Here is a 115343-nt window from a genome sequence, read left to right as displayed (position 1 = left end):
CCATAAAAATAATTTAAATATTCAGACTTTTTAAGGGGTATGAAGTGAATGATCTATAAAACTTTCAAGGTTGTATTGAGGACCATGCACAAAGGCCAAACCGAGGAATTCGCCTATGTATTTGAAGGGAAAAGCCTGCTGATCGGACGAGCAAGCCAGCACTCCAAAGCTGATTTCAGGCTTTACAATGACTTTGTTTCCAGGGAACATTGCCGGATTTATATGGAAGAAGGGCAGCTCCTCATTGAGGATTTGGCAAGCAAACACGGCACTTCCGTGAACCAGATGCCGCTAGTACCGGGCAATCCCTGTCACATTGAACCGGGAGATTCGATTACTTTGGTCAATGGATTGATTGAATTCATAATCTCCATCGACAACGATTTAACAATGGATTTCACGCCGGTGAACCCCGAATTCCTGCAAACCGTCGCTATCAATGAGCACCTTCAGACCGTGATCATCAATGAAGAAGCACCCATTAAAATGCCGACAAAGGAATTCAATTGCTTTAAGCTGCTTTATGAGAAGTTGGACAACCTTATTTCAAAGGAAGAGATTGTCCAGCAAGTATGGCCAGAGAGAGTCGGTGATCCCGAGCAAATTGTGACGGCAGAAGAAATCGCTTCACTTCTGTACCGGGTGCGGAAACGGATAAATGGGCACTTCGCAATAAAAGCCGTCATTCAAAAGGGATATTATATGGAATCCATCCATTCATTCAATCTATCGGACTTATAATGACAATCATTCGAAGACATGAAAAAAAGCATTGCGGATAACAATGCTTTTTTTCATGTTTATATTGGAGATGGCAAGCAGATATCCACTCTTCCATCATTCCGTTGTCCACTGGTCCATTATCACTTCTTTGGTAAGTCCAGATTAGTGAATTCATCGACTGGAACGATGTCTTCTTCCATATCCATCACCTTCAGCACAACCCGGTCTCCTACATTCGTCAACACAATATCAGATAGCGCATTGACACCAGGGTCCACCGAGAACCTCTTGGCATTGCCTTCGACGATTAAATGGAATACGTATCCATTTGAGAGATTGGCATCATTGATCCTTATTACCTTCCCCTTTATTTCTTTCATTTCAAATCCTTTTTGAGGCGTCACACCGCTGACTTTCCCTAAAGAGGCAATCAGTTTTTTATAATTACGGAAAGCTTCGTCTTTCGTTTTCCCAAAGACCACTTGAGGATTATCGCTATTGGCGTAAACGATCGCCACACCTTGGAACTTGCTGCCCTTTGTAACCGGAATGACATAAGTGGGAGCACCGTAAATCGTATAGAAAATTCCATTAGTGGCTTTCCAGCCTGGATATTTAGACAAAAACTCACTCGCATTGGCGTTGGATTTTGCTTCCTTTCCAGTTAGAACGGACGTGACGCCTTTATAGTACGTCATTTCACCGGTTTTGGCATTGAAAACACCATAACCTACAAGGGTTTTGGAGTTGCCTTTTGATTTAGCCCGGGTAAAGTCCACTACATAAATCAATTCGCCTTTTTCGTTAAACGTAACTTGCATATTATCCTCATTAGGAATCAGGACATCTTTCTTCGGCCCAATCAGGGACTGGTTTTTCCACCCGTGAACGTATTTTCCCCAGTAGGTCCAATATTCCAGGGCTGTTTCCAATGTGAATGTCCTATCCACCCATTTAGGTTCTTTTCCTTTTGGATAGTATTTCGTGTCCCCCGTTTCCGGATTCACCAATACCACCCCGTCCACTACGGGACCGCTGCGGTATTTCAAATAATGTCCAACTGAAGCTACGAAGAAGGGCTTTCCATCTTCGTTCGGTTCCAAATATGAATCATGGATGACTTTATTCGGATATGCCTTGCGGATGGTCCTTTCCAAATCACGGTCGAGGTACTGTGAAGGAGCATACAGCATCTTCCCTTTGACAGTACTTGCCCCTTTATCCGTCGATACGGCGGAAATCAGATTATAACCTGGCGTGTATTCCGCTTTCCCTGCTTTCAAAAACCCGTCCATTTCAATTGGTGATGTATAAGCCAATTCATCATTTATATTGGTTAGACGGTATTCGCCTTCAGTGAAATATGATGCATTTTCAATTTTATTAATCGCTGCATCGCCTTTTGCGTCAGCCATTTTCACTGTAACAAGCAGCATGGTTTTTATATCTTGAACTTCTTCCAGCTCTTTTTTCTTATCTACCTTCGCCAATCCATGCAGATCTGCGGCAAAAGTGATCGGGTAAAACAGCGTGATGACCCATGCTGCAATCAAAACGACACCTATCAAACTGTTGAAATATACGTTCCAAGGTGTTTTTGGTTGCTTCGCCGCTTCATTTCCCCTCCGGTTCCGTCGGGTACTCGAAGATTCACGCGCACTGTACATATACATTCTTGAATCGATGATGAGAATGAGCCCAAGAATAATGGCAAAACTCGAAAAGAATGCAGCGGCAGTAAGATCCAGCAGCATGATATCGATAACGAAAAACAATAAGGCAGCAGAAACTAAAAGTCTCAGCACTTGTTCAATGAAAAAAGGTATTTCCTTTTTGGTGATTGCGTTTGTCCATCTCTGCGGAATCAAGGAAAGTCCCAATATGGCAAATGGTATTTTCATTAAAATTCCTTTCAAGATGAAAACGAGTAGTGAAAGTATCATGGTTTTAAAAATCTCTCCTTGTCATGTATGTTCCCATTTACCCATTTTATCATTTTTGTACAACTAATTTACTATTTTTTGAATATATCGAAATAACGTCAAAAAACTTCCAAAACGATTTACTCCAACGATGCTACTTTTACCGATTTAATGTTTATATAGACTCTAGAAAAGGATGGATGCCTTATGATATATGAAGAAACTTACCAATACCTATTAAGGAATGTATCTTCCACTGAATTCGATACGTGTTTGTACGCCTTGCTCCACAGTGATTGGGATGGGGTCATCCAGAGCCCGCTTCATATGATGGCCCGAGGAGTCGGAACGACAGAAAAGTACTTAAGGCAGATCATCAATAAATTCACCTCACCACAAGGATCACTAAAAAAAGTGTTTGTGCCTGTTCATCAAGGTGAAGATATTTTTTATAAGTTTAACCTTGGTCCTGCAAGTAATCTTGGCTATAACAGGAAGACGGACCATTATTGCAAGAAATACCGTTTCTTTTATAGCGATGCTTTCAAAACCTTAACGATTCATGGCAAACGGCTGCTGCTTATGGGTGCTTTCCGAATGTCTGTTTTGAAGTCTGAAGAAGTACTATTCGATTATAATGAATTCGTTCCTGATTCCAGCTCGCTATTCACAAGGCAGCGCTTATTGGATGCAGTCGATGCAATCCATGACGCTTTAGGCGATTTAGTGACGATTTCTTTTGCGAGCAGGGCTTTTTCAAAGAAAGAAGTTCTGGTATTCACCTTTACCGAAGGCGTCTTGGGGCAGTATAAGGAAAATAGGGCTGAACGGACATTGTTGCGGAGAACGATTTAACTCTGGCTACCTTGGGCATATCAATGATTCTGTATGCAGGGAATTGGAACGGGTCGGCAAATATATTTTCCGTTCATTTCTGCAAGAATCGACAAACATCTCCAATGATATCCAAAAGGAACTGCAGAAGTTAGCCCGTTTCGTCTATTCTCATTCTCTTAAGAAATTTGGCCAGGCGCTTCCTGCCAATAAGCAGTTACTTCTTGCCCCAAAACAAGCCTCTGCTTATTTAAGCAAGATCATATACAATGAAACATTGGAACAGATGGTCAAGTATGCCCACCAGGCAGAATCCATCAAAAGCCTGCTTGAACGCGTTCATTTTCATAGAAACATCTCCGAGAAAGCTCTCTGCCGGGAAGTGAATGATTTAGAAATGGCTGAACATATCGAGCCCATTCTCCATAAGTACCATCAAGCCGACTTCGTTCGCCATGTGCTGAACGGCTGGTGCGAAACATGGCTCATTTCCCGTGTAAAGACTGTGACCGAAGAGTTTCGGGCAAAAGGAAAAAGGAAAAGTACCGATAATGATAAGCAGGTTGCTGCCGAGTATATGACGCGCATTAGAAACGACACATATGGCCAGTTGGACAGGCTGTTGACCTTGCTTCTTAAATTCGGCAATCATGCAGTGGCCCCAGCTGTCCGGAACTTTCCTCTCACAAAGAAAAAGGAAACCCTCCAATCCTATTTCGCGATCCAAAAGGAGCGTCTCGATGTTCTCTCCATTTCCTCTTAAAGTCACACGCCTTAAGCCTTTTAATATGTCATATGTTTTCCAAGAGAGCGGATCCGTTCTCTTTTTTTTGCTTGTAACGAAAGCCGACTGTGGATTGCAAAATGAAGATTGTGGTTTGGTGATTGGACCACTGTGGATTTCACCTCTGAATTCGTGTGTTGCATATGGATCTTGTGGATAAGGGAACTTGGGCAGCAGGTTGTTTTGATGGCAGGCCATAACCCCTGTAAGGGCAAGGGCATTTATTATGGAGTTATTCCAAGGGTCTTAGAATGGGTCTATATAAAGGAACTGAAAAAGGTTCTGATCATCAGTATGAATAAGGTGTTGAATGCGGCAGGCCACTATTCGGGTAAAAGAAAATGGGCCCCATTTAGAATGGAAAGCCCACATGACCTGTCATGGTATTAATAATATTTTCCCCGAACTTTTCCGGCTTTCAAGAAGTCTATGTGCATCCAAACCATTTTCCAACGAAAAAAGTGTCGATTCCTTGATGAGGATTTCCCCTGATAGAATCCATTGGAACAGCTCTGCTGTTCTTCTTGTCCGTTCTTCATGGGTAGTCAGGACGTTCCAAAGGTCTCCGCCTATCAATGCCTTGGATGTATCCATTAACATTCTGGGGTCGATTTTCTCTGGATCACCGCCTGCCATCCCAAAAAACACCACAGTTCCTCCAGTCCTGGCCGCCTCGAAACTATCCATCAAGGTTTGACCCACTGATTCATAAACGACATCAACGCCTTTGCCGCCGGTTACATCCTTAATGGAATCCCCCCAGTCAGATCCGTAAAGGAAAACATGATCAGCGCCCATTTGTTTGGCAACAGCCGCTTTATCATTTGATGAGGTCAAGCCAATGACCTGACCGCCCTTCATCCTGATCATCTGCGTCAGTAATTGACCGACTCCACCTGCAGCGGCATGGACCAGAATGGTTTCCCCTTCTTTAACTGAATGGCTGTCATGAGTTAAATATTGGGCAGTCAATCCTTGAAGTAAAACGGATGCGGCCGTTTCAAAGGAAATGCCCTCAGGCAGCGGTAACAGTTTATCAGCTGGAACTGAAACCAGCTCCGCATTGGCATGGGGAACATCAGCGAATCCGACACGGTCACCCGCTTTCACATGATGAACATCTTCCCCGACATATTCGATGACACCTGCCCCTTCATAACCTAAAATGAATGGGGGATCACCCACCAAATGATAATTCCCTTTCCTTCTATATACATCAGCAAAATTCAATCCGATCGCTTTCATTCGAACGATCACGGCTGATTTTGAATGTTCAGGTTCTGCAATTTCCCTTACAGACAGGACTTCCGGTCCGCCGAAATCATCAAAGACAAGTGCTTTCATCATCCTGACTCCCTTCAATGGTTCTTTATTCTTTAAGATATAGGATGAACACTTTGATGGCAAGAAACACAAATAACCGCCCTGCCTTTTAAGGCTAGAGCGGTCACAAAGTTTGACCCATCAATCGGTATTGGAACCAGGGCCGTTCTTTCGTTTATTCGCAGAGTATTCTTTACCGTGTGCTTCATGTTCTGCAATGATGTCCGCTTTCGGAATATGGTTATTCTTTTTCGGTGAACCGGTACGGTTACGATGTTTTTTTCCCATGATCTATCTCCCCTTCATAAGGCAATTTATTACGTTTTCTAATGTTAGCTTGTCCGATTACCACCGAAATTACCGGCAAAAAAGGCACTTCATAATAAAGGAAAAACCTTCGTGGAGACCGAATAGATAGAAAACTGATTTATGAGGAGGGAATAATATGTTTCCTGTATTGAACACGGAAAGGTTACGCTTACGGGAGATTCATGAAAGTGATGCGGAAGCTCTTTTCCAATGTTTATCAAAAGATGAAGTCACCCGCTTTTATGGCCAGGACTCATTGGAAAATGTCGAACAAGCGAAGGATATTGTAGCATCATTTGCGAAAAACCATTGTGAAAAACGAGCTATTCGATGGGGAATTGAAAGAAAAGATACACAAGAATTGATTGGCACCATCGGTTTTCATGCCCACAGTCCCAAATACAGACGGGCGGAAATCGGATATGAAATCCATCCTGCGCATTGGCGCCAGGGATTTACGTCAGAAGCTCTTAAAGAAATTATCGCTTACGGTTTCAACGACCTTGATTTAACCCGCATCGGCGCGGTCGTTTTTCTGGAAAACCAGCCATCAAGTAAGCTATTGGTTAAGCTCGGCTTCATCCAGGAAGGCATATTAAGGAGTTATATTTACCAAAACGGCATCCCTCATGATACTTATGTCTATTCCTTGCTGAAGTGAAACGAAAACCCTCTCTTTGGAGGGTTCCATTGAAGAAATTTGCATCACCCTGCCGAACGGCAGACAGTCGGCGGAAAGGGAGCGGATTTCTGAAATCAAACTGGCTTTTCTACTACAGACTAAAACCCTCTTTCATAAAGATACCAAGCATCCGTTCCCCATTCCATTTACTTATTCGAGTCGAAAAAAACAACAAATAAATTTCCTTAATATCCCGAATTACCCACAAAAAAAAGTCACCATAACATGGCGACTCCCACTTCACGATTTAGGTGACTACAAGATAGTCCTTCAAGGCCTGCTGCAGCGTCCCTTTTGTTTCTGCTTTATTATCGAGCTGAATCCCTGAACGGATCATTTTCGTAACAACTTCAGGGCGTAATCCAGTCACCACAGCTTTACACCCCATCATTGCCGTTCCATCGAGGATTTTCATTAAATCATTGATCATTTCAACTTCCATTTCAATGATACCGGATAAATCCAAGATCAAGGTCTGTATCCGCAGCTTCCCTATCTCCATCAATACTTTTTCTTCAATTATCCGTATTCGTGTATAATCGATTGTCCCAATTAACGGAAGCACACAGGTTGTGGAATTGACTGGAATGATCGGGACGGATAGATTTTCCACCAAGTTTTGCTGAGCCAGGATCAATTTGTCTTTGTAATCGGAGTAACTTACGAAAAAGGATTTAAGAAATTCATCAACCTTTTCATTCACTTTTTTCTCTAAATCAAAAAAGACCTTGGAATCCTCAATAAACACTTCTTTTTCTTGTTCGAACTTATAAAGAAAGGTCCAAAGCGTTCTGCGGAGGGCCTGAATCCATTCCAGCTTGAATGAAAGCGTCATCGAGTGGGTCGCCCACGTAACTCCCTCTTTTTCGGCAAAGGCAATCATATCCGTTTCATTCTGTTCCACTATATAACGGATGAGCTTGTGTGCATTATTCAAAAGGTCGACATTTCCAATCAGCAGGATTTCTTCGATTTTATCCCTGACATTGACCGCTGCTGATAAAAGATACTCTTCAAACTCACTTTTATTCTCCAAAAGGAATTCCATTATTTTATCTTCCTCATAAATAAAACTCAATCTTCTCCACTCCCTTTTGTAACTTTCAACTGTGATTTTTGTTACTATTTACTTTCTATATTGGTGGAGTTTATTCCTGCAAATTGTTCATATATAAAAGAGATGGCAAGTAAATGGATTAAAACCGGTTATATTTCCTCGCCTGAAAATACATTCTTCGATGTGGAAGAAAATATCAGATGGGTGGACGATTTCCCATATTTAATGGCTTCATCTACGAAGTCTTCCAGCGTTTCCATGGAAAATGTACTTATTTTAATAAGATAACTGTATTGACCGGCTAACCGGTGGCATTCGAGAACTTCCGGATGGCTCAAGCTAAATTGATAAAAGTCTTTGCATCTATCCGTTTCGAATAATATGAATGCTGTTATGCTCCTATCAAGTTTTTCAAGGGATATTTCTGTTTTATATCCTTTTATCACTCCGCTTTCCTCTAATTTATTCACACGTTCTTTGGTTGCTGGAGCCGTTAAGGAAACTTCATGTGCCAGTTCTTTCATTGACATGCGCCCATTATTCTCCAGTAAGGAAAGTATTTTTTTATCCGTTCGATCCATGTCGATCACCCTCACTTTTTATTATTAATAAAAATCTATTAAATACATTATAAAATAAACAGAAGCGAGATGATTACATAATTAATCGTATGTATTATGGAATTTCAATTTTATATAATAAATACAAATATAAATAAGGGGGATTTTGCTATGAAAAAAGTATTGATGCTGCTATCCAATGGATTCGAAGCGGTTGAAGCAAGTGTGTTTACGGATGTATTGGGCTGGAATAAATTAGAGGGTGATGGTACCACTGATCTGGTTACAGTGGGACTTCATGAACAATTGAAATGCACATGGAACTTTATCGTGCAGCCCGAATTGACCCTCGATCAAGTGAACCTTGATGACTTCGATGCTTTGGCCATTCCAGGAGGTTTTGAAGAAGCCGGTTTCTATGAGGATGCCTATGATCAGAGGTTTCTTGATGTGATCAATTATTTTCATAATAAAAACAAAATCATTGCAACCATCTGTGTTGGTTCTCTCCCGTTAGGAAAAAGCGGGATATTGAATGGAAGAAAGGCCACTACGTACAACCATCCAACCAGTAAGAGACAGGGGCAGCTAAAAGATTTTGGTGCGATTGTCGTTAATGAACCGATTGTCGTTACGGACAATATCATTACATCCTACAATCCTTCCACAGCATTCGATGTTGCCTTTACGCTCTTGGAAATGCTCACTTCAAAAGAAAATTGTAAACATGTGAAGGAATTGATGGGCTTCCATTAAAAATGCGCTGATGAAAAAAGGTTCCGAATGAAATCGGAACCTTTCAGTTTGTAGACAAAAGGGGTTCGGAATTAAAAAATTCTGAACCCCTTTTGAAATTCCCTTTGAATTTTCGCCTAAAGTTAAGAGATTGGGGCTCTACGAGCCCACTATGTTAGGCCATTTTTGGACCTCGCCATGTCCAATTGGCCATCTTCTTTAAATTAATGGCAGCGAAAGTAAGCATCGCCTGCATCGACAATTTTTTAAGTCCCCTTAAAGTAGTCCAACGCATACCATGCTTTTCTTTTGCATCTGCGAATACACGCTCAATCGTTTCTTTACGTTTTGCATATATAGGTTTTACATCTTGATGATGACGCAGATGATCTGCTTCTTCCACATGTGTTTGCCAGATATGCCGTGTCACCACTTTTTGACAGTCTTTGCTTTCTGTACACCGAGATAAAAATGAGCATGTTGTACAAATTTGTTTTGGCGATTTGTACTCGCGATAGCCCTCTTTATTTGTTGTTGAGTACTTTAAAGTTTCGCCCGAAGGGCAAAGGTAACAATCAAAATGTTCATCGTATACATAGTCCTGTTTGCGGAAAAATCCTTCTTTGGTGCGAGGACGTGTATAAGGTAAAGCCGGTATGATTTCTTTGTTAAATAGGTAGCTTGTAATCGCTGGTGTTTTATAAGCTGCATCTGCGGCAACGGCTTCCGGTTTTCCAACTTTCTCAATCACTTGTTCAACTAGTGACTCTAAGATCTGACTGTCATGTGTATTTCCAGGTGTTACAATCGTTCCCAATACAAAACCGTTGCGGTCTGCGGCCGCGTGGAATGAATAGGCAAACTGTTTTGTTCGTTCATCTTTCACATAGTAGCCACTCTCAGAATCCGTTGTACTTTCTTTAATCTCTTTGGTCTCTTCTTTATCAAATTTATCTGGTGGAAAAGGCTTTTTTCCATGGTTTTCACGATCTTGATTGATTTCTTCTTGAAGACGTCCTTGATACGCTCGTGTTTCTTTACGAACGATTTTCTTTTCAAATTTCCGTTTATTCGCACTGGCTTTCACATGTGTGGAATCCACGAAAACGTGTTCAGCACTTATTAACTTTTTATTAGCAGCTGTCATTAAAATGCGATAGAAAATCTGTTCAAATAGGTTTGTATCTTTAAAGCGTCGCTCATAATTTTTCCCGAACGTAGAGAAATGAGGTACTTTATCATGGAAACCATAGCCTAAGAACCAACGGTAAGCCATATTGGTTTCAACTTCTTCAATCGTTTTACGCATGGAACGAATACCGAAGGTATATTGAATGAAAGTCAGTTTAACTAAAATAACTGGATCAATACTTGGGCGTCCTACCTCTGAATACATATCTTTCACCAAGTCATAAATGAAAGTGAAGTCAATGGCAGCCTCCATTTTACGAACCAAATGGTTCGGTGGCACCAGTTGATCTAAAGTAATCATTTCAAGTTGATCTCGCTGAATAGAATCATGTTTAGAAAGCATCCTCATCACCTCAAGTTTTAATACTTCTATTTTAAAACAAAAATGACTCCAGGCAAAAGTGTTCTATCTAAAAGGTAAGACAAAGTTGATTGGAACGGAAGGTACGAGACTCCTGCGGGAAAAGCGCGTCTAGGGGAGACCCCGCAGGCGAAAGCCGAGGAGGCTCCCCGACCGCCCGCGGAAAGCGAGTGCCTGGAGTGGAAATCAACGTCCAAATTGTACAAGCCATAAAAATAGACAAACTCGATTTTCATCGAGTTTGTCTACAGTCTGAAAGGTTCCGAATGAAATCGGAACCTTTTTCACGTTACTTCCAATGCCAATGAACGGGTTTTCATGTATTCACGGAACTGTTTTATTGATTCTGGCAGGACTCTATTCGTTGCATAATCGATTATGACATCATACTGGCGAATGACATCCAGACTATCCAGCTCGCCATTTACGCATTTACCTTCAACGCTTTATATGTTTTCCTCAAGCCATTGTTTACGGTTGTTTCTGATATTTTAAGTAAGCATACTGTTTCGCTATGCTTACAACAATACTATTTATCAGGAGTTTCCGATGTGCCTTCCTCACTGTTTTTGAGGTAAACTTCAGAAATTCCATTCATACCTTCCAATAGTTGGGCTTTAGTATATTCCATACTGCCAACCAGTTTATGAAGCTTCTTATCATTATTCTCTTCTGTAAGTTCAGATTCTGAATCAGTCACATTTTTCACCTCCAACATTTAGGATGGCAAATCAAGATGGAAATATGTATGATAGGAGACGATGATAGATAACCTCTTAAAGTCCTTTTTAGGTAAGTAATGGGATCTCCCATTAGAATCTATACTTCAAATAAGCAGGAAAAGATTATTTTATGAATCTTTTTTAAAAAATCAGCTGTTTTCATGTAACTAAAGGGATATACTATAGGATAGCTTTTATTACATTTTTGATAGTATTTTTTCTGGTCACACATTGTGTAATATTTTACAAGTTTTTCTATTTACATCAACAAAATGCTCAATGCAAAGGAGAATTGGATATGTCAGAAACGATTACCCAATCACAAACTGAACAACTTAATGCCCGCCAAAAACAATTAGATGTACTGGACCAATTATTAAAGCCTGAGGTTCAGGAATCATTGAACACTTTAGTTGAGCAGTTACCAAAACTGACTGAGTTAGTGAATATTTTAACAAAGTCTTATGATTTCGCTCAATCGGTAGCGACCGATGATGTTTTGAAAAATGATACGGTCAGCGCCATTTCGGAGATCGCGACACCTGTAGTCCATTCAGTGAAAGGGCTTGCGGCTAATGCCATCGAAGCCAAGGATCGTGCTGAAGTGAATAATGATGTAATCGGTCTTTTTGGTCTGTTAAGGATGATGAAAGATCCGCAAGCACAAAAACTTTTCCGTTTTGCCCAAGCTTTTCTTGAAGTCTCTTCAGAACGTAAAAACCAAAAATAATTTGATAAACTTTCAATCAGTAAGGACGGGGGATTAACTATGTCAAAACAAATCGTCATCTTAGGTGCAGGTTACGCGGGATTACTATCTGCCTTATCCGTACGTGAATATTACAATAAAGATGAAGTTCAGGTTACAGTGGTGAATCAATTTCCAACGCACCAAATCATCACCGAATTGCACCGTCTTGCAGGCGGATCCATTTCTGAACAAGCCGTTTCCATTCCTTTGGAAAAGCTTTTCAAAGGAAAAGATATCGACCTTATCATTTCCAAAGTGGAGTCTTTCTCAGTCGATAACAAAGAAGTGAAACTTGCCAATGGTTCCACTTTATCTTATGATGCCCTGGTTGTTGCTTTGGGAAGCCAAACAGGATTCTTCGGCATTCCGGGACTTGAGGAAAACAGCATGGTCTTGAAATCCGTAAATGATGCAAACAAGATTTACAAACATATCGAAGATCGCATCCGCGAATATGCACAAACGAATAATGAAGCGGACGCAACCATCGTGATCGGCGGCGGCGGATTGACGGGCGTCGAGTTAATCGGTGAAATCGTGGATCATTTCCCTAAAATCGCCAAAAAGTTCGGAGTGGACTTCAGGGATTTGAAAATCAAGCTTGTAGAAGCTGGTCCAAAAATCCTTCCGGTCCTGCCTGATCACTTAATCGAACGTGCGATGACAAGCTTGGAAGCACGCGGCGTTGAATTCTTGACAGGTCTGCCTGTAACGGGTGTTAAAGGAAATCAAATCGAATTGAAAGATGGACAAACGATAACTGCCAATACGCTTGTTTGGACAGGCGGAGTTGCGGCTCTTCCTATCGTAGGCGAATCAGGCCTTGAAGTGGATCGCGGCAAAGCAACCGTTAATGGGTATTTGCAATCGAAATCCCATAATGACGTATTCGTTGTCGGGGACAGTGCCGTTGCTTTCCCTCCAGAAGGCGGCCGTCCATACGCTCCTACTGCACAAAATGCTTGGCAAATGGGTGAGCTTGTTGGTTACAACCTATATGCTGCCTTTGAAGGCAAGAAACTTGAAGAATTTTCACCTGTAAACTCAGGTACACTTGCGAGCCTTGGCCGTAAGGATGCGGTGGCAACCGTTGGGGCCAATAACACGTCCCTTAAAGGCCTGCCGGCAACATTGATGAAAGAAGCAAGTAATGTTCGCTATCTATCACACATCAAAGCCCTATTCAGCCTGGCTTATTAATTTATTAACGCCGTGACATGTCACGGTGCATGCCCTTTATTCCCGTTTGGGAGTAAGGGCATTTTTCGTTTCCAAAAAGGCGGGGCCCCGCTGAAGGAGCCCGCCATATTTCACTCTACATTACTATGTTTGGAATAACTGAGCTCGTGGCTTATGGACTCGGTTAATGAATAGTCCAAGCATACTGCATCACATAAAACATGTACACATTGATCAAACAATGAACTTAACGGCTGGACGCTTTTCGTTTCATGGTCCAAGTGATTTTTCGTAGCAGCCGGGATCACCAAGACCTCATGAGAGACATTCGCTAAATCCGATTGGTCATTCGTCGTGATCGAAAACACCTTGCATCCCACTTCCCTGCCTTTTGCCGCAACCGATATCACACTTTTGGTCGAGCCGCTCCCGCTAATGGCTATGATCAGATCGCCTTTCGCAATAGAAGGAGTAATCGTTTCCCCGACTGCATAGACGTTTAAGCCAAGGTGCATCAATCTCATCGCAAAGGCTTTGGCCATGAAGCCCGATCTGCCTTCACCCACGATGAATATCCGGGTGTCCGACCGTAAATTTTTTAGGAGCGCATCCGTTGCCCCTCCGTCCATTTTGTGAAATACACCGTGCAATTCCTCTAAAATAACCGCAATTTCCTTTTTCAAACTTCCTTCACACCCTTCTCCCCATTCACCGTCTCCTTAAATAGAAGGGCAGCTTTTGCTGGATACTTTGCTTTTGTAATCGCCGAGACAATGATGATGACATCAAGCCCCTTCCTGATCATTACAGGCAAGGACGAAAGAGTGATCCCTCCTGCTGCCGCTCTCATGGACCCAGCATGATTTCTCATATTGATCATGGCATGACCTGAATTCTCCTGGCTGTCCTTGCTTACATGCTCACAGAATATCGCCTGATTGTAAATCCGTAATTGCTCAAGCCGGGAATCGGATACATTCAATAAATCGATCATGATCTGCCCCTTGTATTCATACGCCTTTTCCAGGCATTTTTGGATGGTTACATCCGATGCAGCCCCCATTACCGTAGCTACATCAGCCCCGCTTTGAAAACAAAGATCCATTTCATAAGCCGCATTGTCCATCGTCTTCATGTCGGCAACGATTCTTTTATCCGGAAAGTGATTTTTCATTTCTTTGATGCTATTCACTCCGAACTCTTTAATCAGGGAAGTCCCCACCTCAATCCAATCAATCGAGGCTTCCAGGCTTCGTGCCATATCAATGGCTTCCTCCATAATCATGCGATCCAATGCCAGCTGAATTTTCAAGACGAAACCACCCCCATTTGCTTGACTGGCGTAACCGCAGGCTTTTTGACCATCAATGTGAGTAACGCAGAAATCAATAAAGATCCCGCCATGAAAATATAGGATGCTCCGGGCCCGCCGGTCAGTCCGTTTAAATATCCAACGAAATAGGCACCTACAAATGAGCCAAGCGCCCCCATGCTATTGATCAGGGCCATTGCTCCGCCAGCCACATTCCTTGGAAGGATTTCAGGAATGATGGCAAAGAACGGTCCATACGGGGCATACATCGCACCGCCTGCAATGACCAACAGGGCATATGAAAGCCAGAAATTCGATGTGCCTAGCATGAAGGACCCGAAGAATGCGATTGCCCCCACAAGCAGCGATGTCCAAACGAACGTTTTCCGATTTAATGTTTTATCCGAAAAATAGGATAGTGCCAGCATCGAAATGACCGCTAACAAATAAGGTCCGGATGAAAGCCAGCCCGTTGCCACTATATCCATGTTCGACGCCTGTTTAATAATGGACGGCAGCCACATGACGAACCCATAAACCCCGATGCTCCACATGAAGTATTGGATACTGAGCACGATGACCTGCTTTGACTTAAAAGCTTCCCTATAATTTTTCACAGGTTTTAATGCAGCCTGTTCTTTCTGGAGGATAGCTTCCATATCTTGCTTTTCCTGATCTGTAAGCCACTTGGCATCTTTGGGACGGTCATTGACGAGCTTATACCAGATAAACGCCCACAGGACAGCCGGAAGCCCTTCAATGATGAACAGCCATCTCCAGTCGAATGCCTTCAATAGGTAGCCGGAAAGGATCGACATCCACAATACAGTAACAGGATTCCCCAGAATCAAAAAGGTGTTGGCCCGGGAACGTTCTTCTTTTAGGAACCAGTGGCTCAGGAAAACGAGCATCGCAGGCATAACAGCGCTTTCAACAACACCAAGCAGGAAGCGAATCGGATAGAGCCATGCCACACTTGTCGCCATCCCCGTCAATGTGGCCAGTCCTCCCCAGAGAATCAAGCTCCAAAAAATCAGGATCTTGGCACTTTTCTTTTCTGCGTAATGTGCACCTGGAACTTGAAAGAAGAAATAACCAAGGAAAAACAGCGCGGCCAGAAAGGAAGATACCCCGGCTGTGATATTAAGGTCTTCCCCCATTCCTCCCGCTACGCCAAACCCATAGTTGGCACGGTCGAGATAGGCAAGACTGTAAGTGATGAACACTAGGGGGATCAATCTCATCCACCTTTTTCTCGAAGCTACTTGTAATTGAGACATGATTGAAGCACTCCTTTTTTCATAAAGTGTTCTAGCTCTTCCATATTAGGGAGGCCTTCGTGATCTCCGGAAGACATCACGGCCTTGGCCCCCATCGCATTTCCGCGTAAAACTGCTTCTTCATACAATGCCCCTTCCAGTAAAGCACTTATTACACCGACAGCGAACCCGTCTCCTGCCCCTACGGTATCCACGACTTCCGTTACGGCAAAACCCGGTACCTCCTTCCTTTCATTTTGGGTCGCAAAGTAGGCTCCTTCTTCCCCGAGTTTAATCACAACAAGCTTAACACCGAGTTCGAGGTAGTAACTGGCGATATCCTCCTTGTTGCTGTATCCTGTAAGAATTTCACCTTCCTGCATGCCGGGAAGCAGCCAATCCGCCTCTTCCGCAAACATATTGACGATGCTGATCATCTCCCTTTCATTCGGCCAGAGTGATGGACGAAGATTCGGATCGAATGAAACGGTTACCCCCTTTTGTTTCAGATGATTCAAGACTTGCCACGACAGCTCTCTGAAACTGCTGGAAATGGCAGGAGGTATCCCCGTTAAATGCAGGTGCTGAGTTGAAGGGAGCTTCTCCAGGGGAAAGTCCTCCAGGGAAATCTTACTGGCGCTTGAATTCTTCCTAAAGTATTCAACGACCGGATCTCCTTGTTCGACTTTCGATTTTAACTGGAACCCAGTTGGATTGAGCGGATCCACCAAAACATTGGAGACATCCACCCCCTCATTTGTGAGCGTTTTCATAATCATGCGCCCGAACGAATCATCCCCCACTTTGCTCATCCATGCAGTTTTGATCCCTAACCTTGACAGGCCGATCGCTACATTCGTTTCCGCCCCCGCCACATAACGTTTATAACTAAAGCACTCTTCAAGATTCCCTGGCTCATCCGCTATGAACATCGCCATAGCTTCTCCCATCGTCAATACCTTAAGCTCGCTCATGGCTAACACCCCGCTCCATTTTCATGTGTGAAATATAGGTTTCTACATTTTCCAGGGTTACCGGGAATTCAATCGCTCTCGGGCATGAACCACTGAAACGTTCCATTAACTCTATTACCTCAGGCTGCAGCGGCAAAGATACCGGCTCGGTCACCCATTCCTCTTTCTCGCGCTTCACTTGCTTCAAATGAATATAGTCCACATATCCCGCTAAATCTTTCGCAGCCTTGATTGGAACTTCTTCTGTATACAGCCAGTTGCCCGTATCGAATGTCAATCTAATCGGGATGCCGAACTTTTCGGTGCGACTCAGGAAATGAGCGATTCGGTTTACATTTCCACCTCCAGGCGTTTGATCGTTCTCGATGGTGATTTTCAATTCACGGTTTTGCAGATTTTCCACCAAGACCTCATTCATCCGAAACATATCAGTTTCAAAGAAATCGTAGTTTCCTAGAGGCATCTTCAGCAATTCCGCTCCCAGTTCATCCGCTTCCCTTGCCAAGCGTTTAAAACCTATTTCATTCATTTGATGGTCTGTTCCGATCAGGAAATCAGGAGCGGAATAATAAATGTCCAAGTTAAGCTCCCTGCATAAGGCACCCAACTCTTCCAACATATCATCCGGGCCCAATAGCTCTCTTCTGATTTCGATTCCATCAGCTCCGGCAGCCGCTGCCGCTTTTATGATTTCAAGATGTCCGAGCGTTTGAAGCACTTCCAGTGGTATTGAATTCATGCATACAAAGACTTCCATCGTTTATCCTTCCTCCTTATGAATGTGTTCCATCAGAAATGGTACCGGTACCATTTTATTTTTAAATAAAGTCTTCCTTGCTTAGAAGACTTATTTCTGTATAAAAGGCGTCGTTTGCCTAACATTCAATTTCGCTTGATACGCCATTGTCTGCGCTGGGGAAACCTGTCCATCAATGCGGCGCAGGATCATTTCCATAGCAGCGACCCCGATTTGGTATGTGGGCTGTTCAATCGTTGTAATGCCCGAATAAACAATGGTGCTCCAATCCGGATTATCAAATCCCATCATGGCTAAATCTTCCGGGACCGACAGTTTCTTTTCTTGTAAAAGTAAAATTAATTTTAATAGCACGACACTATTTGCCGTCAATATAGCTCTTGATACGCCTTTGGAATCATCTAAAAAATGCTGGAGCTTGGACTCGACATCTTTTAAATCGTCGACATTGACCTCATAAACATCACCTGAACTCGGATGACTGTGGCTCATCAGCGTTTGCTGAAAGGATAGCCGCCGTTCATACCTGGTACTGACTTTGCTTGCAGGTTCGCTGAAAAACGCAATTCGTTCATAATTTTGGCCAACCAAATAATTGACCGCTTGTGAAGTAGCGTGAAAATTATCCAATCCTACCGTATCGATTTCAAGATCTGGCACTTTCCGATCCAAAAGGATGATCGGGGTCTTTTGCACTTGCATCTGTTTTAGCATGTCGTGATTTCCGCCAGTCGTATGAATGATAAGCCCGTCGATGCGATGGGATAGAAGCATATCAAAATAGCCTCTTTCCTTCTCGGGGTTATTATCCGAATTGCAAATCATCAGATTATATCCATTCTGGCTGCATATATCTTCAGCCCCCCGAAGGATGGCCGTCGTATATGGATTGTTGATATCCGCCACGATGATTCCAATCAAATAACTCTTATTGCTTTTGAGCCCTCTTGCCATCGTATTTGGACGGTACTCCATTTTGTTGATCGCCAGCTCGATTTTCTTACGGGTTTTGTCAGAGAGTTCATCATATCTCCCCCCTAAATACCGGGAAACGGAGGTTTTTGAAACACCTGCTTCTCTAGCAACATCGTAAATTGTAACTTTTGCGTTTTCTTGTTTAACCATTTCATTCATCCATTCGCGAATTTTGGAACCGGTTCCATTTTTATAAATATTAACACATTGCCAATGAATGTCAATCCATTTTATTCATATTCTTTCCACATCAATTTTAATAGCAGGGACTGCTTTTGAAAAAAGAGCCTCATCTTCCTGTTCCTGAATAAACACTCTTGGTTGAAAAATTGGAAACAACATTTACCATGAAGCATATGAAAAATAAAGTAGTATCACTGCACCAGGGCTGCCTTAGATGCACTCCGAATGCGACTAACGATAGACTTGTATGCACATAAAGACATAAAGGCTGGCGAGGAAATCACGATCAATTCAACGTTGAACTTGAGATAAATCCCTTATGGTTCAATGTCATCGAGTAGGCATTTGTGCATCCATTTTATAAGAATCCATTTTGAAAGATCAAAATGGATTCCTTTTTTTGCAGGGATTATTTAAACTTACATTTTATTCGGCGCCGAAATTCCCAATAAACTTAACGCATCCTTCAAAACAATCGCTACGGAAAAAGCGAATGAGAGCTTCATTTGTTTCCATTCATCTTCAACTAAGATTTTCGTATGTGCATAATACTTATTGAATGCACGAGATAACTGCAAGCTGAATTTCGCGATTTGTGATGGGTCGGCTTGTTCAAATGATTTTTGGACAATGATCGGGTATTGCTCCAGCAGCTGGATGACTGACCACGCATATTCCCCTAAAGCGTCATACTGGATGGCCTGCTCTTTAAATTCACCTTTTTCAAGCAATGAGGAAATTCGCGCAAATGTGTATTGTACATATGGACCCGTTTCTCCCTCAAAATTCATCATTTGCTCTAATGAAAAATCAATATCGTTCATGCGGTTATTTTTTAAATCATTAAAGATTACCGCTCCGACACCAACCTGTCTTGCAACCAGTTCTTTCTGTTCAAGCGCTTGATTTTTTTCTTCAATATTGCGCTTCGCAGTTTCGATCGCCTCTGCCAATACATCCGCAAGCAGCACGACTTTCCCTTTACGTGTCGACATTTTCTTACCGTCTTTCAACATCATGCCAAATGCTACGTGCTGCAAATCCTTTGACCAATCATACCCCATTTTTTCTATGACGTTAAAGAGTTGCTTAAAGTGCAGGGATTGTTCGTTTCCGACAACATAAAATGTTTTCTTCGCCTCATACTGTTTTTTACGATACATGGCTGCAGCTAAATCACGCGTGGCATAAAGTGTCGCACCATCCGTTTTCGTAATCAAACAAGGCGGCATATCTTCCAATTGAACGACATAGGCACCTTCGGATAGGGTAAGTAAGCCATTTTCTTTTAGTTCCCCGACAACAGCATCCATTTTGTCATTGTAAAACGCTTCGCCGGCATAGGAATCAAAACGGATGCCCAATAAGTCATAAATCGTCTCAAATTCTTTTAGAGACGCATCCCTGAACCATTTCCACAATGCCAGTGCTTCCCCGTCCCCATCTTCAAGCGACTTGAAGCTTGCGCGTGCTTGTTCATTCAACGATTCATCCGTTTCAGCTCTTTCATGGAACTTCACATAGATTTTCAATAATTCCTCAATCGGCGAAGCTTCGATTGCCTCTTTGTCGCCCCACAGCTTATACGCGACAATCAACTTACCGAATTGCGTGCCCCAATCTCCTAAATGATTAATACGCACGGCATTGTAGCCATTTTTTTCGGCAATGTTGGCCAGTGCATTCCCTATGACCGTTGAGCGTAAGTGCCCCATGGAAAAGGGCTTGGCAATATTCGGGGAGGAATAATCAATCACGACATTTTCCTGTACAGGCTGCATCGAACCATACTGATCCCTTTCCCTTAATATCGTTTGCAGCACGTTTTCCGTCACCATCTGTTGATTGACGAAGATATTCAGATAACCCCCCACTACGTTCACTTCTTGGATCAACTTACTGTTTAATTGTTGGGCTATTTCAGACGCAATCACTTGAGGCGATTTTTTGAATTTTTTCGCAAGAGTAAAGCACGGAAAGGCGACATCGCCTAACTCCATCAATTTTGGCTTTTCCATTAATTTTTCTATTTCACTTGCTGGCATCTCATTGTTCAAAGCAGTTGAAATCAATTCTGCAATTGGTTTATTCATCGTCATTTTCCCTCCTAAACAAAAAAGCCCCCGCCTCTAAATAAGAGACGAGAGCATGAATTCCCGTGGTACCACTCTAGTTGCCACAAATTGTGACCACTTTCCATTGTTAACGAGGTGACTCCCCGATTTTCCCTACTAAACGTTTCAAGAAATTTCTCCAAAGTGCGCTTCATTCATCCGTCCTGCATTAGGCTCCCACCATCCCTAACTCGCTTTCCATTTCAAAATGAACTACTCTCTTCATCACAGAATTTTCAATATTATAATTTAATCCATCGTACACAATTTAAAAAAACGTGTCAACAGGATTTAAGAAACAAATCTTAACCAGCCGGTAACTTCATTTTATCCTTGATGGTCGAAAGATATTTCCTTACTGTCCCTATTGTGCCGCTTTGCTGATTAGACGGTTCAATTTTGGATTGACCATCGGCTAAAAGCCCTAACACTCCCATTTCCCGGCCATAATTGCCGGAAGACTCATCTATAAGTTCTGGGGAGTATATTCGCTTGCCATCCATTATGCTGCGAATCGAGCAGGCTAACTCTTCAATCGGGCTATCCTTCAATAAATAACCACTTACATTAGCTTTTAATGCGAGTTGAAAATAACCAGTCCTTCTAAATGTCGTTAAAATGACCACTTTGCATTCAAATGACTTTAAAGATTCCGCAGCCTCAAGTCCGCTCATTACAGGCATCTCCATATCCATGATACAAACATCAGGCTGTAATTGCTGTACAAGAGACATCGCTTCTTCTCCATTACTGGCTTGCCCGACAATTTCTATATCTTCTTCAAGATTGAGTAGAGAACTTATTGCCTCTAACAGCATTTGCTGATTTTCTGCAATGACAATTCGAATCATTTTTAAGTTCTCTCCTTTATCGAGTTCCTTATATGAAACAAAGACTCCCCAAAATCCAAGGATTAATAAGGGAGTCTGAAATGATACATGAACGTTACAGTTCAGATTTAACTTGAGCGGAAACGCTTTTTTTCGTTAAATATTTGATGTCTTTAAAACCAACAAAATTCTTGGATTCCTCATCCCATAAACGGAAACGGAGTGAGCGCAAGCTTGTCGCAAGAGTAATCGTTGGAACGTTCTTTAAAGGCTGCGTATTATTGTGAGCCATTTCCAATTTATAGTTAGGTACCCTTGGACTTAAATGGTGAACATGATGGTAACCGATATTACCAGTAAGGAACTGCATCAGTTTTGGAAGCTTATAAAAAGAACTTCCCTCCACTGCTGCCAATACATATTCCCACTCCTCATTTTCTTCAAAATAAGAGTCCTCAAATGTGTGCTGGACGTAAAACAGCCAAATGCCCACTGAACCAGAAATCATGAAAATGGAACCTTGTACCAGAAGGAACGACTGCCAGCCTACTGCCAGGCAAAGCAATGTTGCTAATACGACGATTAATGCATTCGTCAAATACGTATTCATTTTCTCCTTCTTTCTAGCACCTTTGCGGTTAAATCTATTTTTAAGAAGGAATACATAAATTGGACCAATACCAAACATAACCAATGGATTGCGATAAAAACGATAGGCAAAACGAATTTTAAGCGGTGCAGCCAAATATTCATCCACCGTAAGGGTCCAAATATCTCCTGTACCCCGCTTATCCAAATTACCGCTTGTCGCGTGATGCACAGAATGCTCATGCCCCCATTGATCAAACGGGAATAAAGTCAAAACACCCATGATCGTACCTACTGCTCTATTCGCACGGCGGCTTTTGAAAAATGAATGATGGGTACAATCATGGAAAATAATGAATATTCTTGTCAAGAAGCCAGCAGCAATCACGGCTGGAACTAAAGTTAACCAATAAGAAACGGAAAGGCTTATATATGCTAGGTACCATAAAATGATGAACGGCCCCAAGGTATTGACGATCTGCCATATACTTTGCTTTGTCGTTGATTGTTCAAAAGGAGCAATTTGTTTTCTCAAGTTCTTCGTATTTTGCAAGGTCATTATTCAATTGCACTTCCTTTTATTTGTCGTTATACATATTATAAAGAAATCAACCTGATATTATTAGTACCAGGTGTCATGACTAGAAGATGACAAATGTCATGTACAAGTCATTTTCAACGGCAAACGTAAAAAAGGCCAACCAGAAAAAATTGGTTAACCTGTCCTATGTATAGGGTTTCGATATTTTCAAAATTACAGGTAGCCTTCACGGAACTATCTTTTTTTGCCAAATTGAAATCCAGTTACTTTCCTTTTAAAAATAAATAAAGACCATAATCCGTCGAAGCAGAAGCATGACCCATTTGCCGTAACATGGCTGTGATATTGCCACGGTGATATGTTCCATGATTCACGACATGGGGTACCAATTCGGCTACACCTGTTTTCATTTGGCCGCCAGATGGATTCTCAATCATAAGAGGCTTATCTATATTTTCTTTTTGGCTAAGCAACGATTTGTACTGCTCGGATAACTTAAAAAACATGGCCTCCATTTCCTCTAATTCCTTTGACACTGTTTGTTCTTTCCGTTGTTCAGCCAACATCAATGCATGTTTCATGCTTTTACCGGAAAAAACCTCCACCCACCCCAGATCGGAAAGATACACATGGGCCATCACACTCGATATCGATGAAAACACACTTTGAACTTCTTGATGGTAAACATCCCTTGGAAGCTCTTTTAAGCGGTTGAAAATCTGCTTATTTGCCCATACGTTAAAATCATAAAACTGTAATGCAAAATGTGACATATAAAATATCCCCTTCTTCATATATGGACTAGAACTAACAAATTAATTGTCATTCTGCGGAATAATTCGACCTACAGCGATATAATTCGATCTACCTTAGTGTGGGTGTTGCTGCAACAGCAGAATCGTAAATCCTTTTTAGATCCCTATTCCTTCTATATAGTGCCTTTCCACAATGTACCTCTATTTTATAGCTATTCTCCATAGTAAACTAGTAAAGTTAAATTTTACAAAGGGGAATAAAATAATTGTGAAAAAATTCTTTGGATGTTTTATTATGTTAAGCTTCCTTTGTATGTGTCTCTTTCCAACCAATGGTCATTCATCAAGTAAAACCCAATACATAGGTTCTGTTAAAGTGGACAATACAAAAGTTTTTAGTTCTCCTAAATTAAGTTCTATTCTATTAAATACCTTAAAAAAAGGCGAGGAGTTTCCCGTCATTTCTTCTGTCGTTGGGGATTCCGCGGGGCCTATCATTCATAAAGTAAAGACTGGAAACACATTATGGAAAGTAGCCAATCAATATGGAGTTTCAGTAAGTGCATTACAAAAAGAAAACAAATTGACTTCTACTGAAATTACTGTTGGCCAAAGCCTGAAGATTCCCCAGAAATATAAGATCCATAAAGTTGCATCAGGCGATACCTTGTGGAAGATTTCTTCTAAATATAAGGTAACCACAAGTGATTTGACGAAATTAAATAACTTACGCACAGTTACCCTTAAAGTGGGCCAAAAATTGAAGATTCCGGATTATTACTACCAAGTTCAATTGCTAAACGGAAAAAAGGGATGGATAATGAAATCCCAACTTCAAAAAAAAGCGCAAAAACGTATCGTCATGGGCTGGACGCATAATGGATCGAAAGAAAACTACACCCAACAAATTAAACAGCCCAATTTAAATGTAGTATCTCCCCGTTCCTATACACTGACAGATACCGGTAATTATGTTTCCGTTTCTGTAGATGCAAAATTCGTCCAAAACGCTCATAAACAAGGAAAACAAGTTTGGCAGCTTATCGGTAATAAATTTGACCCTGTTTTAACTGGTTCTGTACTAGGCAGTACCAAAAAGCGCCAGAAATTAGTTTCAACTTTACGGGATTCACTTGTTAAAACTAAAAGTGATGGAATAAATGTAGATTTTGAGAACATCGATCAAAAAAATAAGAAGGACTTTGTACTTTTCATAGGCGAACTAAAAAAGGCATTAAAACCACATGGAATTAAAGTATCCGTGGATGTCACCCGGGAAAATGACGACCCTTTTTGGTCAAAAAGCCTGGATAGGAAAGCTCTTGGCAAAATAGCGGATTACATAATCATAATGGGTTATGACGAGCATTGGGGAGGGAGCCCAGTAGCCGGTTCCGTTTCTTCGTTACCTTGGATCAAAGAAGGAACGAAGCTTTTAATGAAAGAAGTACCTGCTCATAAGATCATATTGGCTGTACCATTTTATACGAGGGAATGGGTAACCGATTTATCGACCAATAAAGTGAAAAGTCATGACCGTACCATGGCTGAGGTCAACAAAATCATTTCATCTCATGGACTTAAAAAGGTATGGGATAAAAAGACCTCACAAAATTACGTGGAATATACTTCCAAAGGGAAAAAGCATCAAATATGGATAGAGGATAAAAAATCAGTGAAGCTCCGGATTGTCCTGGTAAAACAAAATCATCTAGGCGGTGTATCTGCTTGGTACATTGGATCGGAAACACCTGACATTTGGGATGTCTATCATTTTAATCAATAGGTTAATAAAAAACCATAAAGGAAAAAGGCCTCACATTGTGTGCGGCCTTTTCTCCATGACACCATTTTCATTCGGTCTTGAAGTCTTAAGCGAATAGACCACCCCAATGAATATCAATGAAATACCCAAGATTTGAATCCTGTCCGGTTGAAACCCTGAAAGCAGAATATCCAAAAGGATGGCAACTGCCGGATCTACAAAAATCATGAAAGATACTACATTTGTAGGCAAATGGCGAATGCTATTAAAAAATAGAAGATACACGACGCCTGTATGAATGATGCCAGTAAGTACCGTATACAACCATTCGGAAGCTTTTAGCGTTGTGTATACTGAAAAATCCACAAAAGGAATCAGTAATAGGAATCCAATGAACATTTGCAGAAAAGTGGTCGCATATACACTTGTCTTTTTAATGCCCTTTCCTAAAAGCATGGTTGCCGCATAGAAAAATGCCGCAATGATTCCATACATGATCCCTTCCCATTCAGGAGTTGATGATCGAAATCCATCTGTTCCCATAATGAATAATGTGCCAATGAAGCAAAGGGAAATGGCCAGGATGGAGAATAAACTCATTTTCTCCTTAAAGATGAAGCTCCCTATAATGAGTACAATGATCGGGGCTAAATGATAAAGAGAAATGGCAATTGTCACGGATATCAGTTCGAAAGATTTAAAGAGGAATATCCAGTTTAACAAGTTGGCCACCGCGCAGAAAATGATGAGCCTTACCTCTCTGAAATTCCATATTTCGTTCTTGAAATGTCCGGTAATCATCCATGCTGCACATAAGAATACAGCAGCACAAATGCAGCGAACAAAAACCAGTTCCAATGCAGGAAGTCCTGATAGTTCTGAAAAGAAACCGACAGAACCAAAGATTGTCATGGCTAGAGACAGTTGAAAAAGTGCTATTTTATTCATTGAATTTCCCCTCATGAGATTACCATTTTTTACATCCATATAATCATTTCTCGGGCATGCCGTCACGAGAGATGATATTCTCCCACATTTGGTCTGGAATCATTAATGTACACCTGCTATCGCGCGGCAAGGTCGTCATGATCTCGTCTTCCCTACCTTCCTTTATTTTACTGGCCCAGTCCGGTTCCATCAGTAGTTCTCTTCCTAATGCGAAAAGCGGTATATTTTTCTCAAGCACAGCATTTGCTTCCTCTGGAGTATGAATCGATCCAAGTGATATGAAACTGGTCCTGCCAGCGATGATATCGCGGATGATTTCGGTCCTTGTTAACCCCATGTTCAATCCACTTCTGGCGATGGACCAGACATTTTTAACAGAAAGATGTAAATAGGAAAGCTCTTGACTTGCCAATTCATCCACCCATGCAGCTGTGTCATCCATTTTCAAACCGCCTTCTTCCGGTTCTTCGGGGGAAAAGCGATACCCAATAATGAATTCCTTGTCTGCGTATAGATCACGGATCCTCTTCACCTCCGCGATGACGGCAAGTGGAAAATGCATTCTATTCTCCAAATTCCCTCCCCAATGATCTCTCCGTTTGTTAGAGTGGGGTGAAAAAAACTGCTGAAGGAGATATCCATTCGCTCCATGGATTTCCACGCCGTCGAATCCTGAACGAATGGCATGGCGGGTGGCTCTTCCAAAGTCTTGAATAGTGGATAGAATCTCAGTGTGGCTCATTGACCTAGGAATGTATTCCCCGCCCATTTCTTTATAAACGCTTGCAATGATACCACTCGGACTAACCATTTTTTCTCCGCCTGTACAGCTTGGAAGGCTCTCGCTTCCGCCATGATGAAGCTGGAGGATGGCTTTTGCACCCTTTGATTTGATTGTTTTTGCAAGCTGTGTGAGTCCAGCGATGCTTTGTTCATCATATACTTTCATTTGCCGGGGAAAGCTTGTAGCAACAGGGGAAATGGCGGCAGCGGCAGTTATGAACATGGCAGGTCCATCTGCTCTTCTTTTATAGTAAGCTAATTCCTGGTCAGAAACCAAGCCATCCTCCTGACCTGAATAAGTGGTCATGGGCGCAACTACAATCCTGTTTTTAAGAACCGATCCATTAGAAAGCATGTACGGTGAAAAAATTTGCTCGTATTTCCGTTTCATCATTTTCCCATCACCCATTCGCATTTTATTTTTGTAATTTTATTGTATTCTCGACCACACCATAAGTAAAATGAATGTTTTTCATTACTTGGATTAGAGTTTCTCATGTATAATAAATTAGAAGAAAGGTGTGGGGCACTTGAACTTTTTTCAGCTGGAAGTCTTTTTACAAGTTGTTGAACACGGAAGTTTTACGAAAGCGGGAGACCGGATCGGACTGACTCAATCAGGCGTGAGCCATAACATTACAGCACTTGAAACGGAACTTGGTGTGACTTTATTAAAGCGTGACCGCAAAGGTATAACACTCACGACTGCAGGGGAACAGGTTATTCCACATATGCGGGCCATCACTGCCAACCTTGCACATATCGAGCAAAAAATTGCAGCTGTGAATGGAATGGAAGTCGGGAAAATAACGATCGGCTGTTTTCCAAGCTTCACTGCCAGATTCATACCGCAGCTATTCTCTATCTTTAATGAAAAATACCCTAATATCGATCTACTGATTCATGAAGGTGGATATGAGGAAATCTTAAAATGGATCGAAGAAGGAACAGTGGACGTGGGCTTTGCAGCAAAACCAGTGAAGAACGTGGAATTCATCCATCTGCTAACAGATCCTTTATCAGCTGTCGTATACGAAGGCCATCCACTTTCTGAGAGAACCGCAATTAACCTTGAGGACTTCGTTGATGAACCATTCATCATGCTGCGATCTGGCTGTGAAACACTTATAGAAGATAGATTCCTGGAAGCCAAGATAAAACCAAACATTTCATACGACATTAAAGACAATCAAACGGTGCTTTCAATGGTAGCAGGGAAATTAGGCATCACGATTATGCCCGACCTGGCTCTGCCGGAAAAACCGGAACGTATCAAAAGCCTGCCCTTGAATCCAGAACTTTCCCGGGAGATTGGATTGGTCATGAAGTCGTCTAAAGACCTTTCACCCGTCGCAAAGGAATTTTCAAAAGTCGTTCAAGACCATTTCATCGGGTAATGGGCTGACATCATGAAAAAACAAAAATCCCCTTTTCATGAAAAAGGGGATTCTTTTCGTGCAGTGATCATCCAAAGAATAGATCCAGCAGATTACTGCCTGCCGATGATTGCTTATTATAAAACTCCGAATAACCGCAATTCTTGCAATACACAACCGTAAATTGATTATTCTGGACGTCGAACATTTTTGACAATCCTGTTCCTGTCATGGCTACATCCTTCTTAGCAGCATCATTGCTTCCACATTTCATGCAACCCTTTTCGTTCATGAACCTTCATCTCCCAATCTATAAAATGATAAATGGAACCGTTTTCCAGCACCGTACATAATTAAATATACGGATAAAGTAATAAATGGTTTCAGAACTTATAAAAATTAGAAATTAATCCCTCTATCATTCCCCCTTAAACTTTAAATTAGGCAAAGCATGATATGATACACACTTATTGCAAAATAATAGAGTAAAACCATATGCAGAGCATCATTTAGAGGAACCGGGGTATCATCAAGTTTAAAAATGCATATACCCCAACAAATATGATTGGTTAAATGATGTAGTGATGGATGAAATTTTTTTGAACATATTCTTTATCGCATCGCTTTCTTATTCACTTAAACGGCCAAACCTCTTAATCGAGGACACTCGTGAAAAAACATTAAATGACATCTGCATCATCCAATCGTATTTCTGCAACCCTTCCACCTTGAACACACCAAAATTCTAAAGTAATATTCCGTTTATGGTCAATGTAGCCGATAATATCCGCTCCCTGTTCATAACTTTTATAATAATGATCTCCATACTTCGAAAGAACGTCCGCTTTCTTACTTCCTAATTTAATACCTTTGCTTGTTTGTAGGGAGTTTTCAAATAGATCGTCGTCCGTACTTGAAATGATTAACCGCATAATTTTCCCTTTATCCTCGTCTGTATTAAAAGAGGCCGTTTTTAACCCGCCTTTCCAATAATAATAATCATATGCATTATTATTATCTTGATCGATGGGTTCTCCATATTCCCTAATAAATTCTGGACTCAATATGTTATCCAAAACTTTAAATCCCCCGATAGATTCATCAGACAAATCTGTTGATTTTGTCAATTTTTCAGAGAATGCCGAGTACACATAGAAACCTAATGCTGTTCCAATAATAATAAGTACAATCATTAACTTTCGTTTATAATGCATTTTCCCCATCTTTAAATCTGCTCCCTCTCTATCGGATTATTTTCGCTTAGGCCAAATTATTCCCGCATAGGCCGCAATTTAATAGTGTATTGTACATATCCTATGCTGTAAATGGAGGTACTAACTAGCAAACAGGCGACCCCCATTATGAATCCTCTGCCTATCCCGACTATCCATTGTGATATGATCATGCCTTTTAAAAATAAAGAGAATCCTATAAGTCCAATTAACAGAACCTTATTTTACACCCCTGTTACACAACCGGAATATCCTTATATTATCTTATACGGATAAATTTGGATGAAAGTTTCACTTTATGCCTGATTCAAGTAGCAAATGGCTCATGCACTCTTTGTTGCATAAGAAAAACCGAAATCAGCCACTGATTTCGGTTTTTTCGGTAAGGATTATTTAATTAGTGATATCTTTTTTCTGGAAGAAGAAGAAAGTTAGCGCTAAAAAGATCAGGTAATAGACGCCAAGTACGCCCATTGAAAATCCAAGGGTAGCTCCATCGAACATTTCTATGGTTCCGGAAATATAGCCCCTTAAATCAAGGTGGGGGAATAAGACGAATTTTAACCACTCGTATTTTCCGATGAATGATTGAATGACCATATTTAACGTCGAAGAAGCAAATAGGATGAAAATGGATATACCTACTGCAAGTGCTTGGTTTTTAAATAATGTGCTTAACATGAAAGCGATGGTCGTGATGACCAAGAATCCCGGTATCCAGTAAACGATCATGTCCACGAAATATTCTCCGACTACCACCGGACTGAATTCACCGAAAGATGCGGGATCCATTATTTTGTCTGAATACGAGCCATTGCCAAAAAATATGATTCCGATTAGATAACTGAATATAAGTAGGCTCGCCAATAATAATGCTGCAAATAACAGGGAAGTAATATATTTGGAAAGCAGAATCTTCCAACGTTTATAAGGCCTGATCAACAGTTGTTTGATGGTACCATCCGAAAACTCCGAGGAAACGAGCGAGCTGCAAACAATAACGACGAATAAAGTGACAAATGATGTTAATGATGTAGTCCATTCAGCCATATAGGTCCAATTCGTGTTTAAGTCAGGGTTTATATTATCAGCCAACAGTTGCTTGTTGTAATTAATCTCGTCCATGATCGCGGCTTTTTCATCTTCACTGATTTCCTTAGCTTCCATAGCCTGTTGCTGTTCCTGTATATCTGCCTTTAACTCTTGCTCCCAATCTTTACTCGTTTCGGGAATCAGTTTATAATCGATGACTGCAGCCCCTAATGCTGCCAATAAAAGAAAAGCTATGAATATATAAGTTGATACTTTTGAAAAGATTTTCATCCATTCATTTTTTACTAAGGACATCATACAGACTCCCTCATTTCCTGCTCAGTGATTTCAAAGAATTTGTCTTCCAGTGATTTTCTAGTAATGCCAATTTCATAGACATCCAGTTGATTTACATTAAAACTCCTGTTTATCTCGGCCGTTTGTTCACGAGTGGCCGATACGGAGATTGTTTTCGCATCATATTTTAGAATCGTAATGTCCCCAAACTGTTCTTGAAGGATTTTTTTAGCTAGCTCCCCATCACTGACAGTGAATGAAACTTCATTGATCGTTTCGGTTTTTTCATCAATAATATGTTCTTTCGTATGTATCAGTTTTCCCTTTTCGATAACGGCAAAACTATCACACATCAATTGCATTTCCGATAGCAAATGTGATGAAATCAATATTCCGACGCCTTCACTTGCCAGTACTTTCAAATAATCACGAAACTCACGAATCCCTTGTGGATCCAAGCCATTCGTCGGTTCATCAAAAATCAATAACGACGGTTTATGTAAAATGGCCTGTGCCACGCCAAGGCGCTGACGCATCCCTAATGAATATGTTTTAACCTTCTTATCGATGGCATGATCCAGTTTGACAAGCTTTATGACCTCTTCCATTCTCTCATTGGATATGTCATTGGATGACATTCGGGCATAATGAAGGATATTCTTCCTGCCTGTAATGTACTTATAAAACTCCGGGTTTTCAACAATGGCCCCCAATTGATTCATCGCACCTTCGAAATCATTATCGAGGTCACTGCCATTGATCATGACAGTACCGCCCGTACGATTGATAAGACCTGTGATCATACGGATGATAGTGGTCTTACCAGCCCCATTCGGACCAAGCAAACCAAATATTTCATTACTTTTTATTTCAAAGCTAACATTGTCTACGATGGTTGCTTTTCCAATTTTTTTAGTTAAGGATTGAACCTTAAGAACCGATTCAGACATATAATACCTTCCTTTTTTTATATTTTCCAAAATCACACAATTTCACATTACCATATTATGCATATTATTACTATACTGATATTTGGATATAAGCACCCCTTGAATCAGCTGCAATCAATAGATTTGAATTTTACCGTTCTTTTACACAATGATCGTTTCCCTCCCTATCCTTATCTCGCAATAACATCGAACTCTCGTTAATGCCTTCCGTCGGAGTAAACTTCCCGCCCCTATGATTGATAACACTGCCATCGCTTTAATATCAACAATTCCTATGTATCATTATCATTTAGTACGATTCCCAAAGAATAAAGTTTCAGCATTATTTTACCTAATAAGGTAAAATAATGGATAATCATAAGTTGAGCAATATATAGGTAAAGCCGATAGAAACGGCCAGACCCAATGCAAATAGAAGGATTTTTCTAATAGTGGAAGGTAAAAGCTTATATATCATCATTAAAATTACATCGATGAAATTCGTTGGCATTCCGGAGCCGAACTCTTTGATCTCTTTCTTTTTGCCAAAAATGGCGAACCACATTATAAAAAGACCACATAAAATAAAAATGATGGAAAAAATCTTATATCCCATTGTATGTCACCCGTTTCCTCATAGGTTAAACGATATTGTTATATTCTTATCTTAACAGGGGTTTCCTGATTCAAGTTTCAAAATGAATTCTTCAACCTCTTTGCCCCTTGCATAGGAATAACCTTTGTCCTCATCGAATCTTTCAAACCCGCATTTCTCCAATACTCGGAAGGATGCAAGGTTCTCCTTGGCTGCGCGGGCATAAAGAGGGCGGACTTTTATTTCCGGCAAAAAATTGAGCAGTGCTTCTGAAGCGATTCCTTTACCCCAATATTGCCTCCCGATCCAATAACTCACTTCCGGGTTACCAAACTGTTCAAACTTGAGAATGCTACCCGCAACACATCCGTTACAGATTATCGTCATTTTTTGAATATCCCGGTTCGATAAGATGTTCTTCCAGTGTTTCAAAAAAGCCGCCTTGTCTGATGGATCCCTAATGTGAAAGCAGCCATATCGTTTGCGGCAGGATCCAATTGCTGCTCGAAAAAGATAGGAAGATCGCTCTCCTGACCTCCCGCAGACGAACTCCTTCGCCGTTGATATGCACTCCCATAACCTCACCCACCCCACCAAAATATAACATTCATTAAAAACCAGAAAAACCGAAGACTCTGCCATCTTCGGCGCGGTTTCATTCCTTTATCATACTATAAATTCCTTCGAAGGCTTATTGCTCAATATGTTTTATAACTTCAGACAAGCTCTTATCCAACATGGATCGGAGGCGTAAATGATGATTTTGAAAAGCTAGAGCCTCCGTTACGGGATTTGGAACGATTACACACTTTAATCCTGCAGTAAGGGCCTCTTGAAGCCCATTTAAGGAATCTTCAAATGCTACGGCTTCTGTGGGCTGAATGCCTAGGACTTCAATTGCCTTTACATACAAATCAGGCGCTGGTTTTACTTGTTCGACTTCATCCCCTGTGATAATAACTTCAAAATAATGAAACAGCCCGAGTTCCCCAAAATGATGAGTGACCCACTCTTTTGTCGAGCTTGAAGCGAGGGCGATTTTATATCCATTTTTTTTTGCTTCTTCTAAATAATCCTTTACACCTTCACGTGCCTGTGAGGTTTTCATTTTTACTTCATGGAGGCTTTTTGCTCTGGATTCAATTTCTTCGATATTACAACTTTCCCCCAGCTGATCTTTGAAGTACTGATTAAGTTCAGTATTATCCGTCCCGATACATTTAACAAAATGTTCCAGAGGCAAATCAGATTTATAAAAAGCCATCGTTTCTTTATATGCCTCATACCAAACCGTTTCTGTGTCTAAAATTAAACCATCAAAGTCGAAAATAACTGATTTAATCAAAATGATTTCCTCCTTTAACCGTGAAATAGAATTTCTTTTAACTTAAACGTACATGAATGAATGCCCTTTGTACAACCAAACTATTTCGTTCGTTCCAAGTGAAGCCTGATTCTTATCGATGAAATCCAGAATTCGCTAATTACTAAGGACAAGGTAACCCGATCTCCGCCTCATTTCTATTCTTTCTGTTACATGTTTTAACAATTCCTTAGTGCCTTCGCGGTGTTTTTCCTTATCTGCGCCTTAAAGAGTGATAGTTTAACGAATCGTTTAACTGCAGGAAACAACGAGGAGGATAAACATGAAGAAAATCTTATTAACGATCCTAACGGCTTCTGTATTCATTCTAGGAGTATGTATGCCAACAAAAGGCGAAGCCGCTGCTTTGGATCGCACACTTTCGTATGGAATGAGTAATGGTGATGTTAAAGACTTACAAGAATTATTACTGACAAAAGGGGTTTTTCCCTATCATGAAGCAACAGGTTACTTCGGACCGATTACAAAAGAATCCGTAAAGAAGTTTCAGGAAAAATCAGGACTGAAAGCCGATGGAATAGCAGGAACACAAACGAATCAGAAAATACAGGTACTGAAAAGCGGGGATATGGGAAGACCTGTAGCTGAACTGCAAAGGTTATTGAAGGCCTGGGATGTTTACACATCAACGATCGATGGCATTTATGGAACAGGTACAAAGCAAGCCATCATGAACTTTCAAAAGCAAAAGGGATTATCAGCTGACGGAATAGCCGGTGCCCGGACCTTCAGTAAATTAGAAGAAAGAGCCAGTTCAGCAAGCTCAGCCGTTAAAGAACTGACGGTCACAAGTACAGCATACACAGCGAGCTGCGAGGGATGCTCAGGCACTACAAGAATGGGCGTTGACCTAAAAAAATATGATGATGCCAAATTGATAGCAGTCGATCCGAACGTGATTCCGCTAGGCTCCATCGTTGAAGTCGAAGGCTATGGACAAGCAATCGCTGCAGACACGGGCGGCGCCATCAAGGGAAACAGAATCGATGTATTCATCGCGAGTGAAGATGATGCTTTAACGTGGGGAAGAAAGCAAGTGAACGTGAAAGTAATTAGATGATGCATGACATAAACACCGTTTTACTATAAAAATAGATACATAACAAAACCGGAAGAGCATGTATTGAATCAATTCATGCTCTTTTGGTCTGTTCAAACCATTTTGTACATGATAATATCATCGACGTATTCACGTTCACTTATCTTGAATTCCTTGACTTTACGGCCCTCTTCAACAAATCCCATCTTTTTATACAGTGATATTGCCCGCTGATTTGTTGAAAAAACTCCCAAGCTCACCTTTTCAATGAACGGATTTGCTTCTGCCCATTCCAATAATGCTTTTATAAGCTCTTTTCCAATTCCTTCCCCTCTATAATTTTTCCTGATCATCATTCCAAATGAGCCCTTGTGAGACATTCTCTTCCTATTTTCCGCTTGAAATACTATCCATCCCATGACCGCACCATTTAGTTCGGCCACGATGATGGTTTCTCGTTCATTTTCCAATAACCTTCGTATCCAATCCCTTTGTTGTTCTGGTGTTTTATTGAACTCCTCCGATACGGCAATAAAATACTCGCCTTCGGAAATAACGGCATTCTGTATATCCAAAACCGCTTCCGCATCTTCCAATTCACCAGTCCGAACCCTATATGCAAGTCGATTTTTTTTCATTTCTGACATTCCAATCCCCCTCAATGAACCACATTCGGATCGAAGTGAACAATAGGACGGCTTTCGATAATTCTACGTTCGATTTTTTGAACGGTTTTGCATAATTGACTATCCGCATTCTTCAAATCGTATTTTTTATGAAAAAAATTATATAACGTTAAATCCCTTAACTTTAAAAATAGAGGAATCTTTTCATATTCCACAGGTTCAAGGATATTTTCCGTTCCATAACCTTTTATGAACTCCCTCATGAACTTGGCAGCATATTCATCGATCCCTTTTACCCCTTCACGTTCCAAGCTCCACATCAAATAGTACAGCGGTATGGCCAAATCGCTGGCAAACCAGTGATAAGAACAGTCATCAAAATCAAAAACATGAATCTTACCCTCATGAAAATGGAAATTGCCGTTATGTATATCAGAATGAATCAATCCAAAATTATCTTGATGAACCGGAAGGGCATTTAAGTTCTTCATGATTAATTCTTGTTGGTGCATCAATTGCTCTGGAACATCGGATGAATAGAGTTGGACATTCAATAATTCTTCTTCATACCAATCCAGCCTTTTATATTTTTTTTCAGGCTTATAACCTTTTGTTTGTTTATGCATTTGGCCAATGGTTCTTCCCCATTCAAAAAATAAAGGTTCGTCAAAATTTTCATCGGTGACTTTCATCCTTACACCAGGAGCTTTTTCAAACAGGCAACAATAAAATTCCGTACCATCCAGACCCTTTACAATTTCAACTAAGTTATTTTCTTTCGAAGAGATGACTTTAGGAATTTTACTACCATTATTCTGTAAATGCTCAATCCACTTTAACTCCGCAAGCACTTGACCTTTTGTACGATGTGATTGATGTGTCATTCTTAAGATGTATGGCGTTCCATCCCCGTAAACCTCGAAAACGTAGTTCTCTGCATCTCCAAGTTTAACCGGACTCCCAGCATTCACTTGAAAAAAATGTCCAGCCAATTTCACCAATTCATCAGAAAAAATCCGCTCAACCGACGCTTCCATGATCTTCACTCCCATTAATGATATGGCTAACTTTATTAATAAAAACGATTTATACTATGCTTTATACGATACCAAAATGCCTTTTCCCTTTATTTGTATATCATTCTTTTTTTATAAATCTAAAAGGTAAAGATATGTTCTTTTGCATAATAAAAAAAACGCCCTATAGGGCGCGTCCAAAAATCAAGTTTCCTTTTCTTCTTCATTCGCTATTTTATTGAACTTCAAGATAGTTTCTTCGATTACTGGATTATTGAATTCCTCTTGGATGGCTGATTGTACAAATTTATCTTCACCATTCATTTCATTCCATGCATTAACTCTGTAATCTGGTTCATTGTTATCCTCTGAACCTTGCCGAGAATTTGATTTACCGTTTTGTTCCTCATTATTTGACAACTATTTTCACCTCTTAAACATAGTAGAGTCCATACCATACATAAGTAGAAAAAGTATAACTTTTTAATAATCTTCCTTGATTGAAATGGGGGAACCCGTTGAAGTATGTTGATTAACCCAGTCAAGCGACACTTTTGAAACGGCATCCCACTCAGGTATTTGGGATTTATGCTGTTCCACCCAGCTCATGCAATATTGCGGATCTATGTTGCTTTCTTCGGATTTTTCCAAGAATGACTGAATTGTAGTTTCCGTACAGTTTTCCCATGATCCACATGTATCCTGCCAAATGTTCTCCATTTTCATTTGTATATTTTCATTAGCCATTGGGTTTCCTCCTTAATTAAATGTTACTTTTTGATATCTTAATTAAGTATGTCCAAGGCTAAATAAAACATTACAAAAATTTTTAAATAGGGCTTTTCAGCGAAAGAATGAATTTACAGTTGTAAAAAGGATGAATAACTCGTGAGTTTAGCCTGTTTACTCGTGAGTTTTAACGATTTACTCGTGAATTTAGCCGATTTACTCGTGAATCGGCGTTTACTCGTGAATTTTAACGATTTACTCGTGAGTTTAGCCGATTTACTCGTGAGTTTCGGCAATTTACTCGTGAATTTCATGCTTTTACTCGTGAATCGGCGTTTACTCGTGAGTTTTAACGATTCACTCGTGAGTTTCGGCAATTCACTCGTGTATTTCACGCTTTTACTCGTGAATCGGCGTTTACTCGTGAATTTTAACGATTTACTCGTGAGTTTAGCCGATTCACTCGTGAGTTTCGGCAATTTACTCGTGAATTTCACGCTTTTACTCGTGAATCGGCGTTTACTCGTGAATTTTAACGATTTACTCGTGAGTTTCGGCAATTTACTTGTGAATTTAAAATTGATCTATTCTTACTGAAAATGTTCATAACCCAAAACACATCGTGGACAATGTGTATTACATTCACTCCATTTCCTCCATCAATGGCACAAAAAAAGCTGAATACTCAGCTCTTTTACTTAACATTTCGCCATTTCCACTCACAGCGTCTTTCTAAATGAGTAGCACCATTTATCATAATCTAATTTTTCTTCATAGAAACGGTGGGCATCGTTTCGCTGGATGCCAGATTCCAATGCCACATATGAAGCTCCGTTTTCTTTTGCCCAGTTATGTAGATAATTTAATAACTTCTCTCCAGATCCAGATGAACGGTGCGCAGCATCTGTTACAAGGTCATAAATAAACACGTGCCGTTTATTATAAAAGTTCACTCTCCAGCTTAAACCAGCCAAGGATACAATCCGGTTATCCTTATATAAAGCAAACAAACAGTACCCATCCATCCTCATTTCTTCAAGTAACTCCAGATATGTTTTTTGAGTTAAGTCAGTACGTAACTGATTCATGATTGGAAAGGCTTCTAACCATTGTTCTTTATTCGTTAATTCTTGTATTGTTTCTATCGAATTCACATTAACACCCCTGAACGTTTTATTAGGATGTAATTCAACTTTGAACACCGTAATTCCTTCGTCACTGGATTGCCTCGCCATTGTTGTAATCGTTCGCAGAAGGAATCAGATTTTTAACCGTACTTTTTCAAGGCTAAAGTATGACTAGATCAATAGTTTAAGAGGAGTAGATTTTCTTTGAATATATATGAACAGCAAAAAAATGGACAGCCCGGACAAACACAGGAAAGACAGCCTGGCATTGAATCAGAGATGAATCCACTTCCGATTCAGCCAAAGGATTACATGGGAAGCGGTAAGCTAAAGGGCCGCGTTGCCTTGATTACAGGCGGAGATAGCGGCATCGGACGTGCGGTTGCGATTGCTTATGCAAGGGAAGGCGCCCATGTGGTTGTGAATTATTTAGATGAGCACAGGGATGCCGAAGAAACAAAGCAGCTGATTGAAGCGGAAGGCGTTCGCTGCCTCTTACTTCCAAGTGACGTTTCCGTGGAGGCGAATTGTAAGGAATTGATTACGAAGACGCTGGACGAGTTCGGAAAGCTGGACATCCTCGTCAATAATGCAGCGGTGCAATTCCCGACGGAAAACATTGAGGATATCACGGACGAGCAATGGGACAAAACGTTCCGCACCAATATATATTCAGTATTTTACATGAGCAAGCACGCGGTTCCTCATATGAAACAAGGCAATGCGGTCATCAACACAACATCGATCAACCCGTACAGAGGGCATGCAACTTTGATGGATTATACGGCGACAAAAGGGGCAATCGTCGGATTCACACGCAGCCTTGCACAGAATGTGGCTAAAAAAGGGATCCGGGTCAATATGGTGGCACCAGGACCGATTTGGACTCCGCTCATCCCGGCGACATTCGACGAACAATCCGTTGCCGAATTCGGTACCGAGGCACCACTTGGCCGCCCTGGGCAGCCGGCAGATCATGCAGGCGCCTATGTGTTGCTGGCATCTGATGAAGGTGCCTATATAACGGGACAGTGCATTCACATCAATGGCGGGATCACCATGTCCTCATAAATCCAAAACGACCGAAAAGCATGATGCTTTTCGGTCGTTTTCATTCCAATGCTGATTAAAAATTCAATTTCCTATGCCAGGAGAATTCATTAAAACTACTCTCCAACCATCCGGATCTTCAATAGTAACACCTGATTTTTCCCAATATGGATTTTCCGGAGAAACCGGTTCATACCCCATACCTTTCAATCTATTCGTGATTTCTTCAATGGTTTTACCTTCAGGAATATAAAAGACAAGCAGATTATCTTTTGATGGGGCAGGACAAGGACTGCCCTCCTTATGTTGAGTAAACTCTAAATGATAGCTGGAATCTGGAAGCCCAATCATGATGCCGTCATATCCCTCGTGCCCTTCAAAAGAACCGATTTTTTTCAAACCTAATCCTTCACAATAGAAGTTTACAACCTTTTTTAGTTGATCAGTAGGACGTGCAACCCGGATTTGCACGACTTTCATTTCATTTGGCCATTTACTTTCCATTGTCCCATCCCTCTCTGTAAATCGAATTAAATTTCTTCTTTCAAGTTACTTTTACCAAACCAAAACCTAATGCAATAGCGGCACCTAAACAACTTAAAAGACAGCCAGCTCCCAAGAAAATGGATGGGTCTGATTCACCAATCATTACTGAAGCTATACCTCCAATTGCCGGAAAAAGGGCAACCATGTATCCACTTTTCGCCCCACCTATCTTTTCTACAAGCTTGAGGTAGAATAGCCAAGCTCCAAAGGAAGCGAATATAGTTAAATAGAACAAAGCAGATAAATATGTAATAGATGTCGGTAAAGTGACTGATTGTCCTTGAATGAACACAATTGCCGCTAAAAGAATTCCTCCTGCTGCAAATCCAAGTACATTAGCATAGATTGGGTTTACTTTCTTCCTGGCATTTCTAGCCGAGCTTGCATCCCCCAATGCAGTAAGGATGGTACCCAGAACAGCCATCATGATACCCTTTATATCATTGAATCCATGAATATTATTTAAACTCGGGTAAATAACAATACAAACAGCCAGCACACCAATTATCCCGCCAATTAAGATACGTGAATGTAATGGTTCCTTCAAAAAAACACGAAGGGCAATGGGTGTTAAAATGACTTTCAATGAAAAAATTAAAGTAACCATGGCCGCCGAACTTAAGATAGTGGCGTAATAAAGGCATAAATAGCTTAAAGCAAAATTACAAATTCCAAACACAATAATAAATGGAACATCTTTTTTCTTAGGTTTTCCTTTAGGTCTAAGAATGCACAATAAAATGAAAAATAGGATTGCCGTCAAACCTAAACGATATGTTAAAGATAATTCTAAACTCACAGGTGTACCTTGAATCTTAACGGCAATAAAATTAAGTCCCCATACTAATAAACAAAATATGTAAATAAAGTTAGTCATAATAAAATGACCAATTTGCGATATTGCCCACTTTCTATCAGTTTATTAAACTCGTCGTTAATGATTTTCCCACCCATCATTTAACCGCCTTATATTAGAAATGTAATAATAAAGTAAATATTACCAATCCAAAGGGAATAAGTCGATATATTATAAACATTCCTATGAAAAAAAAGCCCTCCATTTAATTTGGAGAGCTTATCATTTGCTAACGACTCTTAGCCTCAGACTGTAGACAAACTCGGTAATAATTGAGTTTATCTACAGTTTTAAAAAACGTTCCAGCTGATTTCAGAAATCCGCTCCCTTTCCGCCGGCTGTCAGCCAAGCCTCCTAGCCGCAACCGTCTGTGGGGTCTTGGCTAGCCAGTTATTCGGCAGGTGTGTCGCAAATTTTTGTGAGACCACTCCGAACCCCCTTTTCGACAAAAGGGCTTCTATCTAAATTTCAAGACAAAGTTGATTGGAACGGAAGGTACGAGACTCCTGCGGGAAAAGCTCGTCCAAGGGAGACCCCACAGGCGCAAAGAGCGCCGAGGGCGGACATCCCGCGGTAAGCGAGTGCCTGGAGTGGAAACTAGAACTAATGAACCCGTTTGTTTAAGTGTCTTCACAAATTTAAAAAAAATTTAAAACTAACCATACATCGGTTTCTTTAAAACCAAACTTCTTATATGCTGGTCTGCACATTTTGAATTGCCAAGCCATATTTTTTGAAATACCTTTTATCTATTTGGGGCTCTATCCCCTCATCGACTAATTGATTTTTTTCTTAAATAAATCAATTTACTCAATATCAAATGACTAGATTCTCTTTTTAATATCCTCCCTTATTGATTCAATGATAGTACCTGGTAAATTTGCTGGAAGAGATGAACCATCCTCCAAAACCCATGTATTGATTATTTCAAGATCTGTTTTTTTTAAAGTAATGCTATACTCTTTATAATTGTGAGTAAAATCAGCTGTAACCGATTCTTCACCATCAAACTCGTCATCAATAATCATATTTTTTATTTCATATGGCTTCACTTTGTAATCTCCTTTTTATCATTCTTGTATATAGAATTAACCTCATATGATTGTTTATTCATTTTTTTCAACCAGCATGCCCAAATCAAAATCTTTTCCATTTCCCTGTTCACTGAATACAGCGAAAATTTTATAGAGGGATTTATTTTTATTTTCTTTATAAACTATCCTGTCCCTCCATCTCCACAAAAAAAAGGCTGCCACAGCACCCCCTTCCTTATTTAAGCACAATGTCTAATCCATTCATTTTTCTAATGCCATATTAACGGCTTCAATGGCATGGATTACAGCCGTATCAAATAATGGCACTTCTGAATCCTCTGGTTTTACAAGTAATCCAATTTCTGTGCAACCTAATATTATTCCTTCCGCTCCATCATCAACTAACCCCTTGATAACCTTCTTGTAATAATCCCTTGATGATTGCTGGATTTCCCCTAAACATAATTCTTCATAAATGACTTTATTGATCACTTTTCTATCCTCATCATTTGGTATCAAGACCTTGATACCATTGGACACAATTCGTGTTTTATAAAAGTCTTGCTCCATCGTATATTTAGTGCCAAGTAAACCAACCGTACTGATTTTGGACTTTTTAATTTGTTTTGCGGTTGAATCAGCAATGTGTAAAATCGGTAAACTGACTTTTTCTTCAATATATCCAATCACTTTATGCATCGTATTTGTACAGATGACAATCATTTCGGCACCTGCCTTTTCCAAAGACAGAGCTGCTTCCCCTAATAATTTACCGGAACTTTCCCAATCCCCTTCAGCTTGATAGCGTTCGATTTCTTCAAAATCGACGCTATATAAAATGCACTTGGCTGAATGCAATCCTCCCAATTTGGCTTTTACTTCTTCGTTGATGATTCGATAATATTCTAACGATGACTCCCAGCTCATTCCGCCAATGAGGCCAATAGTTTTCATGGGCTTTCCCCTCTTCATTTAAAAATAGCTTACTTATCAGTCGAAAAACTCCATATGCGTTTTTTCTTGTTTGTAGTAATCCATTCTTTCTTTTAAAGAACCTGTATGAAACTCAAACTTATGACCATCTGGATCAGTGAAATAAATGGACTTCTTATCTTTTTCATCTCTTGGACGTCCTGACAAGATGTTTACATTCAATTCCATTAGTTTCTCGTACATGTTCATAAAGTCAGCTTCTTCTATGGAAAAAGCTATATGTGTGTATGATTGGTTTATTTCATTACGGGGAATATCTTTTTCTGCATTCAGGGCAATCCACATTCCATTCAAATCAAAATAGGCAGTGTTTCTCCCCTTAACTAACAATTTTGCATCAAAAACATTTTGATAAAATTCAATGGAACTCTCTAAGTTAGAAACGGAAAATAAAAAGTGGTTCAAACCTTTTATAGACACATTACCACCTCATATTAAGATTGCTTTTTTTTCGCCATTAGACGCTTATAGAGAGGATACCCGAACATGTAATACCCTGAAAATGACAGCAGTATTAAGGATAAACCGGTCATTGTGAGGATAGTGTATCTATACCAATCGCCAAAGAAGGATCCATCATGCAATGTAATGAGGAAAGTCGAGTAATCTGGATTTGTGGATAACACTTTTCCAGTACTCACATCCATTTGAACCCCTTGACCGTTATTAAAACGAACCTGGTACACATTTGCACTTGGTCTATATTCAATTCTAAATATATCTTCAACCGAGTCCACACCTGGAAGATCCTGAGACGTAGCAATGGACACGGCCTTCTCCATAGGTATGGCTTGACCTGGACTTGCCTCTTTCCCCGTCCTTAACTCATCAGCCACTCCGAGTGGTATCATATAAACAAGCACGAGGCCTGTGACTGCGATGAACATAAAAAAAACGGATAAAATCAATCCAGTCCATTTATGTACTTTTCGGCTTAATTGATACAACTTTACAGATTTCGACAATGTTTCATCACATCCCTTGACAATTTTTCAAAACCATAAAATTCATACAATTATAAATTTTTCTTCATAACCACCCTATCTTCATTTACAACATAATCATTTTTTAGATAAAATGCTTCTGCAAGCCCGTCGTTAGCAGTTAATAAATATAGACTTTTAATCTCTCTTTTCTGTAGTTCACCTTCTAAAGAATGAAGCATTTTTGAGCCATGCCCTTTACCTTGCATTTCATTATTCACACAAAGTTCTGCCAAATAATAAGTTAAACCTTGATAAGACACCTTACTATTTCCTGCAATGAAACCAACTGGATTATGATCAATATGAAATAAGAAGCCAAGAAATTTAGGCGTATGCAATAAGTCAGAAAGTCTCTCTTCAGCCGCTTCATATGTCCATCTTTCATTCCATGGTTCACGATTAAAAACGTTCATATAGAGTTCGATACATAGCTCCAAATTCTTCGATGTCAGTGGTATCATTTCTGTCATATTCATGCTTCCTTTCTATTTTCATTAAAATTTTGTATATTAATCCAAATTATATCTTATCTTTGTTGAACTGACCTGTCTCTATAGGACCATAAAAGAAGAGCTGCCTAAGAAGAAGAAAATCACAAAAAATACCAGTCAACTACAAAATCATGGAGGGGAATACAATGAGCGGATTAGATAATTATAGATTCTAAATCAACTGAAATACATTGATGGCATTACCATTATAGATAATAAAGGGACAATCTTATTTACAATCAAATTTAATCCTATATTTCACTCTGAAATTCGCGAACGGGAGGAAATATTAGGAGAAAGCTTATTTTCTGTATTTCCTGCGTTAAATGAAAAATCGAGTACGTTATTAAATGCACTGAAAACAGGTCGTCCCATTTTTAAGGGCAAGCAAGAAATTGTTGATTTTATGGGACGAAAAATTGAAACCACAAATATTTCTTTGCCAATCAGGGCCCATGGGAAAATTATTGGAGCAATTGAATTATCGAAAGAAAGAAGTAAAGAAGATTCAATTCCTAATAATGCAATCGAGATAAATTCAGAAATGTTTAAAGGTGATAAACGATTATTGGAAAATATTCGGCCAGAACGGGCAAAATATACGCTAAAAGATATTATTACTGATAATGAACAAATGAAGAATTTGAAGCGTCTAACCGAAAAGATCGCTAAAGGAAGCTCCCCCGTATTTATATATGGTGAAACAGGAACAGGAAAAGAATTATTTGCTCAATCTCTGCATAATGCCAGTAATCGTGCAGAAAAGCCTTTCATTGCGCAAAACTGTGCTGCCATTCCGGAAGCCTTAATTGAAAGTATTCTGTTCGGGACTATAAAAGGAAGTTTTACAGGGGCAGAAAATAATCCAGGTTTATTTGAAATAGCGGAAGGAGGAACCATTTTCCTGGATGAGATTAACTCAATGCCGATCCATCTCCAGTCCAAGTTATTAAGAGTACTGCAAGACGGATATATTCGAAGATTAGGAGATAGGAATATTAGAAAAGTTGATGTACGAATAATCACGGCGTCCAATAAACGCCCTGAAGATTGTGTAAAGGATAAAGATATGCGGCTTGATTTATATTACAGATTATGTGTAATGACGCTCAATATTCCGCCATTGCGTGAACGGAAAAATGATATTAAGCCTTTATTGGACTTTTTCATCTCTAAATATAATGTGCTGCTGCACAAAAATATCACCAACGTATCGAAAGAAGTATATGACTTTCTCTTGAGGTACAGCTGGCCAGGGAATGTACGGGAGTTGGAACATATAGTTGAATTTGCGATCAATCAAATAGATGAATGGGAAGATACACTTCACATGAAAGATATTGAAGAGCGTGTGAAAAATTTCATTAGACATAGTGAAGAAGAGTTTCAGATTGAACCATTAAAAGATGCTGTTGCCAGATTAGAAAAGATAATGATCGAAAAGGCAATCCATCAAACAAAAAACAACGTATCACAAGCAGCTAAATTACTCGAGATCCCAAGACAGACTCTGCAAAATAAGATCAGATTGTACGAAATAGTGCCCAAAAGCTAACAATGGACAAATAAATGATGTAGAAAGTGCCCAAAATATAACATCCATTGCTTAAATATTAACAATCTAATCCTTTTCATTATCATAAATCGACATTTTCATAACGGGAAACTCTTATTTTTCTGCATAAAACAGCGGAAAACGATGAGTTCTCTTGGCATACTTCTTGCTAAGTTTACAGATGTAACACAAAGCATTTCATTTCTATAAAAAATAGGAAGAAGGGGTATAGTCATGAAAATTGGTATGCCAAGGGAAATCAAAGCTGGGGAAGATCGCGTTGTATTCACGCCAATAGAAGCTGCTGAGTTAGTTGGAGATGGGCATTGCGTGTTAATCGAGACAGAAGCTGGTTTGAAAGCTGGCTTCACTGATGAGGAGTATATGGAAGCAGGCGCACAAATCAGACTGACCATGGGCGAAATATATAAGGAAGCTGACTTTATTGTGAAAGTTAAGGAAGTTTCACCTGAAGAACATGAGCTGTTAAGGGAAAATCAAATTGTCTTCGCCTGCCTTCATCCGGCTTCAAACAGAGAAGAAGTGGACGTATTAATTAAGAAAAAAGTGATTGCACTTACGGCAGAAGATTCCCATAGATACGGTTCCCCGAATTGTGAAGTTGCAGGCAAATTAGGGGCTTTAATGGGAGCCTATCATTTGCTTAGTATAAATGGAGGAAACGGACAGCTTATATGCGGAATTGGCGGCGCATCGGGAGCGAATGTCTTGGTCCTTGGAGCTGGAATTGTTGGAAAAGCAGCAACAGAAATTGTTTCCGCCTTAGGTGCTGACGTCACCCTGATGGACATTCATATAGGTGCATTAAGGCATTGCCAAGAAATTTTCCCTAAAAATGTAAACACAATGGTTTCCAATCAACAAAGCATCAAGAAAGTCCTTCAAGATATAGACTTAGTCATCAATTGTGTTAAATGGCCAAAACATAGAAAAGATCATTTAATTACTAGAGATATGTTAAAGATCATGAAAAAAGGTTCAGTGATTGTAGACATCAGTGCGGATGTAGGCGGGGCAATTGAAACCTATAAACCGACGACACATGCAGACCCCACTTATGTGTTGGATGGCGTAGTTCATTACGGAGTCGATAATATACCAGGAGCTGCACCGCATACTGCCTCTAAAGCCTATGCTGCATCCGTGTTACCTCATATCCGGTCCATCGCGAACAACGGTGTGGCGGAGGCATGCAGGAGAGATGGGTACTTAAGAAGAAGCTTAACCGTATATAAAGGCATTCTTACACATGAAGAAACGTGTGTCGTTCAAGGCAGGGAATTTACATTTCCGGAAGAAGCACTGGGTTTAACCGATCGCAATGATCTCGATTTTGTACCTAATGCTACAACTACAAAATTACCGATGAAAATGAGTTAGCCCATCAACCATTTAAAAAGAAAGAAGTGTTAAGGGGGGAGAAAAATCCATGAATGAAGTTGAAAAAAAGGTTTCACTAAAGGTGGCATTGCTGACTATTCTTGTATTGATAACGGTTTTATCAATCGGCAACGGCATTTTGAAACTGCCTACTGATATAGTATTTATTGTCGCAACCATCGCCATTTCCATCGTTCTATTAACACAGGGATTTAAAGGCAAGGAACTTCAAGAATACTTTGTTGATGGTTGTAAGAAATCATTGCTTGTCGTGTTGATTTTAATGAGTGTAGGAATGGTCATTGGTTCCTGGATTGTCTCTGGAATTGTTCCCTCCATTATTTTTTATGGACTAAAACTATTGTCTCCCACCGTGTTTTTAGTATCGGGTTTTCTGATATTATGTGTTACGTCCTTTTTTATCGGCAGCGCTTATGCATCAGCAGGTACACTTGGAGTCGCATTTATGGGCATTGGCTATGGAATGGGAATACCACCTGCACTAACAGCAGGCATGGTTGTATCAGGGGCCATATTTGGAAATAAAATCTCGCCATTTGCCGACACGACAAACTTGGCAGTCGCCGTTACGGGTGTTGAACTCACGAGCCATATTCGGTCCATGCTTTATTCCGTTCTCCCAATACTGGCCATCAGTACGATCTTGTATGGAATTCAAGGAATGAAATTTTCCCATAATTCGTTGGATGTGACCAAAATAGAATTAATTACAGATACGTTATCTAAACACTTTGTGATCAGTCCCTTTTTGCTGCTAGTACCGGTTTTAACGATTTTATTAGCTGCCAAGAAAGTTCCCCCATTAATTGCCTTGTTAATCTCAGCATTGGGCGGGGTGATTGCGGCTGCCTTAATTCAAACAAATTATGATATAAACACGATTTTCACCGCATTATCTAAAGGATTCCAAATACAGACCGGTGTCGAACAAGTCGACAACTTACTTAATAGAGGCGGTATAGCAAGCATGATGCCGACTGTTACTCTATCTATTTTAATTCTCGGTTTTGGAGAAATATTACAAAGAACAGGGATTGTAAGTGCTATTCTAGGCAGCATTAAGAATGCGATCAAAAGTGCCCGAAGTCTTGTTTTAACAACCCTATTCTCGGGATTGGTTACGGATATGCTTACAGCAAGCCAGTATATGTCCATCATATTGCCTGGTCAAATGTTTAAATCCGCTTATAAAAAACATAACGTATCGCTAACCGTCCTTTCCAGAACGTTAGAAGATGGCGGAACCATGTTTTCCTATCTTGTTCCTTGGTCGTTAACAGCCATTTATTTATCAGGGGTACTGGGAGTCTCGACTTTGGATTTTTTCCCTTATGCTTATCAAGCCGTCTTAACACCCATTCTGGCCATAATCTACGCAATAACAGGATTTGCAATATTTAAAGAAAAAGGAAATGTGAACGAGGATAAAGAACATCCAGAAGAAAAAACGTTTATGCAGAAAAAGATAAGCAATGAATAAAAACACTTTAGCTGACAGCCCTGCCTTACCGATATAATGGATTCTATGAAAAAAGGTCGATCAGTTTTTTACTGGTCGAACTTTTTTTCATTTATTGTCAGTCCTTTTAATTTGATAACTGTTTCACAAATAAAACTCTATCTTGATTGGGTCCGTCATAGTCAGAGTGGACTGAAACACCATCAATTAATTTATCTCCCTCTTCAATTTCAAATCCCATCTTGGTATGATAGGCAATTGAAGATTTGTTGACAGGAGACGTTACACAACGGACAATATTGCGACCATTATGATTAACGACACTAAAAAATTGATTGTATAATTGTCTTCCGATATCATTTTTTCTGTATTCAGGATGTACTCCGACAAAGTGGATATATGCCTCATCAGATTGAGATTGAGATAGAATCCCTATTAGGAAACCGACTATTTTCCCTTCCTTTTCGGCTATGAAACTTGTATTTGTAAAATGATCAAAGAATAACTTCGGTAACATATCAGACATTTTCCTTCCGCCCCACCACTCATTGATTAGTGGTGATACTGCATAGTGATCCGACCCTTTCACTGAACGAATTTCCATCCTTCTTCCCCTTTAATGATGTAAAAGTCCATTTAACTAATTTTCATTAACACCCAAATAATATAAAAACATCAGTACAATAAATAAACAATAAAATTTTCAATAAACAAATACCTATTGCAAATCGTTAAGGAGAGATATATTTGAAACACTTATCTTTATCCTCAGAAAAAATGGTGGTTAACTGCACATATATTATTTTCTGCCATCTGGCTTGGCGTTACTGTAACTTTTTTAATACTAAGTATCAGTGTCCTAATGACTAATGATATTGGGGCAATAAAAGCGTACTATTTAAGCATGTTGCGGCTTGAACAAACTGCAGGCAGAGTTTCGATTATTGGAACGGTCATTACTGGATTTTCACTTTCCATTCTAACAAAATGGGGATTACTTAAATTTTATTGGCTTATTTTCAAGGAAATCATCACGTTGATTTGTATGGCATTGGGATTTTTATTTATTTATTTATTTTTGGACCTTAAAAGGTTTTAATGGCTCAGATAAGTTTTTAAGTGATGCTTTCATTGTAAACCACCATCAACTAATGACAGGAATTGTTTTACAAATAATTTTTCTAACAACGCTTTTTATAATATCAGTGTTCAAGCCTTGGGGACAGAGAGTGCAGAAAAAATGAAATATAAGTTGTAAGTATCCTTACCTTTAAGGATACTTTACAGCAACCTCCTTGTTTAACTCAAGCATCTTTTAGGTCTATAAGCTCTAAATATAATTTTATTAAAGTCCTCCATCTAAACCGTCACTTTTATGAAATACCCCTTCTTAAACGATTTCTTCTCTTCCATAAAAAATAAATGAGTATTGAAAGGATCAATAAACTCGTAATTAAATAAATACAGTATGTTGACATATATAGTTCAACTTTGTTCCAATTCCCTCCTAATATTCTTCCTAGTGTGATAAAAGTGAAAATCCATATCAATGCACCAGTATAGGCGTAAACAACAAATTTTCTAAAAGGGAAGCGATTGACAGCTGCTATATACGCTGTAAGGTGCCGTACCCCAGGAATAAAATAACCAAATAATAATAGATAGGGTCCAAATTTCTTGAATAATTTCTTTGTTTTAATAATTTTTGGTTCGGTAATGTGAAGTTTCGGTCCAAACTTTTCCAATAAAGGCAATCCAAATTTATAACCAATGAAGTAGCTAAGCGAAATCCCCCCCGTTGCTCCTACAAAGGCACTTACTATTGAAATTAAGTAAGATAATTCACCCTGAAACACATTGTAACCAATATATGTAAGAAGAACCTCGTCGGGTATAGGAATTCCTACAATACCTCCGATTAATCCAACTATTATTCCCAAGTACCCATAATGTTCTAGAAGGTAAGCAACATGATTTTCCATTTCCCACTCCACCTTATGTCTAACGATCATTTCTTATTTATTTGTCATCCAGTATTTAAATATTAAAAAAAGAAAATTTACTTTTCATTGGAGATCTCCTTTTCCTTTTACAATATTAAAGGTATTATCCCCAATTTTTGATTTTCTTATTGCATTAACCTGCCCGAAGCATAAAGAAAGAGCTGCCTTACAGACAGCTCCAGACTGTAGACAAACTTGATAGTAATTGATTTTGTCTACAAACTCTGTCTTAAAGGCAATTACTATCATAGTCCACACCTAATTCAAACCGGATACCCGTTTTCCAACTATAAAACAAGGGTGGTCTAGGTTCGGAAAATTCTCATTCATAAAATCGTTTAAAGGCATTTTGCACTTCGTTAAGTTCCTTCATTATACCTTTCCATGTTAACATGCCCCTTTAGTTGCATAAAAAAAAGAGTTGCCAATGGCTTGTTGAATGAAACGGTCTAGAACGGTTGGAATACCCAATAGCCGAACTCCGCCGTTTGGTTTCGGGATTTCGATACGACGGACGGGCTGCGGTTGATAGGTACCCTGTAAAAGGGCAGTTTTCATGTTGTACCATTCGGTTACGAGGTGCGGTCTCAGGTTTTGAACCGGCATTCCATCTACACCATGGCTTCCCTTATTTCTTTCTACACGCTTCAATGCCTGTATTAAGTTTTCCCTCTCTAGTATCTGTTCCATTAACATCGTTGATATCCTTTCTACGTGGATAAATGGTCTATTTGTGCCTTTATCTGCTCCGCCCTTTTGAAGTTCCCGTGTATTCACCACTTCTTCCTTCAAATAAGTTCCGTTAGGAATTGTTTGCTTCTTCGCAGATAACGAACGCCTAGTATTCATCCTCCTTAATCTGTTCGGTCCTTCCTTATCTTCTCGAGTAGACAAGTACTATGACCTCTGCTGACTTCTGATGATTCAGCTGTCCATCACTGGACAGGTTACCAAGTGTACTTGGCTGTCATCAGACCTCCCCGGGTAAGAGTGCAATCTTTCCCTCCATCTATCTGCTTCATTTACTCTGTACCACCTTCGGCAGTAAGGACTTTGTTTTGTTTCGCAAACTCATCCAATGATACCTAGCCTTATATGAAGTTCGTGTTCCTCAGACCGGAGGTTTGCCGCTTGCTTCCTTCAGATTCCACGTCACCGTGGACACCCTTGCATTAAGCTAACCACTACTACTGCCTTCATGGTTCGGGACTTTCACCCTATAGATTGCACCCATGCCGGGCGCACGAAAGAGCTGCCTTACAGACAGCTCCAGACTGTAGACAAACTTGATAGTAATTGATTTTGTCTACAAACTCTGTCTTAAAGGCAATTACTATCATAGTCCACACCTAATTCAAACCGGATACCCGTTTTCCAACTATAAAACAAGGGTGGTCTAGGTTCGGAAAATTCTCATTCATAAAATCGTTTAAAGGCATTTTGCACTTCGTTAAGTTCCTTCATTATACCTTTCCATGTTAACATGCCCCTTTAGTTGCATAAAAAAAAGAGTTGCCAAAGCAACTCCCAGTTTGTAGACAAAAGGGGTTCGGAATTAAAAAATTCTGAACCCCTTTTGAAATTCCCTTTGAATTTTCGCCTAAAGTTAAGAGATTGGGGCTCTACGAGCCCACTATGTTAGGCCATTTTTGGACCTCGCCATGTCCAATTGGCCATCTTCTTTAAATAGCGAAAGTAAGCATCGCCTGCATCGACAATTTTTTAAGTCCCCTTAAAGTAGTCCAACGCATACCATGCTTTTCTTTTGCATCTGCGAATACACGCTCAATCGTTTCTTTACGTTTTGCATATATAGGTTTTACATCTTGATGATGACGCAGATGATCTGCTTCTTCCACATGTGTTTGCCAGATATGCCGTGTCACCACTTTTTGACAGTCTTTGCTTTCTGTACACCGAGATGAAAATGAGCATGTTGTACAAATTTGTTTTGGCGATTTGTACTCGCGATAGCCCTCTTTATTTGTTGTTGAGTACTTTAAAGTTTCGCCCGAAGGGCAAAGGTAACAATCAAAATGTTCATCGTATACATAGTCCTGTTTGCGGAAAAATCCTTCTTTGGTGCGAGGACGTGTATAAGGTAAAGCCGGTATGATTTCTTTGTTAAATAGGTAGCTTGTAATCGCTGGTGTTTTATAAGCTGCATCTGCGGCAACGGCTTCCGGTTTTCCAACTTTCTCAATCACTTGTTCAACTAGTGGCTCTAAGATCTGACTGTCATGTGTATTTCCAGGTGTTACAATCGTTCCCAATACAAAACCGTTGCGGTCTGCGGCCGCGTGGAATGAATAGGCAAACTGTTTTGTTCGTTCATCTTTCACATAGTAGCCACTCTCAGAATCCGTTGTACTTTCTTTAATCTCTTTGGTCTCTTCTTTATCAAATTTATCTGGTGGAAAGGGCTTTTTTCCATGGTTTTCACGATCTTGATTGATTTCTTCTTGAAGACGTCCTTGATACGCTCGTGTTTCTTTACGAACGATTTTCTTTTCAAATTTCCGTTTATTCGCACTGGCTTTCACATGTGTGGAATCCCCGAAAACGTGTTCAGCACTTATTAACTTTTTATTAGCAGCTGTCATTAAAATGCGATAGAAAATCTGTTCAAACAGGTCTGTATCTTTAAAGCGTCGCTCATAATTTTTCCCGAACGTAGAGAAATGAGGTACTTTATCATGGAAACCATAGCCTAAGAACCAACGGTAAGCCATATTGGTTTCAACTTCTTCAATCGTTTTACGCATGGAACGAATACCGAAGGTATATTGAATGAAAGTCAGTTTAACTAAAATAACTGGATCAATACTTGGGCGTCCTACCTCTGAATACATATCTTTCACCAAGTCATAAATGAAAGTGAAGTCAATGGCAGCCTCCATTTTACGAACCAAATGGTTCGGTGGCACCAGTTAATCTAAAGTAATCATTTCCAGTTGATCTCGCTAAATAGAATCATGTTTAGAAAGCATCCTCATCACCTCAAGTTTTAATACTTCTATTTTAAAACAAAAATGACTCCAGGCAAAAGTGTTCTATCTAAAAGGTAAGACAAAGTTGATTGGAACGGAAGGTACGAGACTCCTGCGGGAAAAGCGCGTCTAGGGGAGACCCCGCAGGCGAAAGCCGAGGAGGCTCCCCGACCGCCCGCGGAAAGCGAGTGCCTGGAGTGGAAATCAACGTCCAAATTGTACAAGCCATAAAAATAGACAAACTCGATTTTCATCGAGTTTGTCTACAGTCTGAGAGTTGCCAAAGCAACTCCTTTAAAGCACCTGTAGCCAACTCTCTGGTTTTGTCCCCGAGACCCCTATTGATGCTACCTATTTTCTGAGATCTTTCGTTTCATTAATACCTCATTTTCGTACATATCTCCCCAATCCCGCATTAGGTAAATAATAGGTTTTAATGTTTCCCCAAAAGCAGTAAGGGAATATTCAACTTTTGGAGGAATCTCCCGATATATTTCACGATGTACAATACCATCTCGTTCCAATTCCCGAAGTTGTAACGTTATCATGTGTTTTGTGGTATAGGGCATAAGTCTCCTTAATTCGTTAAAACGTTTAGGGCCGGAAATTAAGTTATATAATATGATCCCTTTCCATTTGCCTCCTATCACATCTACTGTAACTGCAACAGGACAAGCAGTGGTCTCAGGACACTTTTCCGTTAAAGTCCTTCATATCGACACCCCAATCTTTTTAAGTATCAAATTGTATACTATATTACAAATTTTATCCTATTCAACAAAAATGTGCGTACTTTTCATTTTACATTATATAAAGTATCATTGATTTTGCAAGCAAAGACTAAATATTCACTCTTTTCATATTATTCATCATTAAGATGTTACTAAAAAATCGGATTAATGTCTCCGGTGTATTCATCCTTAACATGAATAGGTAATGAGACATTTTCCCATAAAATAAATAGGAGTGACTAAAGTGAAATCACAAATTATTCAATCTTTTGGTGAACCATCCGTATTTCAATTTAAGGAAATTTCAAAACCTGAACTAAAACCTGGACATGTACTTATTCAAGTCAAGGCTACAAGTATAAATCCTATTGATACGAAAGTCCGTGCTGGTGCAGTTCCAGCCGTTGCCCCCGAGTTTCCGGCAGTATTACATGGGGATGTTGCAGGTTTGGTATCTGCAGTGGGTGAAGGAGTCACTGAGTTTAAAGTTGGCGATGAAGTGTTTGGATGCGCAGGTGGTTTTAAAGGGACTGGCGGTGCACTTGCAGAATATATGCTGGCAGATGTTGATTTACTTGCTCACAAACCGAAAAATTTGACGATGGAAGAAGCCGCAGCTTTACCTTTAGTTGCCATTACCGCATGGGAAGCATTATTTAATCGGGCAAGTCTTGTCCCTGGACAAGATATACTGATCCATGCAGCCACCGGCGGTGTAGGCCACATTGCCATTCAACTGGCCAAATGGGGAGGCGCGACAGTCTATACAACTGCCTCTTCGCAAGAGAAGCTGGAGATTGGCACGCGCCTTGGTGCAGATATAACTATCAATTATCGAGAAGAAAGCGTTCACGACTATGTACAAAAATATACAGATGGAAAAGGGTTTGACGTCGTGTTTGACACGGTAGGAGGAGAAAACCTTGATCGCTCTTTTGAGGCGGCTGCGGTACATGGAACGGTAGCAGCCATTGCTACCCGTTCGACTCATGACCTCTCCCCAGTGCATTCAAAGGGACTTTCACTTCATGTAACCTTTATGTTGTTGAAGATATTAAACAAGGACATGCATAAACATTATGGAGAAATTTTGAAGAAGGTCGCCAGGTTGGTTGAGGAAGAGCAGCTGCGTCCGCTATTGGATTCAAACATTTTTACGTTTGATGAAGTCTCAAAAGCCCATGAGTACATGGAGTCAGGCAAGGCTATAGGAAAAATTGTTTTGAAAAATAATTGGTAATATTATTGCACATTTGAAATGCCTGTTTAAAAGTCCACTCCATGGACAAAGCCAACAGCCATAATCAAATGAGGGAAAAATAAATAAAGCGGATTGAACAAGTTCCCGATTTTTCACTATAAGATTCATATGTAAGAAGTGCGTTTTTCGTAAAGTACTCTCACCTTGTTTCCGCTTTAGAGAAGGAATATCAAAAAGGCAGCATATTTGCTGCCTTCAATTCAGGGTAGGTGAACTGTTTTAATATGATGAAGATTTAAATATACAGGTTCCTCTCTTGCCGTAATAAGTTCAACAAAATTATCTTCTAATTTATTAATTTGTCCAATTAAATTGGAGTTTTCTCCTATATTAAAAATAATTAAGCTACCGATCAGTTTTTCCACTTGTACGTCAAAGGTTCTTGCCATTGAAAGTTTTGATGGATGTACAGGAAGATCCTTGTTACTTAAACCGTAAGGAGTTTGATTGTCTGTGTATGGAATAATCCACTTTAAATGAATTAAAGGTATATACATTGTCTTGTAAACTGGTGAATAGAATTCGAAGTAATTATTCATCACCCTTGTGATATAACCATGTAAAGGCTGGTTACCAGTTACGTATATTTCCGTGAACATCCCTTTCGCGGATAAAAGAGTTTTTCGTAGTGATAATTCTTGCTCAGCTTCAATTCCAGGTGAGTCTACAGGAAGGGAAATCTCCTCGTTTTCCGTAGTATTTACTGTGCAATTTTGAATGTGAATTATTGGAAGATACACAAAATCCTTTCCATTAAAGATAACCACTACATCACTACCAGTATCAACCAGTGTACCGAAAAAGAATTTTTTTCCGGAAATTTCTATTTTAATTGTTTTTCCTCTGAGATTTTGTAAGATTTTATTCATAATCACCCTCCTTCCTATTTTAATATCCAAGTGGTCCAAAAATACAGCGAGATTAAACTTACGATTAACCCTATAGGAATTATCAAAAAGGTGACTTTAAGATACTTTCCCCAGGAGATATTGATGGAGTGTTTCTTCAATATATACATCCAAATTAATGTAGCCAGCGTACCAACAGGCGTTAACAAAGCACCTATATCACTTCCAATCACGTTAGCAAGATAAGCAATTTGTACAAGGTGAGGATCCAATCCCATCTCTGTTATCGACAAAGTCCCTATCATGACTGCTGGAAGATTATTAAATAAATTGGATAGAATAGTCAATAATATGCCCATGATCATGGTAGCGTTGAATGGGCTGTCCATAATTAAGGGTTTTAAATTGCTGACTAGATAATCATTCAAGCCAACATTCTTCAAACCATATACCAGCACGTACATATTGAAAGCAAATAAAAGAACATGCCAGGGTGTTTTCTTTACAATATCGCTAAGACCCGTTTTGGTTTTATACCATCTCAGTAATATCAAAAGGGACGCTCCCACCATACCGATCAATTCCAAGGGAACTCCAAATGGTGTAAGTGCGAAGAAGCCCGCCCGAGTTAAAATGACGATTGCAAAACTCATTTTAAACAACTTCCAGTCATTATCTTCGGATTTTTGTTTTACATCGAGTGGATGAGATTGCACATAGCGTGAAAAGGTTTTATCCCATTTTACAGGTACACTGGGAATTTTCCTTGGAAGGTCCTTCTTAAAATATAGGTAAAGTAATAACCCGATTGTTAAAATCCCTATCATTGAAGGAACAAACATCATATTGATATAACTATTAAGGCTCAGTCCTACAATTTTTAGTGCAATCAAATTGGAAATATTGCTTACTGCTATTGGGGCACTCGCTGACGTTGCAATTAGAGCTCCTGATATTAGAAAGGGGATTTTTTGGTGAGGTTTAATCTTTAGTAACGTTACAATGTGAATTATGATAGGTGTTGTGATAAGGATACTTCCATCGTTATTGAAAAACAGTGTCATGAAAAAACATAGGAGATTAGTATAAACGAATAATCTAACCCCTGAACCCTTAGACCGGATGATGATATTTAAAGCAATCCACCTAAAAAAACCAATGCTCTCAAGTACAATAGACATCATTATGGTGGATAATATGGTTAAAGAAGCGCCCCTGATAATATCAAATATATTTAAAACATCCATCCAAGGAACAATGCCTGCAACCAATACAGTCAAGGCCCCTATTGTAGTAGGTATCGTTTCATTAATCCCAAATGGTCTCCATAACATGAGAATAATTGTTAAAGTAAAAATTATTGACATCAAGACAATTTGTGAACTAAGCATTTACCTCCGCCGCCTTGTTTTTGGATGGTGTAATTTTCACGGTATCAGGAGTGGTTTGATATTGAGGTTTTACAAAAAAAGAATAGAAGACTCCCCCAATTACAGAAAAAAACAAAATCATCATTCTATGTCCTCCTTTCAATTAGCCTTGATTTGTATCTTAAGGCTTTAACCGTTTTGCCTTCAATTTCCCTTGCATTCTTTCAGCAAATTTCATCAATGAATAATATTCATTTTTTTGATTTCCGTTTTCTGTATACATTTTTTCAGTGGACTTCATTAATTCGTAACATTTCTTATCTATCAGTTTCCTTTTTTCTTTTAAATCATTTTTCTTTGCGGATTGTTCGTTCATTTCTTGAGGGCCTGAGTTCCTGAATTCTTCAGTCAGGTTTTCTTGGATTGCCACTTGTATATCTTTTTTATTAGTTTCTGAAGGTTTTTCCTTCTTACTTTCCTTTTTCTTTTTTTCACTGGATTTTTGTTTCTTATATTTTTTATATTTTTTATCCGTACTTCTTTTTACATTGGATTGATCTTTGTTCACTTCATTTACTGAAGATCGAACAGTCGGTTCTTCTTTCACGTTAGATAAAACTTCCGGATGTGCAGAAGCTCGTTCTTCTTTTACATTGGATTGATTTTTGTCCACTTCATTTACTGTAGATTGAACAGTCGGTTCTTCTTTCACGTCAGATAAAACTTCCGGATGTGCACTTATTTCAGTTGGTGAAGCTGGTTCTTCTTTTCCAATAGTTAAAATGTCCTGTTCTTGTTTCTGTTCAACCGGCTCTTCCTTCCCTTTGGAATTAACTTCAGTTTCTTCCTTCAACTCGGAATCACTTTCCTTAACTTGATCTGCATCTGACTGTTTATTTTCAGTTTTTTCATCCTTATTTTCCTGCTGTTTGTTCTCTGACGATTCCTTATTATCTATCCCCTTGAAAATATAGTGTATATTTGATAATTGGACATAAAGTTGTTTATCCTTTTTTAATAAAACGATATAATTATTAGTTACGGTACTTAAAAATCCGTCAAAGGATAGATTATTATCCCTGTTTACTGTCACCCAATGACCTTTTAGTTCATTTATCAATTCTGTAAAACTTTGTTTCTGTGTTGGTTCGTGGTCATGTATTTGAACCTGGAATTCTTTGGTATTTTTTGATAATGCATAAACCTGATTTAAGTTAAAATAACATTGTTTATTTGGATTCATTTGAATGACAATAAAGTCGCTTTTCACATCAAGTACCACCCCATTATGAACGGTTTTATCATCGGAAATGATGCTAATATTAAAACCTATCAGTGAATTAAGTGCCTCTTGAAAATTTTGTTTTTTCATCTGATGAGTCCCCCTTATTAATTGGATGGTCGCTTCTGCCCAGAAGCGACACATCATTTATGGGATATACTATTTTTCTTTTTCTTCTGCTTTATTATCTTTATTTTTTTCCGATTTTCCATTGTCTTTATTATCTTTATTTTTTTCTGATTTTTCATCTTCTTTTTGTTTCTCCACTCTTGCCCCGTAACTGATGCTGCGGATATGGAACATTGACAGGCGAATAACTTCTTCGTTTAATATTAACGTTATGAATTCATCATCAATATCATGAAGTACGCCTTCAAGCTTCTCGGGACCGCCTCGGTTAATATTTACCCATTGATTTCTGAGGTCATCTAGTAAGCCCTTAAAAGTTGTAGCTGTTTTAAAGGTGAAATCTTCGGGGATTTCCAGCTGAAATTGGAACCCCTTCTTTACATTCTCGGTAATACTTTTGATATGATCGGTTTTATAGTAGATAACACCTTCTTGCTCAGTTAAAATCGATAAGTGATCATCGTATATGCCTAATAATAATCCTGTCCGAGATTCTGGCCCTCCCCTATCTACCTTTAGAACTTTCCCAACCAAATTAGTTAACCATTCCTTATTCATAATGTTGCCCCTTCCTATATAATCATTTACCCTGTATGTATATGTGTCATGGAATGACATTGTGTCGTGGTAAATGTCCAACTTCTATCAATAAGACTGAAATTCATCAAAAATGTGCATATGCACTATCCTTTAGAATTTCCTGAAGTTAAATGACTGAAATACTGAATGAACTCTATGGCCAGAATAATGGATAGTTAAAAAAGTACTTTATTCGAAGCAGGGAACGCCATTTAAAATTGCTGAAGGATATTGAATAGCAGGGGTAAAGAGATGGCGCTAAATCCATGTGGGAAATTCGCTCACCATCTAACAGATGAATTGGTGTAATGGATGGTCCAACTTTAATGAACCTAACTGAAGGGTGGATCGCTGTTTAGCGGATTATTAAAACGAATGTACCCACCAGAGAGTTACCAAAAAAAAGACCCCGGCGCATTACCGGAGTCATCTTTAAGGGAGCAAAACTAAAATGTGTGTTTTTATGGTCTCTAAAAAACCTGGTGTTTGATCACCATTTTTCTATTTCGTTTTTATACAACTTGTGTAATTTTAGATTTTTGAGGCTATTCATAACTGCTTTTCCCCGTACTTCCTTAATTGACGAAGGAATAGTAAACAAATTCGACATGTCTGAAGTTAGAGCTTGATGTTGGACAGAAATACTCGGAATAATTCTTGGAAGCTTGAAATGTGATGCTAAATGAAATCCCCATAAGCCGAAAGAGGGGACAATAACATTGTATTCAAGTGTATTAAGACCGGCCTTATTAATTGTTTTACCAATACTCCAAAACACTGTTGGTGTATCTTCTGGTGAATTAGACTGACAAACTAACACACCTTGTTTCGATAATATTTTTGCTGTTTGACTGAACAATTCAATTGTATATAATGAGCTAATGACTGGGTCAACGGGATCTGGAAAGTCAATAATTATTACGTTGTAGGGCTGCAATTCCCTTAAAATAAATTTCTTTGCATCTTCAAGATGAATATTTACCCTTTCGTCCAGTAAAGAACAATTATTTTGAGTTATTAATTTTGGATTTGTCTTTGCAAGTCCAATCACCTGAGGATCAATATCAACAAGATCGACATGTTTTACGTTGGGATATTTAAGAACTTCACGTAAAGCAAGTCCATCTCCTCCTCCTAATATGAGAACCCGTTCATGGTCAGAAGCCATCTCCATCGCAGGGAATACTAACGCTTCATGATAATGCCTTTCATCCAATGAAGAAAACTGTAACTCTTGATCTAAATATAAACGCAGGTCATTGGCCTCAACTAAAGTAATATCTTGAAATTGACTGGATCCATGATAGAGAATATTATGTTGTCCTTCCACAAGTTCCTTTAACTGTATACTATCATATGCATTTCCGCGGTCATCCCGTAATTCTACAGTCCTTTCACTAGCTTTCTTTTTACTGCCATCATAAGTGAAAATAAGATCTTTTATGGCAGGTTTATTTTTTGATTCATGTCCGCGCGAAAGTTCATAAACAAAGGCGGAACCCGCTTTCATTTCGTTAAGAAGCTCTTCTAATACTGGCCATAATTCCTGATTTCCGCACGTATATAAATCTAAAGCTGCATAGCGGTGTTCCAGCCACAGTTTGAATCGAAAAATGGGAAGTTGAGAGAATGATGGCACCCGTTACCCCGTGAGGCAAAAAAGAATGGAAATGAGTATGTAAAATCTCCATTCCTAAATCAGACACCGCTTTGGTTAATAATTTTTACAACAACTTCGCATCATTTAGAATTTCTGCCTGGCATTCCTTAGCATCTATAATGAAATGCTGTCCATTTGAATTCAACTATTCCACTTCCTTTTAAGTAAATAGCAATTATGGAAGTTATACAGTTAACGATAGAGAGGAACTATTACCTACCATGCTTGTATAACTATTTTATGTTCAATAAGATAAATGGTTTGTACCATTTCCATAAAATAATTTCTGTTCACTTTGGAGTGTTGTGGAACCTGTCCATATCATTTCGTAATGGTTTTACATAAGTTATATAAAAAAGGATTTGGACGAGATATGAATATGAAGGCCAAAAATACAGTGATCTCCATTCTGGGAAGCGCTGGCGGTGTGGCAAAGTCATTACTCGCTATATTAAATAAATCGATACTCGATAAAAAAGACCCGATTCACGATACCATTTTTAATGACAAAATACACTTAATCGATGTGAAACAAAAAGAACTGGAGTATTATCATAATCTTTTCCCTAATTTAGTCAATAAGCTTTTGCTACACGAATTTGATTTAATGGATACGATGACATTTAAAAAACATCTGGAGAACACAAAAACAGATATTGTGGTTGATCTTTCCAATGCTGACACAGTGGAAATGCTAAAATGCTGCAATGAATTCGGTGTGAAATATGTTAATTCTGCCTTGGAAAACACGATGATTGACGAAAATGAAGATTTGTTTGCGGGATTCCCTATGATTGAGAGAATCAGATACTTTGAAAAATCCAAAAAAAGTTTCACCAATACGTCCGCTATCATTTGCTCCGGAATGAATCCAGGAGTCGTTCAATGGATGGCGATAGAGCTTCTCAACAAATATGCCCAAGACTCACCAATTGCCTGCTATATTGTTGAACAAGACACTTCTTTTTTTAAGGATAAGAAATTGGCAAAAGAGAACGTCATCTACACAACCTGGTCACCAGAATGTTTCCTTGATGAAGCGATTATGTGCTACCCGATGCTTATCCAGCACCACACACCACTCTTCTTATACGAGCAAGTTTATAACCTTGAATTCAAAGTGAATTTAGGCGGGAATCAGTTTTATGGTTGTTTGATGCCTCACGAAGAAGTATATACGTTATGTCAGTTGTATGATATGGAAGGTGGTTTTTTATATAAAGTAAATGAACACACCACCAAGTTAATCCGCTCCCATCTGGATGACGTTGATGAATTATGGAACCATGAAATGAAGGTTCTTGATCCGCTTGAGGCTCCATTGAAAGGGGAAGATTTGGTGGGGGTGCTTCTTGTGTTTAAAGACAAGGAGCGATATATGTACAATATATTAAGCAATGATGTGGTGTTTTCAGAATATAAAACCAATGCGACCTATTTTCAGGTGGCATGCGGTATCTACGCTTCATTAGCCGTACTTTTGCTAGACCAAATACCTAAAGGTGTGTATTATGTGGACGAGTTATTGTTAACAACAAACAATCACTATGCTCAATATTTGACCTATTACATGACGGATTTTGTGACAGGGGAAAATGAAAATACAGATGGTCGTTTGCTAAATAGGATGAGAAAGTTTCGCGACTGATATTACTCTTTAGATACGGATCAAAAATCTTAGCAAAAATAAATGTATTGGAGTCTAATCAAATTTCGGATTTTTTTCATAAGTTAAACAAGAAAATAAATTTAATAAGATGGTGAAAAAATGAAGAAAAAATCTAATAAAAAAGAACAGCCAGTGAGTGCAACTCAAGAGGAAATAGAAGGCAAAGGCACCAAAGGGAAAAAAGGATCGAAAGATGATACAGCCTCCACCGAGTCAGAGCAAACCCAGGAGCTCTAGGAACCTAAAGGCCATAAAGGTCCTCATGAAGGAGGAGAATCAGCGGGAACCGGTGAGGGGAAACAGGGCAAAGGTGCCAAAGGGAAAAAAGGATCGAAAGATGGCACAGCCTCCACCGAGTCAGTGCAAACCCAGGAGCTCTCGGAACCTAAAGGCCATAAAGGTCCTCATGAAGGAGGAGAATCAGCGGGAACCGGTGAGGGGAAACAGGGCAAAGGCGCCAAAGGGAAAAAAGGATCGAAAGATGATACAGCCTCCACCGAGTCAGTGCAAACCCAGGAGCTCTCGGAACCTAAAGGCCATAAAGGTCCTCATGAAGGAGGAGAATCAGCGGGAACCGGTGAGGGGAAACAGGGCAAAGGCGCCAAAGGGAAAAAAGGACCGAAAGATGGCACAGCCTCCACCGAGTCAGTGCAAACCCAGGAGCTCTCGGAACCTAAAGGCCATAAAGGTCCTCATGAAGGAGGAGAATCAGCGGAAACCGGTGAGGGGAAACAGGGCAAAGGCGCCAAAGGGAAAAAAGGATCGAAAGATGGCACAGCCTCCACCGAGTCAGAGCAAACCCAGGAGCCCTCGGAACCTAAAGGCCATAAAGGTCCTCATGAAGGAGGAGAATCAACTGGAACCGGTGAGGGGAAACAGGGCAAAGGCGCCAAAGGGAAAAAAGGACTGAAAGATGGTACTGCCTCCACCGAGTCAGAGCAAACCCAGGAGCCCTCGGAACCTAAAGGCCATAATGGTTCTCATGAAGGAGAAGAATCAGCGGAAACCGGTGAGGGGAAACAGGGCAAAGGTGCCAAAGGAAAAAAAGGAAAAAAAGGGCCGAAAAAAAGATAGCATCAAAAAGATAACTATGGGATATCAATATTTTTGTGTAATTGGGGTTTTAACCTTTTTAGCCTGGCGATGTCTTTCTTTTGCAAGGAATCGCCCAAACGCATCACTCCCACAGACATTTTTGAAGTTAGGAGCTGTCAATCAAGACAGCTCTTTCGTTATTCAATTAACGCCCGTGTGTCTTCTTTGGTATTATATTTTTCGGAGTTAGCGAAGGTTATTTTAATGGTAGTTTCAATAACAGACTATTTTGGTTTGGTTGGGATAATAAATTGAATTAGTGATTTCAACTAATACTTCAGGAGTAAAATCATATGCCGGGACTTCATACTTATGCGATCTATTACTCAACTAATTATCAACCATTAATTCCTTAATTAGTTCTCTATTCAAACGTTACCATTAATGAACTCCCTCGGTATGATAGATATATCTCTCGAATGCTCACTTATTCGTAGGATTTCATAACCCTTGAAAATACATTAAGGTTAAAAGCAATGAGCTCAGATCCATTTGGCTCGTGGAGGCATAGTTAAATAAAGGAGTAATAAAAAACTCCATATATTACCATATAATGCACGTAATCTCCACGCCGCCCCTGGAGGCTTTCCCTCCCATGTCTCAACGGGTCAATTGCCCTATCATTCCTTCGTCATGCCTATCCAAGGGGTGGAGGCCAGTTTTGCTAACCTGATGGGTCAATGCCCTTTTGTTCAATAAATCTGGTACTCCGTACATATTTGAAATCCTACGAATAAGAAAACATTCGACAAAAGATAAGCTGAAAATCAAGTGCTAATGATTTTTAAGTGAGGTTCCCTTCGAAAACCTGTAAAGCATGATTTATTCAATATAAACTACGCTGCCAGAGCTGAAAAAGGTTGTAATTTTTCTGGAGAATAAGATTCATTTCGTTTGGCTATTCCTACAAATACTCGAGCCAGTTTACCAACCAATTTCATAATTGATTTCATTTTCTTTATTTTTTTCACCTTAACATTATTGGCGTGCAACGCTTTAAACTCAGGGTTATTCATGACAAGGCTCATCGTCGCTAGGTATAAGAAACGCCGCAGTCTGGATCTCCCACGTTTAGAAATGACAATTTGTCCTTTCCATTTACCAGAGCTCGCCTCGGAAAGATGTAACCCTGCATGACGAAGGAGAGAATTACCGTGGGCGAATCCACTTAAATCTCCAGCTTCCCCTAAAATTCCAGCTAAAGAGATTTCACTGATCCCTTTAATAGCCAGCAGTTTCTTTGCGAAAGGAATTTGTTGAAGCACGTTAGTGACTTCTTGTTCCACTCTTTCGAGTTGCGTTGTAGCTAGATCATACTCTTCTAGTAGTTGTTCTAAATGTAGCTTGTAAGCATCAAGTGCTTGGTGCGTTCCGATAGAACGTTTAGCTAAATCTATAAGTAGATAAGCTTTTTTCAACCCAGGCTGACGCTTCATTACCGATTTCCATTTGCCTACAATATCTTGAGGTTGCATCGATCGTAACTCAATTGGTGTAGGAAACAAACGTAGAGTTGCGATTGCCCTTTTGCCTTTCACATCTTTAAACACTTGTCGTAGCTCAGGAAAGACTACATCTACCCAACGATTTAATTGGTTGATAGAACTAACGAGACGTTTAACGATTACATCACGGTTGGACATAAGGACTCGAAGTTTTTCGAAAGACTCTGGAGTTGAACGAACAAAGGCATAGTATCCATTCTTCACCATATCCGCAATCACAAGAGCGTCTTTTTTATCACTTTTGGACTGAGTGTTATCTCGATTTTCTTTATTTCTTTTTACAAGGTGAGGATTGACTGTTACGACATCGATCTTTTCGTTAGATAACCATTTCGATAGATTAATCCAGTAATGACCTGTAGGTTCCATACCGACAATAGTTGTGTCTAAGCTGTTTTTAGCTTTTAGTTTATTAATCCATTCTAGAAATCTGTTAAAGCCTTCTTCGTTATTTTCGAAAGTAAGAGGATCACCTACCACGATTCCTCGATAATTTACAGCTCGAGCAACGTGAAATTGTTGGGCAATATCTACGCCAACAACGAGATGTCGATCAGAAATTCGTTCAATGAGTTGATTTTGTTTGTCCTGCATTTTAAAATTCATATTAGGGTTCCTCCTAAGGTTTTGAGTTAGAGTGGTGTCTTACTCATATCTTACTGAGGGGCCCTACTTTTTTCAAAGCTGAAAAATAACGCTCTACAGGAATGCTAACCTGCCCCTATGCATAAAGAAAAGAGCTGCCTTAAAGACAGCCCTGATCTTTGCTAACTATTTATGAACATTATCATATTCGGCATTAAGAATCCTACTGAACCTCATTACATAACCGACCGATATTCTCGACTTCAACAACGACCTCATCCCCCGACTTGATCGGGCAGCTGCCAGATGGTGAACCCGTGGCCAAAATGTCACCGGGCTCCAGTGTCATCACCTGTGAAAGCCAGCTGATTAGAAACGGAATGCTTAGAGACATTTCATTGGTATTCCCGTCTTGGACAACGCGGCCGTTTAAAGTGGTCACAATCCGCAAATTAGTGGGATCTATCCCGGTAACGATGCACGGCCCCAAAGGTCCGAACGTATCAAATCCTTTGCCCCGCGTAAACTGTGGATCTTTTTTTGTAAGATCTCTTGCTGTGACGTCATTAAATATCGTGCAACCAAATACATAATCAAGCGCATCTTCTTCTTTGATGTTTTTTCCGCGCTTTCCAATGACCAGTGCTACTTCCCCTTCAAGCTCCACTTGATTGGATAGCTCGTTTGGAGGAAGGATAATTTTCTCCTTGTCTGCAATAAGCGAAGATAATGGCTTTAAAAATAGAAATGGTTCTACAAGGTTTGCCTCTCCCCCCGTTTCCTTCGCATGACCTGCATATGTCCAGCCGAAATTAACCACTTTCGAAGGTTTTACAGGTTCCAAAATTTTCACGTCACTATATTTCAGCTCTACCCCGTCATACTTTATTTCCTTGTTGACAAGTTCAGCAAAACTGCTAGACAGTTGTAATATCATCCCATCCTCAACAATACCGTAATGTATCTTGCCTTGTTGATTCTGATAGCGAACTATTTTTTGTGTTTTTTGTAGCACATGCATTATGAATAAACTCCTTTGATGATTAAGATTACCTCAGATAATATAAAATCCGGTTCTCCTATACTATAACATGCCTGTTCTTTTACGTGAAAAAAGAGCTCCCGTCGCAACTCCATCTTCAACCAAACCGGCCCTTAGTTCAATAAGATTAAATTATTTAACTATGCATTTTATGGAACCTACAATTTATTTATAATTTTATCTGTGTATTGCCTTTCATAGGCTGCAATAAATATTCCGATTGGTAGTCCTAGTAATACATCCCCCATGAATTGTTCACTTAATTTCATGCAAACAATTACAACTAATACACCCTAAACCAAGCCAATTAACTTGTATACTATTTTCTTCACAAATCTACCCTATTACCTTTAAAATCTTGATGCTTATTGATTATCTCAAAATATCAAAACTTTTGTACTGGTAATTCGTCCCTTATTCAGCTAACCTGCCTCGTTCGTGCAATAAGAAAAAGGCTGCCGAAGCAACCTGCCTCATTGAAGTAAATCACCTGTTAGATTAAGTGGATAACTTCACATTTAACCCAGATCTTTCGCCCCTTATAAGGGAGCATAAAAGTACGAATGGCAGCTTTTATGCATTTGTACTTATTTCCTCCCATTCTTGATCCATATAATTTACTAGCCCATTAAGAGTGTAGTGTCTTTCATATACAACGCCTTCATCCAGAGATGATGGAACTTCCAAATGATTTATTTGAGCTTCCCGTACCGCCCAATGTGCTCTTTTAATTAAATCAAGACTATCTAATATATCACTGGTTGGTATTAAAGTGGATTTATCAAACAACTCTTGTTTAGAATGAAGAAAAACCGTCTCAAAAACATATTCAGCCTTACACGTATCGGCAGGAACATCTATATCGGGTATGAGATTTACAGTCCAAAGCAGAAGCCAAATACATTCTAACTTCCAAGAGTACTGGATCAGCTCTTTCTGATTCAGGTGTTTTTTCATTAAAAACTTTTTTTCTTCTTCTGTGAATAATTCATTAGCATGATACCTTTCAATAAATTCCTCAATTTTTGCTGGCGGGGCCTCCATAGCTTTCTCTGAGACCATCGCTAATGGAATAATTCTGTTTATAATCTCTTCCTTTTTCTAAGAGAAACTTCTTCTTCATTTCCCCCCTAAAATAAAAATAGTGCCAACTTCTCTTTAATAGAAATCAGCACTTTATTTATTCGTTATTCGTTATCGTGCCGCTTTAGGCGGTTGGCACACATCACATTTACGTTGGTTATTATTTTTAAATTTCTTAAATGTTTTTTCAAAATTGCTGCCACATGCACATTTAAATAGTAACTTTTGAGAAAAACCGTGATATTCCGTCGTTAACAACTTACTTTCCGAATTGTTCTCAACAAATTCTTTAATTTTACCAATCGTCCATTGTTTATTCATTCTCTTACACCTCCATATTTTATCGTTATGCGGAGGCTTTTTCTTGGCATCCGTTCAAAAATAGTAATTATCGTAAGTTATTCATTATAACATGAGCTGGCACTCAATTAAACAATGGAGGGCATCTTATTAAACCCTCCCTTTATTTCCACAAGAAAAAGCTGCGTTCAAGACAGCTCTGATCTTCAGCTAACGCACCTGTTAGTTGAAGATCAAAATAATCAATTAATATATGTACCCTCACTCTAATAATTTTCAACATTTTACATCTCCCTGGATAAATAAGAACTTAGGTTTGTAAGGATGATTCTTTTAAATGGATAGCAGCCTTGCAAAGACATCTGATAATCTGTTGCAGTAGGTACTTCCTAACTCTTTTTCTCAAATTCACAGCCTTTATTATTTCTTCTTTAAATACCATGCTGATACAAATGTTCCACCTATTATAGCTGCTGCCCAGAATATAAGAGGCGTTATGTTTTCACCCAATTCAATCACCCACATTTTTTGTAATAGTTTACCTCAATATTTAAACAATATTATAATAGTCCTTTTGTTTACACCTTCTTACTAAAAAATTGCGCCCGATTGTTGAAGATCTACCCGGAACATCGGTAAATCCTTTTCTCCCTCGTAGGAACGGGCTTTTTCAGTAAATTAATGTTCGTGTTTTAGAGGAGGTTAAAGAAAAAAAGGGGTTGGTTAATCATTACATTCTTAAACAATTGCTATAATGTTTTTTTTGAGGCTTATATGTTATAACACGGTTATGTGTCTTAAAAGCATTACTAGATTACAAAAAAGTGCTTATGACACTTCAAAGTACGTACTTCTCAAGTGTTGTTCCTTGATGCAAAATAACAGTGAACAAATCACAGTACAGAAGGAGCTGCAACACTATGAATAATGAATCTCAAACAGCACGCAAAGTCGCCTTGGTCGTAGGCGCAAATGGTGTCATCGGTCGTAACCTCATAGATCACCTCATTACTCTCCCTGATTGGGATGTGATCGGGGTATCGCGTCGAGGTGGGGAGTCTGTCGGCCGTGTCCGGTATGTGGCTGCGGATTTACTAAATATAGACGACACCCGCGAGAAGCTAAGCAGTTTAACTGAGGTAACACACATCTTCTATGCCGCCTATCAGGACCGTCCAACTTGGGCCGAACTTGTTCCTCCCAACCTCGCCATGCTAGTGAACACCGTAGAGACAATCGAACCAATCGCCTCGGGCTTAAAACATGTCAGTTTGATGCAGGGATACAAGGTATACGGCGCACATCTCGGCCCATTCAAGACGCCTGCTCGTGAGACAGACGCTAACCATATGCCACCCGAGTTCAATGTTGACCAGCAAGATTTCTTGGAAAAAAGGCAAATAGGTAAGGCTTGGACTTGGTCGGCGCTCCGGCCTTCTGTAGTCTGCGGCTTCTCACTTGGAAATCCGATGAACCTCGCCATGGTTATTGCGATCTACGCCTCAATTTCGAAGGAGCTTGGACTTCCGCTGCGGTTTCCAGGCAAGCCTGGTGCTTACGACAGCCTCTTGGAGATGACAGATGCAGGGCTTCTCGCGAAGGCAACAGTATGGGCGGCGACTGAAGAGCGTTGTGCCAATCAGGCATTCAACATCACGAACGGCGATCTGTTCCGTTGGAATGAATTATGGCCGAAGATCGCTCACTACTTCGGCTTGGAGACGGCGCCCCCGCTGCAGATGTCACTGGACGTTGTCATGGCGGACAAGGAGCCGCTTTGGAACAAAATGGTCGAGAATCATGGGCTTGCAGGTCATTCCTATAAAGACGTATCCTCCTGGGGATTCGGTGATTTCGTGTTCTCTTGGGATTACGATTTCTTCGCTGACGGAACTAAGGCCCGTCGCTTTGGTTTTCACGAATACGTCGATACCGAAGCGATGTTTATGAACATCTTCGACGACTTCCGCAAACGCAAAGTCATCCCATAAACGAAGAGCCGGCCTTATATATTAGGCCGGCTTCTTATCTGTTATGTACGTCTTCAAGCTGTGGTTTGGCCAAAACGACAGCCCTTCCTCTGTACTTTCTCTCTATATGCGAATCCCCCCACCTACACATCAGATGCAGGATCTCCTTTAGACTCCAGCCGTAGTCTGTCAACTCATACTCGACTTTTGGTGGAACCTGATTGTAAGAAATGCGTAAGACGACACCTTCCTCTTTTAGCTCCCGAAGTTGCTGCGTTAACATTTTTTGAGTAATTTCAGGTATCAAGCTTTTCAATTCATTGTTACGTTTCTTGCCAAATGTTAGATGAAAGAGAATTACGGGTTTCCACTTTCCGCCAATTAACTCTAAAGTTGCCTCTACCGCAGTGTTGTAAATCTTATCAGGGTTCTTCATTACCCACCTTGTCTCCCTTCTCCTAATATTTTGACACAGGTCACTGGTAAATATTGATGATTTGGAGACATTAAATGTCCGTCTTTGAACATTATAACTGCAAGCAAATTATTGCGCTATCCAGCCCACAACTAATAGTTTGAAAGATGCAATGAATCATGAGGATAATTATCAGGTGGAAAATTCCCTAAAAGTTGAATAAATAGCTCGATATATCAAAATATGGAACTAATTAAGATCTATGTGTATTTTTGGAATCAAGATTGATCAAAATTCCCTCCTGTCCCCCCATATTAGCGTAAATAAAAAGAATCCATTTTGAAAAAAGATTGATCGAAATGGATTCTTTTCTTGTGATTCAGTATACAGTTATTATAAAAGATACTGGCTTTAAAATTTTGAAGGTAATAACTTTTTCACGATAATTGATACATAATTGCTCAAGTAGAGTATCTTTATAATCGTCCATAGATTACACTTCAATTTTGCGCGGGTAATTTTTTTAACATCTTACATGTTTGCGTTTAAAACCAAGCTTTCCTTTATCGACTTCTTTTTGAATACTTTCGTAAGCATTTAGAAAACTGCTTTTTTTCTTGTCCCGTTTGACTTCTACTGTTCCTATTGCCTTTGCGGTCCCGACTGCCTTTTCATGGAGTGGCACATATGAAATCCCCACGGTGTATAGAAAATTATTCATAGCGGATTTCGTTCGTTCTGGCGAATCGTGAATCGTATTTTTCACAATGTCAAGCATATTGGAAATCTTGCTTTCTGAAAATTCAACGTCTAGTCGATTCCCTAAAAGCCAGCAGTAGCAACTCCAGCCCGCTGACATTCTCAGCTCTTCACCGCTTGCGATCCATTTATCAGCAACTTCTTGTGCAATATCTGACTCTGATAAAGTTACAGCCACTACAAAATCGGACAGCATATAAAAATACGCAGCATCCATCCAACGATCATAATCCGACTCAGTCATGGCTTTTGGGTCTGCAATAATGCCTGCAAAGTACATTGCATCGTAGTTCCCCGTGGAATAAAGCTCTTCAGCTAAACGTTGATTTATTTTTATTTTCTTTGCAATTGGTTTCATAGCGCCTGTAGCCACGCCAAAAAGAGGCTCATGCGCACCATTGGATATGTATATTTTTTTAGTTCGTTCCTTGCCAAGGGCTTCAAGCTCCTGCATGACCATTTCTAGATTCATCGTTTAGCACTTCCTTCTTTTTGGAGCTTCCCCTAATATTTTTCCCACCAAATATATCACCATTATCCTATAACAAACTACCATTTGTCAGCAAAACTACCGTCTAAGCACATGAGTGTTACGCAGGAATCCACTTAACAACGCTTGGAATCTTGGGATTTCCCCTTTGTTCTTGTTCAACTAACTTGCCCCGCTTTGTTCATTACGAAGATTTAGTTTTAGTCCACTAAAATCCTATCACCTTTACTTGTCGGTTGAGAAGTCACCAAAAACTCAACTTCATCATTTGACTTGTTAAACATTTGGTGTGGCACCAAAGGAGGAACTTCCACTCCCTCTTGCGGATGTAAAGTAATCTCTTTACCATCTACCTCAATGGTTGCTATACCTGATGGAACAAAAAAGAATTGGCGGGCGTGTTGATGATAATGTTTTATTTCAAATGTATTAGCAGGCATTCGTTCATGAATAATACTTAAATCTTGATTGTTCACTAAATGCCACCCATCACAATTATCTCCCCATATGTAATGTTCAGCATTGTGTTTACTTTTTTTCATCATTTCTATATCCCCATTTGTATTTATAATAATCTTGCGCATTCCTTATTTGAACTCACCTGCCCCGTTTGTATTTATTTTCTTTTGGAACGCATACCTTTAAGTTTTGTAATGTCCACTTGATTAAGCAATTGGTTATACATATCACTCTTAACATCATATATGGCAATTTTCCCTTGATTATTATAATGAATTCCCCAACCATAATTTTTTACTAAAGGAGAAGCTCTGAAGCAAGCCTTGGGTTTTGAAAAAAACTGTTCTCGAAGTTCATCTGCATTTTCCTCTTCTATTTGATTCTTGATCAAGTATGTTTTGAATTGTACGTCGTCTTGTGTAAATTTATATGGGTCATTATTAATTAAATCATGCTCAATATAAGCAATTGTGGGTTTTTCGTTTTTGATGACAGGTACCCTTGCAGAAGTAACTCTTGAATCCTCTGAAATGGTAATAAGTGTGTTCTTATAACTCATAAAACAACCCCCTTATTCAGCATCGCGATTACTTCATACCATATTATACCATCATCTTCTTCCAGTATCCTGCCCCATTGGCTCCATAAGAAAAAGGCTGCCTTAGCAACCTTTTTTATTGAAAAGCACCTGTTAGTTTAAGTACAATCCTTCACACAAATGGATATCAGAACCAAAGACTTTTTGTTTAATTTACCTTTTAAATCCACCTTCTGCATGAATGACCTGACCTGTAATCCAATCTGCTTCATCGCTCACTAAAAATTTAATAGTTTTTGCAACATCACTCGGTTTTCCTATTCTCCCGAAAGGAAACATCGGTTTTAATTCACTTTTTATTTCCTCTGTCATCCACCCTGTATCAGTTGGACCTGGATTTATTGCATTGACCGTTATTCCTAAAGGGGCCAGTTCAGCCGATAATGTGATAGTTAGAGCATCAACTGCTCCTTTTGTTGTTGCATATGCCAATTCGCCAGGCATTGGTCCTTGAAACTGACCTGAAGTAATGTTGACTATTCTTCCGCCTGATTTCTTATCAAACCTTTGAGCAAATTTACTACTCAATAGTGTCGTTGCACGAACATTTACCATGTAATGTCTATCTAATTCTTCGGCAGTTAAATTAGAAAAATCGTTGTTAGTTGAGTATGCTGCGTTATTAATCAAGATATCTGGATAACCAAGTTGTTCAGAAACTTCATTTATAAGTTGTTCAGGTGCATCATATGAAGTTAAATCCAACTCCATACATGATACCTTAACACCCTTTTTTATTAATTCTTCTTTTAATTTCATGGGCTCATCTGAACCAATGCTCCAAGGCATTTTTTTATCATATTCCGTCCAATAAGTAAAAAATATATGGTAACCCGTTTCAGCTAACTCCCTGCAAATGGCAGCTCCAATCCCTTTCAGACGGCTTACTCCCGTAATAATGGCAATTTTCCCTTTTAATTGGCCCATTATCATATCCCTCCATTACAACAGTAAAATTTTAAGTCTTAAACTTTAAACGGCCCCGATGCCTAATCGAGTAGGGGGAAAATAAGTTTATTTTCGCCCCTCTCACAACACCGTACGTACGGTTCGCGTATACGGCGTTTCAATTTATATCACAGTGTGTACTTTTAGATAATGTTCTAAAGCAGAGGGGACTCCCCTCTGCTTTAGTCTTTTGTTTGAGATTGCTCTTTGGACGACTTTGGATACTCCTATGAATCGGTAACCTTTTCGACAGTAGGTTAATCCTTTCGCTTCTTCCTCCGGAATTCCTAGTTGAATAAGCGATTTAATTTGTTTCTTCGCTACTTTCCATTGTTTCCATATGATGACCCTAATTCTAGAGCGAAGCTTTGTGTCTATTCGTTCCGTCGTTTTTTTCATGTTTGCCACTCTGAAGTAGTTTACCCATCCAACTATTACTTGGTTCAATTTCAATATTCGGTAGTCTAGTGGAACATTCCAATTTCGCTTTGTCAGTTGTCGAAGTTTCCTTTGAAACTTCTGTACAGAACTTGGATGAGGTTTCACTTTGTAGTTGTTGTTATTAGTGTCGTAATAATACCCAAATCCTAAGAATTTCAACTCTTTTGGACGTGAGATTCTACTCTTCTCTACGTTGACTATCAGGCCTAATTTCTCTTCTATAAATCTCACGATTGTGCTCATTACTCGGTCGCTGCCTTTTCACTTTTCACAAAGATAAGGGCATCATCAGCGTACCTCACGAACCTTAGTCCTCTTTTCTCCAGTTCCTTATCAAGTTCGTTTAACATTATATTACTTAATAGTGGACTGAGGTTACCTCCTTGCGGAGTACCGACAGGTGTGTCTTCATATTTTCCATTCACCATGACTCCACTGACTAAGTATTTTCTGATTAACGAGATGACATTTCCGTCTTTTATTGTGTTGGATATGATTCTCATGAGTTTATCGTGATGGACGGTATCGAAGAATCTTTCAAGATCAATGTCGACTACCCAATCATGTTCTATTAACGAGATGACATTTCCGTCTTTTATTGTGTTGGATATGATTCTCATGAGTTTATCGTGATGGACGGTATCGAAGAATCTTTCAAGATCAATGTCGACTACCCAATCATGTTCATCATTCAGAAACTCCAGGCTTTTAATTATCGCCATTTCACAACTTCTTTTTGGTCTGAAACCGTAACTGAATTCACTGAATTGCTTTTCAAATAGTGGACTGAGAACTTGATGAATGGCTTGTTGAACGACTCTATCCACTACTGTTGGTATTCCCAATTTGCGCATCTTTCCATTTTCTTTTGGGATCTCCACTCTTAAGGCAGCTTGTGGTTGGTATTTTCTTGTTCTGATGCGCTGACGCAGTTCATCTTTGTTCTCTTTCAGGTATTGCTTTAGTTCGTCGACTGTTACTCCGTCGACCCCACTTGCACCTTTATTTTTATAGACACGTATGTAGGCTTCGTTCATATTTTTATTACTTAGGATTTGTTCTAAAAGTTCCACACTCGTTTCTCCTTTCCTCTCACGTAGTAAGTGATATCTCCATTTTGGTTATTCTTTGAGGTACGCTCATACTTTCACCATTAACACATTCGGAGTTCGTCACTTACGCATTCGTGGCGTTGAAACACTATAAATTGTTCAGCCCTTCATGAAATTATTTCATTACTATGGCTTCTGCTGACTTCTTGCGACTAACCTTTTTCGACTGTACTTCTGTACATCCGCAAGACCTCCCAGGGTAAGACACCTATCTTTCCTCTTTTACTCGCCTGATTTACTCTATAAAGTTACGCACATCTTTTGGACTTTAACTTGTCTTGGAGTTTAATCCCTTTATAGAGCCTTAGTATCAGATTCCTGTTCGTCGAGCCAAGATTTTATTCCACGCTTCCTCCAGCCCTTACCTCACGATAAGTACCTTGCGCTTCCTTAGTGGTTGGTCGATGTGTACCCCCACAGTGGACTTTCACCACCTAGATAGTTGCCATGCCTGGCACACAAGAAAAAGCTATCTTAATGACAGCTCCGATCTTCCGCTAACGCTAGTTTTTAAGTTTATTCAGGTCAAATCTTGCTATTTCTTGATTTTCAATCGTTACAATTAAAAAAGCATCAAATGCATATTCTCTAAGTTCATCTAATTTTTCTTTTGAAGGTACAAGTAGTGGAACTTGGGAATTTTCTTCACTTACACCTAAATCGTAGTTAAGAGTATACTCACCCTTTTCGTCAGGCTTAAGAACGGATAAAAAAGAATGACCGAACCCTACACCACTCCCGTCATAATCGTCAGGATTATAAATATTGAAGCCTATTACGTCTTCTGACACCGATTTTAATTTGTCTTTAGGCTCAATCTTAAGTTCAATTCCTTTATCAACTTCTTCAATACCCACTGTTTTATTACCTGTATTTTTAATCGTAAATTCATAAAATAAAGCTGTCGGTATCAGCTCATCTCCCTTTCTTTCTCCTTCAGTTATCCCGATTGAACCAAGTAAACTTTTATCTTTAACAATATCAACATTCGCATCTACTAGTTCCAGAGAAGGATTTGATGAACAAGCTGATAAAAAGAATAAAACAAAAAAAAGGCTAATAAAAAGAAAGCATTTCCTCAAGTTATCATCACCTCCAATTTCACAATACCATATTTTACCTATATTTCAACAAATTTCTTTTTGGAATGCATAAGAAAAAGGCTGCCAAACGCAACTTTCAGTACATTTATGACCGGATAAATGATGAATCGCAGCTATTCAAGTAAACCAGCATTAATCAAGCTTTGAACAAGACGTGCGCCCGCGGAAAATAATGATATCACCCTTTAATTCTCGTTTCGGTTCTCTTACTTTCGAGAGGACATCAGAGTTAAGCTGAGAAATGGTATTATCGTGGTCCCCCAGTGAATCTCCGTAAGCTCGCTATTCCTGGTTGGGACAAATTATTGTGTCTTATTCATGGCATCGGCCCTGATTGAATGGTGACAATAACAATAAATGTGATAACAATAGAGGTACAATATAACTAGGCATCCTTTTCCCTCCACATAAATCATATTTTTTACAGTGGATTCATGTTTAAGATAGCATTTTGAATAACGCATTTACGATTTTTTCTTTATCCACCTCAGGATTCCCGAACTTTGAATCTGATGTATAGTCAATTGAATGTCAATTATTTGCTTCACCTAAGGAAGAGCACTCACTTTTTTCAATTTCCCACCGACTTCAGAGCTTGACTAAGACCACTTATTTTGTAAGGAGCAGTTTGTTGTTTAATTTCTAAGTTGTTCTTCTCCCCAACTCTAAGGCTAGTTGTTTCTGTTGTGGATTGTTCCTTAAAGAAGGAGTTTTATCATTGTCTTGATCATCTGCCCCATCGGGGGATTCTGCAAAGGGCTCAAAAAGAAAAGATAAATCATCATCGAGTAAGTCCGAGTACTTATCTCCTCTTGTGTTAATGAAGTCACTGGAAAACTACTCCAATCATCAAAAGACCGTCCAGTTTTTGTAAACCGGACGGTCTTACGGATAATAGAATGAAATTTTAATATCCTGCGTGAGGGAAAATATTTATTTAGCTGCACCAGCTTTATTTATCACTTCCTTCGCTGCCTGCAATGCGGATTCATAATCTGGGTGATCCGTGACTTCCGGTACATATTCCACATACTTAATAGTTCCTTCTTGATTTATTACAAATACTGCCCTGCATTCCATTCGTTGTTCTTTCATATACGTTCCATATGCAGTACCAAATGACAAATCAAAGTGATCCGAGAGAATGGTTATAGCATCCACATTACTTTCTTTACACCATCTTGCTTGAGCAAAGGGAAGGTCTGCGCTGATAGCCAACACTGCTACATCATCATTCATTTTGCTTGCTTCTTCATTTAAGAGCTTTGTTTGTAAATCACATACACCAGTATCAAGCGAAGGAACAGTCGTGATGATGCATGTCTTATTTTTATAGTCAGTTAAATGTACTTTACGGCGGTCATTTGTCAATAGTGCAAAGTCAGGGGCCTTATCCCCTACTCTTAGTTCAGTACCAATTAAGGTCACTGGATTACCGCCTAAAGTCACTACACCAGTACGCTCATGTGCCAAATTGAACCCTCCAACTCCCTTACTAATTTTCTAGCTTCCTCGGTAAGTGCTATATCCTCCTGGAGCAACAAGCAGAGGAACATGATAATGTCCTTCATCACTTCTTATTCCAAAACGAAGTGGGACCTTATTTAAAAATGGCCTTATATAAGGATCATTCGCTCCATCATTGAAATATTCCCCAACATAAAAGACAAGCTCATACTCACCTGGTTTGAGATCATCCCCTTGAAGAAGTGGATCATCCACTCTCCCATCTTTGTTTGTATAGACCTCTTTAATGAAAGAATGGTCTCCATGATCTGCTATGGCCCAAAGTTCTAACTTCATCCCTTTTGCCGGCAGGCCTTTAGACAGGTCTAAAACATGTGTGGTCAGCTTACTGTCCATTATCGGGAAACCCCTACAGTTGAATCAGCCGCCTTTTTTTGTTTAACGTCTTCTTGTGTAACGACAAAGCCTTGGAAGCCAAACGGAGGACGAGGTTCCTGATAAACACTTCCTTCTGAATTTGGAATAGTATCTACAACTGTTTCCCAGGTACGATTATTGGTTTTAAATTGAACATTCGCCAGCTGAGGGAAACGTTCCAGAATTCTAATACCAATATGATAAATGAGCTGCTGAATCGAACGGTTATTCAGTTCATGGAACACGGTGTTTGCAATATCACAAATTTGTTCTGCTGCTACATATTTTTCTGGATTCGCTCCAGTGGCATCCTCCCAGCGGCTATATTCCCAATCGAAATCCAAGTAGATAAATAGTGGACGATCTTGAGCTTCTGGCAGTGTGGTGTATTCATCTTGAATAAATCCATAAAAAGAGCTTCCTTTAACCTTGATTAAATGGACATCAACTATTCCACTTGAATGCTTAACGATTTTGCTTCCGGTAGGTGTCCTTTTCACTTCGATTGTAGTGGTAGCCCTCTCATTTCTGGAACATCGAAAGACAACATCACTATTTTCATGTCCTTCCCCTTTTGGAACGAGTACATGATCGAAGGGAACTTCATTTGCTGTCAGTTCAACTGCATCTATGTGGCTATACTTATCAAGGAAAACTTCACATATGAACTTTAAAAATCCTTCCGCCGTATTTCCTTGATAATTGGCGGCCTGGCGATGAATGATGTTTTTCATGGAATCCGTTGCAATCACCAAGCTATTATCTCCTTCCGTAAAAGAAGATAAAAAAGCTTCCCCTTTTAGAGAAATCTGGCAATTAAATCCAAAAATAGTGTTATCTCTTTCTGTGAAACTTGATTCCGGTATTTTCCTCAAACCTGTAAGAGGCTGTACAAAAGTCCTATATACAAATACATCCCCTTTACCGTAATACATCGTTCTGTTTCCATTTTGAACTGTCATATTATTCCTCCTCCTATTTAATAAAATCAGATAACCTGTGGCCAGCAATTAAGTGGATTTGCTTGATCGCTTCCTTAAGTTCATTTGCCTGATCCAAACCAATCCTTCTTTTCATCTCTGCCTTTATCACCGTTTTATCGCTGCCACGAACAGCAAAAATGAACGGAAATCCAAACTTTTCTTTATACTGATTATTTAACGCATGAAATTCTTCATATTCATCCGGAGAAAGCGAATTCAAACCGGCCGCGGATTGTTCTTTAACTGATGCTTCAGCCATATCAATCCGGGCTGCTAAGTCCGGGTGGGACTTGATTAATTGGAGCTGTTCCGATAATGAGGCATTCTGCACAACTATTTCCATTTTCCGTTTTAGGTTCTCTAAGGAAATGAATGGCTTGTAATCCCATGAACGCTCTGCTATCCATGGAGAATGTTCATATACCCAACCTAACTTTTGGATGAATTCCACCTTGTTCAACTCATTAATGCTATTAAGGTCAGATATCAATACGGGCCCTCCCTTCTTCTGATTATTTTTATAATTCAAAACATTCTTAACTTAATTGAATTATATACGTGCGCTTATTTATAGGTCATTAGCTGAAAAAGCTAATATTTTTCCAACCCCTTTGTGCTTACCGCACTACCTTTAAAGAACAGGCTATCCTTATAGCTCAGCTTTAGTTGCCAATATTCAAAAAATTAGTTAAATTAGAGGGAAAAGGCACAGCGAAGGGGACCTATCATGCATTTAACGATGACTGATGCATTAAAATTACCACAGATCAAACAATGCCAAGTGGCAGCTGGCATTCAGGGACTTAATAGAGAAATAGAATCCATCAATAGCTTTGATGCTCCTGATGTGCTTTCCTGGTTGAAGCCAAATGAATTGATTCTAACAACAGGATACTTATTTCAGGATAATCCGCAACAATTAGACCAATTCGTAATCGAATTAGCAAAAATGAATTGTTCAGGATTGTTCATCAAACTGGAGAAAATTCCACAAACTACCATCAGCATTGCCAATATGGCCAATTTGCCTATTCTCAAAATCCCCCCTGAGTTTTCGCTATCAGATATCATGTCTCCCCTACTTCGTGAAATTGTAACGAGACAGAATGAACAAAAAGAGTTGAGTTATAGTATTGAAGATATTTCGGAAGTTGGTGCCGAAAATTTAAGTTACGGGATTTTAGGAATGACGGAGGACAAATCCAGCTTCCATCAAATTACTGGGGGATTCATATGTACGGTTTTACCTTTAACGCTGCAATGGAATCAAAGGAATGATTCCATTACTTATAAACAGCTTATCAAGACAATTGAAACATTAACCGAGCAATATAAAATTGATAAGCTCATAAGGAATATTAAGGGCAGTCTAGCTATCATTTATCTGGATACCATCCCCCTAGGGAACACCCACTTTTATTCACAAGTCACCCAGATAAGCCAACAAATCATCTCTACTTTATCTAAACACCTACCAATGGAACTTACGCTGGGAGTCGGTAACTATCATACAGGTATTAATAACCTAGCTAATAGCTTACAGGAAGCTTTACAATCTATTGAATTGGGAAAACGATTGAACCCAGGACAGGAAATTTACAGCTACAAAGAATTAATAACTTTTAAAATTTTGCAATATGCTCCAAAAAATGTGCTCATGGATATTGTTACAGGTAATTTAGCACCGCTGAAGGACCATGACGATGAGACCCAGTCTGATCTGATCAAAACTTTGGAGGCATATTTGCAATGCAATCTTCGACCTGCTGAAACGGCCAGAAAAATGGGGGTACATCGAAACACCATCCATTTTCGAATAAAAAGCATAAAAAAACTATTAGGAATGGACTTAAGCAATGATGATCTGTTCACTTTAAAACTTGCCCTATATGCCAAACGTCTACTGGATAACCGATAAGAAATAGTCCATACCATATGAAAAACTGCCAGAGATACTTCATTCCCTGGCAGTTTTTCATGTTCAGTAACACTTGATTCCGGATTCCTTCAAATCCACTTTCTTTACCTAGTCATGTAATAATAACTTCGCAGCTTTTATACTAAACTGCAATTTAAAAGCAATATCCCTCGATTTTAAATCAACTCCTAATAAGTCCTCAATTCTAGACAAACGGAACTTTACAGTATTTCGATGAACAAACAAAGCTCGTGCCGCATCTTCTATTCTCCCTCTTGAAAATAGATAGGTTTCTAGCGTTTTTAACAACTCCCCCTCATTTTCCTTATCATATTCAATAATCGGTTGAATCATGGATAGCACGTATTTAGCTATGGCATCCTTAGGGATTTGATTTATTAAATCTTCAACTTCAACGCTTGCGTAATCATTGATATTAGTCGGGTTAACCCTCGAGCCAAGTTGAATAGCCTTTTTAGCTTCAATAAACCCTTCTTTCATACTGAAGATTTCTTTTTTCACCTTACTTAACCCCATGGATAGTGAAGTGCCAGGATTATCTTCGGATATAAGCCCTTCTAAAAGGACGGCAATTCTTTTAGCCTGCAGAAGTAGGTGTTCATCAGTCACCATTCCTTTTCCTTGTAGGATAATCAATTGACCATCGAAGTCGATATTCCAATACTTAAAATCTTTTCTTTCCGTTTGGTTTAATTTCTCCAACATTCTGCCAATTGGAAAGAATGAATCCCCTTCTTCTTTCGTTCCATTTATTAAGAGCAGAATATATGGCCTATCGGGATTAAAGCCAAATTCCTGTAATTGGGGGATAAAAGACGAACTCCTATTTTCCCCATTCAAAAGAGAATGAAAAACTTCAAAACTTCCTTTTCCATTGTTTTTCACTTTCTCCTTATTAACAAGTTCATATGTAAAGCTGAATAATAAGTCGGATAAAGGCATTTCATAAGGAATCTCCAGTAATGGGAACTTGTACTTGTTCGCTTCTTCTACCATTCCAGGAGGAATCGTAGAAAGAAACCTCTTAATCTTGATAGCTAATCCAGCACTTCCTCTTTTCGACAATTCCCTAACAAGATTGATTTGAGCATTCAGGTCATCTTTAAACACATAACCAGTTGTCAGTAGGAGTTCCCCTCGTTTAATCCATGATATATCCGGATGATCCATTATACTTACTGAATTAATTACCCGAGTTAACCCTTGACTTCCTCCAATAACTTCCACTTGGTTTAGGGCAGGAAGCTTCAAAGCTTTTTCAATCGTTAAATACATATTTCTCCCCCTATTCTTCTTAATTATATACAGAATGCACTAGAAAGAATATTCATATTTTTCCAAAAAATAGTCTTGATTTAGCATTATGGCGGTGATAATATAAAAACAGATTAATTTTGTAAATGCCGTTTCTTAATAAACAACGACTCAACCGACCATAAGGAAGCGTTTACAAAATCACAAGGAGGCGATTTCATTAATCAACATAATTGGAAAGCTCTTACTAATTAAAAGGGGGCAATCATGGAAAATTTGAGCAAAGTAAACACGCTATTGTTAGGTTTACAGCATGTTTGTGTAATGTATGGAGGAGCGGTAGCTGTTCCACTAATCGTCGGTCCTGCAATCGGCTTGACACAAGAACAGATCATATACCTGATCTCGTTTGATTTACTCGCCTGTGGGATAGTCACCTTGCTTCAAGTTATTGGCGGTAAAGGATTTGGTATAAGATTACCGGCCTTAATGGCTGTTTCTTTTATCGTGGTTGAGCCAGTAATAGCTATAGGATCAGTCCATAGTATAACCGGGGTTTTAGGCGCAGTTATGGTATCTGGAATAATTGTTGCTATTTTATCAGGAGTAATTGGTAAATTAATACCCTTTTTCCCACCAATTGTTGCAGGTTCCGTCATTTTAATTATAGGCGTGTCATTAATGCCAGTTGCCATGAAAAATGCAGCGGGTGGAAGCGGTTCCCCCACCTTTGGAGATCCTATGAATCTAATGCTAGCATGTTTTACACTACTGAGTTTCCTTTTGTTGAATACACTTACTAAAGGTTTCGTGAAAGCGGTTTCAATTCTTTTTGCCATGGTTCTTGGTACTATATTGGCTGGTTTTTTAGGTATGGTCGATACCTCTGGCTTTACAGAGGCCAGCTGGTTTACAATGGTGACTCCTTTCTATTTTGGGGTACCCACCTTCGACTTTTCATCTATTATCACTATGACAATCATATCTTTAATCATTGCTGTTGAAAGCATAGGCGTCTTTTTGACACTCGGGGAAGTATGCGGGAAGGAAATAACCGAAAAAGATGTGGAAAAGGGGCTTCGTGCAGAAGGGATAGGGAGCTTCATAAGTGGTATCTTCAACTCTTTTAACCATTCTACCTTCTCACAAAATGTGGGCTTGGTCCTGCTGACAAAAGTAACACAGCGATCGGTAGTAATCACGGCAGGTTGTATTCTGATCGTTCTAGCTTTTGTGCCTAAGGTTGCCGGTCTTACGACGATGATTCCTTTACCTGTTCTGGGTGGGGCTATGATACCAATGTTTGGAATGCTTCTATCTGCAGCTTTAGGGATGGTAGCCAAAGCGGATTTAAGCAAACCTACCAATCAATTGACGATTGCTCTTGGAATAGGGGTCGGTCTAGCAATCAAGGGGGTCCCTGAAGCATTCGATAAATTCCCGGAAACAGTCCAATTAATATGTGGGAATGGAGTAGTGATGGGTACAATAACACTAGTTGTGTTAAATGCCATCCTCAATGGAAAATCAAATCCAACTCTTACACACCATCATTCCATACCGGATATTCAACCAAATATGAGTCAAAATATTAATATACACCCTTAGAAAGTAGCGGACAAGGCAATTCTCTAAGGGTGAATTGTTGGCTAGGTCCTCCAACACTTTCCATTATAACCTTATTCAGATAATTTTCAAACAAATAATAAAAGCACCTTGCAACAGCCTATTTAATAGGTAAGCAAGGTGCTTTTTTCACTCAATTTTAGGGCGATGGCTTTTGACTTGTTTCATTTGAAAAGAGAGCGATATGACCCTCTAAAATTCGGTAAATCATTCCCGAACTATCCTGCCCCGTTAGCCATCCATGAATCGCAAAAATCGGCGATTCACCACAAAGAATGAAAATGGTTAGGACGTGTCAATACTGATACTGACCTTAAATCCAGTCATTTTTCATTTTTAAAGAAACTTATTTTCATGGTAGTTGCATAAAGAAAAAGCTACCTAAATACAGCTCCGATCTTAAGCTAACGCACCTTTTTGTTTAAGTACATCCCTTCATGAACTTGCTAAATGCCTAGGTTGTTTTCACTTTTATTGACTAACACTCATGATGCTGGAGGATTCTTAAGATTATTTTTTAAAACTTATCCGGAAACTGCTTTACAACACCCGCAGAGATAGTATCTGCCATTAGGATTATATGTGTGAGCCCTTCGTCAATTGAAACGATTCTTGCGTTCCAATCTTTTGCTAAGCTTGAAGTTAAATCATTTGTCACTAATTTCAGATGCATATACAGCAAATTTTTTAGATCTTCATTTTTCAAATAGGGGTTGGCACCGCTAAGGAAAGCTGCTATTTCAGCATTTCTATACCATTCTTTGTTTAGCTGTTGCACCAAGGCATTATTTCCGCTTTTACCCGCATCTACAATCTTTCCCGCAATAACAATATGCTCCTTAAGCAGATCCGTAAGTTTGTTCCCAGCTTTCTCTCCGTATACTGGCTTTACAGCAATACCAATTTCCTCCTGATTTTTCAGAAGCCTAGCCAGTACCTGTTTTTGATCCTCCGTTCCAGCTGTTGTTGCACTTGTAATATAATTACTTGTCCACAATACGTGATCAATCCAAAGTCTCCTGAATTCATTTTCGAACTTTACCTCAGATTGGCTAATACGTTGTACCTGCGGTTTAGCATAGGCACTGGTTGTTCCAGCCACCATGTTTAGAGAAAATAAAAAAATAAATCCCATCAATAATAATTTTTTCATAAAACCATCTCCTTCCAAAGTTAAAAAGCACCTTTTTTTTATTGATAATATGGAATTTCACTATTCATAATAATGGTTCTACTTACCCTGTTGATCTGCAAATAAGTGGCTTTTAAATGAAGGTGCAAAAAACCAAGTTATTCCTTATATAAATTTGTTCCATACAAAAAAGCTGTCTTAAAGACAGCTCTGCTCTTCAGCTAAAGCACCCGTTCGTTCAACAAAACTGGGTTTATATACTGTGTATTATGTTCGTTAAAAATCAGTTTTCAGCTGCTTTTCTTCCTTTTATGACTGCTCCGGTTTAGCACTAGTGAGAAATCCGTTAGTTCCTTAACGCTTTTCTGACTTCCTTTGCAAAAACTAATGGGTCAGCAACAGCTTCAATATTAACGTAAATCAAATTCGGATTATCAAAAAGCCACTCATTGTGTATGGATGAAACGATTATTCCTTGTTTAAGAATGGAAGCAACAAAATTCTCAACTTCTTTTTGCAAGAGTGCTACCCTACCTAGGCACAATGCTCGTCCATTCTTATCATCTCTTGATTCAAATGAGAAAGAAGAGGTTACTCTAAAACGTTTTCCTGAAATTTTTGCTTTTATTTCATTTCGATTTATGGTTGTCACACATTTTCCACCCGCAAATCCTTCTTGGCCGCCGATAATTCTTGCAAACTCTTGACAAATTAATTCATCATTAGATGCCATCTATTCATCTCCTCCCTAGTATTAATAGGATATGAATGAATGAATAGATCCGAAACGGATATGCATCTATTTTGAATTGAAAATTATCAAAATTATTTAAATCTTATTCAAACTACCCTGCTCCCGTTAGCCATCCATGAAGCGCAAAATCAGCGCTTCACCACAGAGAATGAAAATTGGTCTCTATGTCGATAATGTTTTAATGGCTGGCGAAGAAGGTCGTTGAACTATGGTGCCTTTGAGCCCATCCGTTAGTCTGACTCCGACGACCACGGTGTACCACCGACTGTCGCACCCTTTATGGGTAGCACTCATGGGAGATTAATCCTTTTTTGGTCGTCGCGCTAGCCTCTACTTAATATGCTATGATTGGAATTGTTTAACGATCTACCAAACTCAATCAGATTACTCATAAGGCTCAGCCTTTTTTTAAAATGCGTTTTTACTGGGTTTATTTTGATAAGGAAAATCCTACCTCAGCAACCCCCTAATTGAAGTAAAGCTACCAGTTAGTTTGATTTGTTTTACTAAAAAAATAAAAACAGTTTTTATTGAATACCTTATACCCTTTCAAGAGGGCTATGAGGTAATGGGGGTAATTGAATTCTAACCAGGTCTCCCGGGTGAACCTCACCACTTTCCAAAACTATGCTCATTATTCCTGCTTTACGTATCAAGTTCCCATGCTTATCCCGGTCTAAAACAGCGTTCATAAGTCCTGATTTGAATTGATCAATTTGGACACATGGATTTCGTAAGCCCGTTACTTTTATAACTGCTGTTTCCCCAATATATAGTAACGACTCCCTCGGTAATTCAAGCAGATCAATACCTCTTGTGGTAATATTTTCACCCATTTGTCCAGCTGTAACATTAAACCTATCTTTCAATTCATCTAATAATTCTGAGTGGATTAGGTGAACTTGTCGCAGATTAGGTTGATTTGGGTTAGCCGCTACACGTGAACGATGCTTAACAGTTTTACCTAAGTGGGCATCTCCTTCTACGCCCAAACCTTTCAACAGTTTTATACTATTGCAATTTCCCTTACTGAATGTGTGTTTATCACTCTTACTTACAGCTATTACCACTCCGCTGGCCGAGCCAATTTTTTCGTCATTCATTTTCATTCAACTCCCCCTAACATTTATATTTAACATATTTATCCAACCACTCTCCCCCTTTAGTTTAAGTACATTTTTTCACAATTTCAATAGTGTGGAGTCTTTTGAACTTGAATTTATCCTCATTCTTAAAAGTTCCAATTATTTTAGTTAAACTAAAGCACTCCTTTCGTTTAATTACGCTCATGCGGAAAGTGGTGCAATGCCTTATCGGATTTCCCGGCCTAATTTGGTACTAATAGACAGTCCTAATCATATTCTTATAAAAGAAAACAATAGGAAGGAGTGCAAAATCAGTTGATAAAAGTTAAGGTTGGTTTACGGCCCATTGCAAGTAAGATAAATTTACCTACTGTTTTGAAAACAACTATACTTCCAGGTGACTCAATTGAAAGATTATTTATTGCAACCCAGGTAGGAGAGATCTTTTACATAGGAAACGGAGTTATAAGGACTTTTTTAGATATTCGCACGCGAATCCTAAAACTAGGTGCTTCTGGTGGCGGTTATGATGAACGGGGATTGCTGGGGCTAGCGTTTCATCCCGAATTTTATTATAACGGTCTGTTTTATCTTCATTATTCATTAGCTGGAACACAAGGACCAGGTGCTCTTCCTGAATCTTTTAAGCCTGACCCTTGTGATCCTAGAACTTTAAACCTAAGGTGGATAAATAGAGAAACTCAATATGATCATATTGATACAATTGAAGAATGGATTTTACAATCGAATGGTCAACCCCAAAAGCGACGGACATTACTTAACTTAAGAAGACCATTTTTAAATCATAATGGGGTCAATAGTTTAAACTTTTCACCTGAAACGGGAAAACTTGTTTTAACAACCGGAGATGGTGGATCAGGCTATGATCCATTTAACTTAAGCCAGGACGATCTAGAAATCGCTGGTAAAATAATTGAAATTGATGTAGGTAAGAATATATACATCAATAATCCACCCATTGTCACACGTTTTAATGAACTTCCCACAACTATTCAGGAAACGCTCATGGTAATGGCCAAAGGGGTTCGCAATATACCAGGCATTTCATTTCAAAGGTTTTATAATCAGTATATTAAATATGCAGGAAATGTCGGCCAGGATTTGGTCGAGTCGATTTTTTCATTCATTCATTATAAACCAATACCGGTTACTCAGCTTATTCAAGCTTCTTTCATGAATTCTGAACCTGACAAAGAAGGATTTATTAACTTTGGCTGGCGAGGTTGGGAAGGTGCTTTTCCTGCTTCGATTATAAGGGGCTGCACTGAAAATCCGACTTTGGATGAGAAAACAATTGCTTATTACAATGAAGCAGTAACACTTTCAGGTAGTCGTCTTCAGCCTTTAACTAGTTATTTTCATAAAGATACCAGACCCGATAAGTTTGGAGGAACTGCACTTACAGGAGTACAAGCCTATATGGGGGAAAGTATCCCTGGTTTAACGGGAAGCGTTGTGTTTACCGATCTTGCCCGGAAAGAATCCCAACCTCAGGTTCGAGGGGCTTTAGCTTATACCATCGTAAGGCCAAATGGTGAACAAAATGATTTTAGTGTGATACAAACCGATTATGATTTTGGGTCTCAATCAGCCTATTATGTTAGTTTGGGGACGAATCTGAACCAAACCAAATTATATTTAGCGGTTTATGGCTCTATGAAAGTGACTGATTTTAACCAAGGCACTGTTTTTGAAATAGTTCCATGAATCATAAAATAAAATTCCACCTAAATTATAATCACTTTTAATCTTTTAAAAATGATTAAAGCAATTTCAACCCATAACCAGCTATAAATGAAAGCGAATAAAAAGCCAGTTGTAAGAAATGAAAAGGAAACAGAGACGGCTGGACCTAAAACTGGAAAGTGAAAAATAAATATTAGACTCATAATTCCTAACATTAAAAGAATTGCACCAGTAGCAATAATACTTAATCTCTTCCTAAAAAAGTAAAAAGATGCCCCTATGCCAAGTCCTAACAATCCTGTTGTAAAGGGAAATACAATTAGTTCAGTTGGCTGTAGGATGAATAACAACATAATTGTCAGAAAGTAGGACATTACTCCAAATGGAATGGAAAACATGGAACATAACAGAATAGGTGCAGTGGCTAGCGGACTTAAAAAAAATCCTATACCTGGTAAAAAGCCAGCAGCCTGTAGAATAGCAGCCAAACATGCAAAAATAGACCCTAAAATGAGCTTCATCGTTTTTTTATGTTTATTGAATATTATTTGAGATAAACGAACCTCATCAGAAATAGGTTTAAAAAAATACACCTTTCCACCTCTTTCTAAATGGTTTATACGTTACGATACATTATATTACCATTTATTTGAGGTGGAACAATTATTAATAATCCAAACATCAATATCCTGTGTAATGAAAATCTCTCTAAAACTTAATCGATAATACAAAGTACAGAACATCAGTTCGCATAAGTAAATCAGCTGTTATGATGATGTCTGGGTAATAAAAAAAATATTCTTTGCCTATTAAAAAGACAAGGCCTTATTGGCCCTGCCTTTTATTTGACTATTACTTCTCCAACCATTCCTTCCTTGAAATGGTACCGGCATATCAGTTCATATGTACCGGGCTGTTTCGGTTTCACGGTAATGTTTTTTTCTGTTCCTGGCTGCACCTCGACGTCAATTCCGAGCTTTTCCAGTGTGAAGGTGTGCTCTTTTGTACCTTTGTTTTTCAATATCAATGTTGTAGCTGTTCCATTCGGAATAGTGATGACTTTCGGATTAAAGTAATCATCGTTCAACTCGACCTCAATCGATTTCACCGTCTCCATAGGCTGAGTTACAACAGCGGATTCGGCAAATACGCCGAGTGAGCCTAGAGTTGTCACAACTACAACCATTGCAAGCACAACGACCAATCCTGTTACCCACTTTTTCACAGACATTCGCAATCCCTCCTTCCCTAACACTATTTTTTTCTAATTCATAAAATATTATTACTATTAATTTGGTTGCAACGTGAAAAATTTCAAATAGTAAATTTTTTCTCCACAATCTTTCTTCATTCATCTTTTGTGTAGGGAATCACTAGTTTGATTTTTTCTGCACTTGTGTATAAACTTTCTAAGTGTTCCTTAATATTGAAATCCGCTCAGTTTAAAGAAGTTCAACAAAAAGAGTGTAAATCCTTATTGGATCAACACTCCCGTTAGCGCCGTAACATTCAGCGTTATTTTTTTTGGTTTGCTTTCATTAAAAAAGAAATTTTTTGCTCATCTGTATTTTGGATCTGTTCCAGGTGATTAATAACTTGCTCTTGCCGATGTAATGAATGGTTTTGACTTAACTTCGCTTTCCCCTCTATCTTGTTGATTTTTATTTTGAAGCCTTGAATTCCTTTGTTCATTCCAGCGAGAACATCGGCGCGAGCCCGGCAGATTACCGGGTTCATGCCTCAAGGCTGCCTAAGTAAATAAAGTGTCTAACTTTATGGGGTCACTTCATCGTCACAGCTCTTTAATGAACTGACGCACCTTTTACTTTACGTACAATCTTTTACAATCTGAAGAGTAACTGCCAATATGAAAGCTCCGTTCCGCTCTTTAATTCTTGCATCAGAGGGCTGAATAAAAATTGGGCTTATATGTGATTTTTTAATCTCTTTTCCATCAGTTCTGCCATTTGTTTCGAATTTGTATTTCCTTCATTTTGTAATTTATCAATGATGTTAATATAATCCGTTTCATTTCTGTTCTGACTTAATTTATAAGCAGCCTGAATATCTCCCACCTTAATCTTAAATCCAACTATACCTTCGGTTCACTTTCAGAGATGAGGAGAAAGTTTATCCCATAAAACAGGATTTTCACGATTTTCTTCATATTTTTCCAGCATTATTGTTAATTCTTCTATTAATTCATCTTTCTTTAAAATGCTTGCGTTACCCTATACATGGACGGCTTGATAATTCCATGTTGGAACTTCTTCATGCCCATACCAAGAAGAAGAAATGTAAGCGTACGATCCCTGAAACAGATTTCAAATGTTCTCCACTGAGGATTTCCATAAGCCAAATGCCCAGTAATATAGTAATCATCACCTTTTTTATTTAACCCCAAAGGCAAATGAGTGGCAATTGGTTTTCCTTGTACTGTTGTGACAATCCTGCCAAAAGAGTTTTTTTGAACAAAATCCCAAATTCTTATAATATTTTGGAATATACACCTTTCAAAAAAAGTTATATGAGTGTTTTGGTCATTATAAGGTCCATTTGTTCTTCATCACCCATAAAAAAGGAGTGGGCTCCAGTTTGAACAAACCCCAGTTTCTTATAAAAGGCAATAGCATTTTCATTTTTTTCCCATACGCCTAGCCAGATTTTCTTTTTATTACTTTCCATCGCAATTTCCATAGCTTTATTTAGCAGATATTTACCAAGCCCATGTTTTTGAAATTTTTTCTTTATATAAATCCTCTCGATTTCAAGTGATTCAGCACCCATTTCTTCAGACTGAGCATCATTGGTATTGACCTTTAAATATCCAGTGACTTCATTATCAAAATAAACAAAAAAGAATTGCGAAGAAATATTGGATAATTCTATTTCTAATTGTTTTAAGTTAAATGCCCTTTCCAAATAGACATTCATATTTTCGGGTGAATTCTGATGCTTAAATGTCTCATTAAATGTTTCATAACTAATTTCTTGAAGTTTGCATGAATCTTCAAGGGTACACTTTTTTATATTTATAGTCATATATGTCGCTCCTTTATATAATCAATAATTTCTCTTGTTTCCCTTTTTTACAAATTCCCAGTCTTTTTCTATATTTTTTCTTACTCTTTTAAGAAGGTTGAAAATGGTTTCTACTTCTCTTTCGGAAAATCCCTCTAATGCAACGATATTGGAATAATCATTTTCTCTTTTTATAAAAGGATAAACATTTTTCCCTTTTTCTGTTGGAAAGAGTTTGTTAATTTTTTTGTTATGTTTATCTTCTTTCTTTTCAATAAAGCCATTAATTTCAAGTTTTTTTATAGCACGAGCCGCTGTTGTTCGATCTACTTTTATCATCTCAGCTAACTTTTCTTGAAAGATTCCTGGGTTTTCACATATTCGCACAAGGTACAAATACTGCCCTTTTGTAAGGTCATATTCTTTAAATTCTATATTACTTATAGAATCTAATGCCCTTGCAATCATTCCAATTTCACGAAGAATTTCATTCATAATTTACTCCTTAATACATATTTTTGTTGCAAATGCAATAAAAATGTCATATATTAAATTTAACCTAACTTTGTTGCATTTGCAATAAAAAATAATGATAAAGAGGTCGAGTAAAGTGAAATATGTTTTTTATGTATTAGGAATTTTAATATTAACCCTTGGTATTTCTTTCACTATACAATCAGACCTTGGAACTTCACCTTTTGATGCACTTTTGGTAGGACTGTCCATAAATGTGGGGCTTACTGTGGGAAGTTGGGAAATAATAATAGCTTTAATATTGATAGGTTGTAATTCATTATTAAAAAGGCAAAGACCAGAAGTTTTGGGGTTGTTAACAGCATTTATAACGGGTATTGGTATTGATATGTGGCTTTTTTTATTGCACAATTTGATAACACCTGAACTATGGTACAGCAAATTTGTTTGTTTTGGAATCGGCTTAGTTGTTATAGGATTAGGAACTGCAACATATTTACACACAAATTTTGCACCCATTCCAGTTGACCGATTAACATTAATCATACAAGAATTAACTAGAACAAATATATTATTTTCGAGAACATTCATTTACCTCGTATTCTTGATAATGGCCATGATTTTACATGGACCCATTGGCGTTGGAACTTTATTAACCGTTTGTTTAGGGGGGCTAATACTTAATTACTTTATGCCATTTACTGAAAAAGTGTTAGACCGCATATTAATACACTCTAGTACATCACCAAATTATGATAAAGATAAAAAGCATTCAATATAGAATGCTTTCAGACTGTAGACAAACTCGATGAAAATCGAGTTTGTCTATTTTTATGGCTTGTACAATTTGGACGTTGATTTCCACTCCAGGCACTCGCTTTCCGCGGGCGGTCGGGAAGCCTCCTCGGCTTTCGCCTGCGGGGTCTCCCCTAGACGCGCTTTTCCCGCAGGAGTCTCGTACCTTCCGTTCCAATCAACTTTGTCTTACCTTTTAGATAGAACACTTTTGCCTGGAGTCATTTTTGTTTTAAAATAGAAGTATTAAAACTTGAGGTGATGAGGATGCTTTCTAAACATGATTCTATTCAGCGAGATTACTTTAGATCAACTGGTGCCACCGAACCATTTGGTTCGTAAAATGGAGGCTGCCATTGACTTCACTTTCATTTATGACTTGGTGAAAGATATGTATTCAGAGGTAGGACGCCCAAGTATTGATCCAGTTATTTTAGTTAAACTGACTTTCATTCAATATACCTTCGGTATTCGTTCCATGCGTAAAACGATTGAAGTAGTTGAAACCAATATGGCTTACCGTTGGTTCTTAGGCTATGGTTTCCATGATAAAGTACCTCATTTCTCTACGTTCGGGAAAAATTATGAGCGACGCTTTAAAGATACAGACCTATTTGAACAGATTTTCTATCGCATTTTAATGACAGCTGCTAATAAAAAGTTAATAAGTGCTGAACACGTTTTCGTGGATTCCACACATGTGAAAGCCAGTGCGAATAAACGGAAATTTGAAAAGAAAATCGTTCGTAAAGAAACACGAGCGTATCAAGGACGTCTTCAAGAAGAAATCAATCAAGATCGTGAAAACCATGGAAAAAAGCCTTTTCCACTAGATAAATTTGATAAAGAAGAGACCAAAGAGATTAAAGAAAGTACAACGGATTCTGAGAGTGGCTACTATGTGAAAGATGAACGAACAAAACAGTTTGCCTATTCATTCCACGCGGCCGCAGACCGCAACGGTTTTGTATTGGGAACGATTGTAACACCTGGAAATACACATGACGGTCAGATCTTAGAGCCACTAGTTGAACAAGTGATTGAGAAAGTTGGAAAACCGGAAGCCGTTGCCGCAGATGCAGCTTATAAAACACCAGCGATTACAAGCTACCTATTTAACAAAGAAATCATACCGGCTTTACCTTATACACGTCCTCGCACCAAAGAAGGATTTTTCCGCAAACAGGACTATGTATACGATGAACATTTTGATTGTTACCTTTGCCCTTCGGGCGAAACTTTAAAGTACTCAACAACAAATAAAGAGGGCTATCGCGAGTACAAATCGCCAAAACAAATTTGTACAACATGCTCATTTTTATCTCGGTGTACAGAAAGCAAAGACTGTCAAAAAGTGGTGACACGGCATATCTGGCAAACACATGTGGAAGAAGCAGATCATCTGCGTCATCATCAAGATGTAAAACCTATATATGCAAAACGTAAAGAAACGATTGAGCGTGTATTCGCAGATGCAAAAGAAAAGCATGGTATGCGTTGGACTACTTTAAGGGGACTTAAAAAATTGTCGATGCAGGCGATGCTTACTTTCGCTGCCATTAATTTAAAGAAGACGGCCAATTGGACATGGCGAGGTCCAAAAATGGCCTAACATAGTGGGCTCGTAGAGCCCCAATCTCTTAACTTTAGGCGAAAATTCAAAGGGAATTTCAAAAGGGGTTCAGAATTTTTTAATTTCGAACCCCTTTTGTCTACAAACTGAAAGCATTCAATATAGAATGCTTTTTAATTTTCTTGTTCAACTATCCTCCCCCTCTATAAAAATAAGCTGCCTTAAAGACAGCTCTGATCTTCAGCTGACGCCCCCGTTAACTTAAGACCATTCCTTCACAAACTCTTTTTCAACTTAGTAACGATTTACGAAACATTCATTAGAAATATACTTATTAATAAGATTGCCTAATAGGACGGATACGATAAAGGCAGGGAATTTAGTAAATTTGTACAAGCATGTTTTTCTTTTTCTCATATATATAGTAGAAAAAGGAGTGATAAATATGAAATTTTGTCAAAATATATTATGCCGTCATAATCCATTCTGCGGTCATAATCCATTCAGTTGCCATAAGTCATCCAGCTGCGATAAGTCATTCTGCTGCGATAAAGGAAAGGACAAGGGGCATAAACGAAAAACATTATCGTCAATCGGACAAGCATGTCAGACTCGAGGAGAAATAAGTGAGTTTTTAAGAACTTCTATCCTAGGTTCACTCATTAGATTTACTACAACCGCTGAACCATTTACACCTATATTTGCAGAGTTACGAAGTTTTGATGCTGTTACCGGACAAGTGATAGTTAATGACAGGGTAATGGGTAATCTTACTATTAACATCTCATCTATTTGTTCCGTTACAACTGTTTGTTCCGCTACACCGCAACGGATATTTAATGCTTAATAAGACTTTATAGTGGATTGAGAAAAAAATAAAAAACTTCCTAAATGGAGATGGGGGTCAGGAAGTTTTAAATTTCTACAAATCCTGGAATCCTTTCATATTCTTCTCCATTCCAAGTAGGATAAAAAAGACAATTAATTTAATTAATTGTCTTTTTGCTCTGTTGTTACTGTCATAAATGCACGGCCCCTTATATTTCGCGTGGGATCTCTACTGATAAATGGGAACAGTTAATGCTTTATTTTATTTAAAATATTTACTGAAACTAATTCACCTTTCTTAGAAAAACCATCTACTATAGTTCCATAAAACAAAAGATCTTATACGCTTGTCCGTTAGAATCAAGCATGTCGATGATTTAATTGAGGACCTGGAACAAGCAATCGCAAAGGCTACAGGAATAAAACATTTAATGAAATCATCCGTCAATTCACATTAATTGAACAATTTTGTGATTGACACTTCCATTTGGTCATGATAAGATCACTCTCGTACTATATTCACTCTGAATTTAAATTATTTCGTTTAATTGAATATAATGTTTACTCTTATCAAGAGAGGTGGAGGGACTGTGCCCTGTGAAGCCCGGCAACCGTCAGTTAATTAACTGAAATGGTGCCAATTCCTGCAAAGCAATGTGCTTTGGAAGATGAGAGAAAGGATTGTTTAACCAACCTTTCTACTCATGTGTAGAAAGGTTTTTTTGAGGAGAAAAAACTTTCCTTTCCCCTGTATACTTCGGACAAACTAACCTACTAAGAGCTGCGCCCAGCATTAATTTCAGGTCTTACAGTTACAACAATCGCTCTAGTTGGTTATACAGCTATTTCTGGGGTAATTGGTGCAGATGGTTTAGGTAATTTGTTATATCTTGAAGGGTTTCAGCGCAATAATAACGATATAACATTGGTAGCAACTGTATTAATTTTAGTCATTGCTTTTTTCATCCAATTTATAGGTGATATATTTACAACAAAAATAGATAAACGATAAGGGAGAAATGAATTATGAAAAAGTGGATATCAACTTTAGCAGTTTCCTCAGCATTAGTATTAGGTTTAGCAGCTTGCGGTACGTCTAACGGCGGATCAGATTCTTCAGACAAAGAAAAGAAAATCCTTGTGGGTGCATCAAACATTCCGCATGCTGAAATTTTAGAAGAGGCAAAGCCATTATTAAAGGAAAAGGGAATTGATTTAGAAATTAAAACATTCCAAGATTATATTATACCGAACACAGCGTTAGCTGATGAAGAGATTGATGCAAATTATTTCCAACACGTTCCATATCTTAAATCAGTGTTAAAAGAGAATCCAGACTATGACTTTGTAAATGCGGGTGCTATTCATATTGAGCCAATCGGTATTTACTCAAAAAAGTATGATAGCTTAAAAGATCTTCCAAAAAACGGTACAGTTATTATGCGTAATGCTGTAGCTGAACAAGGACGTATTCTATCTATTTTTGAAAAAGAAGGCGTTATTAAGCTAAAAGAAGGCCTCAATAAAACAGAAGCTACTATTAATGATATTGTAGATAATCCTAAAAACTTAACTTTTAATGCAGATATAGAAGGTGGCCTATTACCTCAAATTTATAATAACAACGAAGGTGATGCGGTTGTTATTAATGCTAACTATGCGTTAGATGCAGGGTTAGATCCGCTTAAAGATCCAATCGCTCTTGAATCGGGTGAAGATAATCCATATGGAAACATTATCACTGTACGTAAGGGTGATGAAAATAAAGAGACAGTAAAAGCGTTAGTAGAAGTACTTCACTCTAAAGAAATACAAGACTTCATTACTGAAAAATATAAAGGTGCAGTCATACCTGTATCTAAATAAAAAAACCACCCTTTCATGAACTATATCCCGAATAATGGACATTTCGAAAAAGGTCCCTTATTCGGGGTTTTTCTATGTCTATACACTAGAAAAGCAAAAAATTGGTTTACATAAAAGCAGCTTATTGGAAGCTACCAAAAAACTTAACGCGTAAATACTTAACTAAACTCAAAGCATAGAACCCATCTTTGAAGATGGGCTCTATGCTTTGTAAAAATGTCCTTTTACGAACGGTAGCAGCTATACCGCCCATTTCGGAAATTTTATACACTAAGAGAATTCCAACCTAAAAAGTCGATTTCCTTTACGTTAAGGAATCGACTTTTTTTACTTTTTCTAAACAACTAACGCACCCGTTAGTTTAAGTACAATCTTTCACAAATTGATATCTATCCTTGGAATTTAATACAACAAAAAGGTTCTAGAACCAAAGCCTTTTTTGTTTAATTTACCTTTTAAATCCACCTTCTGAATGAATAATCTAACCTGTAATCCAATCTACTTCATCGCTCATTAGAAATTTAATAGTTTTTGCAACATTTTAATGCATTAACCGTTATTTAAGAAGGAGTTAACTTTTTCTTGCTTAATAGCTAACTGTTTTTAAAAGTAAATTGGGGCTTTTGAACCAGAAAGATATATTTTTAACTATAAAAACTATGACAAAATTTTTCCGTTTTTCCTTTTTGCCTACTTGCTAAATTCAGCAAGTAAAATATTTTTAAAAGGATTAGGACTGTTATCTCTACCCAAACTGTTCAAACTGACGACCAACGTATGCTTGCCTCCAAGTGTACCTCCAGCAATAGTAGAAAACCCTAGAATGCCACCTGTGTGTCCCCATATCGAGACACCATTTGGAAGCTTAGTTTCAAAGATTCCAAGACCATATCCATCAATTCCTGCTCTTCCTGTAGGAACTGTAGTAAGCATTTGTTTTAGTTGCTGTTCCTTCAGTAATTTGCCACGGAGCAAGGAAGAGAAGAATTTATTTAAGTCGTCAGCAGTAGAAATCATATCTCCAGCCGAGCTACCTGCACTTGGGTTATAATAAGTAACGTCTTTTATCTCACTTGCTTCGTCTGGTTGGGAATATCCCCGAGCATGCTTGGTGCCTGGAATAACGCTTGAATTGCCAGGTAGGAATGTATCCGACAATTCTAGCGGTTCAATAATCCGATTTTCAATCTCTTCCGCGTAGCTGTTTCCGGTTACTTTTTCAATAAGAATACCCAGTAATACGTATCCTGTGTTTGAATAAGACCAGCCCTTTCCTGGGACAAAGTCTGGGGGCAGAGAAATCCCCATCTTCACTAGTTCTTCAGCCGTATACGATTTTTTTGTATCCATAAAATCAGCGTCTTTTGACCTTGAGTATTCAGCGATACCACTTGTATGGTTCAATATCTGCCGGATGGTAATCTGTTTACCATTATATCCGTTTCCTTGAATGACACCAGGCAACCATTTTTCGATGGAGTCGTCTAGATTCAAGCGGTTCTCTCCAGCTAATTGAAGTACAACCGTTGCGGTGAACGTCTTCGTCACGCTGCCAATGCGAAAGCGAAAATCTGTTTTCATTGGTTTCTTGGTGCTCAGATTCGCTACCCCAGCGGCATAACCCCACGTTTTTCCATCCTCGGAAGTTTTAGCAAGTATCCCCGGGAATCCAAGTTGCAATGTATCCCGCATTGCTTGCTTGACGGAATTATGATCTCGTTGAGTGCTTGTTTGTAACGAACTAGATACATTATGAGTGGGCTCTACTTTTGCAATTGAGGTTGGCGATGTGTATAGCAGGGAACTTCCAGTTATTAATAGGGCCAGACTTGCAAATGTAATTTGACTACGTTTTTTCATAAGGCATTCCTCTCCTCTATTAATATTGTATAGGTGGTTGCTTGTTGTTCCATATTAATCACACAGCTATACTTTGCATAAAATGACTATCCTCGTCTTCGTCTGCTTCGTCTTGATACTCATCATTCTCATATTTATTTTCAATGTGCTTTTTTATAAGGAATTGTTCCATTTCTTCTACATATGATTTAAAGTTATCTCATTTTACCATAAAAACCCAATAATTAGATTTAAATATCATTTTTCTATTCTCATGGTTTAGTATTTATTGCACAGTTCGAATACAATATGCTTGATGAACTCCCTCAGTTTAATATGATTTTCTCACAAATACTCGCTTATTCGCAGGATTTCATCACCATTGAATATAAGTTCACGGTTAAATGGAGTGATTTCAGGACATGAAGATTTTGTGAAGGCATAGTGAAATAAAGGAGTTGTACAACTCTCCATATTTTACCATATAATGCACATTCTCCACGCCGCCCCTGGAAGCTTTCCCTCTCATTCCTTCGTCATGCCTATCCAAGGGGTGGAGGCCAGTTATGCTATCCTGATGGGTCGGTGCCCTTTTGTTCAAGAAATCTGGCACTCCGTACATATTTGAAATCCTATGAATAAGCCAACATTCGTAAAAAGAAAAAGTCTATGAAAATTAGTTTTTGAAGGTTCCCTTCGAGAACCCTATTAAAAAATCCCCCTTTAAAACTACGCAACCAGTTCAGTTATAGGTTGAACTTTATCTGCACAATAAGACTCGTTTCTGCGTGCTATTCCAACAAATATCCTGGCTAGCTTACCTACCAATTTCATAATCGATTTCATTTTCTTCATTTTTTTCACCTTAACATTATGGGTGTGAATGGCTCGAAATTCCGTGTTATCCATCACAAGGCTCATGGTAGCTAAGTAAAGGAAACGCCTTAGCCTGGACCGCCCTCGCTTAGAAATGACAATTTGGCCTTTCCACTTTCCAGAGCTTGCTTCAGCCAGATGCAACCCAGCGTGCCGAAGTAAAGAATTACCGTGTGAAAAACCACTTAAATCTCCTGCTTCACCTAATATTCCGGCTAAAGAAATTTCACTAATTCCCTTAATGGCAAGAAGCTTCTTGGCAAAAGGTATTTGTTTTAATACATCCTTATTTCAAATCCTTTAGTGCCAAATTTCGTAGCTAATGCACCCGTTAGCTTAAAAATCCAATTTATTTATCATTATCTAAATCATCATCAAGAAAAGACTTTTTATCTTCTTTAATTCCATACTTATTTTCAATAAATTGACCAATTATTGAACTGTTTATTCCTTTCCTTACTGCTGTTTCGATAACTATATATAGAATAAATAATCCAATAATGGCGGAAAAAATTGAAAGTATAATACCCATAATTTTAGCTCTCCTAATAAAATTCATTAATTTAATGTTACCATAAATTAGTAACATTGGTTGGGCTTTTAACATAGCTCTTCTTCAAGTAACCCGCCCCGATAGTTCCATAAAGAAAAAGCTACCTTAAAGACAGCTCTGATCTTCAGCTAAAGCACCCGTTATTTCATTAAGAAAAGAAAATAAATGAGATATATTAAATGACTTTAGTTTAAATTCCCGTTGTTATTCTCTAATAAAATCCAATCTTTAAAATAAACGTCATCTTTTAAGTTCAAATAGTATTTTAAAAATCTCACAAATTCTTGAGTATCTACTTCTTTATATTGATAATGATCATAATAATTTTCGAGAAAATCTTCTGCTTTTAATTCCCCACCATTTTTCCGAAAAACTTTCCAGAGCATTGAGGCAGATTTTCCATAAATATAATTACTCTGTTCGTTAGAAGAGTATTTATCTAATGGTAAGTTTACAGGTAAAGTAAATTCCCTAAAGAGCTCTTCATCAAAGGAAATATCATTACCTTGATTTGCATAAAACAACAAAGTAGCGAGCGTTGTTATACCTTCATCCAGCCAGGCATCGTGATAAGGATCATTACTTATAACCCCATAAAACCATTGATGAGCAATTTCGTGAACGACTGTACGCTTCAGATGTTCAGGACTTTCAAGACGATTATAAATAGAACCAGCTGTTACTACACCTGGATATTCCATTCCTAATTCATCTAAAATAATATCCAGTTGCTTATGAGGATAAGGTCCAATAGTATCTTGAAAGTAATTCATTGCTTCACTAGCAATCTCACTTATTTCTTTATGTAATTCTTTCTTTTCATCAACCCTAAATACTCTTATTGTAATGTCACCTGTCTTCTTTTGTATCACATTCGGCTCCTTCAATAATGAAATATAAAAATCTTTTAAGTTTTCCCCTTCTAAAACGCCTGTACGTTCACTTGGATACCTATCATTATCGCTTGATGAAATTATGGTTAAATCTTTTGGCAATTTGTATTGTATTTTGAAATCACTAAATGCAGTATGATAGGTCTCACCTTTAAACCGATACGCTTCCTTATTCCATTTATGGTTTCTATATGTGGCAATCATAGGATACCATTGTGCTAAAAAATAATTATTTTCATTTTTGGTAAATCTTAAACCCTTCTCTGGAAGAGTGAATTCATACTTAATGTCCACAACTACATTTTGATTTGGTTCTAATTTTTCATTTAAAGGAACTGTTAACGTATCCTTTTCAAGATTGAACTTTACTGTTTTTCCATCAAGATTGATGCTTTCGACTTTAACATTAGATGGTTTTTCTAAGTATGAATTAGTTTCGGTAAACATATTTGGAATAAAGTAAAACATTAACTGTTCCCATTTATCAGTAGAGATATTTTTAATAGAAGTAGTTGAATGGATTTTAAAATTCCCTTCAACATCCATTTCCATATTAATATCGTACTCAGATTCGCTACCTGGAGATAATCCGTTTGGTGAAAACCCTTCCTTATCCTGTTTAAGCGTTGAAGGGCTTGGAAATTTCACATTTTCAGTTTCATATACCATCCATATAGAACCAGTTGCAATTAATAGTAGGCTTATAATAATTAATTTTTTAATCTCTTCACCTCATTTCATTTCGATTTTTAACTACGTAAAGAAAGTACTTCTTCGAAAAAATGTAAAATCCTTCTATTTTCCTTATTCAACTAAACTGCCCCGATAGTTGCATAAAATCGAGTAGGAGGAGGCGCCTAGCCTCCGACCTCTCACACCACCGTACATACCGTTCGGTATACGGCGGTTCAGTTTAAGTCTGACGTAGTTTTGTATATCGTTCATATAGATTTACTAACCCATGATGGAGCCAATAAACATTATTAAGGGTTTTATCTAGAATAGGACTATGCGCTATGCGCCAATAGCCTTTTCTGCTATTTCCCCATTCATAGGCTTTTCCAAATGGGACGCCTAATCCTTTGAGTTTCCTCACCCTCGTTCTTGGCAATTTCCATTGCTTCCATAGGCACATCCTGAGTCTTCTTCGAATCCATGAATCTAAATTCTTCAATACGTTCGGAGTATCAATGAGGGCGAAATACCCCATCCAACCTCTAAGGTATTGCTTTAACTTATTTATTCGGAGTTTCATGGGTATCGGTAATTTTCTCGAGGACATTTCCCTGATTCGTTTCTTTACTCTCTTCACCGTTTGTTTAGCCAGTAGAACCTTCGGGTTCTTCTTTGACTTCGTGAAACTAAAACCGAGAAACGTTCTGTTCCAAGGGCGATCATACTTCGACTTCTCGTAGTTGACCTTTAGCTTCAGTTTATTTTCAATGAAGCTTGAGATATTTCCCATTGCACGTTTGGCGGCTTTTCGTGTCTTCACAAAGATAGTACTGTCATCCGCATACCTTACGAATCGAAGATTGCGTTTCTCTAGTTCTTTATCTAAGTCGTCTAACATGATATTAGATAATAAAGGACTTAACGGACCTCCTTGCGGAGTTCCCTCCTCACTTTTATGAAAAAGTCCGCCTATCATAATGCCTGCTTGAAGGAATTTTCGAATCAGTTTGAGAACTCGTTTATCTTCAATTTCCCGCTCTAACATTCCCATGAGCTTGTCATGATTCACTTTATCGAAGAAGAACTTCTCCAAGTCCATATCCACTACCCATGTATAACCTTCGGTTATATAGGACTTTGCCTTTCGAACCGCCTGGTGCCCTTGTTTGTTAGGGCGAAATCCATAGCTATTCTCCGAAAAGGATGAGTCATATATCTTGGTCAATATTTGGGCAATGGCTTGTTGAATGAAACGGTCTAGAACGGTTGGAATACCCAATAGCCGAACTCCGCCGTTTGGTTTCGGGATTTCGATACGACGGACGGGCTGCGGTTGATAGGTACCCTGTAAAAGGGCAGTTTTCATGTTGTACCATTCGGTTACGAGGTGCGGTCTCAGGTTTTGAACCGGCATTCCATCTACACCATGGCTTCCCTTATTTCTTTCTACACGCTTCAATGCCTGTATTAAGTTTTCCCTCTCTAGTATCTGTTCCATTAACATCGTTGATATCCTTTCTACGTGGATAAATGGTCTATTTGTGCCTTTATCTGCTCCGCCCTTTTGAAGTTCCCCGTGTATTCACCACTTCTTCCTTCAAATAAGTTCCGTTAGGAATTGTTTGCTTCTTCGCAGATAACGAACGCCTAGTATTCATCCTCCTTAATCTGTTCGGTCCTTCCTTATCTTCTCGAGTAGACAAGTACTATGACCTCTGCTGACTTCTGATGATTCAGCTGTCCATCACTGGACAGGTTACCAAGTGTACTTGGCTGTCATCAGACCTCCCCGGGTAAGAGTGCAATCTTTCCCTCCATCTATCTGCTTCATTTACTCTGTACCACCTTCGGCAGTAAGGACTTTGTTTTGTTTCGCAAACTCATCCAATGATACCTAGCCTTATATGAAGTTCGTGTTCCTCAGACCGGAGGTTTGCCGCTTGCTTCCTTCAGATTCCACGTCACCGTGGACACCCTTGCATTAAGCTAACCACTACTACTGCCTTCATGGTTCGGGACTTTCACCCTATAGATTGCACCCATGCCGGGCGCACGAAAAGAGCTGCCTTAAAGAAGCTCCGATTTTCAGCTAACGCACCCGTTAGTTCTATAATGGGTAGCGTCAGGAAAATGCGGATACAACGTTAAGGAAATTTCGATATTAAAAAGCCCAATTTCTCAGCATTAAAATTGAGAAATTGGGCTTTTTTCGTTACTCCATTAAAGCGCCCTTTAACGGAACAATTCTATTCTTCATTCAACAGTTTCATAATCAACCTTCGTTGTAGACTGCTTATTGGTTTAACTTGAATGGCACCCTCTTAGCTCTTTAAACTCCCTCAACTGGGCTCCTGCTGATATTCCGACAGTCAATAACTGCTTCAACAATAAAGATTACTTACTTACTTTTAAAAGAAACTGATCGATACGTTCTTTTTGCCGTAAGTGGTGCCGGAAATGCATTTCGATTAGCTGAAAATATTCCTCTGCATTTAAATATCCCATTCTTCGGTGCTGAACTTTATGGCTGGCCGGAATGTCAGAGAGCTTTCTCTCTATCTCTTGCATTTTCTCAATGATTTGAAGCAGTCCTTCCTTTACTTCTTCTTTTCCTGTAGGATTTGGCGGTGTGAAATCTGGTGTATCCGGACCTTTTAACCTGATTGGAGGAAACGTTCCTTCTTTGAAAATCGATTCGCCTATTTCTGTTTTTTCACCGTCATCGGAAGAAGTAGTGCCATTTACACATTGCTTAATGGCTTTCAAATGAAGAAGAAGGGTGACCTTTATTAAATGATTGTACATTTGTCCTAATGACCATTCATCCTCAGAAGGCTTCCTTGTAAACTCATCTAACGAATATTTACTTAACTCTTCAATATAGTATGTAGCCACCTGTTCGAATCGCTTCAATATCTCTTTTGTATCCAATAGATCTCCCACTTTCTTTATAATTTTCTTTCTCCTTAATGTTGAGCAGTACGTCCCAATGCTAAACTAAATAACATCTTCTGACATTAACTTCGACTTACTTACAAATAATCCCTTCTCTTTTATTCAAGAATATGGCCCTTTAACGGAAAAACTTATTGTCACTCAACAGTTCCTTAATCGATTTTTCAATTCAGATGTTCTTTTTCCTTTTCACTATAAAAAACACCCCTTTGGATAACCATATCCAAAGGGATAAAACAGTGGATTTTTTTTACAAACGGTACAACTTTATTTCAAATCCACACCTATGGATCAAATGAATTCTCTATACAAATCTAATTAACATAATGAGACGTTATAGGAAATGAAATAGGATCTTCATCGAAGAGCCTGTTTATGATTCAATTGACCTGTTACTTCGATAATCTCTTCTAGGAGTGATACAGAGTCAATCGACCATTTTTCTGACTGAACCCCTTATATGCCTTAGGAGATACCAGAACTTACCTTTTTTAAGTACTCATCTATAGCCGTTAGAGCTTCTTTTGCTCCACCTGCTTTTTTAAAGCTATTGCTCAACTTCTTAGCATTTTCCCGATAAGCAGGATTGGACAATACCTGTCGAACGGATTCTTGTAGCTTTTCTATGCTTACTTCATGTGGATCAATTCTAAACCCGGCTTGAAGTTCCTCTAATCGATTAGCGATCATAGGCTGATCTGAGGTCTGGGGGATGACGACAAGGGGCACTTCATAATAGAGAGCCTCACTCGTACTATTCATACCTCCATGAGTAATGAAGACGTCCGTATGCTTTAAAACTTCAAGCTGCGGTAAATATCTACGTACAATGAAGTTTTCCGGTAAAGGCTGCAGCTTGGCTAAATCAGTAGCCATGCCCACTGAAAATATGACTTTCCCCTCAAAGTCCCTAAAAGCCTCTACGCATGTTTGAAAGAAAGATTCAAACCCTTGCAAGACGGTACCCATTGAAATATACAGTACTTTCTGGTCTTTCAGTTCCTCTAACGGAAAATCATGTATTTGCACCCGTTTCGTGATGGAAGGACCGATAAATACATATGAATCATCCATAAATTCTCCACCTGGTTGAAACTCTCTGCTTGTATAGACAATATTCAAATCAGCAGTATTCATCATAAATTGGAGGGGTTGCTTTACCTTCACACCGAAACGTTCCTGGATCCGTTCCGTTATAGTTGAATTTTCTTTCTCCATTTCCTGCGATGGATTTAGAGGAAGACCCCTGCCACTTTCTAGCATTTTCAGGAATTGCTCCTGAGGAATAGCGAAGGAAGATGATGAAGAGATAGAAGGAATGTTTAAATAGTCTTTGACCAGCAGTCCCGCACCAAACGTATCATGATACACATAATCAAATGGGATGGAATCAGCTAATTCTTGAACAATAGCCAAAATATCATAGGAAAGTTTTAAATGGACTTGCATAAATTCATGGATACTAATGACTTTTTGAGGTGTGAATCCTTTTAAATGATTTGGATGAAGATATACATTCGCACCCAAACCTTCAATTCTCTCTTTAAATTCTTCAGTGGTTACGTAATGAACAGAATCTCCACGATCAATTAAAGCTTTTACTACACCAAGAGTCGGATTAACATGGCCCTCAGCTGGAAAGTTTATCATTAATACATTCATCAACTTTCATTCCCCTTTCCAATAATATATAAATCACTCAATCTCTTTTTATGATACAATACCACCCTTATCTTTTTCCGATATAAACCATCATACTTACCTATAAGGGGGTTCCGCCAGGGTCCTACCAACAAAACGCGGAAAACATACTCTAAGCGACATTCGACATAAAAAAAAGCCGATTTCCCTACTCTAAGGAAATTTGGCTTTTTCATCAACTTGAAATAGGTTCTAGGTATACGCTTCCTCAGCACCTGCCCAAGCCCGGAAAGTTTGGCCTTACGACAGCTTGTGCTTGGGTGGCAGTTGCGATAAAACTTACAAAAAAACCACTATTCTCCCATTCCTTCTAAATCGATGAGAGTGATTTTGAAACTCCTTCACCTGGTCATTGGCAATCTCCCGTTACTTGATTTCGATCGCCGAAGCCCGGTTGTCCCAATCCGAAGCCATATTAGCAGTTTTACCATACCAATCGGAGTGTCTAAAGGAGACTCCTCTGCCATACCCTTGAGATGAAGTATGTTCCCACAGCGTTGTCGAATAGCTTGAAGAAGGTGACGCCGTACTTAAGGAGGAAATTCTGTCATTCCAGCTGGAAGACAAGTTTGTAAACCCATCTCTCCAATAAATATAATTCCCACCTTTATATTTATACTCATAGAAATCGGTACAACAAGAACCGCTACCCATGGTAGTGACTTTGTTTTGAAGTCTCTGTTTATCTTTTTCGATAAATGCCTGCAAAGTTTCCCTGCTCGTAAATCCATACGCCAACCAATCGCCCTCTTTATTCTGTTTAGGTAGAACCATGGTTACTTTTATTTCTTTGTTAGATATGTTGCTCACTTTGGCCTGGGAATCCACATCTTTTCCATCCACATTTAAATAGTGGAACGATTTAATCGTATAATCCTTTTCTGCATTCGTCGCGGCCTTCGATACTGGTGTAAATCCCATGACAACGAAAAGACAACATATTATTACGGAAAGACAAAGTTTTACTCGCAATTTCTCCACTCCCATATTATTGAAATTTAGATGCTTTGACCGAAAAAGTGAATCAATGTTGACTGCCCCTGCGTAAATTCTTGACGGAACAGCCGATACCACTTGTACACTAATGGCTGAATTCCACTTTTATTACATACTTCCTCCTTCCTTCTTCGCTCCCAGCCGTTTATACGAAATGTGTCAAAGGATTATTCTCCTCTAGCCTACATTGTATATTATTTCCATACAAGTATATATTTTACTATATTGTGAGTTGGGTAAATAGTTTGACTATACAAAATTCAAGTTGAACTTGACTCCTTTTAAAGAAATTTAAAAGGAGATACTACAATTTAAGCAGTGCCTTCTTTAATAGTAAATCTCAATGACTTTATTGTTTCTTTTCACAACGTACATTTTTTAATTTGTACATCTGCCATCTATGTTCCAAAACTCGTTCTTTTCTGAACACATGTCATGGCGCTTTGAATAAGTCTTTTTTTGTTACCATTCACGTTATAAAACCCTGTTCATTATTCTACGTCCAATAACCTATTAAAATTTATCTTATTTAGATTTGAAATTCATTGATCAAACTAATACAAGAAATCTTGATAACTGAATAAATAGAAAGGGCATGTTTTGAAAAAGAATTAATCAAAACATGCCCTTATACTATTTAATTGGATTATTCTTTTATAAAAAAGATTGATCATTTTTGTGTTCCTTAATCAACTATAGCACCCGTTAGCCATCCATGAAGCGCAAAATCAGCGCTTCACCACAGAGAATGAAAATTTGTCTCTATGTATAATGTTTTAATGGCTGGCGAAGAAGGTCGTTGAACTATGGTGCCTTTGAGCCCATCCGTTAGTCTGACTCCGACGACCACGGTGTATGATTGGAAGTTTTTGTTTAACGATCTACCAAACTCAATCAGATTACTCATAAGGCTCAGCCTTTTTTTTAAAAAGCGTTTTTACTGGGTCTATTTTGTTGTGTTTTTTTCTGGATTTTGAGCTTTTTTAATTTTCATGGGAGTTTAAGTACATTTCTTCACAGCTCTTTAGCTCTTACGAAATAACTTGTATTTTCTGTAAGACTTATTTTTTCTTACCTATTTTGTTTTCAGTTCCTTTTATAATTCTTTTGATATTTTGCCTATGCAAAATTATCACTAATACACTAATAAATAACGAAAGAGCTATAATGACTTTATCCTCAAATATTAGACTATAAATAAATATTGCTATTCCAGCTAACATTGAACTTAGTGAAACATATTTAGAAAGTATCAAAGTTAATATAAATACAACAAAACCAGTCAAAGTACCTAAAGGTGTCAAAAATAATAAAACTCCTGTTGATGTCGCAACAGCTTTCCCGCCTTTAAACCCTGCAAAAACAGGAAATACGTGTCCCAATATGGCTAATAAACCACATATAATGGGGTTAACAGTAGAATTAAATATTTGGGGAAGTATGCAAGCAAATGTACCTTTTAATAAATCAGCAATTGCAACAATTAGTCCTGCTTTCTTTCCAAGAACCCTAAAAGTATTGGTTGCACCAAGGTTCCCACTGCCGTAACCTCGAATATCGGTTTTATAGAATAGCTTACCGACAACTAAAGCAAATGAAATTGAACCAATCAAATAACTTAAAAATAAAGTTAAAATATTGAGCATAATATACCTTTCTTAAACTTAAATTATTCGTATTAATATTCTATTTAATAACCTTATTATACTACTATCCTGCCCCGTTAGTGCCATAAGAAAAAGGCTGCCTCAACAACCTTCCATATTGAAAGAAGAAAACTAATAGTATTTGTAACAAGGAATATTCACTCAACCTCGAGGTAGTTGTAAGGTTATTAAGGGCACAAAATCTAAATACGCTAAATAATATTTATATGGTCCAGTTTAAGCTAACCTGAACCATTAAAAAGCTGCCTTGAGACAGCTTCGATCTTAAGCTAACGCACGTTGAATGGCTATTCAAGTAATAACTCGGACTTAAATACGATTACAGCATTTCCCGCAATCCTTACTTCCTCTGGTTCCTGATTACAAATTTTCACTTGGACATCAATGATACCCGACCGTTTTATAGCTTCGCCCTGCACTGCTTTAAAACTGAATAAAGAATTATCATGTTTGACAAGTCCATGGTGTATTAAGTATGCGCCTAAAGGACCGTTGGCATTACCCGTAACAGGGTCTTCGTTAATACCAATTGCAGGAGCAAACATTCTTCCATGAATTAAAATTTCCGAGTCGGGAGCATTCATCGTAAAAACATAGAAACCATTGCAATTAATTAATCCACTGACTTTTGTAAGTAGATCCATATTAGGGTTTAATTGGTGAAGAAGTTCCGAACTCTTAATTCCAATCATCACCTTGGAATGCCCGGTAGAAACGATTTGTACTGGACAATCTTCTAATAAATCTTTTTCACTAATATTGAGAGCCGTTAATATGTTTTCCAAAGCTATACCATCAATCACCGTTTCAAAACTAATACTACCCTGCGTCATTATAATTTTGTAATCATTATTTTCATTAATCACATCGACTGGTAAAATGCCGGCACCGGTTTTATGATAAACTTTACCTGTATTTAAACTATTTTCAACTGCACGAGCATAGTGGGCCGCAATCGTCGCATGTCCACAGATGGGAACCTCATGTGTAGGCGTAAAAAAACGAATATGTACATCAGATTCACTATTGGCTGATTTAAAGATAAATGCCGTTTCCGAATTGTTAAGCTCTCTTGCAATCCTCTGCATCTCACCCGAAGATAAACCATCTGCATTTGTAATTACACCAGCAGGATTACCCGATAATTTTTCTTTCGTAAATGAATCAATTTGATATAATCGATACTTTCTTGCCATGTCATTTCCCACCTTTAATATAGTGAATTTCCGGTCCTTTATACTATCTATAATTCTTATTATATTAAATATTACCCCGTTAGCTCCACAAGAAAAAGAGTGATCGTCACAGCTCTTTAAAGAACTATTGCACCTGTTAGTTCCATAAAAAATGTTCCAAACCACCATATAAATGCTATATCAAAAATACTACGAACCACATAAACGCAATACCAAAATTTAATAACATCTGCCTCTTATTTTCCTTATTTAAAAAACTTTCAAATCCATCTATTATTGAACCAATTCCTAATAAAAGATATATATTTTTTATGAAATTAAAATCAATAATTATACATAATATTAAAATTAAGCCCATTGCTATTATCATTAAATATCTAATCAGTATAAATGGTTTAGTACTTTCTCTTTTTTCAAAAAGCAATCCCATTACATATTTCAACTTATTTGACACTAAATTTCCCCCATAAACTACAAACTGAATTTAATAAACTATACCATAAAGCAAACGGGTCTTCTTCAACTCCCTCAGTTTGATGCGAATATCTCTCGAATGCTCACTTATTCGCAGGATTTCATAACCCTTGTAATTAGACTTACGGGTAAATGAAATGAGTTCAGGTCAGTTAGGATTCGTGAAGGCATAGTTAAATAAAGGAGTCAGCTACCACTCCATATTTTACCATATAATGCACATCTCCACGCCGCCCCTGGAGGCTTTCCCTCCCATGTCTCAACGGGTCAATTGCCCTCTCATTCCTTCGTCATGCCTATCCAAGGGGTGGAGGCCAGTTATGCTAACCTGATGGGTCACAGTGCCCTTTTGTTTAAGAAACCTGGTACTCGTACATATTTGAAATCCTACGAATAAGACAACATTCAAAATTAAAGTTAACTATTTTTAATGATACATTCTATATAACTAATGTTTTATTTCTATGCTGCTAAAGGGATTAATACTTGGACTTTATTTGGACAATAAGACTCGTTTCGTCGTGCTATACCTACAAAAATCCTTGCTAGTTTACCTATCAGTTTCATGATTGATTTCATTTTCTTTATCTTCTTTACCTTCACATTATGGGAATGGACGGCTTTAAACTCAGGGTTATTCATCACAAGGCTCATAGTTGCTAAGTAGAGGAATCGTCGTAGTCTTGACCTTCCACGCTTTGAAATGACAATCTGACCCTTCCATTTGCCTGAACTTGCTTCAGCTAGATGTAATCCCGCATGCCGTAATAGAGAGTTTCCGTGAGAGAAACCACTTAGATCTCCTGATTCACCCAGTATCCCAGCTAATGAAATTTCACTTATTCCTTTAATCATAAGTAGTTTTTTTGCAAATGGGATTTTGTAGAGAACTTCTTTAACTTGTTGTTCAACTCTTTCGAGTTGTTTGACAGCGAGGTCATATTCCTCTAATAATTGTTCTAAATGGAATTTATAAGCATCAAGAGCTTGTCCGGTCCCAATAGAGGATTTTGCTAGATTGATTAGTAATTGAGCCTTCTTGGGTCCTGGTTGTCGTTTCATTAAAGACTTCCAACCCCTCATGACATCTAGTGTTTCTAGTGAAGATATTTCATCCGGTGTAGGAAATAAACGAAGAGTTGCGATCGCCCCTTTGCACGTTACATCTTTAAACACTTGTCTGAGTTCAGGAAAGACCACATCCACCCATCGATTTACTTGATTAATAGACATCACGAGACGTTTAACAATCACATCACGATTAGACATTAGAACTCTAAGCTTCTCAAAGGATTCTGATGATGGGCGAATAAAGGAATAGTAGCCGTTTTTGACCATATCCGCGATAACGAGCGCATCTTTTTTATCACTCTTAGATTGGGTATTATCACGATTCTCTTTATTCCTTTTTACTAAGTGGGGATTGACTGTTACAACCTCAATGTTTTGGTTATATAACCATTTTGAAAGGTTAATCCAGTAATGGCCTGTAGGCTCCATACCTACTATTGCTGCATCTAAGTTTTTTAATCTTTTTAAATCATGAATCCATTTTAATAGTTTAAGGAACCCTTCTTCATTATTTTCAAATGTAAGAGGGTCTCCAACTACAATTCCACGGAAGTTAACTGCTCTTGCAACATGTAGTTGTTGAGCGATATCCACACCAACAATAAGGTGTGTATCGGAAATTCTTTCTATTAGTTGATTTTGTTTGTCTTGCATTTTAAAATTCATAGTAGGGCTTCCTCCTTAAGACTCTGAGTTAGATTGGACTCTATACTCGTATCTTACTGAGGGGCTCTATTTTTTTCAAACCTGATATTTAACAATCTACAGGAATGCTAACCTGCCCCGATAGTTCCATAAAATCGAGTAGGAGGAGGCGCCTAGCCTCCGACCTCTCACACCACCGTACATACCGTTCGGTATACGGCGGTTCAGTTTAAGTCTGACGTAGTTTTGTATATCGTTCATATAGATTTACTAACCCATGATGGAGCCAATAAACATTATTAAGGGTTTTGTCTAGAATAGGACTATGCGCTATGCGCCAATAACCCTTTCTGCTATTTCCCCATTCATATGCTTTTCCAAATGGGACGCCTAATCCTTTGAGTTTCCTCACCCTCGTTCTTGGCAATTTCCATTGCTTCCATAGACACATCCTGAGTCTTCTTCGAATCCATGAATCTAAATTCTTCAATACGTTCGGAGTATCAATGAGGGCGAAATACCCCATCCAACCTCTAAGGTATTGCTTTAACTTATTTATTCGGAGTTTCATGGGTATCGGTAATTTTCTCGAGGTCATTTCCCTGATTCGTTTCTTTACTCTCTTCACCGTTTGTTTAGCCAGTAGAACCTTCGGGTTCTTCTTTGACTTCGTGAAACTAAAACCGAGAAACGTTCTGTTCCAAGGGCGATCATACTTCGACTTCTCGTAGTTGACCTTTAGCTTCAGTTTATTTTCAATGAAGCTTGAGATATTTCCCATTGCACGTTTGGCGGCTTTTCGTGTCTTCACAAAGATAGTACTGTCATCCGCATACCTTACGAATCGAAGATTGCGTTTCTCTAGTTCTTTATCTAACTCGTCTAACATGATATTAGATAATAAAGGACTTAACGGACCTCCTTGCGGAGTTCCCTCCTCACTTTTATGAAAAAGTCCGCCTATCATAATGCCTGCTTGAAGGAATTTACGAATCAGTTTGAGAACTCGTTTATCTTCAATTTTCCGCTCTAACATTCCCATGAGCTTGTCATGATTCACTTTATCGAAGAACTTCTCCAAGTCCATATCCACTACCCATGTATAACCTTCGGTTATATAGGACTTTGCCTTTCGAACCGCCTGGTGCCCCTGTTTGTTAGGGCGAAATCCATAGCTATTCTCCGAAAAGGTTGAGTCATATATCTTGGTCAATATTTGGGCAATGGCTTGTTGAATGAAACGGTCTAGAACGGTTGGAATACCCAATAGCCGAACTCCGCCGTTTGGTTTCGGGATTTCGATACGACGGACGGGCTGCGGTTGATAGGTACCCTGTAAAAGGGCAGTTTTCATGTTGTACCATTCGGTTACGAGGTGCGGTCTCAGGTTTTGAACCGGCATTCCATCTACACCATGGCTTCCCTTATTTCTTTCTACACGCTTCAATGCCTGTATTAAGTTTTCCCTCTCTAGTATCTGTTCCATTAACATCGTTGATATCCTTTCTACGTGGATAAATGGTCTATTTGTGCCTTTATCTGCTCCACCCTTTTGAAGTTCCCCGTGTATTCACCACTTCTTCCTTCAAATAAGTTCCGTTAGGAATTGTTTGCTTCTTTGCAGATAACGAACGCCTAGTATTCATCCTCCTTAATCTGTTCGGTCCTTCCTTATCTTCTCGAGTAGACAAGTACTATGACCTCTGCTGACTTCTGATGATTCAGCTGTCCATCACTGGACAGGTTACCAAGTGTACTTGGCT

The 115343-nt window shown here is 38.7% G+C and carries 110 protein-coding genes, 8 pseudogenes, 1 riboswitch and 1 other annotated feature; of the genes and pseudogenes, 28 read left to right on the top strand and 90 right to left on the bottom strand.

Annotation, left to right across the window (positions count from 1 at the left end; all coding sequences use genetic code 11):
* Nucleotides 1-48 precede the first annotated feature (48 nt).
* Entirely contained in the window at nt 49-741 is a 693-nt protein-coding gene (locus QFZ73_RS16050) for an FHA domain-containing protein (protein ID WP_307268032.1), read from the top strand.
* A gap of 122 nt (nt 742-863) precedes the next feature.
* Here QFZ73_RS16050 and QFZ73_RS16045 read toward each other — a convergent pair whose 3' ends face one another.
* Entirely contained in the window at nt 864-2624 is a 1761-nt protein-coding gene (locus QFZ73_RS16045; RefSeq protein WP_307268028.1) for a hypothetical protein, read from the bottom strand.
* Nucleotides 2625-2852: 228 nt separating this feature from the next.
* Between QFZ73_RS16045 and QFZ73_RS16040 the strand changes: the two genes are divergently transcribed.
* Nucleotides 2853-3500, top strand: a complete 648-nt coding sequence (locus tag QFZ73_RS16040) for a hypothetical protein (RefSeq protein WP_307268025.1) — start codon at nt 2853-2855, stop codon at nt 3498-3500.
* 43 nt (nt 3501-3543) lie between these two features.
* Complete coding sequence (locus QFZ73_RS16035) at nt 3544-4242, top strand: hypothetical protein (RefSeq protein WP_307268022.1); 699 nt, start codon at nt 3544-3546, stop codon at nt 4240-4242.
* Nucleotides 4243-4641: 399 nt separating this feature from the next.
* On the opposite strand, the gene QFZ73_RS16030 is transcribed toward QFZ73_RS16035, so the two are convergent.
* Both QFZ73_RS16030 and QFZ73_RS16025 read right to left on the bottom strand, forming a co-directional pair.
* On the bottom strand, nt 4642-5607 hold the full coding sequence (locus QFZ73_RS16030) for a quinone oxidoreductase family protein (RefSeq protein ID WP_307268020.1): 966 nt from the start codon (nt 5605-5607) through the stop codon (nt 4642-4644).
* A gap of 120 nt (nt 5608-5727) precedes the next feature.
* Nucleotides 5728-5874, bottom strand: coding sequence for a hypothetical protein (locus tag QFZ73_RS16025; RefSeq protein ID WP_141994063.1), 147 nt, complete (start codon nt 5872-5874; stop codon nt 5728-5730).
* A 157-nt stretch (nt 5875-6031) separates the two neighbouring features.
* Here QFZ73_RS16025 and QFZ73_RS16020 point away from each other — a divergent pair, with 157 nt between their 5' ends.
* Nucleotides 6032-6556: a GNAT family N-acetyltransferase gene (locus tag QFZ73_RS16020; RefSeq protein ID WP_307268010.1), complete on the top strand. Its 525-nt coding sequence runs from the start codon at nt 6032-6034 to the stop codon at nt 6554-6556.
* A gap of 268 nt (nt 6557-6824) precedes the next feature.
* Here the strand turns inward: QFZ73_RS16020 and QFZ73_RS16015 are convergent, their stop codons facing one another.
* Complete coding sequence (locus tag QFZ73_RS16015; protein ID WP_307268006.1) at nt 6825-7655, bottom strand: STAS domain-containing protein; 831 nt, start codon at nt 7653-7655, stop codon at nt 6825-6827.
* Nucleotides 7656-7783: 128 nt separating this feature from the next.
* On the bottom strand, nt 7784-8215 hold the full coding sequence (locus QFZ73_RS16010; protein ID WP_230161112.1) for an Lrp/AsnC family transcriptional regulator: 432 nt from the start codon (nt 8213-8215) through the stop codon (nt 7784-7786).
* A 150-nt stretch (nt 8216-8365) separates the two neighbouring features.
* Between QFZ73_RS16010 and QFZ73_RS16005 the strand changes: the two genes are divergently transcribed.
* Nucleotides 8366-8950, top strand: coding sequence for a DJ-1/PfpI family protein (locus QFZ73_RS16005; protein WP_251430138.1), 585 nt, complete (start codon nt 8366-8368; stop codon nt 8948-8950).
* A 154-nt stretch (nt 8951-9104) separates the two neighbouring features.
* Here the strand turns inward: QFZ73_RS16005 and QFZ73_RS16000 are convergent, their stop codons facing one another.
* Nucleotides 9105-10463, bottom strand: coding sequence for an IS1182 family transposase (locus QFZ73_RS16000; protein WP_307267997.1), 1359 nt, complete (start codon nt 10461-10463; stop codon nt 9105-9107).
* A gap of 547 nt (nt 10464-11010) precedes the next feature.
* Nucleotides 11011-11181, bottom strand: coding sequence for a hypothetical protein (locus QFZ73_RS15995; protein ID WP_251430132.1), 171 nt, complete (start codon nt 11179-11181; stop codon nt 11011-11013).
* 320 nt (nt 11182-11501) lie between these two features.
* Here QFZ73_RS15995 and QFZ73_RS15990 point away from each other — a divergent pair, with 320 nt between their 5' ends.
* The gene (locus tag QFZ73_RS15990) at nt 11502-11933 is read left to right on the top strand and encodes a helical membrane plugin domain-containing protein (protein ID WP_251430130.1); all 432 of its coding nucleotides are present in this window, start codon (nt 11502-11504) and stop codon (nt 11931-11933) included.
* A 39-nt stretch (nt 11934-11972) separates the two neighbouring features.
* Nucleotides 11973-13154 carry an NAD(P)/FAD-dependent oxidoreductase gene (locus QFZ73_RS15985; protein ID WP_251430127.1) on the top strand — a complete coding sequence of 394 codons (1182 nt, stop codon included), beginning with the start codon at nt 11973-11975 and terminating at the stop codon, nt 13152-13154.
* A 110-nt stretch (nt 13155-13264) separates the two neighbouring features.
* Here QFZ73_RS15985 and hxlB read toward each other — a convergent pair whose 3' ends face one another.
* The 10 genes from hxlB to QFZ73_RS15935 all read right to left on the bottom strand — a co-directional run bounded on the left by hxlB (nt 13265) and on the right by QFZ73_RS15935 (nt 23439).
* A complete protein-coding gene (gene hxlB / locus QFZ73_RS15980) occupies nt 13265-13816 on the bottom strand; it encodes a 6-phospho-3-hexuloisomerase (protein WP_307267989.1) in 552 nt (183 codons plus the stop codon).
* The gene (gene hxlA / locus QFZ73_RS15975; protein WP_307267986.1) at nt 13813-14445 is read right to left on the bottom strand and encodes a 3-hexulose-6-phosphate synthase; all 633 of its coding nucleotides are present in this window, start codon (nt 14443-14445) and stop codon (nt 13813-13815) included. The genes hxlB and hxlA overlap by 4 nt, the downstream gene beginning before the upstream one ends.
* Nucleotides 14442-15725, bottom strand: coding sequence for an MFS transporter (locus tag QFZ73_RS15970; protein WP_251430118.1), 1284 nt, complete (start codon nt 15723-15725; stop codon nt 14442-14444). The genes hxlA and QFZ73_RS15970 overlap by 4 nt, the downstream gene beginning before the upstream one ends.
* A complete protein-coding gene (locus tag QFZ73_RS15965) occupies nt 15707-16678 on the bottom strand; it encodes a sugar kinase (protein ID WP_307267981.1) in 972 nt (323 codons plus the stop codon). The genes QFZ73_RS15970 and QFZ73_RS15965 overlap by 19 nt, the downstream gene beginning before the upstream one ends.
* Nucleotides 16665-17435, bottom strand: a complete 771-nt coding sequence (locus QFZ73_RS15960; protein WP_307267978.1) for a sugar phosphate isomerase/epimerase family protein — start codon at nt 17433-17435, stop codon at nt 16665-16667. The genes QFZ73_RS15965 and QFZ73_RS15960 overlap by 14 nt, the downstream gene beginning before the upstream one ends.
* Nucleotides 17436-17525: 90 nt before the next feature.
* Nucleotides 17526-18560 (bottom strand): LacI family DNA-binding transcriptional regulator, encoded by a 1035-nt coding sequence (locus tag QFZ73_RS15955; protein WP_251430110.1) that lies wholly within the window; start codon nt 18558-18560, stop codon nt 17526-17528.
* Nucleotides 18561-19012: 452 nt separating this feature from the next.
* Nucleotides 19013-20692 (bottom strand): arginine--tRNA ligase, encoded by a 1680-nt coding sequence (gene argS, locus QFZ73_RS15950; protein ID WP_373458943.1) that lies wholly within the window; start codon nt 20690-20692, stop codon nt 19013-19015.
* A gap of 34 nt (nt 20693-20726) precedes the next feature.
* Nucleotides 20727-20945, bottom strand: a binding site (T-box leader).
* Nucleotides 20946-21012: 67 nt separating this feature from the next.
* Entirely contained in the window at nt 21013-21558 is a 546-nt protein-coding gene (locus QFZ73_RS15945; RefSeq protein WP_307267969.1) for a response regulator, read from the bottom strand.
* Nucleotides 21559-21652: 94 nt separating this feature from the next.
* Nucleotides 21653-22684: a Delta(5) desaturase DesA gene (desA, locus tag QFZ73_RS15940; protein WP_251430103.1), complete on the bottom strand. Its 1032-nt coding sequence runs from the start codon at nt 22682-22684 to the stop codon at nt 21653-21655.
* Nucleotides 22685-22929: 245 nt separating this feature from the next.
* On the bottom strand, nt 22930-23439 hold the full coding sequence (locus tag QFZ73_RS15935) for a DinB family protein (RefSeq protein ID WP_307267963.1): 510 nt from the start codon (nt 23437-23439) through the stop codon (nt 22930-22932).
* Between the two features lie 277 nt (nt 23440-23716).
* On the opposite strand from QFZ73_RS15935, the gene QFZ73_RS15930 reads away from it, so the two are divergent.
* Nucleotides 23717-25207 (top strand): LysM peptidoglycan-binding domain-containing protein, encoded by a 1491-nt coding sequence (locus tag QFZ73_RS15930; RefSeq protein WP_307267960.1) that lies wholly within the window; start codon nt 23717-23719, stop codon nt 25205-25207.
* 30 nt (nt 25208-25237) lie between these two features.
* Here the strand turns inward: QFZ73_RS15930 and QFZ73_RS15925 are convergent, their stop codons facing one another.
* Together QFZ73_RS15925 and QFZ73_RS15920 are read right to left on the bottom strand one after the other, a co-directional pair.
* Nucleotides 25238-26134: a DMT family transporter gene (locus QFZ73_RS15925; protein ID WP_307267957.1), complete on the bottom strand. Its 897-nt coding sequence runs from the start codon at nt 26132-26134 to the stop codon at nt 25238-25240.
* A gap of 43 nt (nt 26135-26177) precedes the next feature.
* Nucleotides 26178-27311, bottom strand: coding sequence for an NADH-dependent flavin oxidoreductase (locus QFZ73_RS15920; RefSeq protein WP_307267955.1), 1134 nt, complete (start codon nt 27309-27311; stop codon nt 26178-26180).
* 136 nt (nt 27312-27447) lie between these two features.
* Between QFZ73_RS15920 and QFZ73_RS15915 the strand changes: the two genes are divergently transcribed.
* On the top strand, nt 27448-28314 hold the full coding sequence (locus QFZ73_RS15915; RefSeq protein ID WP_307267953.1) for a LysR family transcriptional regulator: 867 nt from the start codon (nt 27448-27450) through the stop codon (nt 28312-28314).
* A 67-nt stretch (nt 28315-28381) separates the two neighbouring features.
* Here the strand turns inward: QFZ73_RS15915 and QFZ73_RS15910 are convergent, their stop codons facing one another.
* The 7 genes and pseudogenes from QFZ73_RS15910 to QFZ73_RS15880 all read right to left on the bottom strand — a co-directional run bounded on the left by QFZ73_RS15910 (nt 28382) and on the right by QFZ73_RS15880 (nt 33720).
* A complete protein-coding gene (locus tag QFZ73_RS15910) occupies nt 28382-28585 on the bottom strand; it encodes a zinc ribbon domain-containing protein (RefSeq protein ID WP_098373407.1) in 204 nt (67 codons plus the stop codon).
* Between the two features lie 388 nt (nt 28586-28973).
* On the bottom strand, nt 28974-29516 hold the full coding sequence (locus tag QFZ73_RS15905; RefSeq protein ID WP_251430088.1) for a hypothetical protein: 543 nt from the start codon (nt 29514-29516) through the stop codon (nt 28974-28976).
* Between the two features lie 402 nt (nt 29517-29918).
* Nucleotides 29919-30872 (bottom strand): ABC transporter permease, encoded by a 954-nt coding sequence (locus QFZ73_RS15900; protein WP_251430085.1) that lies wholly within the window; start codon nt 30870-30872, stop codon nt 29919-29921.
* Entirely contained in the window at nt 30872-31804 is a 933-nt protein-coding gene (locus QFZ73_RS15895; RefSeq protein ID WP_307267948.1) for an ABC transporter ATP-binding protein, read from the bottom strand. The genes QFZ73_RS15900 and QFZ73_RS15895 overlap by 1 nt, the downstream gene beginning before the upstream one ends.
* A 355-nt stretch (nt 31805-32159) precedes the next feature.
* Nucleotides 32160-32399, bottom strand: coding sequence for a hypothetical protein (locus QFZ73_RS15890; RefSeq protein ID WP_251430079.1), 240 nt, complete (start codon nt 32397-32399; stop codon nt 32160-32162).
* 51 nt (nt 32400-32450) lie between these two features.
* Nucleotides 32451-32955 (bottom strand): annotated as a pseudogene (locus QFZ73_RS15885) (GNAT family N-acetyltransferase).
* A gap of 114 nt (nt 32956-33069) precedes the next feature.
* Entirely contained in the window at nt 33070-33720 is a 651-nt protein-coding gene (locus QFZ73_RS15880; RefSeq protein WP_307272819.1) for an HAD family hydrolase, read from the bottom strand.
* Between the two features lie 304 nt (nt 33721-34024).
* Between QFZ73_RS15880 and QFZ73_RS15875 the strand changes: the two genes are divergently transcribed.
* Complete coding sequence (locus QFZ73_RS15875) at nt 34025-34822, top strand: peptidoglycan-binding protein (RefSeq protein WP_307267938.1); 798 nt, start codon at nt 34025-34027, stop codon at nt 34820-34822.
* A gap of 92 nt (nt 34823-34914) precedes the next feature.
* Here the strand turns inward: QFZ73_RS15875 and QFZ73_RS15870 are convergent, their stop codons facing one another.
* The 4 genes from QFZ73_RS15870 to QFZ73_RS15855 all read right to left on the bottom strand — a co-directional run bounded on the left by QFZ73_RS15870 (nt 34915) and on the right by QFZ73_RS15855 (nt 37190).
* On the bottom strand, nt 34915-35439 hold the full coding sequence (locus QFZ73_RS15870) for a GNAT family N-acetyltransferase (RefSeq protein WP_373459012.1): 525 nt from the start codon (nt 35437-35439) through the stop codon (nt 34915-34917).
* 20 nt (nt 35440-35459) lie between these two features.
* Nucleotides 35460-36464, bottom strand: a complete 1005-nt coding sequence (locus QFZ73_RS15865; protein ID WP_307267931.1) for a phosphotransferase enzyme family protein — start codon at nt 36462-36464, stop codon at nt 35460-35462.
* A 183-nt stretch (nt 36465-36647) separates the two neighbouring features.
* Nucleotides 36648-36863, bottom strand: a complete 216-nt coding sequence (locus QFZ73_RS15860; protein WP_307267928.1) for a hypothetical protein — start codon at nt 36861-36863, stop codon at nt 36648-36650.
* A gap of 63 nt (nt 36864-36926) precedes the next feature.
* Nucleotides 36927-37190, bottom strand: a complete 264-nt coding sequence (locus QFZ73_RS15855) for a hypothetical protein (protein WP_251430064.1) — start codon at nt 37188-37190, stop codon at nt 36927-36929.
* A 141-nt stretch (nt 37191-37331) separates the two neighbouring features.
* Here QFZ73_RS15855 and QFZ73_RS15850 point away from each other — a divergent pair, with 141 nt between their 5' ends.
* Nucleotides 37332-37769: a hypothetical protein gene (locus QFZ73_RS15850; protein ID WP_307267923.1), complete on the top strand. Its 438-nt coding sequence runs from the start codon at nt 37332-37334 to the stop codon at nt 37767-37769.
* A 122-nt stretch (nt 37770-37891) separates the two neighbouring features.
* On the opposite strand, the gene QFZ73_RS15845 is transcribed toward QFZ73_RS15850, so the two are convergent.
* Nucleotides 37892-38326 carry a GNAT family N-acetyltransferase gene (locus tag QFZ73_RS15845; RefSeq protein ID WP_307267920.1) on the bottom strand — a complete coding sequence of 145 codons (435 nt, stop codon included), beginning with the start codon at nt 38324-38326 and terminating at the stop codon, nt 37892-37894.
* Nucleotides 38327-38503: 177 nt separating this feature from the next.
* Between QFZ73_RS15845 and QFZ73_RS15840 the strand changes: the two genes are divergently transcribed.
* Nucleotides 38504-39370 (top strand): SDR family oxidoreductase, encoded by an 867-nt coding sequence (locus QFZ73_RS15840; RefSeq protein ID WP_307267917.1) that lies wholly within the window; start codon nt 38504-38506, stop codon nt 39368-39370.
* 63 nt (nt 39371-39433) lie between these two features.
* On the opposite strand, the gene QFZ73_RS15835 is transcribed toward QFZ73_RS15840, so the two are convergent.
* The 7 genes from QFZ73_RS15835 to QFZ73_RS15805 all read right to left on the bottom strand — a co-directional run bounded on the left by QFZ73_RS15835 (nt 39434) and on the right by QFZ73_RS15805 (nt 44234).
* The gene (locus tag QFZ73_RS15835) at nt 39434-39853 is read right to left on the bottom strand and encodes a VOC family protein (protein ID WP_307267914.1); all 420 of its coding nucleotides are present in this window, start codon (nt 39851-39853) and stop codon (nt 39434-39436) included.
* Nucleotides 39854-39893: 40 nt separating this feature from the next.
* Complete coding sequence (locus QFZ73_RS15830; protein WP_307267911.1) at nt 39894-40772, bottom strand: DMT family transporter; 879 nt, start codon at nt 40770-40772, stop codon at nt 39894-39896.
* Nucleotides 40773-41575: 803 nt separating this feature from the next.
* Nucleotides 41576-41803, bottom strand: coding sequence for a hypothetical protein (locus QFZ73_RS15825; RefSeq protein WP_307267908.1), 228 nt, complete (start codon nt 41801-41803; stop codon nt 41576-41578).
* Between the two features lie 243 nt (nt 41804-42046).
* Nucleotides 42047-42739 (bottom strand): aspartate/glutamate racemase family protein, encoded by a 693-nt coding sequence (locus QFZ73_RS15820; protein ID WP_307267905.1) that lies wholly within the window; start codon nt 42737-42739, stop codon nt 42047-42049.
* 36 nt (nt 42740-42775) lie between these two features.
* Nucleotides 42776-43198, bottom strand: a complete 423-nt coding sequence (gene fosM, locus QFZ73_RS15815; RefSeq protein WP_307267902.1) for a FosM family fosfomycin resistance protein — start codon at nt 43196-43198, stop codon at nt 42776-42778.
* A 14-nt stretch (nt 43199-43212) separates the two neighbouring features.
* Nucleotides 43213-43743 (bottom strand): PepSY-associated TM helix domain-containing protein, encoded by a 531-nt coding sequence (locus QFZ73_RS15810; protein WP_251430038.1) that lies wholly within the window; start codon nt 43741-43743, stop codon nt 43213-43215.
* A 50-nt stretch (nt 43744-43793) separates the two neighbouring features.
* The gene (locus QFZ73_RS15805; RefSeq protein ID WP_307267897.1) at nt 43794-44234 is read right to left on the bottom strand and encodes a GNAT family N-acetyltransferase; all 441 of its coding nucleotides are present in this window, start codon (nt 44232-44234) and stop codon (nt 43794-43796) included.
* Between the two features lie 427 nt (nt 44235-44661).
* On the opposite strand from QFZ73_RS15805, the gene QFZ73_RS15800 reads away from it, so the two are divergent.
* The 3 genes from QFZ73_RS15800 to nhaC all read left to right on the top strand — a co-directional run bounded on the left by QFZ73_RS15800 (nt 44662) and on the right by nhaC (nt 48712).
* Nucleotides 44662-45810 carry a sigma-54 interaction domain-containing protein gene (locus tag QFZ73_RS15800; protein WP_307267894.1) on the top strand — a complete coding sequence of 383 codons (1149 nt, stop codon included), beginning with the start codon at nt 44662-44664 and terminating at the stop codon, nt 45808-45810.
* 234 nt (nt 45811-46044) lie between these two features.
* Nucleotides 46045-47211, top strand: a complete 1167-nt coding sequence (locus tag QFZ73_RS15795) for an alanine dehydrogenase (RefSeq protein ID WP_307267889.1) — start codon at nt 46045-46047, stop codon at nt 47209-47211.
* Between the two features lie 49 nt (nt 47212-47260).
* Nucleotides 47261-48712: a Na+/H+ antiporter NhaC gene (gene nhaC, locus QFZ73_RS15790; protein WP_251430028.1), complete on the top strand. Its 1452-nt coding sequence runs from the start codon at nt 47261-47263 to the stop codon at nt 48710-48712.
* A gap of 106 nt (nt 48713-48818) precedes the next feature.
* On the opposite strand, the gene QFZ73_RS15785 is transcribed toward nhaC, so the two are convergent.
* Nucleotides 48819-49295: a GNAT family N-acetyltransferase gene (locus QFZ73_RS15785; RefSeq protein WP_307267886.1), complete on the bottom strand. Its 477-nt coding sequence runs from the start codon at nt 49293-49295 to the stop codon at nt 48819-48821.
* A 258-nt stretch (nt 49296-49553) separates the two neighbouring features.
* On the opposite strand from QFZ73_RS15785, the gene QFZ73_RS15780 reads away from it, so the two are divergent.
* Entirely contained in the window at nt 49554-49790 is a 237-nt protein-coding gene (locus QFZ73_RS15780) for a hypothetical protein (protein ID WP_307267882.1), read from the top strand.
* 274 nt (nt 49791-50064) lie between these two features.
* Here QFZ73_RS15780 and QFZ73_RS15775 read toward each other — a convergent pair whose 3' ends face one another.
* The 4 genes and pseudogenes from QFZ73_RS15775 to QFZ73_RS15760 form a co-directional block, all read right to left on the bottom strand.
* Nucleotides 50065-50673 (bottom strand): DedA family protein, encoded by a 609-nt coding sequence (locus QFZ73_RS15775; protein ID WP_251430025.1) that lies wholly within the window; start codon nt 50671-50673, stop codon nt 50065-50067.
* Nucleotides 50674-51120: 447 nt separating this feature from the next.
* Nucleotides 51121-51390: pseudogene (locus QFZ73_RS15770) on the bottom strand (group II intron reverse transcriptase/maturase); the annotation flags it as partial.
* Nucleotides 51391-52332: 942 nt separating this feature from the next.
* Nucleotides 52333-53624: pseudogene (locus QFZ73_RS15765) on the bottom strand (IS1182 family transposase).
* A gap of 407 nt (nt 53625-54031) precedes the next feature.
* Nucleotides 54032-54334 carry a winged helix-turn-helix transcriptional regulator gene (locus QFZ73_RS15760; RefSeq protein WP_307267879.1) on the bottom strand — a complete coding sequence of 101 codons (303 nt, stop codon included), beginning with the start codon at nt 54332-54334 and terminating at the stop codon, nt 54032-54034.
* A gap of 325 nt (nt 54335-54659) precedes the next feature.
* Here QFZ73_RS15760 and QFZ73_RS15755 point away from each other — a divergent pair, with 325 nt between their 5' ends.
* Nucleotides 54660-55655: a zinc-dependent alcohol dehydrogenase family protein gene (locus tag QFZ73_RS15755; protein ID WP_307267875.1), complete on the top strand. Its 996-nt coding sequence runs from the start codon at nt 54660-54662 to the stop codon at nt 55653-55655.
* 221 nt (nt 55656-55876) lie between these two features.
* On the opposite strand, the gene QFZ73_RS15750 is transcribed toward QFZ73_RS15755, so the two are convergent.
* The 7 genes from QFZ73_RS15750 to QFZ73_RS28945 form a co-directional block, all read right to left on the bottom strand.
* Nucleotides 55877-56545: a DUF2642 domain-containing protein gene (locus QFZ73_RS15750; RefSeq protein ID WP_307267872.1), complete on the bottom strand. Its 669-nt coding sequence runs from the start codon at nt 56543-56545 to the stop codon at nt 55877-55879.
* 14 nt (nt 56546-56559) lie between these two features.
* Nucleotides 56560-57915 (bottom strand): arsenic transporter, encoded by a 1356-nt coding sequence (locus QFZ73_RS15745; protein ID WP_307267869.1) that lies wholly within the window; start codon nt 57913-57915, stop codon nt 56560-56562.
* Entirely contained in the window at nt 57908-58039 is a 132-nt protein-coding gene (locus tag QFZ73_RS15740; RefSeq protein WP_307267866.1) for a hypothetical protein, read from the bottom strand. Before QFZ73_RS15740 ends, QFZ73_RS15745 begins: the two co-directional genes overlap by 8 nt.
* Nucleotides 58040-58075: 36 nt before the next feature.
* The gene (locus QFZ73_RS15735; protein WP_307267863.1) at nt 58076-59266 is read right to left on the bottom strand and encodes a DUF2642 domain-containing protein; all 1191 of its coding nucleotides are present in this window, start codon (nt 59264-59266) and stop codon (nt 58076-58078) included.
* 69 nt (nt 59267-59335) lie between these two features.
* Nucleotides 59336-59863, bottom strand: a complete 528-nt coding sequence (locus QFZ73_RS15730; RefSeq protein WP_307267860.1) for a hypothetical protein — start codon at nt 59861-59863, stop codon at nt 59336-59338.
* A 511-nt stretch (nt 59864-60374) separates the two neighbouring features.
* Complete coding sequence (locus QFZ73_RS15725) at nt 60375-61394, bottom strand: spermine/spermidine synthase domain-containing protein (RefSeq protein ID WP_373458942.1); 1020 nt, start codon at nt 61392-61394, stop codon at nt 60375-60377.
* A 4-nt stretch (nt 61395-61398) separates the two neighbouring features.
* Entirely contained in the window at nt 61399-61575 is a 177-nt protein-coding gene (locus QFZ73_RS28945; RefSeq protein ID WP_373458941.1) for an S-adenosylmethionine decarboxylase, read from the bottom strand.
* A gap of 342 nt (nt 61576-61917) precedes the next feature.
* Here QFZ73_RS28945 and QFZ73_RS15720 point away from each other — a divergent pair, with 342 nt between their 5' ends.
* From QFZ73_RS15720 to QFZ73_RS15710, 3 genes are all read left to right on the top strand, one after another.
* The gene (locus QFZ73_RS15720) at nt 61918-63192 is read left to right on the top strand and encodes a Rossmann-fold NAD(P)-binding domain-containing protein (RefSeq protein ID WP_483878191.1); all 1275 of its coding nucleotides are present in this window, start codon (nt 61918-61920) and stop codon (nt 63190-63192) included.
* 120 nt (nt 63193-63312) lie between these two features.
* The gene (locus QFZ73_RS15715; RefSeq protein WP_307267850.1) at nt 63313-63450 is read left to right on the top strand and encodes a hypothetical protein; all 138 of its coding nucleotides are present in this window, start codon (nt 63313-63315) and stop codon (nt 63448-63450) included.
* Nucleotides 63451-63573: 123 nt separating this feature from the next.
* Nucleotides 63574-64287, top strand: coding sequence for a hypothetical protein (locus QFZ73_RS15710; protein WP_307267847.1), 714 nt, complete (start codon nt 63574-63576; stop codon nt 64285-64287).
* 857 nt (nt 64288-65144) lie between these two features.
* Here the strand turns inward: QFZ73_RS15710 and QFZ73_RS15705 are convergent.
* The 4 genes from QFZ73_RS15705 to QFZ73_RS15690 form a co-directional block, all read right to left on the bottom strand.
* Entirely contained in the window at nt 65145-66419 is a 1275-nt protein-coding gene (locus QFZ73_RS15705; RefSeq protein WP_307267844.1) for an IS110 family RNA-guided transposase, read from the bottom strand.
* A gap of 202 nt (nt 66420-66621) precedes the next feature.
* Complete coding sequence (locus tag QFZ73_RS15700) at nt 66622-67419, bottom strand: fumarylacetoacetate hydrolase family protein (protein WP_307267840.1); 798 nt, start codon at nt 67417-67419, stop codon at nt 66622-66624.
* Nucleotides 67420-68013: 594 nt separating this feature from the next.
* Entirely contained in the window at nt 68014-68526 is a 513-nt protein-coding gene (locus tag QFZ73_RS15695; protein ID WP_307272817.1) for a DUF4272 domain-containing protein, read from the bottom strand.
* A gap of 108 nt (nt 68527-68634) precedes the next feature.
* The gene (locus QFZ73_RS15690; protein ID WP_251438268.1) at nt 68635-68844 is read right to left on the bottom strand and encodes a hypothetical protein; all 210 of its coding nucleotides are present in this window, start codon (nt 68842-68844) and stop codon (nt 68635-68637) included.
* Between the two features lie 899 nt (nt 68845-69743).
* On the opposite strand from QFZ73_RS15690, the gene QFZ73_RS15685 reads away from it, so the two are divergent.
* On the top strand, nt 69744-70814 hold the full coding sequence (locus tag QFZ73_RS15685) for an SDR family oxidoreductase (protein WP_307267835.1): 1071 nt from the start codon (nt 69744-69746) through the stop codon (nt 70812-70814).
* 34 nt (nt 70815-70848) lie between these two features.
* Here QFZ73_RS15685 and QFZ73_RS15680 read toward each other — a convergent pair whose 3' ends face one another.
* The 11 genes and pseudogenes from QFZ73_RS15680 to uraD form a co-directional block, all read right to left on the bottom strand.
* Nucleotides 70849-71229, bottom strand: a complete 381-nt coding sequence (locus tag QFZ73_RS15680; protein ID WP_307267832.1) for a winged helix-turn-helix transcriptional regulator — start codon at nt 71227-71229, stop codon at nt 70849-70851.
* 502 nt (nt 71230-71731) lie between these two features.
* Complete coding sequence (locus QFZ73_RS15675) at nt 71732-72439, bottom strand: DNA alkylation repair protein (RefSeq protein WP_307267829.1); 708 nt, start codon at nt 72437-72439, stop codon at nt 71732-71734.
* Between the two features lie 218 nt (nt 72440-72657).
* Entirely contained in the window at nt 72658-72999 is a 342-nt protein-coding gene (locus QFZ73_RS15670) for a cupin domain-containing protein (protein ID WP_307272814.1), read from the bottom strand.
* 74 nt (nt 73000-73073) lie between these two features.
* Nucleotides 73074-73475, bottom strand: a complete 402-nt coding sequence (locus tag QFZ73_RS15665) for a DUF6157 family protein (protein ID WP_307267826.1) — start codon at nt 73473-73475, stop codon at nt 73074-73076.
* 192 nt (nt 73476-73667) lie between these two features.
* Nucleotides 73668-74441, bottom strand: coding sequence for an SDR family oxidoreductase (locus QFZ73_RS15660; protein WP_307267823.1), 774 nt, complete (start codon nt 74439-74441; stop codon nt 73668-73670).
* 144 nt (nt 74442-74585) lie between these two features.
* Nucleotides 74586-75976 (bottom strand): annotated as a pseudogene (locus QFZ73_RS15655) (group II intron reverse transcriptase/maturase).
* A 542-nt stretch (nt 75977-76518) separates the two neighbouring features.
* Entirely contained in the window at nt 76519-77097 is a 579-nt protein-coding gene (locus QFZ73_RS15650) for a putative periplasmic lipoprotein (protein ID WP_307267821.1), read from the bottom strand.
* Between the two features lie 954 nt (nt 77098-78051).
* Nucleotides 78052-78591, bottom strand: a complete 540-nt coding sequence (gene tpx, locus QFZ73_RS15645) for a thiol peroxidase (protein ID WP_307267818.1) — start codon at nt 78589-78591, stop codon at nt 78052-78054.
* Nucleotides 78592-78621: 30 nt separating this feature from the next.
* Entirely contained in the window at nt 78622-78981 is a 360-nt protein-coding gene (uraH, locus tag QFZ73_RS15640) for a hydroxyisourate hydrolase (protein WP_251437961.1), read from the bottom strand.
* Complete coding sequence (gene pucL, locus QFZ73_RS15635) at nt 78981-79964, bottom strand: factor-independent urate hydroxylase (RefSeq protein WP_307267813.1); 984 nt, start codon at nt 79962-79964, stop codon at nt 78981-78983. The genes uraH and pucL overlap by 1 nt, the downstream gene beginning before the upstream one ends.
* A 13-nt stretch (nt 79965-79977) precedes the next feature.
* Nucleotides 79978-80475 carry a 2-oxo-4-hydroxy-4-carboxy-5-ureidoimidazoline decarboxylase gene (uraD, locus tag QFZ73_RS15630; protein WP_307267811.1) on the bottom strand — a complete coding sequence of 166 codons (498 nt, stop codon included), beginning with the start codon at nt 80473-80475 and terminating at the stop codon, nt 79978-79980.
* Nucleotides 80476-80712: 237 nt separating this feature from the next.
* On the opposite strand from uraD, the gene QFZ73_RS15625 reads away from it, so the two are divergent.
* Complete coding sequence (locus QFZ73_RS15625; protein WP_307267806.1) at nt 80713-81903, top strand: PucR family transcriptional regulator; 1191 nt, start codon at nt 80713-80715, stop codon at nt 81901-81903.
* Between the two features lie 108 nt (nt 81904-82011).
* On the opposite strand, the gene QFZ73_RS15620 is transcribed toward QFZ73_RS15625, so the two are convergent.
* Entirely contained in the window at nt 82012-83199 is a 1188-nt protein-coding gene (locus tag QFZ73_RS15620; RefSeq protein ID WP_251437965.1) for a PucR family transcriptional regulator, read from the bottom strand.
* 246 nt (nt 83200-83445) lie between these two features.
* Here QFZ73_RS15620 and QFZ73_RS15615 point away from each other — a divergent pair, with 246 nt between their 5' ends.
* Nucleotides 83446-84786, top strand: a complete 1341-nt coding sequence (locus QFZ73_RS15615; protein ID WP_307267800.1) for a nucleobase:cation symporter-2 family protein — start codon at nt 83446-83448, stop codon at nt 84784-84786.
* A 535-nt stretch (nt 84787-85321) separates the two neighbouring features.
* Here QFZ73_RS15615 and QFZ73_RS15610 read toward each other — a convergent pair.
* The 3 genes from QFZ73_RS15610 to QFZ73_RS15600 all read right to left on the bottom strand — a co-directional run bounded on the left by QFZ73_RS15610 (nt 85322) and on the right by QFZ73_RS15600 (nt 87793).
* Nucleotides 85322-85957, bottom strand: coding sequence for a glycosyltransferase (locus QFZ73_RS15610; protein ID WP_307267797.1), 636 nt, complete (start codon nt 85955-85957; stop codon nt 85322-85324).
* Between the two features lie 325 nt (nt 85958-86282).
* On the bottom strand, nt 86283-86669 hold the full coding sequence (locus tag QFZ73_RS15605; RefSeq protein WP_307267794.1) for a DUF1259 domain-containing protein: 387 nt from the start codon (nt 86667-86669) through the stop codon (nt 86283-86285).
* 560 nt (nt 86670-87229) lie between these two features.
* Nucleotides 87230-87793, bottom strand: coding sequence for an MOSC domain-containing protein (locus QFZ73_RS15600; protein WP_307272811.1), 564 nt, complete (start codon nt 87791-87793; stop codon nt 87230-87232).
* Between the two features lie 297 nt (nt 87794-88090).
* Here QFZ73_RS15600 and QFZ73_RS15595 point away from each other — a divergent pair, with 297 nt between their 5' ends.
* On the top strand, nt 88091-89503 hold the full coding sequence (locus QFZ73_RS15595; RefSeq protein ID WP_307267791.1) for a PQQ-dependent sugar dehydrogenase: 1413 nt from the start codon (nt 88091-88093) through the stop codon (nt 89501-89503).
* Between the two features lie 20 nt (nt 89504-89523).
* On the opposite strand, the gene QFZ73_RS15590 is transcribed toward QFZ73_RS15595, so the two are convergent.
* From QFZ73_RS15590 to QFZ73_RS15565, 6 genes and pseudogenes are all read right to left on the bottom strand, one after another.
* A complete protein-coding gene (locus tag QFZ73_RS15590) occupies nt 89524-90075 on the bottom strand; it encodes a hypothetical protein (RefSeq protein WP_307267788.1) in 552 nt (183 codons plus the stop codon).
* A gap of 248 nt (nt 90076-90323) precedes the next feature.
* On the bottom strand, nt 90324-90713 hold the full coding sequence (locus QFZ73_RS15585) for a cupredoxin domain-containing protein (RefSeq protein ID WP_307267785.1): 390 nt from the start codon (nt 90711-90713) through the stop codon (nt 90324-90326).
* A 284-nt stretch (nt 90714-90997) separates the two neighbouring features.
* Nucleotides 90998-91192: pseudogene (locus tag QFZ73_RS15580) on the bottom strand (FMN-binding negative transcriptional regulator); the annotation flags it as partial.
* Between the two features lie 215 nt (nt 91193-91407).
* Nucleotides 91408-91992 (bottom strand): annotated as a pseudogene (locus QFZ73_RS15575) (FMN-binding negative transcriptional regulator).
* A 13-nt stretch (nt 91993-92005) separates the two neighbouring features.
* Entirely contained in the window at nt 92006-92524 is a 519-nt protein-coding gene (gene paiA, locus QFZ73_RS15570; protein WP_307267782.1) for a spermidine/spermine N(1)-acetyltransferase, read from the bottom strand.
* A 21-nt stretch (nt 92525-92545) separates the two neighbouring features.
* The gene (locus QFZ73_RS15565) at nt 92546-92998 is read right to left on the bottom strand and encodes a MarR family winged helix-turn-helix transcriptional regulator (RefSeq protein WP_251437973.1); all 453 of its coding nucleotides are present in this window, start codon (nt 92996-92998) and stop codon (nt 92546-92548) included.
* Nucleotides 92999-93113: 115 nt separating this feature from the next.
* Here QFZ73_RS15565 and QFZ73_RS15560 point away from each other — a divergent pair, with 115 nt between their 5' ends.
* From QFZ73_RS15560 to QFZ73_RS15545, 4 genes and pseudogenes are all read left to right on the top strand, one after another.
* Nucleotides 93114-93758, top strand: a complete 645-nt coding sequence (locus QFZ73_RS15560; protein WP_251437974.1) for a YczE/YyaS/YitT family protein — start codon at nt 93114-93116, stop codon at nt 93756-93758.
* 294 nt (nt 93759-94052) lie between these two features.
* Nucleotides 94053-95384: an IS1182 family transposase gene (locus tag QFZ73_RS15555; RefSeq protein ID WP_373458940.1), complete on the top strand. Its 1332-nt coding sequence runs from the start codon at nt 94053-94055 to the stop codon at nt 95382-95384.
* A gap of 1353 nt (nt 95385-96737) precedes the next feature.
* A riboswitch (SAM riboswitch) is annotated at nt 96738-96848 on the top strand.
* Between the two features lie 103 nt (nt 96849-96951).
* Nucleotides 96952-97185: pseudogene (locus tag QFZ73_RS15550) on the top strand (ABC transporter permease); the annotation flags it as partial.
* A 14-nt stretch (nt 97186-97199) separates the two neighbouring features.
* Complete coding sequence (locus QFZ73_RS15545; RefSeq protein ID WP_251437976.1) at nt 97200-98039, top strand: MetQ/NlpA family ABC transporter substrate-binding protein; 840 nt, start codon at nt 97200-97202, stop codon at nt 98037-98039.
* A gap of 690 nt (nt 98040-98729) precedes the next feature.
* On the opposite strand, the gene QFZ73_RS15540 is transcribed toward QFZ73_RS15545, so the two are convergent.
* From QFZ73_RS15540 to QFZ73_RS15470, 15 genes and pseudogenes are all read right to left on the bottom strand, one after another.
* Nucleotides 98730-99899: a serine hydrolase domain-containing protein gene (locus QFZ73_RS15540; RefSeq protein WP_251437977.1), complete on the bottom strand. Its 1170-nt coding sequence runs from the start codon at nt 99897-99899 to the stop codon at nt 98730-98732.
* 708 nt (nt 99900-100607) lie between these two features.
* Nucleotides 100608-101039, bottom strand: a pseudogene (locus QFZ73_RS15535) (IS110 family transposase); the annotation flags it as partial.
* A 64-nt stretch (nt 101040-101103) separates the two neighbouring features.
* A complete protein-coding gene (locus QFZ73_RS15530; protein ID WP_251437978.1) occupies nt 101104-101286 on the bottom strand; it encodes a hypothetical protein in 183 nt (60 codons plus the stop codon).
* A gap of 206 nt (nt 101287-101492) precedes the next feature.
* Nucleotides 101493-102869 (bottom strand): M1 family metallopeptidase, encoded by a 1377-nt coding sequence (locus tag QFZ73_RS15525; protein ID WP_307267773.1) that lies wholly within the window; start codon nt 102867-102869, stop codon nt 101493-101495.
* Nucleotides 102870-103113: 244 nt separating this feature from the next.
* Complete coding sequence (gene ltrA, locus QFZ73_RS15520) at nt 103114-104379, bottom strand: group II intron reverse transcriptase/maturase (protein ID WP_307267768.1); 1266 nt, start codon at nt 104377-104379, stop codon at nt 103114-103116.
* Between the two features lie 43 nt (nt 104380-104422).
* Entirely contained in the window at nt 104423-104578 is a 156-nt protein-coding gene (locus QFZ73_RS15515; RefSeq protein ID WP_307262143.1) for a hypothetical protein, read from the bottom strand.
* A 691-nt stretch (nt 104579-105269) separates the two neighbouring features.
* Nucleotides 105270-105806 carry a DinB family protein gene (locus QFZ73_RS15510; protein WP_307267765.1) on the bottom strand — a complete coding sequence of 179 codons (537 nt, stop codon included), beginning with the start codon at nt 105804-105806 and terminating at the stop codon, nt 105270-105272.
* Nucleotides 105807-106295: 489 nt separating this feature from the next.
* Entirely contained in the window at nt 106296-107492 is a 1197-nt protein-coding gene (locus tag QFZ73_RS15505) for a macrolide family glycosyltransferase (RefSeq protein ID WP_307272808.1), read from the bottom strand.
* A 405-nt stretch (nt 107493-107897) separates the two neighbouring features.
* Entirely contained in the window at nt 107898-108452 is a 555-nt protein-coding gene (locus tag QFZ73_RS15500) for a hypothetical protein (protein WP_373459011.1), read from the bottom strand.
* Nucleotides 108453-109588: 1136 nt separating this feature from the next.
* Nucleotides 109589-110173 carry a glycerol-3-phosphate 1-O-acyltransferase PlsY gene (gene plsY / locus QFZ73_RS15495; RefSeq protein WP_307267760.1) on the bottom strand — a complete coding sequence of 195 codons (585 nt, stop codon included), beginning with the start codon at nt 110171-110173 and terminating at the stop codon, nt 109589-109591.
* A 308-nt stretch (nt 110174-110481) separates the two neighbouring features.
* The gene (locus QFZ73_RS15490; RefSeq protein WP_307267757.1) at nt 110482-111390 is read right to left on the bottom strand and encodes a PhzF family isomerase; all 909 of its coding nucleotides are present in this window, start codon (nt 111388-111390) and stop codon (nt 110482-110484) included.
* A gap of 175 nt (nt 111391-111565) precedes the next feature.
* Nucleotides 111566-111844, bottom strand: a complete 279-nt coding sequence (locus QFZ73_RS15485) for a hypothetical protein (RefSeq protein ID WP_307267754.1) — start codon at nt 111842-111844, stop codon at nt 111566-111568.
* Nucleotides 111845-112326: 482 nt separating this feature from the next.
* The gene (locus QFZ73_RS15480; protein ID WP_307267751.1) at nt 112327-113601 is read right to left on the bottom strand and encodes an IS110 family RNA-guided transposase; all 1275 of its coding nucleotides are present in this window, start codon (nt 113599-113601) and stop codon (nt 112327-112329) included.
* 208 nt (nt 113602-113809) lie between these two features.
* Nucleotides 113810-115072, bottom strand: a complete 1263-nt coding sequence (gene ltrA / locus QFZ73_RS15475) for a group II intron reverse transcriptase/maturase (protein WP_307267670.1) — start codon at nt 115070-115072, stop codon at nt 113810-113812.
* A gap of 43 nt (nt 115073-115115) precedes the next feature.
* A complete protein-coding gene (locus tag QFZ73_RS15470; protein WP_307263198.1) occupies nt 115116-115271 on the bottom strand; it encodes a hypothetical protein in 156 nt (51 codons plus the stop codon).
* Nucleotides 115272-115343: the final 72 nt, after the last annotated feature.

The organism is Peribacillus sp. V2I11 (genome assembly GCF_030817135.1).
Classification (GTDB): Bacteria; Bacillota; Bacilli; order Bacillales; family DSM-1321; genus Peribacillus; species Peribacillus simplex.
This window is presented reverse-complemented; position numbering and strand designations above follow the sequence as displayed.

What these genes read in the sequence shown, in the direction of transcription:
- QFZ73_RS15675 (WP_307267829.1), bottom strand. Translation starts at nt 72,439, where the DNA reads ATGAATCTAGAAATGGTCATGCAGGAGCTTGAAGCCCTTGGCAAGGAA.
- QFZ73_RS15990 (WP_251430130.1), top strand. Translation starts at nt 11,502, where the DNA reads ATGTCAGAAACGATTACCCAATCACAAACTGAACAACTTAATGCCCGC.
- QFZ73_RS15870 (WP_373459012.1), bottom strand. Translation starts at nt 35,439, where the DNA reads ATGAAAAAAAATCGACTTGCATATAGGGTTCGGACTGGTGAATTGGAA.
- QFZ73_RS15585 (WP_307267785.1), bottom strand. Translation starts at nt 90,713, where the DNA reads ATGTCTGTGAAAAAGTGGGTAACAGGATTGGTCGTTGTGCTTGCAATG.
- QFZ73_RS15985 (WP_251430127.1), top strand. Translation starts at nt 11,973, where the DNA reads ATGTCAAAACAAATCGTCATCTTAGGTGCAGGTTACGCGGGATTACTA.
- QFZ73_RS15750 (WP_307267872.1), bottom strand. Translation starts at nt 56,545, where the DNA reads ATGAATAAAATCTTACAAAATCTCAGAGGAAAAACAATTAAAATAGAA.
- QFZ73_RS16040 (WP_307268025.1), top strand. Translation starts at nt 2,853, where the DNA reads ATGATATATGAAGAAACTTACCAATACCTATTAAGGAATGTATCTTCC.
- ltrA (WP_307267768.1), bottom strand. Translation starts at nt 104,379, where the DNA reads ATGTTAATGGAACAGATACTAGAGAGGGAAAACTTAATACAGGCATTG.
- QFZ73_RS15610 (WP_307267797.1), bottom strand. Translation starts at nt 85,957, where the DNA reads ATGAAAAAATTATTATTGATGGGATTTATTTTTTTATTTTCTCTAAAC.
- QFZ73_RS15715 (WP_307267850.1), top strand. Translation starts at nt 63,313, where the DNA reads ATGAAGAAAAAATCTAATAAAAAAGAACAGCCAGTGAGTGCAACTCAA.
- QFZ73_RS15785 (WP_307267886.1), bottom strand. Translation starts at nt 49,295, where the DNA reads ATGGAAATTCGTTCAGTGAAAGGGTCGGATCACTATGCAGTATCACCA.
- QFZ73_RS15680 (WP_307267832.1), bottom strand. Translation starts at nt 71,229, where the DNA reads ATGAAGAACCCTGATAAGATTTACAACACTGCGGTAGAGGCAACTTTA.
- paiA (WP_307267782.1), bottom strand. Translation starts at nt 92,524, where the DNA reads ATGACTATAAATATAAAAAAGTGTACCCTTGAAGATTCATGCAAACTT.
- QFZ73_RS15960 (WP_307267978.1), bottom strand. Translation starts at nt 17,435, where the DNA reads ATGGAAGTCTTTGTATGCATGAATTCAATACCACTGGAAGTGCTTCAA.
- QFZ73_RS15670 (WP_307272814.1), bottom strand. Translation starts at nt 72,999, where the DNA reads ATGAAAAAAAGTAAACACAATGCTGAACATTACATATGGGGAGATAAT.
- QFZ73_RS15625 (WP_307267806.1), top strand. Translation starts at nt 80,713, where the DNA reads ATGCATTTAACGATGACTGATGCATTAAAATTACCACAGATCAAACAA.
- QFZ73_RS15775 (WP_251430025.1), bottom strand. Translation starts at nt 50,673, where the DNA reads ATGGAAAATCATGTTGCTTACCTTCTAGAACATTATGGGTACTTGGGA.
- QFZ73_RS15500 (WP_373459011.1), bottom strand. Translation starts at nt 108,452, where the DNA reads ATGGGATTTACACCAGTATCGAAGGCCGCGACGAATGCAGAAAAGGAT.
- QFZ73_RS15800 (WP_307267894.1), top strand. Translation starts at nt 44,662, where the DNA reads ATGGGACGAAAAATTGAAACCACAAATATTTCTTTGCCAATCAGGGCC.
- QFZ73_RS16000 (WP_307267997.1), bottom strand. Translation starts at nt 10,463, where the DNA reads ATGCTTTCTAAACATGATTCTATTCAGCGAGATCAACTTGAAATGATT.
- QFZ73_RS15600 (WP_307272811.1), bottom strand. Translation starts at nt 87,793, where the DNA reads ATGAATGACGAAAAAATTGGCTCGGCCAGCGGAGTGGTAATAGCTGTA.
- QFZ73_RS15540 (WP_251437977.1), bottom strand. Translation starts at nt 99,899, where the DNA reads ATGAAAAAACGTAGTCAAATTACATTTGCAAGTCTGGCCCTATTAATA.
- QFZ73_RS15555 (WP_373458940.1), top strand. Translation starts at nt 94,053, where the DNA reads ATGATTCTATTCAGCGAGATTACTTTAGATCAACTGGTGCCACCGAAC.
- QFZ73_RS15945 (WP_307267969.1), bottom strand. Translation starts at nt 21,558, where the DNA reads ATGATTCGAATTGTCATTGCAGAAAATCAGCAAATGCTGTTAGAGGCA.
- QFZ73_RS15565 (WP_251437973.1), bottom strand. Translation starts at nt 92,998, where the DNA reads ATGAATGAAATTCTTCGTGAAATTGGAATGATTGCAAGGGCATTAGAT.
- QFZ73_RS15835 (WP_307267914.1), bottom strand. Translation starts at nt 39,853, where the DNA reads ATGGAAAGTAAATGGCCAAATGAAATGAAAGTCGTGCAAATCCGGGTT.
- QFZ73_RS15690 (WP_251438268.1), bottom strand. Translation starts at nt 68,844, where the DNA reads ATGAATAAACAATGGACGATTGGTAAAATTAAAGAATTTGTTGAGAAC.
- QFZ73_RS15620 (WP_251437965.1), bottom strand. Translation starts at nt 83,199, where the DNA reads ATGTATTTAACGATTGAAAAAGCTTTGAAGCTTCCTGCCCTAAACCAA.
- QFZ73_RS28945 (WP_373458941.1), bottom strand. Translation starts at nt 61,575, where the DNA reads ATGGAGATTTTACATACTCATTTCCATTCTTTTTTGCCTCACGGGGTA.
- QFZ73_RS15910 (WP_098373407.1), bottom strand. Translation starts at nt 28,585, where the DNA reads ATGAACGAAAAGGGTTGCATGAAATGTGGAAGCAATGATGCTGCTAAG.
- QFZ73_RS15820 (WP_307267905.1), bottom strand. Translation starts at nt 42,739, where the DNA reads ATGAAAACTATTGGCCTCATTGGCGGAATGAGCTGGGAGTCATCGTTA.
- QFZ73_RS15665 (WP_307267826.1), bottom strand. Translation starts at nt 73,475, where the DNA reads ATGAGTTATAAGAACACACTTATTACCATTTCAGAGGATTCAAGAGTT.
- QFZ73_RS15780 (WP_307267882.1), top strand. Translation starts at nt 49,554, where the DNA reads ATGACTAATGATATTGGGGCAATAAAAGCGTACTATTTAAGCATGTTG.
- QFZ73_RS15955 (WP_251430110.1), bottom strand. Translation starts at nt 18,560, where the DNA reads ATGGTTAAACAAGAAAACGCAAAAGTTACAATTTACGATGTTGCTAGA.
- QFZ73_RS15890 (WP_251430079.1), bottom strand. Translation starts at nt 32,399, where the DNA reads ATGGGATATAAGATTTTTTCCATCATTTTTATTTTATGTGGTCTTTTT.
- QFZ73_RS16045 (WP_307268028.1), bottom strand. Translation starts at nt 2,624, where the DNA reads ATGAAAATACCATTTGCCATATTGGGACTTTCCTTGATTCCGCAGAGA.
- QFZ73_RS16020 (WP_307268010.1), top strand. Translation starts at nt 6,032, where the DNA reads ATGTTTCCTGTATTGAACACGGAAAGGTTACGCTTACGGGAGATTCAT.
- QFZ73_RS15865 (WP_307267931.1), bottom strand. Translation starts at nt 36,464, where the DNA reads ATGGAAGCGTCGGTTGAGCGGATTTTTTCTGATGAATTGGTGAAATTG.
- QFZ73_RS15725 (WP_373458942.1), bottom strand. Translation starts at nt 61,394, where the DNA reads ATGAAAGCGGGTTCCGCCTTTGTTTATGAACTTTCGCGCGGACATGAA.
- QFZ73_RS15615 (WP_307267800.1), top strand. Translation starts at nt 83,446, where the DNA reads ATGGAAAATTTGAGCAAAGTAAACACGCTATTGTTAGGTTTACAGCAT.
- QFZ73_RS15920 (WP_307267955.1), bottom strand. Translation starts at nt 27,311, where the DNA reads ATGATGAAACGGAAATACGAGCAAATTTTTTCACCGTACATGCTTTCT.
- QFZ73_RS16005 (WP_251430138.1), top strand. Translation starts at nt 8,366, where the DNA reads ATGAAAAAAGTATTGATGCTGCTATCCAATGGATTCGAAGCGGTTGAA.
- QFZ73_RS16025 (WP_141994063.1), bottom strand. Translation starts at nt 5,874, where the DNA reads ATGGGAAAAAAACATCGTAACCGTACCGGTTCACCGAAAAAGAATAAC.
- QFZ73_RS15735 (WP_307267863.1), bottom strand. Translation starts at nt 59,266, where the DNA reads ATGAAAAAACAAAATTTTCAAGAGGCACTTAATTCACTGATAGGTTTT.
- argS (WP_373458943.1), bottom strand. Translation starts at nt 20,692, where the DNA reads ATGACGATGAATAAACCAATTGCAGAATTGATTTCAACTGCTTTGAAC.
- pucL (WP_307267813.1), bottom strand. Translation starts at nt 79,964, where the DNA reads ATGACAGTTCAAAATGGAAACAGAACGATGTATTACGGTAAAGGGGAT.
- QFZ73_RS15830 (WP_307267911.1), bottom strand. Translation starts at nt 40,772, where the DNA reads ATGACTAACTTTATTTACATATTTTGTTTATTAGTATGGGGACTTAAT.
- QFZ73_RS15895 (WP_307267948.1), bottom strand. Translation starts at nt 31,804, where the DNA reads ATGTCTGAATCGGTTCTTAAGGTTCAATCCTTAACTAAAAAAATTGGA.
- QFZ73_RS16050 (WP_307268032.1), top strand. Translation starts at nt 49, where the DNA reads ATGATCTATAAAACTTTCAAGGTTGTATTGAGGACCATGCACAAAGGC.
- QFZ73_RS15705 (WP_307267844.1), bottom strand. Translation starts at nt 66,419, where the DNA reads ATGAATTTTAAAATGCAGGACAAACAAAATCAACTCATTGAACGAATT.
- QFZ73_RS15900 (WP_251430085.1), bottom strand. Translation starts at nt 30,872, where the DNA reads ATGTCCTTAGTAAAAAATGAATGGATGAAAATCTTTTCAAAAGTATCA.
- QFZ73_RS15925 (WP_307267957.1), bottom strand. Translation starts at nt 26,134, where the DNA reads ATGAATAAAATAGCACTTTTTCAACTGTCTCTAGCCATGACAATCTTT.
- QFZ73_RS15805 (WP_307267897.1), bottom strand. Translation starts at nt 44,234, where the DNA reads ATGACAGAAATGATACCACTGACATCGAAGAATTTGGAGCTATGTATC.
- QFZ73_RS15530 (WP_251437978.1), bottom strand. Translation starts at nt 101,286, where the DNA reads ATGGGTATTATACTTTCAATTTTTTCCGCCATTATTGGATTATTTATT.
- QFZ73_RS15970 (WP_251430118.1), bottom strand. Translation starts at nt 15,725, where the DNA reads ATGTCTCAATTACAAGTAGCTTCGAGAAAAAGGTGGATGAGATTGATC.
- QFZ73_RS16030 (WP_307268020.1), bottom strand. Translation starts at nt 5,607, where the DNA reads ATGAAAGCACTTGTCTTTGATGATTTCGGCGGACCGGAAGTCCTGTCT.
- QFZ73_RS15525 (WP_307267773.1), bottom strand. Translation starts at nt 102,869, where the DNA reads ATGGTATATGAAACTGAAAATGTGAAATTTCCAAGCCCTTCAACGCTT.
- QFZ73_RS15795 (WP_307267889.1), top strand. Translation starts at nt 46,045, where the DNA reads ATGAAAATTGGTATGCCAAGGGAAATCAAAGCTGGGGAAGATCGCGTT.
- QFZ73_RS15730 (WP_307267860.1), bottom strand. Translation starts at nt 59,863, where the DNA reads ATGAATAAGGAATGGTTAACTAATTTGGTTGGGAAAGTTCTAAAGGTA.
- QFZ73_RS15605 (WP_307267794.1), bottom strand. Translation starts at nt 86,669, where the DNA reads ATGGCATCTAATGATGAATTAATTTGTCAAGAGTTTGCAAGAATTATC.
- ltrA (WP_307267670.1), bottom strand. Translation starts at nt 115,072, where the DNA reads ATGTTAATGGAACAGATACTAGAGAGGGAAAACTTAATACAGGCATTG.
- QFZ73_RS15905 (WP_251430088.1), bottom strand. Translation starts at nt 29,516, where the DNA reads ATGGGGAAAATGCATTATAAACGAAAGTTAATGATTGTACTTATTATT.
- QFZ73_RS15745 (WP_307267869.1), bottom strand. Translation starts at nt 57,915, where the DNA reads ATGCTTAGTTCACAAATTGTCTTGATGTCAATAATTTTTACTTTAACA.
- QFZ73_RS15720 (WP_483878191.1), top strand. Translation starts at nt 61,918, where the DNA reads ATGAATATGAAGGCCAAAAATACAGTGATCTCCATTCTGGGAAGCGCT.
- QFZ73_RS15875 (WP_307267938.1), top strand. Translation starts at nt 34,025, where the DNA reads ATGAAGAAAATCTTATTAACGATCCTAACGGCTTCTGTATTCATTCTA.
- QFZ73_RS16010 (WP_230161112.1), bottom strand. Translation starts at nt 8,215, where the DNA reads ATGGATCGAACGGATAAAAAAATACTTTCCTTACTGGAGAATAATGGG.
- QFZ73_RS15965 (WP_307267981.1), bottom strand. Translation starts at nt 16,678, where the DNA reads ATGAGCGAGCTTAAGGTATTGACGATGGGAGAAGCTATGGCGATGTTC.
- QFZ73_RS15490 (WP_307267757.1), bottom strand. Translation starts at nt 111,390, where the DNA reads ATGGCAAGAAAGTATCGATTATATCAAATTGATTCATTTACGAAAGAA.
- QFZ73_RS15935 (WP_307267963.1), bottom strand. Translation starts at nt 23,439, where the DNA reads ATGTCACATTTTGCATTACAGTTTTATGATTTTAACGTATGGGCAAAT.
- QFZ73_RS15700 (WP_307267840.1), bottom strand. Translation starts at nt 67,419, where the DNA reads ATGCATGTGCTACAAAAAACACAAAAAATAGTTCGCTATCAGAATCAA.
- QFZ73_RS15740 (WP_307267866.1), bottom strand. Translation starts at nt 58,039, where the DNA reads ATGATGATTTTGTTTTTTTCTGTAATTGGGGGAGTCTTCTATTCTTTT.
- QFZ73_RS15685 (WP_307267835.1), top strand. Translation starts at nt 69,744, where the DNA reads ATGAATAATGAATCTCAAACAGCACGCAAAGTCGCCTTGGTCGTAGGC.
- QFZ73_RS15545 (WP_251437976.1), top strand. Translation starts at nt 97,200, where the DNA reads ATGAAAAAGTGGATATCAACTTTAGCAGTTTCCTCAGCATTAGTATTA.
- QFZ73_RS15930 (WP_307267960.1), top strand. Translation starts at nt 23,717, where the DNA reads ATGTTAAGCTTCCTTTGTATGTGTCTCTTTCCAACCAATGGTCATTCA.
- QFZ73_RS15505 (WP_307272808.1), bottom strand. Translation starts at nt 107,492, where the DNA reads ATGAATGTATTAATGATAAACTTTCCAGCTGAGGGCCATGTTAATCCG.
- QFZ73_RS15660 (WP_307267823.1), bottom strand. Translation starts at nt 74,441, where the DNA reads ATGGGCCAATTAAAAGGGAAAATTGCCATTATTACGGGAGTAAGCCGT.
- QFZ73_RS15855 (WP_251430064.1), bottom strand. Translation starts at nt 37,190, where the DNA reads ATGGCTAATGAAAATATACAAATGAAAATGGAGAACATTTGGCAGGAT.
- uraH (WP_251437961.1), bottom strand. Translation starts at nt 78,981, where the DNA reads ATGGACAGTAAGCTGACCACACATGTTTTAGACCTGTCTAAAGGCCTG.
- plsY (WP_307267760.1), bottom strand. Translation starts at nt 110,173, where the DNA reads ATGCTCAATATTTTAACTTTATTTTTAAGTTATTTGATTGGTTCAATT.
- nhaC (WP_251430028.1), top strand. Translation starts at nt 47,261, where the DNA reads ATGAATGAAGTTGAAAAAAAGGTTTCACTAAAGGTGGCATTGCTGACT.
- QFZ73_RS15480 (WP_307267751.1), bottom strand. Translation starts at nt 113,601, where the DNA reads ATGAATTTTAAAATGCAAGACAAACAAAATCAACTAATAGAAAGAATT.
- desA (WP_251430103.1), bottom strand. Translation starts at nt 22,684, where the DNA reads ATGACCTTGCAAAATACGAAGAACTTGAGAAAACAAATTGCTCCTTTT.